Here is an 80,909-nt window from a genome sequence, read left to right as displayed (position 1 = left end):
ACCCGCACGTTCATCGCGCAAACACACGCCCTGTGCGGGGATCAAGATGATCCCCCTCCGGCGGAAAGGGATCGTCCCGATCCCTCACGCTCCCGCCACACCCAGCACTCCCCGCACTCCCCACCACCCCAGCACGCACGTTCATCACGCAAACACACGCCCTGTGCGGGGATCAAGATGATCCCCCTCCGGCGGAGAGGGATCGTCCCGATCCCTCACGCTCCCGCAACACCCATCACTCCCCACCACCCACCGTTCAATGTTCAATGTTCCCCACCCGCCTCACACCCTCACCACACTCTCGATCTCCCCCGCCGCAAACACGTGCCCGCCCAGCGTCAGGCGCAGCGGCCTGCCCGCACCGGCCGCCGCTGCCTCCTCCGCCACACGCAGCAGTCCCTCACGCTCGCGCAGCTCACCGCGCAGCTGCACACGCACCGGCTTTCCCAGCGGCACGCCCCAGCGTTGTTCAAAGGCCAGCCGCGCCGCCTCCGCCTCGCCCTTCCAGCGCGCAAAGCCGTCCTCCCCCGCGTGCACCGGCAGCTCCGCGCTGCGCCGTCGTGCTTCTTCAGCCGCCTTCTCCGCAGCCATCTCGGACTTCCACGCTGAGTAGCCGTCCGCCTCCGCCACTGGCGGCGGCGCCTGAAACAGCTCCAGCCCCTCCGTCACCTCCGGCTTGGGCACAGGCCCCGTCTGCAGACTCTGCAGCTGCCCTGCCACCGCCCACGACCGCTCCGCAAACAGCGGCAGCACCGGCAGCTCTCCTTGTTCATCAGTCATCTCGGCCATTCTCCATCACACATTTCGTCCTTCCCAGCTCTGCAGGTTCAGGAAACAACTGTCAACCATCGTCAACAACCGTAAACCACCGTCAACTCCGTTTAGGCCGCCCGCGTCACACGCTTCCAGAAAAAGTCCAGCTCACGCGCCAGCACGCTCATCACCTGCGCAGGCGTGGCCTCCAGCGCGCCGCTTTCCGCCTCCTTGATGATCCGCTGCATCGCATACAGCGCCGCCACGTTCTGCGAGTCCAGGTGGATCACATCCACGTGCTTCTTCAGCTCCTCGCCAAACGCCGTGCTGTGCTGCAAGATCGCCCAGCTCTGCTGCTCACGGTCCGTCTTGAAAGTCGTCACCTTCAGCCGCGGCACCGCCAGCCCGGTGGACTGCGCGTCCTGGCTCAGCTCCGCCAGCCGCCCGGCGGCAAAGCCCGCCAGCGTGCGCCAGTAGGAGCCGTCCGCGAAATTCGCCAGGCCAAACACCACCTCCAGCCCCTGCAGCGACCAGCACATCGCATACCGCCCCGTCATGCCCGGCAGCTCATGCTCGCTGAAGCGCACCAGCGGAAAGCGCTTGCCCGCCAGCCGGATCAGGTCCGCCAGCTTCGTGAAATCCAGCGGCAGAGACACCGCCTCCGCAGCCATCTGCAGCCTCAGCGCCTCATACCTCCCCAGCAGCGCATCGCGCTCCGGGTTTGGCGGCGGCACAAAGGCCGGTGCCGCAGCCGCAAAAGCCGGGGCAGGCAGCTCCGCCACCGCAGCCTGGGCATTCGAGGCCGCGGCAGCCCCCAGCACATCCGCCAGACGCTCCGCCACATTTTTCGCCCCCTGGCTCTCCGCCTTCGCAGGCGGCGTGCTCGGCTGCCTCAGCTTGCCCAGCATCTCACGCAGATTTTCAAACGCCCCCGCAGAGCTCGGGGAGAACTGCGCAGGAGCCTCCTCCGCCGCATCCTCCTCCTCACCGCTCGCCATGGCCGCAGGCGGCGGGTGCATGCCGTTCCCGTTCAGCCCCGCAGGCGGCGGCAGCAGCGGCGCCTCATCCTCCTGCGGCAGCGCCGGCGTCGGCTCCGCCAGCCCCTCCGCCATCAGCTTCATCTGCACCGCCGTGCCCGTGTCGAAAATCGAAATCTCGCCCGGCCGCTCGTCCTCAGCGCCCTCGGCCATCAGCGGCAGCCCCCGCTCCTCCGCAGCCAGCCCCAGGGCAGAGACGCCCCCCGTCACAGCGGGCGGGGCAGACGGCGTCTGCTGAAAAAACTCCCACTGCTTTGCCGCATGGCGCAGAAACGTACGCGCAGACACCGAGCCCAGCGGCCGCCCCATGAAGTAGCGCTTCACATCCAGAAACACCGCAAACTCACGCCCCAGCTCTGCCGCGATGCCCGCCTGCTGCAGCCTCAGCTCCAGCAGCGTCGTCGCCTCCGTCTCATTGATCCCCCGCAGCAGCATCTGCGAGGCCGTCAGCCGGTCCTCCATCGCGCTCGGCAGGTGGTGGCCAAACGTCGCCTGCCACACATCCTGGTTCAGGCTCAGCACCACATTCACCCCGTCCATCTCAGACATGTCCAGCAGCAGCGTGGCGATCTTCAGCCCCGCCTCCGGGTTCCGGTAATACGCGTCCAGGTGGTCCACCAGCAGCACCACCGGCCGCCACAGGCCCAGCAGCCGCAGCCACGTCACCGGCCCCTCGTTGCTCTCATCTGCCGCCAGCATGCGCAGCACCGCCATGTGGGAAAGCCCCCCGTCCAGCGCGTGGTTCAGCATCGCATTCACCCACGACTCCAGCGCCGCTGGGATCGCCGGCACGCGCCTCATCGCCTGCTCCGTCATCGGCCTGCGCAGCTGCCCCTCAAAGCGCCGCACCCAGTCGCCGATCAGCCTCGCGCCACCGTTCACATCAAACACCTCCACAGGGTCGCCGCTCAGCACCCGCAGCGCCTGCTCCGGGTTCGCGCATGGCAGCGTCCCGTTCTCGATCAGCCGCCGCACCAGCGACGCGCACACACCCGCACAGGCCTCTCGCAGCTTCGTCCAGCCCGCCCGCGAGGCCTCCGCACGCGCCATCGCCTCCAGCCCGCGCACCGCCACGGCGGAAAGACCGATCTCGTCCTCCAGCCGAAACGCCAGCGGCACCAGCACCACCTGCCCGTTTGCCGCCGCCGCCAGACGCCCCAGCAGGTGCGTCTTGCCATAGCCCGCACGCGGCGCCGTCAGCATCAGCAAAGGCTGCCCGCCAGCGCGGCCCGCGCTGCTCTGCCGCTCGTCGATCGACGTCGTCAGCAGCTCCAAAATGTCACCGTTCATCCCCGGCACCGAGCGGTTTTCCGCCACTCCAAACGGCCCTCCGCACACATCATCCGCAAACGGGTTCATCATCTCCCCCGGCGACCCTGCGGAAGGCAGGCCCGGAGCGAACGGCAAAGAGTTGAGAGATGTCGATTCTGGATTTTCCACAATTAATCCGACTTCAGAGTTCTGATTCAGGACAGATTCAATGATATTTATGCCAAATCATACTCCGCAGAAAGTAAGATTTTTGACAGTGATGTTATTCTCGAAAACGAGAATAACCACATCTCTCGATAGAACGCCTCCCACCATCCCTCGGACACTCCTCTGCGGAGGAGGGAGACCATCCATGATGAATTCCAGCAATGGAAAAATCATCCCTCGGACACTCCTCTGCGGAGGAGGGAGACCATCCTGGTCCCCGGCTATGGCACTCCGCGCCAAACAACCAGCCACGGCGCAACGCAGCGCCATTTGGACTGCGGTTGCGAAGTGAAGAATGAACGAAGCTACCGCTTTCGACGGCCAGGACGGCGGGAGCAGCACCCAAAGCCCACCGGATGCGGGAGATTGCCGGCCTTTCCCACCTCGCAGAACTCACGCAAGCCCTGGGCCACTCGAAAGCGGTAGCTCCACTCGTTCCTCGTTCCGCAACCGCACTCCAAAAAATCATCGGCCCGCCTGCAGGGCCATCGCGCAGGCAGTGGAGCAATCAAGACGCCCGCATCACCTACCGCCCCGCAGCCCCCAGCACCCCCAGACGCTTCAGGTACCACCTCAGCCCCGCCGTGTCATCCTCACGCCTCACACGCAAACGATGCCCCTCTCCCGTCGCCGAATAGCGCGCACTCGGAATCTCAAAAGCCTCCCGAAAGTCAGCGTATTCCTCCTGGGTCAGCTCACGCGAAAGCGGAATGGCTGAACTGCCCTTTTCCAGCAGCCAAACTGGAGACATCACCCAAATGAGGACCAGCAGCGCCGTGATCCCATGCCTCCAGCGCGCCAGTCGCGTGCGAGCAAAAAACAGCGACATCAAGAAAGCGCTGGCAAGCATGAGCCACGGACTGGCTAGCACGACCTCAGCACCCGGGATGCGCAAAGCCGCAGCCTGCCCGCCATAGATCGCCGCAAAATCACCCGCAGGCATGAAGAGAAGCAGCGGAAGGATGAAATCATCCCACTTCCAGGGAAACTCTTTCGACGATGGCCGCTCGGCATCCATGCTCACGGCAGGCAGCCTACCAGAAAACAGCAGCCCGGCAAAAGCGAAGCTCAGGAAGTACGACAGACATTGCCTCACTCCGTTCGCCCTGCGGGCAGCCTTCGGCTGGCTGCCTACGCTTCGCTCCGGCTCCTGTCTGTCGGTCAGTGCTACCGCCAGCCCCACAACCCGCCGTCAACCAAACACCACGGCGATGCCATCAAAAACTCTTCCGCACCTCCTGCCACTCCTCCCAGCAGCGCTGCGGGTCGATGTCCTTGTACCCGCGCTCCGCATCGATCTTCTCCGCCACATCCCTCGGCACCGCCGCCGCCTTGCAGCCATTGCGGATCTCGATCACCTCCGCCTCCGTCAGCGGGCTCCCCTTCTCCTGCTCCCTGCTCACCAGGATCGAAATCAAACTCGGGATCGGATAAATCAGCAAAGGCTCGGAATCACTCATGGCGTCGGCGGGAAAAGATGCGCCTCCTTTTCACTCAACCGGGAACGGGTCAAGCCCCAGAATCACATCATGATCCGCTTTCTTCACCTCCATGAAAAAGGGGCGCCTTCGTGAGCATTTGCCTCAATCCTCGGTGACAAGTTCCACTCGTTTGATCACAGGCGTCCTGGGGTCAGAGATGTCCACGGTGAAGGAATAGACCGCCATGAAATTAGGGTCTTCATCTACTGCGAGAGTCTTGATAAGTGCGCCCGTGCCTGCCGAAAACTGAAGGGTGCTGCGGCCAGGCCAGCCCTGAAAGTTCAGGTGCCATCGTGACCGAAACCCTTTGAAGCGCGGGATCATGGCCTCGATCACAGGAACCGTGTCCGGCAGCGTGACCGCGGCGAAGGCCTCCGGCATTTCCAACGTGCCTTGCAGGCGATAAACAAGGAGATGCGTGTAAAACCGCTCGGAGAACGACAGGGCCACCGCCGATCCATCGGCGTTCCAGTGCGCCCTGATATGAGTGCGGAGTGGTTGGGGGTCGGACTCGGGATCTGCCGCATACGGAAACGTCACAAGCACCCGGTTGCCTGCACTTGCGACAATCTGGACGTTCGGCGAGTCCTCAAGAAGAGGATCGGTCTCTTTGGCCCGATCATGAGTGAGGCGGATGACAAACCTCCCATCGGGCGAGGCCGCATTAGGAACCACCACGGGTTCGGCCGCAGTCAGGCAGGCAAAAGCAACGAACAGGTGCAAGGCAGTGATAAAAAGTGCTTTCATTTCAGTCAGTCATTGAATGCCGGCGGCCGGGATTGGCAGAGATCGCAAAGCGCCAGAAACCTCACCCCACGCTTCACCCCGGGCAAGTGTCTTCGACAGCGTGAACCACGACCAGAACAGCGGCAGCACAAACACCCCGAGCCAGAAGAAGTCCCGCCCGCGTGAATCTGCCGCTTCTGCAGGCCGCTGCGCTGGATCAGCCGCGTTCATGGTTCTTTTTCCTCCACACTCAGCCAGATGCCCTTCGCCGTTTCAGCACTCATGGCAGCATGACAGGTGGAGAGTGAAAAAGCAGATCCATGCTGTGATGCACCTCTTCATTTTTTCAGATCCTTCTCGATCAGCCGGCTTCGGGCATAGGTCACATCAGCAAGCTTGCCAGGAAACCTCCGCCCGATCTCATCCAGCAGCGGCTCCACTTTCTCCTTCGGAAAACGCCCCGAGCCCAAGGCCATGATGGCAATCTCTTGCATGTCCTTGTTGTGATCCATCGTGTTCACGATCGTCCGCGCCCCAGTGGCAATGTCCCGCACAAACTCAAACGATCCCTTTTCCACCGCCAGCACATCCGTCGCCGCCTGCTCAGCCTCTTTCTCTGAAACCAACCCCTCGCCTGCATCGGTCGCCAGATCCAGTCTGCCCTGCATGTAGAGCCGGAAGCGGATCGTCGCAGGCTTGCCCTCCTTGGGCTGATGCCCGTTGATTTTGCAGAAGCAGTCCTTCTTCACCTTCATGCGGCCATAGCTGTTGCCGCACCAGCTAAAGGCATGCGGCTGCACCCGTACCCAGGAGCCATCCTCCTTCCGCGTCTCCAGCTTCAGATACACATCCCCATCCTGCGAGCCCAGCACGATGTCACGGTCGCTGCGGTTGATCAGGTAAACATCCACGTCCTGCCCCTTCACCGCCCGCGCGTAATCCGCAAACAGCGTGACCTTCCCCTCCGTGCTCGGGATTCCGCCCGGAAGCTTCGCCAGCGGCTCTCCCGCAGGCCGTTGATTCGGAATAAACTCAAAGGGATCAGCCGCAAAGCTCCCCACGCCGCACAGCATCACCATCATCAGGACCATCAGGGTTTGTCGCTTCATAAAGGCATCGGGTTGGTTTTGACCGCCTGACTGCCAGCCACGCACCCCGTGGAGCCAGTCTGATTTGAATCGAATTCCCCTTCATGAAATCGGAAAAGCCGCCGCAGGTCAAGCTCCTGCGCTCCCGATAATCCGCCCCTGCAAGCCCCCTTTCTCCATCCCCACGCCATGGCCCGCCCCCTGCTCCCCATCCCCACGTGGTGACCGCGCTCCCACCTCCGGCCCATGTACCATTTTCAGTTCCCATTTTGCAGTTTGCAGTCCTTCCCGCCACGACTCCATTCTCCCCGGGCGTTCCCTCCCTTTTCCCTTTCACTTACCCCTTTTCACTTCACCCTCCCCATCCATCGCCCTCTCCCCGCAAAGAACACCCCTCCCCCGCGCGTTAAGCTTCCATTCCACGCATGAATCTCGCCCTTCGTCCCGCCACGCATGCAGCTCTGGAGCGTTTCCGCCGCCGCCGCCAGAAGCTCCTGCAGTTCCGCGCCCTGCTCTGCGCCGCCGCCATCGCCCTCGCGGCCTTCGCGCTCATCGCCCTGCTGGACCGCGCGTGGTTTCTTCCGGACGCGCTTCGCCCGTGGCTCACGGTAACAGCTTACCTCGGCGCTGCCTACGCCGCCTGGCGCGTGGCCTTGCGCTTCATCGCCCAGGCCAGCGGCAAAGAAGGCACCGCCAGACTCATCGAGGCTGCTGAGCCTGCTCTGCACGAGCGCCTGCTCGCCGCCGTCGAGCTCGCCGATCCCAAAGGCGGCGTGAACGTGAAGGACTCCGTCGAGTTCCGGGAAAAGCTCCAGGAAGATGTCGCCTCCGCCCTCGAAGGCATCGACTGGGCCGCCCGCCTGCCCACCCGCGCGCTGCGCCCCTGGTTCATCGCCCTGGGGTCAGTCGCCGCCGTCATCCTCCTGCTCTGCCTCGTACCCGGCCTGCACCTGGGCGGCTTCATGGCGCGCGCCGCGCTGCCATTCGCGAATCTCGAACGCCCCGCCTCCGTCAAGATCCGCATCCTCGAGCCCCTCCAGGCCAGCGCCCTCGCCCCCATCGGTTCGGAGGTCCCCCTCATCATCGAAACCGAAGGCCCGCAGCCCGCGCTGGCCACCCTGGAGTTTGCCGTGGAGGGGTCCAAGCCCCGCAAAACGGAACTCTCCGCCGTCGGCACCGCACGCTTTGAGGGCGTCATTCCCGTGGGCCAGACAGACCTCCGCTACCGCGTGCATGCCGCCGATGCCATCAGCCCCTGGCGCACCCTCAGCGCCCGCCCGCGCCCCCGCATCGTCGAGTTCACCAAGACCATCATCCCCCCCGCCTACTCCGGCTGGCAGCAGTCCAAATCCACCGCCGACCAGGGCGACCTCGAAGCCCTCGACGGCTCCACCATCAAGCTCACCCTCAAGGCCAACCAGCCCCTCTCCAGCAGCGACTTCGTCCTGAACCCGGACCTCCCCGAGAAACAGCCCCTGCCCTCCGCCACCACGCCCGAGGGCCTGCTCACCGCAGACATCGCCGTGCAGGTCGCGCACAGCTCCTGGCAGGTCACCTTGAAGGCCAAAGAAACCGGCTTCACCAATGAGGAGAGCACCCCCTGGCGCATCACCACCATCCCCGATCTCCCCCCCACCGCGCAGATCACCGAGCCCGCAGAGCAGATCGAGCTCCTGCCAGATGAAGCCGTCCGCCTCGCCGGACTCGCCACCGACGACGTCGGCCTCGGTGCCCTGAAGCTCGCCCACGCCATCAACGGTGCCGACTGGGCCGAGCGCGACCTCCAGATCGCCAAGGCAGCCAAGGAGGCCCCCGTGCAGACGCTCCTCCCCCTCGCCCCCCTCGGCGTGAAGCCCGGAGACGCCCTCCTCATCAAGCTCATCGCCACCGACCTCAAAGGCCAGAAGGCCGAGTCCCCGCCCGTCCGCGTCATCATCCTGGAGCAGACCGTCGATCCCCGCCAGCGCGACTGGGCCGAAAGCCAGCGCCGCCTCGCCCTGAAGGCCGAGCGCCTCGACGAGCAGGCCCGCGAGCTGCGCAAGGAGCTCGACAAAGTCCGCAAGAGCGAAAAGAACGCCCGCAAGGAAAGAGACCCCGACAAGGCCAAAGACGAAGCCGCCAACGCCCTCGCCGCCGCCCAGGAAAAGCTCGAGCAGGTCAAAGCCCAGTCCGAAGATCTCTGGAACGCCCTCAAGGACGCCGCCCGCGACGCCCCCAGCCAGCTCGATGCCGCCGAGGCCCAGCTCCTGGGCAAAAAGCTCGCCCAGCTCCGCCGCGAGCAGCTCCCCACCCTCGAAAAGCTCAACGCCCCCGAGATCGAAAACACCGATCCCCTCAAGCGCGCCGCCAGCGAAGCCGCCAGCCACGCCAGCGTCATGGCCGATGCCCTCCGCGCCTTTGCCGCCGAAGACAGCGCCAAGATCGCCGCGCAGGAGTCCCAGCAGCTCCAGCGCCAGTCCCGCATGCTCACCGAGACCTCCCTCCAGGCCAATCGCGACGCCGACCAGCGCCCCAAATGGCAGGAGCAGCAGCGCGCCCTCATGGCCCAGGCCAAGACCTTGCAGAAAGACCTCGCCAAGGTCGATGAAACCCTCAAGGGCCGCAACCGGGGCCAGCTTCAGGAGGTGGACAAACGCCTCACCGAGACCTCCGCAGACCTCGCCAGCAGCCTCGACAAGCCGGACCAGACCAAGAGCCCCGAGCACCTCTACGGCGCCTCAGACAATCTCCGCAACCGCCTCCAGCAGGCCGCAGACATCAGCCGCGGCATCGCCGAGCAAACGGCCAATGAGGCCCAGCAGCGCCGCGAAAACCTCAACCGCCAGGACACCCCCGCCCTCGCCAAGCTCGAAGAGGCCCGGAACTACCTCGCCGTGGCCGAAAACGCCACCCGCGACCCACGCCACAACAAAAAAGTGGACCAGGACGGCCTCACCCCCGCCGAGAGAGCCCAGAAGCTCCTCACCGAATCCGCCAAACAGCTCCAGGACCAGGCCGAGCTGCGTGAGCAAAATCAGGCCACCAACACCCAGGCCGCGCTGGACATGAACCGCGCCAGCCGCGCCGTCGACGAGCTCGCCCGCCAGACCGCCGAGGCTCAGAAGCACCCCCTCCCCACCCAGGAAGAGGCCGAAAAAGCCCGCCGCAGCAATGCCCCGCCCTCGGAGGCCACCAAGGCCATGGCCGCCGTCAGGGAGCAGGCCGCCCAGCTCTCCCAGGCCGCACGCGCCCTGGAGGCAGACGCCCTCGCGCAGGACGCCGCCCAGGCCCTGGAGGCCGCGCAGGCAGAGGCCATGCGCCCGCAAAACCAGCAGGACCTCCCGCAGGCCGCCGCCCAGGCCCGCGCCGCCGCCGAGGCCCTCCAGCAGCTCCCGGACAAGATCAACCGCGCCCGCATCGCCGAGGCCCTGCAGCAGAAAGACCCGCAGGCCGCCAACACCCTCCGCCAGGCCGCCCAGCAGGCCAGCGAGACCTCCCGCAACGCCGCCGAGCAGAGCAAAAACCTCGCCCGCGAGGCCGCCCAGCAGCAGCCCGGCCAGCAGCTCAATTCCCAGCCCGCCCAGCAGGCCACCGCAGACGCGCAGCAGAAGGCCAATGAACTCACCGCCCAGCTCCAGCCGCAGGTCGATGCCGCCCGCGCCCAGCTCGCCGCCCTCACCCCCGAAGTCAGCGAGATGATGAAGCGCGTCGCCGCAGACCTCAAGAAAACCCAGCAGGAGACCCAGACCGCCGCCGACGCCGCCAAGGCTGAAAAGCCCGTGGCCGAAGTCGCCGAAAAAGCCCAGGAGCTCCGCCCCGAAGCCGCCGAAAACGCCGAGAAAATGGCCGCTCTCCAGGCCGCCCTTCGCCAGGAGGCGAACGCCTCCGACCTCACCAAGCAGGCCGAAGCCCAGCTCGCGCGCACCGCCGACGTCGCCCTCGCGCAGATGCAGCAGAAGACCCCGCAAATCGCGCAGAATTTGAAGCAGGCCGCCCAGGCACAGCAGAGCAAGCCGCAGGCCCAGGCCCTGCAGTCCGCCGCCAGCGCCCAGCAGCAGACCGCCCAGGCGCTGGAGCAGCTCGCGCAAAACATGCAGAAGGTGGAAAACGGCCAGCAGCTCACCGAAGCCGAGCAGGCCGCCATGCAGCAGATGGAGCAGGAGCTCGGCGTGCAGGAGCCGCTCGATGAAGCCTACGACCGCGCCAAGCAGCTCGCCGAGATGGCCCAGGACGCCACGCAAAATCCCCAGGCCGTGCTTGAGGCTCTGGAGAAAGAGCTGCCCAAAAACCAGGCCATGCAAAAAGCCCTCGCCGACAACGCGCAGGCCACCGCCCAGCAGGCAGAGCAGGCCGTCGCCAAGGAAACCCAGCAGGCCGTGCAAAACGGCATGGCCCAGAAGCAGGCCGCCAATGATCTCGCCCGCGTCTCCCGCCATCAGCAGCGCCTTGGAGACAAGGAGGCTGCGCAGCAGACCGCGCAGGCCAGCAACCAGCTCCAGCAGGCAGGCCAGCAGGCCGAGGCCACCCAGGCGAATCCCGTCCCCAATCCCCAGGCCGCGCAGCAGAGCCAGGCCAGCGCCGCCCAGGCCGCGAAAGCCGCCGAAGCCACCGCCAGCAAAACCTCCCCACCCATGCTTGCCTCCCCGCTGGAACAGCTCCAGGGCCAGATGCTCGCCCAGGCGCTCGATCAGCTAGACGCCCAGCTCCACCCCATGCAGAGCGGTCAGCAGCAGCAGTCCCAAAACGGCCAGCAGCAGCAAGGTCAGCAGCAGCAGGGCCAGGGCCAGCAAAACGCCCAGCAGAGCCTGAACAACGCCCAGCAGGCGCAGCAGCAGAGCATGGCAGACGCCCGCAACCAGGGCCAGGCCCCCGGCCAGAAGCCCGGGCAGCAGCAGGCGCAAAACCAGAAGCAGCAGGGTCAAAATTCCCAGGCCAACTCCGCCGAAGGCGGCAACCAGGCCACCCAGCTCCAGGACGGCGTCCTCGGCGAAGGCACCATCCTCGTCAAAGGCGACTGGGGCCACCTTCCGCAAAAGATGGCCGACGACCTCACCGAAGCCACCAGAAGCGAAGCCGCCCCCGAATACCGCGCCGCCATCGAAAGCTACTACAAGGCCATTGCGGCAAAGGCGAAGCGCTAAAGTGGAATGAATGAAGTGCCGATGAAGCAGCCGGTGTTGCCATTGCGGCACCGCACCAGACAGCAATGTTCAAGCAAAAAAATTAAGCCTTGCTTGCCAGCATCAGGCGGGAGCGACAAGCTGTTGCGCCCATTCCATCATGAGCACTGAAGGACAAATTTCCAAAATCAAACTCCAAGGCTACAAATCCGTGAAGGAGTGTGATCTGAAATTGGAGGCGCTGAATGTACTCATCGGACCCAACGGTGCAGGAAAATCCAACTTCATTGGGTTTTTCAAACTGATCCAACAAATGCTGGAAGGGAACCTTCAAAGGTTCATCAGCAAAGGCGGCGGCCCGGAATCCTTCCTCCATTTCGGACGAAAAAAAACGGAACAACTCAAGGCGGAAGTATACTTCGGCAACAATGGCTACAAATTCGCCCTGGAGCCCACACTGGATAACCGAATGATGTTTGCCGAAGAGAGCTTGTGGTGGAACATGCACGGTGACTGGATGCCTGCATCAGGACATTTCGAAACCGAAGTGGAACGTGCAAGCAGGACACCTATCTATAGGTACACGGTGCCCATGATGAAGCAGTGGCGTGTGTATCACTTTCATGACACCGGGGACACCGCCTTGGTGAAACAGCGGCATCTGCTGAATGATCAAAGTTTGCTCAGGCCTGACGGCAGAAATCTCGCAGCCTTTCTAAATCATCTGCAACAGGCACATTCCGAAGCCTACGAACGGATTGTTAAAACGATCCGACTTGCAGCTCCATTTTTCGGTGATTTCCGACTCCGCCCATGTCCGGATAACACAGAACAGATCGAACTCGAATGGTCGGAGAAGGGAGAAGACATCCCCTTTAAGGCTCTGCATCTGTCTGACGGCACACTCAGATTCATCTGTCTAACCACCGTGTTTCTTCAGCCTGCTGAACTCCAACCGGAAACGATTATCGTCGATGAGCCTGAGCTTGGACTGCATCCTTACGCCATCAAAATCCTGGCTGCGTTGATCCGCTCCGCCAGCAAAGAGAAGCAGGTCATCATCTCGACTCAGAGTGTCACCCTGCTCAATGAATTCGAACCCAAGGACATCATCGTTTGTGATCGAAAAGCAGGGGCCAGCGTGCTCCGAAGAGTTGAAGAACACGAACTGACTGAATGGCTGAAAGAGGAATACTCTTTGGGCGACCTATGGCAGAAAAATATTCTGGGAGGCCGTCCATCGCGATGAAACGGATCCATATCATCTGCGAAGGACAGACCGAGGAAACCTTTGTGAATGAAGTCCTGGCACCTTATCTGGAACGTCGTGAAGTTTTCCCGGCTGCGTCTCTGGTTGGCAAACCGGGACACAAGGGTGGATTCGTGACGACTGAGCGCATGACGCGGGACATCAAACTGAGGCTTCTAGGAGATCGACAGGCATGGTGCACCACTTTTTTTGACTTCTACGGACTCGATGCTGATTTTGTCGGCAAACAGGAAGCGACACAGCGCCGCTCGCATGAAGAGAAAGCTGAAATCATCGAAAGTTCTTTGCGATCCCATGTCCTCCAAGAAACGAACGACGGCGTGATCCAGCGCTTCATACCTTATGTGCAAATGTATGAATTTGAAGGTCTGCTTTTCAGCGATCCTGCCCGGCTGGCATCTGGCATCTTCGAGCCACATCTTGAGCCTGAGCTTGCTTTGATCAGAAACAGTTTTGGTTCCCCCGAAGAAATCAACGACAGCCCTCTGACCGCTCCCAGCAAGCGCATTCTGAAGCTCATGCCAGGTTATGAAAAACCGCTCTACGGAAGCCTTGCGGCCATCGAAATTGGCATTGATGTGATGCGACAGGAATGCAGCCGTTTTGACCAATGGATTCAAAAAATGGAGACCGCAGGAGGCGAATGATCCGCTTTCACAGTGATTGATGAAGCCCTTCCTCCTCCTCGCCACCTCCCACACGCCCGATGGCGCGGAGCTGACACTGCATTCGCACGATTCGCATTTCTACCTGCGCGTGAACCGTCAGCCCCTCATGGGCACCAATGCCTCCGAGTCCGAAAAAGTCCTCGCGGAGCTGGCCTGCGCAAAACTGCATGGCGGCACACCCCGCGTCCTCATCGGCGGCCTCGGCTTTGGCTTCACCCTGCGCCGTGTTCTCGAACTCATGGGCCCCGCTGCGCATGTTCAAGTCGCCGAGCTTCTCCCGCAGGTCGTCGCCTGGAACCGCGAGTTTTTACGCGAGGTCAACGGCGCCCTGATCGACGACCCGCGTGTCGAGATCACTGTGGGCGATGTCTTCCAGGTCATCTCACGTGCCCCCGGTGGCCACTACGACGCCATCCTGCTCGATGTGGACAACGGCCCCGTCGCCATGGTGCAGGACGGCAACGCACGCCTCTACCAGACCCAGGGCTTTTCCGCCATCACCCACGCCCTCAGGCCCGGCGGCCGTGTCGCCTTCTGGTCCGCCAGCACCGACCACGCCTTTGCCAAACGCCTCGCCAAAGCAGGCTTCAAAGTCGAGACCGTCGCCGCCAAAGCCTACCCACAGGCCAAACGCTGCACGCACACGATTTTCGTGGGAGATCGGAAGTAGTTTCGAGCTCTGGCGATTTCCAAAACGGATTGCCGGACAGCCACGCTGAGTGGCATTCGATGGGGCGCCCCCAACTCAGCGCTTGCCGGTTGCCTGGCCGTAGGATGGGTGTGGCGACAGCCCGCCCGTCTGCCAGCGCACAGCAAACACCATGACGTACGAACATCCTCACAGTCGGACAGTTTGGCGGTGCGATCTCAAGTCTGGAACAAACGCAGCGCACCAGACACATCCCACACACACTCGCCGGAGCGAATGCATGGCGATTCGGAAATCCGTTTTGGAACCCGCCAACGCATGGAGAGACAAAGCGCCCCCGGCTTCAGCTCATTTCAGGACTCTACTCCACTCCGTGCCGTCAGACCGCCTCAGCGTCTGCCCGTCCTGCGAGATGTGGAAATGCTGCACGTCGTTGTCCCCCTTCACCACGACGGCCTCGTCGTCGGACTGCACCATCCATTTGCCATCCCACGGGCGCACCACCCAGTCCTCGTGCCAGCGTCCGTCCTCGAAAAACTCCAGTGTGGAGTCACCGCGCTTCCAGTGCGTGTGCTGCCAGCGCGCCTTTCGGGCGGCGTCCACCTCCTCCTTCGTCACCGCCTTGCGCAGCGCCACCAGCGAGGCCTCCGGCTGCGGGCGGCTCTTCAGGCGGCAGTACCGCTGGTCACCGCTCCCCGGCCAGTTTTGAATCAAAAACCCGCTGTGGTCAGCATTGAAAATCAGCGTGCGCACCTGCGCCATCCGCAGGGTCCGGCCGTCCGTCACCACAAAGCGGTGCAGCTGCCTCTCATCCGGCGCTTTGAAAAAGCGGAACTCGCGGCCACTGGCGCGGAACGTCACCTCCGCGATCTCCGGCTCATTCTCCGCCTTGCTGAAGCTCCACGTCGTTTCATCCAAATAGTCCAGCAGCTGCTGCGCGGTCATCTGGCTGTCTCCGGGCAGCGGACCGCCTGCGGGCCGCTGCGTGAAATCATCCGGCAGGCGGCGTACCTCCGCCTTCAGCAGGCGTGTCGTCACTCCGCTGGGGCAGAGCAGATGCCCCAGCCCCACACGTCCGTCGCGCATCCGTTTCAGCGGCGGGAAAGGCTCCAGCGTGTCATAGGCCGTGCAGTCGTTGTACACCTTGCAGCCGTTGACCGCGTACGTGATGCGCCCGTCGTGGCAGGTGATTTCAATTTCAAAACGCCCCACACCGTCCCCCAGCAGCGCATCGTCCACCGTCGAGTCAAACTTCCCGTCCAGCATCTCCACCCGGCTCCCAACTTTTTCGAACTGATGCACGCAGCTCACCCAGCGCGCCGACTCCTCATCGCGTCCGTAGCCAAGCATGACCCCCATGCCCGCCTCCGCACGCGCCCCCTTGACTTCAAACTTGCCGCGCATCTGAAAATCATCTCCCAGCCGTCCGTTGTGCAGCAGATACGCCGAGTCCCCCGTGCCCACGTTCGTGAGCACGCCTGCCATGGTCGCAGACCAGTTCCCCTTGTCGATCTGCCAGCACAGCAGCCGCGGCTCGATGTTCAGCGAGACCCACCCGCCCTTTTGAAACTCCTGCTCAAAGCGCACCGTCGCCAGCCGTGAGGCCACCAGGTCATTGTCCTGCCCGCCCGGCTTCGCCAGCAGCTCTTCATACAAGCCGGCCGCCTCTTCCAGTTTTTTGGCCTTCCACGCAGACTGCGCCTTTTCCCAGCCATCCTTCAAATCATGGGCATACAGCTCCGACTCGCCGCGGATGTCGCGCTCGTTCGTTTTGAACGGCAGCATCACCAGGATGGCAGGCCGCTTGAACCGCTTCGGCTGCGATTTGAGCACCTCCGTGGCCCACTCATACGCTTCACAGGCCCAGGCATGGATACCCAGCATGGACAGCGCGTTCTCCCGCTGCTCCTCGTTGCGCGCATCCTTCACCCGCTGCTCGGAGAGCGCCAGCGTCGTCTCCTTCACCGCCACATCCTTGAACACCGCGCGCCCCATGCCGGAGTCATCCAGCACATCCGCGAGGATCTTGAAAAAGTAATACGGCACCTGCGTGTCATAGCGGTGCGTGCGTGCGCACATGATGCCAAAGTCCAGCATCTTCTCATGGCTCCCGCCCCAGCGCGGCAGCAGGCCGTTCAGCCACGCCCTGTAGGCGGGCAGGCAGTCAAACTGCGCCGTCAGCGCCCGGTTGAACCACTCCGCGCTTTCTTCTTCCACCGCCCTTCGCGCCACGATGCTGATGTCCAGCATGTTCGTCGCCGGCTGCGGATACTGCGGCTTCATCTCCCAGGCCGCGCGGAATTTCCCAGCCGCCTGCTTCATGTGCTGCTCAAATCCCACCCACCCTTCCGGTTTCACCCCGCTGGCCCAGTCATGCCCTCGCTCCAGCCATGCCTTGCGCAGCTCAAAGGCCCCCTCCAGCATCAGCCGCGCATACGCAGACTTCAGCGGCATGCGGCAGATCTCCGCCACCTTGTTTTCATCCGTGGTGAAGACCTCCTCATAAAACAGCGGCACCAGATTCTCCGCCAGCACCTCCTCGTCCTCCTCCAGGTACGACTGATCCTGCAAAGAAAGCCACGCGGCGTCCATCAGCGGCCTGTCATACGTCTTGTCGCCCCCGCGCTGCCCCGCATCGCGGCGGATGTCCTCATACGTCACGATCAGCAGGTAGCGCACCACCGGCAGGATCGTCTGCGCCAGCCTGTGGTCGTAGCCGCGCTTGAACGCCTGCGTGCATGCCTGGAAGTCCCGCGTGCTGTCATGGATGGCCCAGCACTGCAGCCAGCACACCAGCGGATCATCCATCCCCCGCTTGATCAGTTCCGCGCAGTCGCTGGCCAGGTTTGCAGAGCTGTAGCTGAAATCACGCTCCGCATGATTTCGCAGCAGCGGAATGCCGCGCCGCACCACCTTCAGCGCCAGCTCGTTCAATTCAGCGCCCTGGCCCAGCCGCGCCACAAACGGCTGGATGCACGCGCGCTCGCACCACGCCAGCCACTTTTTCTCGTAGTCCACCGCCAGCCGGCTGCCCGCCGTCTGCGCCAGCTCCGGCAGATTGCTCCGGTCTTTGGTAAACTGGGCCGACGCGCCGATCGCCATCAGCGCGAGAATGAACAGGCAGGTCTTCATGGTGGATGGCAAAGACTCATCATCCCACCCGTCCGGCAACTTGAAACTTGGGCAGCCGCCCCGACCTACGGCACCACCTCCACCGGCGTGCCCACATGCACCTCCCGGAAAAATTTCTCCGCCATGTGCCCCGGCAGGCGGATGCAGCCGTGAGAGGCCGCGTAGCCCGGCAGGTAGCCCTGGTGCATCCCCACGCCGCCGTAGATCCGCATGAAGTAGTACATCTTGGCCCCCTCAAACCGCGTGCCCGGCGGGCGCGGGTCCTTGCGGTTGTCGATGTTCTGCATGATCACGTTGCCCTGGTAGTCCTCGTAGTCGCCGTAGATGGACGACTTGTGGTCGATGTCCTTTTCCATCACGCGGTAATGCCCGGGCCGTGTGTCATAGCCCTCCGCCCCGGAGGAAATGGGCGAGCCCCCCGCCAGCTCCCCGCGCTTGAAGAGGTACACCATCTGCTCGCTGAGATTGATCACCACGCTCGGCCTGCCCGTCATCTCATCCGCATACCAGAAAGAACCATCATTCGATCCAAACAGCCCCGTGACCCCGTTCCACACAAAGCGCGAGGCACGCGGGATCTCGTGCGTCACAAACCTCCGGCTGTAGTGAAAGGCGTTGTTGCCCGTGGTTTGGACGGTGTTGCAGCTGGCAAGGCCGAGAGAAAAAAGGAGAAGCAGCCGGAGTGACCTCATGCACAGCAGCAATGCCGCCGGGATGGCAAAAAGCAACGCGCGAGAGATTAAAGTTTCAGCCCCTTCTCACCCGTCCCTTTTCGCTTCCCCTTCATTACGGCTTCACCAGGAAGAAGGCGCGGAAGGCGTCCAGCAGCGGCAGGTTCGTCACCTCCAGCCCGGTGGTCTCATCCACCCACTGGGACTGCGCATTGAGCAGGTAGTTCTGGTACACCGCCGTGGTGGCGTCCGTGTCCCCGCTCCACAGGCGCAGGCGTGAGCCCGCGGCAAAGGGCAGCGTGCCCGGAGCCTGCGCCGTGGCCAGACCCGTGCCGCGCAGCGTGGTGCCCGCCGTCTGCGGCAGCGCCAGCGCCGTCGTGCGCACCTCGCCCAGCAGCGTCAGCGTGGCTGCCGTGCTGCGCACCTGCACCAGCATGCCCGTCTGCGGCGGGATGATGCGCGCGGCGTCGTTGGAGAGCGCGGCGTCGCCATCCCGCACCCACTGCGCACCGGAGGCCGTGGCCTGCAGCCAGTCGATCTGGAACTGGCCGCTGGCGCTGTCAAAGAACATGACGCGGTCTGCCGCGTCCGCCGTGGCGGCAGGCTGCAGGCTCGTCACCGGCAGCAGCGCACCCAGCGTCCAGTGCGGACGCAGGCTGATGCGCGCACCCGCCAGAGTGCTGTCGGCGCTGGTGCCCAGAGTCAGGCTCGTGGCGGAGGCGGCGGCGTCCACCTCATACGTGCGGCCCTTCAGCGCACCGCTCAGCACTTCCACATAGTAGCTCACACCATTCTGCAGCACCGTGCGGATGTCTCCGCTGCCCAGGCTCAGCACCACCGTGCGGTCGCTCACAGAGCTGACCTGGCCGGTGCAGATGGCAGGCAGCAGCAGCGGCATGGAGAGCGAGGCACGGCCCGCCGCAAACGGCATGCGCGCCCAGCCCTGCACCGCCGTGGTGGCCGTGGCCTCAGGCGTGCCGTCCAGGTTGGCGTCCAGCGCCACCTTCAGGCGCAGGAAGCCGCGCGCCGCACCGTTGAAGGCGGCCTCCACGCCGCCGTAGCGCAGCGTTTCGGTCTTGTCGGCATTGGCCGTGGTCACAGGCGTGAGGGACAGCGCCGTCCAGGTGCTGAGATCGCTGCTGGCTTCCAGGATGTAGCGCAGGTCCGCATGCGTGCCCGCAGGCCGTGTGAGCACGGCGTCGATCGCGCCCGTCACCGTGTTGTCCACCAGCGTGAAGCGCGCAGCCCCCAGGCCGCTGCCGCCCGCCGTGCCCAGCGCGTACTCCAGCAGGTTGGCCTGCCCGTCCGCATCCGGATCATCGTTCGGGCCATTGAGGCCGCCCAGGCTGTTCTGCGTCTGCCATGCCGTGAAGGTGGAGGCGCTGTCAGTCGTCGTCGTGGCCGGGTTCGTCGCCAGGTTGCGCTTCACCTCCACCGCATTCGGCGCGCCCGTGCCGCCCAGGAAGCCGAAGTCCACCGTCATCATGCCCGAGTCATCCGCAGCGTCGTCCATGAAGGCCTGGAAGCCGTTTTCACCCGTGGCGGAGGTCACGCTGCTGTTCAGCGGCATGGTGCCGTAGGCCAGGTTGATGAGCCCGGAGGAGATGCCGGTGGCGTCAGGCTGCGTGGCGTCGCTGCCGTTTTCATCAAAGCGGTCGTCCTTGTTCGTGTCGGCGTTGGTCGTCAGCTGCACGTTGCCCGTGCCTGCCACCGAGGTCATTCCATAGAGCGGCGCACCTGCGGCAAACATGCTGGCAGGAATATGCACGTAGTAGGCCGCCGGAGAGGTGGCATACAGCAGGTAGGTGCCGTCCGCCGCCGTCACAGCCTCGGACACCGGCGTGTCCGTCACCGCCTGCGCCTGCTGGAAGAGCCGCACCGTCACGCCGGAGAGCGGCACATCGATGCCCGACTCATACGTGCCGTTCAGGTTGGCGTCGCGGAAGACCAGGTTGCCCACCATGATGGCCTTGGCCTTCAGCCCCAGGTCGATCGTGAGGTCGATGTTCGCGTCGTCCGCGTTGTCGCTGGCCTTGTCATAGCCCGCCTCGCGGCCATCGGCATCCGTCGGCAGCGTGCCCGCCACCAGGGAGAATCCGGCGGTGACCGCCCCCGTGGTCTCAGGGCTGGAAGCAGGCTGCGCGTTCTGGTTCACATTGTCGTCATTGCCGTTCGTCGTCAGCGTGCTCGGCACCAGGAAGTTGAGCACACTGCCCGCGGCAAACTGCGCGGCAGGGATGCGCACCTTGTAGCTCTGCGGAGACACGGCCGGCGGCGCATACATGAGGTAGCCGCCGTTGGCATCCGTCGTGGTGCTGACCACGGCGGTGTCCGCGCCGCCCGCGCCGTCATTGTACACCAGCTCCACATTCACGCCCGCGAGGCCCGTGTCCACGCCCGCCTGGTATTTGCCGTCCGCGTTGGCGTCACGGAAGACCAGGTTCCCCACGCCCAGGCGTGTGGCAAAGCCGAAGTCGATCGTCAGGTCCGTGTTCGCGTCATTGGCGTCGTCCGACGTGCCCTGGAAGCCGCCCTCCTGCGCCCCCGTCGGCGCGGCATTCGCCACCAGCGTCACCGGCCTTGCCGTGATGCCCACCTGCTCGGGGTTCTGCGAGTCGATGCCGTCCTCGCCCAGGTTGTCGTCCCCGGTCGTGGTCTGGCTGCCGCGCAGCGACATCATCTTGTGCAGCGGCCCCGGACCCACCGGCCCGCCGTTGATGCTGATGGAGGCCTTGAAGTTGTCCGCAGCCACATGGACGGTGTAAATGCCCGGGCTCAGGTTGGTGAAGAAGTAGCGACCGTTGGAATCTGTGACCGTGCTGCGGATGTAGCTGGTGGAGCCCGCCGTGCCGCTGCCTGCATACAGCAGCATCCACACGCCCGGCACCCCTTCGCCCGCGTCCGCCACGCCGTTGTTGTTCACGTCGTTGAAGACCAGGTTGCCGATGTTCATCAGGCTCGGCAGCGTGCCGCCCGCAAAGCCCATGTCCACCGTCAGGTCCGCATCTGCGTCATTGTAGGTGTCCATCGAGCTGAGGAAGCCCGCCTCGCCCTCCGGCTCCGTGCCGTAGGCCAGCGCAAAGACCGTGGAGTTCACGCCCGTGCTCGCCGGGTTGGCGGCGTCCAGGCCGTTTTCGTCCACATCATCATCCTTGCCGTCGTCACCGCCAAAGCCGGACACCGGGCTGGTGCCGTAGAGCGCCGCACCGCTGGCAAACTGCGAGGCCGGGACCTGCAGGAAGTACTGCCCTTCCTCATACGTGTTCAGCAGGAAGCTGCCGTCGATGTTCGTGGTCGTCTCCATCACCGGCGTGCTGGTGGCCGGATTGTCACCCACCTTGAAGAGGCGCACCTTCACTCCCGCCACGCCAAAGTCCTGGCTGTCGTAGCGGCCGTTGGAGTTCATGTCGCGGAAGATCAGGTTGCCCACGCTGAGCGGCTTCGGCGCAAAGCCCAGGTCCACCGTCAGGTCCTCGTTGGCGTCGTCAAAGTCATCGCTCTCGGAGTAGTAGCCCGTCTCCGTGGTGGCCGCCGTCGGCGCATTGTTGGGCACCAGCGTAAAGGCCGGCGTGCGTGCGCCATCCGTGAGCACACCGCCCGTGGTGTAGCCGTCCTGCCCGGCATCATCGTCTCCGGCGGTGGTCGTGGGCTGCGCGTAGCCAGCGGGTTTTGAAGGCACCAGGTTTGCCAGAACGCCGCCTTCCTGGAAGTTGCTGGCAGGGATCTTCACATAGTAGCTGCCCGGCGCCACGCTGAAGCTGTACTGGCCCCCGCCATACGTCGTCGCCCTGCCCACGGCCTTCGTCGCGCTGGCGCTGCCGGACCACAGCTCCACGGTGACGCCGTCGATGCCGTACTCCGTGGCCGGGTCAAACAGGGCGTCGTTGTTCAGGTCGTTGAAGATCACATTGCCCACGCCCGAGCGCGGCACAAAGCCGAGGTCGATGGTGAGGTTTGTGGACGCATCATTGATGTCGTCGCTGCTGCCCTGGTAGCCGGCTTCCTGGCTGCCCGTCGGCGCATTCGTCGGTGTCAGCTCAAACACCGCCGTCTGGATGCCGTTGATCGCAGGCGTGCCGTCGTCCAGGCCGTCCTCACCCAGGTTGTCATCCCCGATCTGCGTGTCCAGGATGCTGGCGTAGCCGTAGAGCTGCCCGCCAAAGTCAAACTGCCATGAAGGCACGCGCACAAAGTAGCGGCCCGGTGCCAGATCGGCAAAGAGGTAGCTGCCGTCAGAGTTCGTGGTCGTGGTGGCCACCGGCGCATCAAACGGAATGAACGCACCCTCCTTGTACAGCTCCAGCGTGACACCGCCCACTCCTTCGCCGGCATCCGCACGGCTGTTGTAGTTCACATCCAGGAACACCAGGTTCCCCACCGCCACGGAGCGGAAGAAGCCGAAGTCGAACGTCAGGTCCGTGTTCGCGTCATTCACATTGTCCATGTAGGCATAGCCGCCGTACTCACCCAGCGAATCCGTCGGCTCCTGCCCCGGCGCCAGGTTGAAGGCCGCAGACTCCACGCCCGTCATGGCCGGATCTTCCACATCGATGCCGTTCTCGTCGGCGTTGTCATCCACGCCGTTGTCCGCGCCGTCTCCCGGCAGCGAGCGCCAGCCATAGAGCGCCTTGCCTGCGGCAAATTCAGACGCCGGGATGAAGACCTTGTAGTCTCCCTCCACCAGGTTGCTGAACATGTAGGTGCCGCCGTTGTTGGTGTACATCGTGGCCAGCGGATTGGCCGCATGCACGTCCGCAGCCGCGTTGAAGAGCTGCACCTTCACGCCGTCCACGCCTTCACCGGCGTCATAGAAACCGTTGCCGTTGAGGTCCGCAAACACCAGGTTGCCCACGCCCACGCCGTTCGGGTTGTTGGATTCAAAGCCGAAGTCGATCGTCAGGTCAAAGTTGTTGTCGTCAAACGAGTCGATGTCGTTGAACGCGCCGCTCTCGCCCGTGTCGTCCGTCGGCTCTGTGTCCACCGCCAGCGTGAAGACCGCGCTGCTGATGCCGTTGAGGAACGGAGAGGCGTCATCGATGCCGTTTTCACTGCCCGGCACATCGTCATCCAGCGCCGCCGAGGCGCTGCTGACGCCCGCCAGCGAGGTCAGGCCGTTGAGCGAACGCCCGGGCTCAAACTCCGAATACGGAATGTGCAGCACATAGTCTCCGGCAGGCAGCGCATTGAAGAAGTACTTGCCGCCGCTGCTGGTGATCGTGCTGAAGAGCGGCACGCCAAAGCCCGGCGTCTGGCTGCTGCGGTAGAGCTCCACCGTCACTCCGTCCACGCCTTCACCCGTGTCCGCCTTGCCGTTCTTGTTCTTGTCCACAAACACCAGGTTGCCCACGCCCACAGGTGTCTGGAAGCCGAAGTCGATCGTCAGGTCGATCGCCGCGTCGTTCTGGTCGTCAGACGTGTACTCAAAGCCCGTCTCACCGCTGTCATTCGTCGGTGCGTTGCCAGGGTAGAGGCTGATCACCAGGGAGGACACGCCGTTGTCCGTCGGCAGACCGTCATTCACACCGTCTTCGCCCACGTCGTCATCCCCCACCAGACCTTCGAGGATGCTGATGCGCTGGTACAGCGGCGCCCCCTCCTGGAACTGCGAGGACGGCACATGCACCAGGTAGTTGCCCGGGCGCAGGAAGTTGAAGCCGTAGCGGCCCGCAGAGTCCGTCGTGGTGATGTCCAGCGGATTGTCCACCTCGGGGAACTGCGTGTCCGTGTAGATCTCCACCTTCACTCCGGGGATGCCCTCGCCCGTGTCGTAGTGCCCGTTCGAGTTGTTGTCCGCAAAGACCATGTTCCCCAGCGCCACCGGGCGGAAGAGGCCGATGTCCTCCGTGAGGTCTATGTTGATGTCATTGAGGTCCGTCGAGGAGTCAAAGCCCGTCTCAGTGCCGTCGTCCGTCGGCGCCTGGTCACGGATCAGGTTGATGATGCCCGTGCTCACGCCAGTGATCCACGGCGTTTCGGAAGGCAGCGCATCCTGGCCGGTGTTGTCATCCCCCGCAGCAATGACAGGCAGGCTGTAAAGGCCGCGCAGATTGCCCGTGACCTCAAACTGGTAGGCCGGCAGGTGGATGAAGTACTGGCCCTGCCACAGGTTGCTGAAGAGGTAGAGACCGCCGTTCGCCGTCACCGCCGTGGCCACCGGCGTCGTCACACCCGCCGTGTCTCCCCAGCGGTAGAGCTCGATGGTCACACCATCACGGCCTTCGCCCACGTCAAAGCGGTTGTTGCCGTTGTCATCCACAAACACCAGGTTGCCGATGCCCATGATGCCCGGCTCCACAAAGCCGAAGTCCACCGTCATGTCCCCGTTGGCGTCCACCGTGTAGTTGTCCAGCTCGCCGCCAGGCGCAAACTCCGCACCGGAGCTGCCATTCCCCACAGGCTCGGCGCCAGGTGTCAGCGTGATCAGCGGACTCTTCACCACCGTCTTCGGCCCGCCCGGCTGGCGGCCGCTGTCATCACCGTCGATCTGGTCATCCAGCACGGACGAGATCGGGCTGCTGTACCCGCTGCCCGCCAGCGGCAGGCCATCCACAAAGTTCGACTCGGGGATCTGCACCTGGTACACCCCCGGAGCCTGGCCGGAGAAGTAGTAGAAGCCCTTGTTGTCCGTGTAGGTCCAGCCCACGAGGAATTCCGCACCGTCGGCCGAATCGCCGTTCACATCCCTCCACAGCTCCACACGCACCCCGGGGATGCCGAGCTCAGCCGCATCCTGGATGCCGTTGGCGTTGGCGTCATTCCACACCAGCGAGCCGATGGCCACCGAGTCTGGCAGCGGCGCGTAGGGACGCCCGATCGCCAGGTCACGCGGCCCCGACCAGATTTCAAAGTTCGGACCCGGCGGCCGCGGGATCGGCACTTCAAACACATTGACCGTGCCGTTTGGCGCGCCGGCGATGTCCACACGGATCAGCGCCCCGGTGTTGTAGGTGCCCGCGTTGACCGGCTTGCCCCAGCTGTAGCCGGTGATGTAGATCTGGTTGTTCGAGGGGTTGAACTCCACGTCACGCGTGTCCACCTCTCCCCTGCCCGCGCTGGAGAGCGTGGCGATGAGCTGCGGCAGCCCCGGCGCGGCCGGCGTGCTGAGGTCGATCTTGAAGACCTCACCGTCAGTGCGGTTGATGCCGTAGAGCGTGCTGCCTTCGATGTCGATGCCCGAGATCAGCGCGATGGAGCTGCCGCCCGGCACCATGGCCACCAGCTGCGTGTCCGTCACGATCGTGTTCAGCAGCTCCCCCGTCGTGGTGCTGTAGCGGCGCACCTCGCGCGTGTCGCTCGTCTGCACCACCAGGTAGAGGTTGCCGTCCGGCCCGAAGTTCATGTCCTCCACACCCGCCTGGGTGATGAAGGTGTAGGGAGCGGAGGCGCCGATGGGCTTGCCGGGGTTCAGCCCCTTCGGCCCCTGGAAGCGCACCACACGGCCGCCGTTCAGATCAAAGACATAGAAGTTGCCGTCCGGGCCGATGGCAAACTGCGTCACCAGGCTCATGCTCGTGGCGCTGTTGTCCAGCGCCAGCCCCAGGTCCGTACCGGTGGGGCTGATCTTGCGCAGGTTGCTGGCGCCGTAGTGTGCCACATACCAGTTGCCATCCGGGCCCTGCTCCATGCCGTAGGGCACGTCGCCGTAGTCCGCATTGCCCTGGCTCAGGCTGTTGCCAAACGCAGGCACCAGCGAGCCCGCGTAGAGCCCCGTGCTGGAGTTGAAGGCCTGGATGCTGTCCGCCTGCGTGGCGGAGACATAGACACTCGGCGTCACATTCACAAAGCCGAAGTCGATCGTCGTCTCATTGTACGTGCCGCCGCCGGTGCCGGGCTCGTCCGCCGCAGTCAGGGTGATCACGGGGCTGTTCACCGCGCCGCCGCTGAGCTGCAGGCCGTTGTCATCATTGTCCACGCCGTTGTCGGCAAAGGTCGTGTTGCTGCTGGAGAGCGGCTGCGCCGCAGGCGGCCGTGGGAGGCGCACGTACACCTTCAGCGGCGGCACCGAGGTGAAGAGGTAGGCACCGCCGGCGCTCGTCGTCGTCGTTTTCAGCAGCACGTCATCCGTGCCGCCGATGCTGCCGTCCGCGCCCACGTTCCAGAGCTCCACGGCCACGCCGTCGATCCCCGGCTCTCCGTTGTCGCGCACTCCGTTGTCATTCGTGTCCTGCCACACCAGGTTGCCCACGTTCATGCCGCGGAAGAGGCCGAAGTCCACGGTGTAGTCCGTGTCCGCGTCTCCGTCGTCCACCGTCGGCTCCCCGCCGGTGGTCAGCGTGATCACGGGGGAGAAGACCGGCGTGCCCGGGCCGCCCGGCTGGGAGGCCGCGTTGTTGTCATTGTCCACGCCGTTGTCCAGGTTCACCGGATTGCCGCCGATGATGTTGAGCTCAGACGGCATCAGCACGCGCATGAAGAAGGTGCCCGGCTGCAGGTTCGTGAAGTTGTACTGGCCCGCGCCGTTCGTCGTCGTGCTGCTCAGCATCAGGTCGCTGTTCGGTCCGCTGCCGCCGATCGCGTGGTCGGCGCCCGGATCCCACAGCTCCACCGTGATGCCGCTGAGCCCCGCCTCGCCCACATCGCGCAGGCCGTTGAAGTTGCTGTCCTCATACACCGTGTCACCGATGCTGAGCCCCTTCACCAGCAGCGAGTAGGACTGCGTGGCGGAGCAGTTGTTCGCATCCGTGCTGCGCACCGTGAAGCTGGCCGTGCCATACACCTGCGCAGAGCCGGAGATCAGCCCGCTGCTGGACACCGTGATGCCCGCCGGCGGAGAGCCCGCGATCACCGCATACGTGTACGGTCCCGTGCCGCCGCCGGAGGTGAGCTGCTGGCTGTAGGGGATGCCGTAGTACGCGCTCTGCAGCGTGGCCGGCGTGATGCTCACGCTCGGGCAGTTCACCGCCAGCGTGTAGATCCGTGTGGTGGAGCAGTTGAAGGAATCCACCGCCTGCACCGTGAAGGACGCCGTCGTCGCCTGCGTCGGCGTGCCGGAGATCAGGCCGCTCGCGCTCATCGAAAGCCCCGCCGGCAGCGTGCCGCTGGCCACGCTCCAGGTGTAGGGGGCGCTGCCGCCGGAGACGGTGAGGGAGGCCGAGTAGGCCGTGCCCACCACGCCGTTGCTCAGCGTCGTCGGGGAGATCGTCATCGTCGGGCAGAGGATGGTGATGGTGTAGGGCTGCGTGCCCGGTGCGCCGTTCACATCCAGCGCCTGCACCGTGAAGGAGTAGGTGCCGGGGGCTGCGGTGGTCGTGCCGGAGATCGCGCCCGCCGTGGAGATGGACAGCCCCGCTGGCAGGTTGCCCGTCAGCTTGCTGAAGGTGTAAGGCGCCGTACCACCGGTGGCGGTGAGCTGCGTGAAGTAAGGCACCAGCCGTGTCGCATTTGCCAGCGTGGACGGCGTGATGAAGATCGGCGGATAGTTCACCGTGAAGGTGTAGGACTGCGTGGAGGAGCAGTTGTCCGCATCCGTGGCCCTCACCACAAAGGTGTAGCTGCCCAGGCTCGTCGGTGTGCCGCTCAGCACCCCGCCGCTGCTCAGGCTCATGCCCGTGGGCAGCACGCCCGAGGCCAGGCTCCACGTGTAGGGGCTGGTGCCGTTCGCCGCTGTCAGCGTCTGGCTGTAGGCCGCATACTGCACGCCCGCAGGCAGCGTCGCCGGCGTGATCGTCAGCGTCGGGCAGGCGATGGTGATCGCCAGCGCCTTCGTGGCCGAGCAGTTCACGCTGTCCGTGGCCTTCACCGTGAAATTGTAGGTGGCAGGCGCCGCCGTCGGCGTGCCGGAGATCAGACCCGCCGTGCTCATGGACATGCCCGCAGGCAGCGCCCCGGAGATGATCGTCCAGGTGTAGGGCGAGGTGCCGCCGCTCGCGCTGAGCTGCTGGTTCGGGTACACCACATTCTTCGACGCGCTCGGGAAGGTCGGCGCGGTGATGGTGAAGGACGGGCAGTTCACCGTGATGGCATACACCCCGGACTTCGCGCAGCCGTTCACATCCGTGGCGGTCACAGTGATGTTGTAGCTGCCCGGTGCGCTGGAAGGCGTGCCGCTCAGCACCCCGCCGCTGCTCAGCGTCATGCCCGTGGGCATCGTGCCGGTAAAGCTCCAGACATACGGGGCGGTGCCGCCGCTCGCCGTCAGCGTCTGCCCCGTGTAGGCCGCATACTGCGTCGCCGCAGGCACGCTGCCCGGAGACAGGGAGAGCGCCGGGCAGGTGACCACCCAGGTGAAGGAGGTGTCCAGAGAGCAGCCGTTCGCATCCGTGGAGCGGATGACAAAACTGTAGGTGCCCGGCGCCCCCGTGATGGTGCCGGAAAGCAGACCGCCGGTGGAGAGCGTCGCGCCCGCAGGCAGCGTGCCGGAGGCCTTCGTGTAGGTGTAGGCCGCCGTGCCCCCCGTGGTGGAGAACTGCTGGCTGAAGGCCGTGTTTTGCGCCACCGAGGCCAGCGCTGTCGGCGAGAGCGTCAGCGTCGGGCACACCACCGTCAGAGACATCGCCTGCGTGGCGGAGCAGCCGGAGGCGTCCACCACCTTCACGGTAAAGCTGTAAGTCCCGGTCGCCGCCGTCGGCGTGCCGCTCAGCACCCCGCCACTGGAGAGCGCCAGCCCGCCCGGCAGCGTGCTGCCCGTGGCCACGCTCCAGGTGTAGGGGGAGTTTCCGCCTGCCGCGCTGAAGGTGGCCGAATAGCTGGAGCCCTTCAGCGCATTCGCCAGCGTCGTCGGCGTCAGCGTCATCGTCGGGCAGGAGCGCAGGCCAAAGTCGATGGTGTTTTCCGTGTTCGTCAGGCCGCTGGTGCCGGGCTCGCCGCCCGGAGTCAGGGCAAACACCATGCTGCTGACCACCGTGCCCGCACCGCCCGGCTGGCTGCCGTTGCTGTCATTGTTCACGCCGTTGTCCGCAGTCACCACCACGCTGCTGGCCAGCGAGTAGGCGGCGGGCGGCGTCAGGCGCACGTAGTAGTTGCCACCCGTGTAAACCTTGAAGCTGTAGGAGCCGCTGCTCAGCGTGGAGGTCGTCTGCAGCACCGTGTCCGCATTCGAGCCCGTGCCGCCCACCGCGTTGTCCGCGCCGGGGCTCATGAGGTCCGCCTGCACACCGCTCACGCCGGTCTCCGTCGTGTCCTTCAGGCCGTTGTTGTTGGTGTCATTCCACACCAGGTCACCCACGGTGATGCCGGTGAAGAGGCCGAAGTCGATGGTGTTGTTGCCATTGGTGCCGTCTCCGTCCACCGCTGTCGGCGGCTCCGCGCCCACCTGCAGGTCCACCACCGGGCTGTACACAAACGTGCCCGGGCCGCCAGGCTGGCTGCCGTTGTTGTCATTGTCCACGTCATTGTCCAGCGTCACCACCACGCTGCTCACTCCCGGCACGCTCACCGTCGGCGTCACACGCACGTAGTATTTGCCCGGCACCAGGTTCGTAAAGGCATACGCACCCGCGCTGCTGCTCAGCACGCTCGCGCCCACCTGCGTGTCCGCATTCGCGCCCGTGCCGCCGATCGCATTGTCCGCACCCGGGCTGAAGAGCTGCACCGTCGCACCGCTGATCCCCAGCTCACCGCTGTCGCGCAGGCCGTTGCTGTTGGCGTCATTCCACACCAGGTTGCCCACGTTCACCCAGGGCGAGACCGAGCACGGCTCCGTCGCGATGGTGAGCACCCCGGAGGCATCCGTCGCAAACGAGCCCTCCGTCACTCCCGGTGTGTAGCTGAAGGCCGTCAGCGCCCCGTTGCTGTCATACGTCGGTGCGCTCGCCAGATCCACCATGTGCAGCACGACGCCCGAGCTGCCGCCCGTCTGGATGCCTTCCCACGTCCCGGAGTTCACCCCCATCGCGCTCCAGTTCGTCGCATTGTTCACGCGGCTCACATCGATCACGCACTGGAAGCGCACGCTGCTGCCCGCCTCCGTCACCTTGTTCAGCAGCACGTCCCCTGCCGTGATGTTTCCGGCCGCCGTGCTCACCATCAGGTTCGCCGCCGTCTGCCAGCTCTGGTAGCCCAGCGTCGTGTCGTACTTGTAGATCGTCACCACCGGGCTGCTGCGCGTGATGCCGTCCACATACACGATGGCGTGGTCCGCCGTCGCGGGGTTGCCCCCCGTGCTGACGAGGAACCACAGCGCGTCCACCTTGGAGGCACCGATCTGCGCAAACGTCAGGTCCACGTTCAGGCGGCTCAGAGCGGCGTCATAGATCACGTCCGCCTTGCTCATCGTGGCCACCCCGCCCTGCGTGTAGCTGAAATCATACGCCTGCGCCGGCGTCCACTCCGTGGCTCCGCTCAGCACACCGTCCGCGTTGCTGTCCATCGCCAGGAAGTGGTAGCAGCCCGTCGCGCTCGGCCCGCTCGACTTGAAGCCGAAGTCGATCGTCATGTTGCCGTTGTTGTCGTCGGAGTCGTCGATGGTGTTGAAGGCGCCGCTCTCACCGTTCGTGTTGATCGGCTCGCCGCTGTCCGTCAGCGAGATCAGCGCGCTGCTGATGCCGTTCACCGCAGGCTGCGCGTTGTCGATGCCGTCGTCATTCCCCACGATGTTGTCGTCCACATCATTGTCCGTGGAGCTGGAAGGGAAGATCGAGACCGTGTTCACCAGCGCCTTGCCCGTGGCAAACTCGGAGGCAGGCACACGCACGTAGTATGAGCCCGGCACCACGTTGCTGAAGAGGTACTGCCCCACCTTGCCGGAGGTCGTGCTGGAGGTGGTGCTGGCCACAAACGAGCCCGCGCTGTTCAGCAGCTCCACACGCACCCCGCCGATGCCTTCGCCCGCGTCATACACGCCGTTGTTGTTCGCGTCTTTGTAAATCAGGTTGCCGATTCGGCAGAAGGTCGGCCGCAGGCCGAAGTCGATCGTGTTGTCCACGTTGCTGCCAAACGGCGCCACCAGGTTGCCCGGCTCCGTCAGCGCGGAGAGCGTGATCATCGGAGAATAGATCGGCGCACCTGTGGCGGACTGCGTCACGCCGTTGCTGTCGTTGTCGATGCCGTTGTCCGCATTGCTGCTCGTCGTGCTGCGGCGCGGGTGCGTGATCGGCGGCGTCAGCTTGATGTAGTACTTGCCCGTGCTCAGTCCGGTGAAGCTGTAGAGGCCGTCGCTGCCCGTGGTAAAGGTCGTCCCCACCTTCACATCATCTCCGTTGTTCACCGTCGAGTCGGTGGAGGTGTAAATCTCCAGCTGCGCACCGGCCACTCCCGTCTCGCCCGCGTCCAGCAGGCCGTTGTTGTTCAGGTCGGAGAACACCAGGTTGCCCATCGTCATCGCCGCGCTGAAGCCAAAGTCCACCGTCATGTCCTGGTTGCCGCCGCCGCTGGCCAGGTTCCCCGGTTCCTTGCCCAGGGCCAGGTTGATCACCGGGCTGGACACCGCCGTGCCCGAGCCGCCGGGCTGGATGCCGTTGCTGTCATTGTCCACCCCGTTGTCCAGGTTCACCCCCGGAGAGGCCGTCGGCCACATCGGGTCTGGCGTCGGCAGCTTCACAAAGTAGTTGCCCGCCGTCAGCCCGCTGAAGAGGTAGTAGCCGTTCGCATCCGTCGTCGTCGTGGCGGCCAGCGTGTCATCGCCGGTGTTGGCCGTGTTGTCCGCACCGGCCTTGTAGAGCTGCACCGTGACGTTTTGCAGGCCCGGCTCGCGTGGGTTCTTGATGCCGTTGCCGTTGGTGTCCGCCCACACAAAGTCACCGATCGCCAGCGACTGCGGGTTCGTCGTCGCGCTGCCCTGCAGCAGGATGTTGTCGATGTCGATGTACCCGGAGCCGTCTCCGCCCCACAGGTAGACTTCCAGCATGAAGGACTTCCCTGCCAGGTCGGCACCCGTCGGCAGCGTGGACGCCCCGCCGATGGAGTTCGTCCATGCCAGGTTCATCGAGTACCACGAGCCCGTGGCGGAAAGCTGGAAGACGTTCGTCGTCACCGTGCGCATGGTCGTGCCGTCCAGCCAGGAGAGGAAGACCTTCCCCTGCACCGGCGCCGTCGTGCCCACGCGGTACACATCAAACAGCAGGTTGCCGATGTTCCCCGTCGCCGTCGGGTCCATGTCAAAGCGGATCCACAAGCTGTCCGGCCGCTGCACCAGCGAGCTCGGCACCGCGTTGTAGCCCGTGTCATACGCCGCGTCCCAGTCGCGCATGCGGCGGGAGAGCGCACCGCTGCGGATCGGCCCGTTGTTCGTCGGTTCGCTGATGTCCGTGAGGCCGTTCATGTCGTCCTCGATCTGGATCTTCGCCGCGTTCACCACGGCGGAGTTCTTGAAGCTCGGCGGTGCCGGCAGGCCGCCGCTGCTCGTGTTCAGGTCGTACTCCAGCAGGTTTGCCAGAGACGCGGGCACCGCGCGCAGCGCAAAGTCCACCGTGTTGTCCGCGTCGATGCCGCCCGCCACATCTCCGGGCTCACGCCCCACCGCCAGTGTGACCACCGGGCTGACGATGGCCGTGCCCACGCCGCCGGCCTGGATGCCGTTGTTGTCATTGTCCACCCCGTTGTCCAGGTTCACCTGCGGTCCGGAGGACAGCGGGTAGGCCGTGGGCGGCGTGGCGATCTTCACAAAGTATTTCCCCGGAGCCAGCCCGGTAAAGGCATACGCCCCCGTGCCGTCCGTCGTCGTTGTGCCCTGGGACACATCATCCCCGTTGCCGATCACCGAGTCCGTCGTGGAGAAAAGCTGCAGAGACACGCTGCCGATGCCCAGCTCTCCCACGTCCTTGGTGCCGCTCTGGTCCGTGTCCTGCCACACCAGGTTGCCCAGGGTGAGACCATTGATCACCGCGATGTAGTCGCGCGTGCCGGAGCACGTCGCGCTGTCCACCGCACGCACAGTAAAGCTGTAGCTGCCCGCCGCCGTCGGCGTGCCGCTGATGGCTCCGGTGGTGCTGTTCAGCGTCACCCCCGGTGGCAGGCTGCCCGCCGTCACCGAATACGTGTAAGGGCTGATGCCCCCGCTCGCCGTCACCGTCTGGCTGTAGGACAGACCGCGGTAGCCCGAGCCCAGGCTCGTGGGGCTCAGCGCCAGTGTGGAGCAGTTCACCGTCATGGTGATGGTCGTCGTGCCTGTGCAGGCATACGCGCCGCGTGCCGTCACCCCAAAGCTGTAGCTGCCCGGCGCCGTCGGAGTGCCGCTGATGACACCCGCCGTGCTCAGCGCCAGGCCCGGCGGCAGGCTGCTGCCAGACTGCAGCGTCCAGGTGTAGGGAGCCGTGGCGCCGGAGGCCGTCAGCGTCGTGGAGTAGCTGGTGGCCACCGTACCGCTCGGCACGCTGCTCGGCGTGATGGTGACCGTGGGGCACTGCAGCGTCAGCGTGCAGGCAAAGGTGCCGGGGCAGTTGTTCTGATCCATCGCCTGGATCGTGAAATTGAAGGTGCCCGCCGTGTCTGTGGGCGTGCCGCTCAGCAGGCCGGCCGTGCTCAGCGTCAGGCCCGCTGGCAGCGTGCCGGACTTCACCGTCCACGTCTTCGTGCCCACGCCGCCGCTCGCGCTGAACTGCTGCGAGTAAGCCGTGCCCACCGTCGCCGTGGGCAGCGACGAGGGGGAGATCGTGATCGCCGCGCAGTTCACCCCCAGCGCCAGCGCCTGCTGCACCACGCAGCCGTTCAGGTCGCTCGCCTGCACCGTGAAATTGAACGAGCCCACCGCGGACGTCGTGCCGCTGATCAGCCCTGCGGAGGAGAAGGTGATGCCGGAAGGCAGCGTGCCGGACGCCAGCGTCCAGGTGTAGGGGGAGGAGCCGCCAGTCGCCGTGAGCTGCTGGCTGTAGGCCACCGTCGTCGTGGCCTGCGGCAGCGTCGTCGGCGTGATGGTGATCAGCGGGCAGTCAAACAGGATGGAGTAGTCCCGCGTGCCTGTGCAGCCAAACGCATCCGTCGTCTGCACGCGGAAGCTGTAGGTGCCCGGCACCGCCGTCGGCGTGCCGCTGATCACGCCCGCGCTGCTCAGCGTCAGCCCTGTCGGCAGCGCGCCGCTGACCACCGTCCAGGTGTAGGGGCTGTTGCCGTTGCTCGCCGTCAGCGTCTGGCTGTAGGCCTGGTACTGGCGGCCGTTTGGCAGCGTCGTGGGGGCGAGCGCGATCGCCGGGCAGGTCACACGCAGCGTGTAGCTGCGCGTGCCGGAGCAGTTTGCGCTGTCCGTCCCCTTCACCACCACCGTGTAGTCTCCCGGCGTCGCCGTCGGCGTGCCGCTCAGCAGGCCGGCGCTGCTCAGGCTCATGCCCGTGGGCAGCGCGCCGCTCTGGATGCTGAAGGTGTAGGGAGAGCTGCCGCCCGTGCCGTCCAGCAGCACGGCGGAGTAGGAGGCAAACTGCTGCGCATTCGGCAGCGTCGCCGGTGTGAGCGAGATCGTCGGGCAGGTCACCTTCAGGCTCAGCGCCTTCGTGCTCACGCAGTTGTTCGCGTCACGCGCACGCACCGTGAAGGAGTACGTGCCCGGTGCGGAGCCCGGCGTGCCGCTGAGCACACCCGCGCTGCTGAGGCTCATGCCCGTGGGCAGCGCCCCGCTGCTGATGTCCCACTGGTACGGAGCCGTGCCGCCCGTGGCCGTCATCGTCACCGCCGTGTAGGCCGCGTACTCGGGCGCATCGGCAAACGTGGCCGGGGAGATGCTCAGCGCCGGGCAGCCCACCGTCAGCGAGTAGCTGCGCAGGCCGATGCCGCTGTAGGCGTCCGTGGCGCGCACGGTGAAGGGATAGCTCGCAGGCACCGCCGTGGGCGTGCCGCTCAGCACGCCGGTCGTGGTGTCCAGCGTCAGCCCGGCGGGCATGCCGTTGTTGCCGCTGGTGGTGATGCTGTAGCGGGCCAGCGCCTCCGCAGAGCTCAGCGCCCGGTTGTAGATCACCGCCTCATCCAGCGCGCCGTTCCAGCAGGTGCTCGCCGTCGCGCTGCCGCCCATCACCAGCGCCTGCGTGGAATGGTTCACCGCCGTGGTGAAGGCCTTCGAGGCGATCTGCACGCCGTTGACGTAGATGCGGATGTTGCTGAGGTCATACGTGGCCACCACATGGCTCCAGCTTCCCACCGCCAGCGTCGCATCCACAAACTCAGACGTGCCTGCCACCGAGCTCGTGCCATTGATGAAGAAGCGCACGGTGCTGCCGCCGCTGCGCTGGATCAATCCATAGCCGTTGGCCGGAGCGGTGACGTTTGATGTCTTCGCGAGGATGATCTGGTCCGCCGCAGGCGTCGCTCCCGCAGGGCGCACCCAGGCCTCCAGGGAGATCTGCGCCGGGCGCATCACCGACTGGTCCGCCACCTGCGCGTAATCATTCACCCCGTCAAAGCTGAAGGCGCCGCCCACCAGCCCGGTGGTGAAGGCCACGCCGTTCATCAGCGCGCCGTTGTTGCCCGCCACCACTTCCGTGGCTCCGCTTTCACCCGGCCACCACGCCACCGCACCGCTCAGCGCGGAAGGCCCATAGCTCCAGGTGTAGGGGGAGGTGCCGCCCGAGGCCGCCAGATTCTGCGTGTAGGCCGCATACTGCGTGGCGGCCGGCAGCGTGGCTGGGTTCACCGTCACCACCGCATTGCTCAGCGTCAGCGTGTAGTTTTGCGTGCCGGAGCAGCCCTGGCTGTCCGTGCTGCGCACCGTGAAGCTGTAGCTGCCCGGTGCCGCGGAGGCCCCCGGCGTGCCGCTGATCACACCCGCGCTGTTCATCGTCATGCCGCTCGGCAGCGCGCCGCTGCTGATGGCGTACACATACCCGCCCGAGCCGCCGCTGGAGGTCAGCGTCAGCGGATTGTAGGCCACATACTGCGTCGCCACCGCCACCGTGCCGGGGCTGATGGTGATCGTCGGGCAGCCGCGGAAGCCGAAGTCGATGGTGTTTTCCGTGTTCGAGTTGCCCGTGCTTCCGGGCTCGCCGCCCGCCGTCAGCGTGATCACCGGGCTGATCACCGCCGTGCCGATGCCGCCGGTCTGGATGCCGTTGCTGTCATTGTCGCGCCCGTCGTCCGCGCTGTTCACCACGCCGGAGGCCAGCGGGTAGGCCGAAGGCGGTGTCGGGATGCGCACGCGGTAGCTCGCCGGCTGGTACACCGTGAAGCCGTACACCCCGGAGCTGTTCGTCGTGGTGCTGGTGATCACCGTGTTCACCGTGCCGTCCAGCAGCTCCACCCTCACCCCTGCGCCCACGCCGGTCTCAGTCGCGCTGCTGAAGACGCCGTCGTTGTTGGCGTCGATGAAGAGCTGGTTGCCCAGCTGGATGCCGGAGAACAGGCCGAAGTCCACGCTCAGCTCCGTGTCAGGATTCGTGTCGCCATCGTTCACCGGCTCCGTGCCGCTGGCCAGGGTGATCACCGGGCTGTAGATGTAGGTGCCCGGCCCGCCGGGCTGGCTGCCGTTGTTGTCATTGTTCACCCCGTTGTCCAGCGCCACGACGTTCCCGCCCGTGGCCGGGATGTTTGCAGGCGGCGTCACGCGCACCACATACTTGCCGTCTGCCAGGCCGGTGAAGTTGTAGGCGCCGGCGGAGTTCGTCGTCGTCGTGGCGATCCACAGGTCATCCGCATCTCCGGCGACGTCGTTGGTGCTGCGGAAGAGGTCCACCGTCACGCTGCTGATGCCGATCTCAGGATTCGTCCCCGTGTCGCGGATGCCGTTGTTGTTGGCGTCATTCCACACTAGGTTGCCGATGGTCAGCGTCGCCGTGGTGTTCACCTGGCACAGATACACCAGGTCCGCCGCCACGGCGTTGGTGCTGCTGCCGCCGGAGAGCGCCAGCGTCGCCGTGTCGATCTGCGACTGCGTGGCCCCGTTGGCCACACGGAAATGGTAGGTGAACTGGCGCCACAGCGGCTGCGTGCTGTTTGCCGTGGCCTCCGTCCAGCTGTTGTAGTCCGAGGCGCCAAAGGCCGAGTAAGACACCGTGCCCGCATTGTAACCGCAGCACTGGCTCACGCCCGGAGCCGTCGCGCTCATTTCACCCTGCGGCACCGTGTAGTACTGGTAGAGCCCCGGCGTCGCTCCGGTGATGATCTGAAAGATCTGCGCGTTGGCGCCCAGATTCCACAGGATGGACGCCGCGCCGGAGGTGGCGTTGGCCGCCCACACGCTCAGCTCGTACTCCTTGCCCGCCTGCAGCACGCTGCTCCAGCTGCCGCCGCCCGCAGGCATCAGGTTCACCGCCGAGTTCGTTCCCTGCAGCATCACCATGCGCTTGCCATGGCGGCTCTTCACACTCTCCATCCACGAGACCTTGGACCCTGTGCTGCCCACGGCGACCTGCACGCGCTGCACCGGCTCGCCGACACCGCTGGTGCCGTTCGTGCCGCCCACCCACTGGAAGGCGTTGATGCCGCTGCCAAACGCCGTGCCCGTGCCGTCATACCCCATCACGCTCGCAGGCGCGCCTGTCACGTTCGTCGTTCCCAGAAACTCAAAGCTCGGGTTGTCGATCAGGTTTGTGATCTGGCAGGGGTTCGCATTGGCAAAGCCGATGTCGATGGTGCTGTCGATGTCCGTGTCGTCTCCGTCCACCCCTGCTCCGGGTTCCGTGTTCGGGTACAACGTGATCAGCGGCGTGACCACCGCGATGCCGGACACCGCCTGGATGCCGTTGTTGTCATTGTTCACCCCGTTGTCCAGGTTCACCTGGCTGGTGCTCACCTTCGGGTAAAACACCGGCGGCGTGGGGATGCGCACGTAGTAGGTCGCGGGCGTCAGGTTGTTGAAGAGGTAGAGGCCGTCGGCGTCTGTGGTGGTTGAGGCCACCAGCACATCATCACCGCTGCCGTTGTTCACCACGCCGTTGATCCCCGCCGTCCAGAGCTGCACCGGCAGGTTCGGCACGCCGCTCTCCGCCGCGCCCTTCAGCCCGTCGTCGTTCATGTCCACCCACACCTGGTTGCCCAGGCCCATGCCCTTGATGTTGTAAGTCACCGCCGTCGTGCTGCTCTGGCAGCTGTAGGCGTCCGTCGCGCGCACCGTCACCGTGTAGGTGCCCAGCGTCGTCGGCGTGCCGCTCACGCTGCCGTTGCTGGCCAGGCTCAGCCCCGGCGGCAGGCTGCCGCTCACCAGTACAAAGGAGTAAGGCGCCGTGCCGCCGCTCGCGGTGATGCTCTGCCCGTAGCTCAGCCCGAGGTAGCCGTTTGCCGGCGTGGTGCCGCCCACCGTGACCACCGGGCAGACGGGCGTCAGCGTGTAGCTGCGCGTGCCTTTGCAGCCGTTAGCATCCGTCGCGGTCAGCGTAAAGGTCACCGGCGTGCTCGCCGTGGCCGTGCCGCTGAGCACTCCCGTGCTGCTGTTGATGCTCAGCCATGCGGGCAGGCCCGTGCCGCTCCAGGTCAGCGGGGTGGCCCCGGTGCCGCTGGCGGTGATCGTCTGCGTGTAGCTCAGGCCCAGGTAGGGCGCCGGCAGCGTCGCCGGGTTCAGGGTGATGACGGGGCATACCTGGATCTGGTAGGTCGTGCTTCCCAGGCAGCCCTGTGAGTCCGAGATGGAAACCGTGATGCTCGTCTTGCTGCCGTCTCCGGTGGCGGCCGTGCCGCTGATGACACCGCCGCTGGAGAGCGTCAGGCCCGCAGGCAGCGTGCCGCTGCTCAGCGTGTAGGTGTAGGGGCCGGTGCCGCCGCTGGTCGTCAGGGTCTGCGAGTAGGCGCTGCCCGCAGTGGCGCTGGGCAGCGTGCCCGGCGTCACGCTGAAGATCGTGCAGCGTGGGTCCAGCGTGTAGATCTGCGTCACCGCGCAGCCGTTGGCGTCCGTGGCTTTCACCGTGAAGCTGCCGGGGCTGTTGTCCGTCGGCGTGCCGGAGAGCTTCCCGGTCGTGGCGTTGAGCGTGCACCAGGACGGCAGCGTGCCGCTCACCACGGTGTACTGGTAAGGCGCCGTGCCGCCCGTGGCCGCAATCGTCTGCGTGTAGAGCTGCCCCACCGTCGCAGGTGGCAGCGTCGCGGGGCTCAGGCTCAGAGCCGGGCAGATCTGCAGCGCAGGCCAGACCTGGGAGCCCACGCAGCCGTTGGCATCCGTTGCGGTCAGGGTCAGGCTGATGCCGACGCCATTCGCCGCTGTGGGCGTACCGCTGATCACACCCGTGGTCGCGTTCAGCGTCAGGCCCGCTGGCAGCACACCGCCGGTCACACCCCACACATAGTCCAGCCAGCCCGTCACCGGCTGCAGCGTTAGGTTGGGCCCGGACCAGAGCAGCTTCATCACCGCGCTGCCGCCGGCCTCGTAATACTCCACCCGGATCGGCACCACCACGCCTGCGGTCAGGTTCACCGTGGCCGTGTAGTTCGTCGCGGACTGGTCCATCCATTTGTCGATCACCAGCGTGTTGTTCACCCACACACGCACACCGTCGTCGCTGGTGCTCTGGAAGGTGTAGGTGCCCGTCGTGGCCGGACGCACAAAGCCGCTCCACCGCACCGAGAACTGGTCCACCGGCACCGTGGCATCCGGCGAGCCCGCCGCCCAGTCATAGTTGATCGCCGACTCCTGGCGCGTGAGCAGCAGCGTCTTGAAGGCCGTGCCCGAGAAGTACTGCCCCGTCAGGCCGGAGGTAGGCGAGGCGCTGAAGGTCTGGCTGTAGGGCACCCCCACCGTGCCCACCGGCGGCGCGGACGGCGTGATCGTCACCGCAGGGCAGACCGGCGGCAGCGTGTAGGTGCGCGAGGCGGAGCAGAGATTGGCGTCCGTGGCCGTCACCGTAAAGGTCACCGCCGTGGAGTTCGTCGGCGTGCCGGAGAGCACCCCCGTGCTTGCGTTCAGGTACAGCCAGCTTGGCAGGCCCGTCGCGCTAAACACCAGCGGCATCGCCGTGGTGCCGGTGGTCGTGATGGTCTGCGCATATGGCGCACCGATCACCGGCGCAGGCAGCGTGGCGGGGTTCACCGTGATCACCGGGCACACCTTGATCTTCAGCGCCTGGTCCCGGAAGCACGTGGTCGCATCCATGGCGCGCACCGTCACCGTTGTGCCGTTCACCCCGTTCGTCGGGACCGTCGGCGTACCGGTGATGCTGCCGGAGCTGCTCAGGCTCAGGCCTTCCGGCCATGTGCCTGAAGACGTGCTCCAGGTGTAGGGGGTGGCGCTGCTGCCGCTCGCGCTCATCGCCTGCGTGTAGGCGCTGCCCACCGTGCCGCTGGCCAGCGTCGTGGGCGTCATCGTGATCACCGGGCAGGAGCGGAAGCCGAAGTCGATGGTGTTTTCAAAGCTCGTGCTCCCCGCAGAGCCCGGCTCCGTGCCCGCCGCCAGCGTGATCACCGGGCTGATCGTCGGTGTGCCGGCGCCGCCGTTCTGCGAGCCGTTGCTGTCATTGTCCACCCCGTTGTCCTCATAGACCGTCAGTGTCGCGGAGGTGTAGGCCGCAGGCGGCGTGGGGATGCTCACCCGGTAGGTGCCCGGCGCCTGCCCGCCAAAGAAGTACTTGCCGCTCGCGTCCGTCGTCGTCGTCAGCAGCACGTTGTTCGTCGCCGCGTCCAGCAGCTGCACCGTGATGTTTGCCTGCCCGGACTCCGTCGCGGGCTGGAAGATCCCGTCGCCGTTGATGTCGGCAAACACTTGGTCGCCCAGGCTCACGCCGTCGCTCAGGCCAAAGTCCACCGTGAAGTCCGTGTTCGTGTTCGTGTCGCCGTCATTCACCGACTCCGTTCCGGGGATCAGCGTGATCATCGGGCTGTACAGCGGCGTGCCCGGGCCGCCGGGCTGCATGCCGTTGTTGTCATTGTCCACGCCGTTGTCCAGCGCCACCACCACGCCGGAAGTCACCGGCAGAGACTCAGGCGGCACCACCTGCACATAGTAGCTGCCCGAAGGAATGCCGCTGAAGGTGTACACCCCGCTGCTCGTGATCGTGACCGGCGTGCCGATTTCATAGTCGGCATTCGCTCCCGTGCCGCCGCGCACACCGTCCGCGCCCGGGTGGAAGAGGTGCACCACCGCGCCCTCCGCTCCGGGCTCGCCGTAGTCCTTGATGCCGTTGCGGTTCGTGTCTGCCCACACCGCATTTCCCAGGCAGAGCCGAGAGTCAGCCACGTCCACCTTTTGGAACACCATCGAGTCCTCCTGGCCGTAGGGGTTGTCTCCAAACACGCCCATCATGGTACCGTCTGCGGAGATGCCGTCGCCGCCGTTGTAGATGTTCCAGTAGGAGTAGGCGCTGTCCTGCGCCACATGCCCGTCAGACACCAGCAGGTCGGAGATCCTCGTGTACAGGTCCGCAGGCGTGTCCCACATCACCGCAAAGCTGCCCGTGGACGCGCTGCTGTACAGCGTGCCCAGCACACGGCCCGTGTCGCTTATCGCCCCCACGATGCCGCCCAGGCTGTCCTGCGGCAGGATGCGCGGCAGGTTTGTGCGCGTGCTCGTCTGCAGGTCGTACACAAACGGCACCGGCACCCCGGAGATCTTCTGGCTGGAGCCCACGTAGCGCCCATTTGGACTGATGCGCCCCGCGTTCAGCGAGCCGCCGCTGAAAGTCACCAGCACCGTGCTGTAGCCCGCCGCCGGGCTGCCGCTCAGCACCTTGCCCACGCCGCTGCTGTCCGTCACCAGCAGCTTTGTGCCGTCTGCAGAAGCGTCCACCACCTCGCGCACTCCGGAGATCGCCGTCCACGCAAGGGTGTTCAGGTTCCAGTAGCCGCCCTGGGAGAGCACCGGGCCGCCGGGGCCGTCTGCGTCCACCGTGCCAAAGGCATACGCGCTGTCGCTCGTCAGCGCGCACGGGATGGCGCTCATGCTCGCGTTTGAATCATACGGCGTCAGCAGCCTCACCGTCGTGCCGCTTGCCTGGCTGTAGTACCATGGCGCGATGCTCAGCTTGCTGCCAGCGGACCATTTTTCATAGCCCACCGCGTCGCCGCTGTCGTTCACATCGCGCCCCATCGCATACGGATGCGCGCTGTCCAGCAGCGGCACGTTCACGTTCACATCCGTGAGCGTGTTCAGCAGGAAGGCGTAGGACTTCTTGCCCACGCGGATGCCCGTGACCCAGCGGCCGTTGGGAGACATGTTGTAAAGGCAGGTGCCCACCCCGTTGTTTTCACCGCCCAGCACATCGCGCCCCAGCCGCGTCACCAGGTAGGCACCGCCCGCGGTCTGGTTCAGCGGCGTCGGGCAGGCGGAGGTCACCGCTGCGGAAACGATGATGCTGCGTGTGATCGTCGTCTGGCATGAGTTGGCATCCGTCACCCTCAGCGTCAGCGTCGTCGTGCCGGCCACGCTCGGCGTGCCGGTGATCGCTCCGCTCGTGGAGTTGAAGCTCATCCCCGCTGGCATCGAGCCGCCCGTGATCGCATACGAATAAGGTGCCGTGCCCCCGGCGGAGATGAACGTCTGCGAATACGCGCTGCCCACCATGCCCACCGCGAGTGTGCCGGGGCTCACGCTGATCACCGGGCACTGAGGCTTGATCGTGTAGCTCTGCGTGCCCACGCAGCCGTTGGCATCCGTGGCGCTGATCACAAAGGTGCGTGATGTGGCGCTCGTCGGCGTGCCGCTCAGCACGCCCGTGCTCGCGTTGAAGGTCACCCCCGTCGGCAGCGTCCCGCTCGCCAGTGCCAGCACATACGGCGCTGTGCCGCCGGTCGCGCTGATCGTCTGCGAGGAGCTCGTGCCCACCGTCCACGTCGCCACCATCGGCGAAAGCGAAATCACCGGGCAGATTTTCAGGCTGATCACCTGGTCCTTCAGGCAGCCGTTCGCATCCATGCTGCGCACTGTGAAGCTCGCTCCCGTGCCGTTCGCCGTCGTCGGCGTGCCGCTGATCACACCGCTGCTGCTCAGCAGCAGCCCCGCTGGCAGCGTGCCGTTGCTGATCGTGTAGGTGTAGGGAGCCGTGCCGCCGCTGGAGGCCAGCGCCTGGCTGTAAAACGTGCCCACCGTACCTGCCGCCGCCGTCGTCGGCGTCACACTGAGGGCCGGGCAGACCTGCAGCGTCAGCGTCGCGGTGGCCTGGCAGCCGTTCGCATCCGTCGCGCGCAGCGTCAGGCTCGCACCGCTGGCGTTCACCGCAGTCGGCGTGCCTGAAATCACGCCCGTGCCGGTGTTCAGCGTCAGCCCCGCTGGCAGCGTGCCGCTGGTCAGCGCCCACGTGTAGGACGCCGTGCCGCCGCTCGCCGTCAGCGTCTGGGAGTAAGCCGTGCCCACCACCGCCTGTGGCAGCGAGGCAGGCAGGATGCCGATCGTAGGGCACACCGGCGCGAGCGTGCAGGCCAGCGTTTTGGCGCAGCCGTTCGCATCCGTCGCGCGCACCGTGAAGGCCGCCGTGGTCGTGTTCGTCGGCGTGCCGGTGATGACACCCGCGCTGCTCAGAGTCGCCCAGGAAGGCAGCGCCCCGCTCGCCAGCGTGAAGGTGTAGGGAGACGCGCCGCCACTCGCGGAAACGGTCTGTGAATACGCCACGCCCACCGTCGGCGTGGTCAGTGTCGCGGGGGCCAGCGAGACCACCGGGCACACCTGCAGCGCCAGCGTCTGCGAGCCCTGGCAGCCGTTCGCATCATTCACCCGCACCGTGATGGAGCCGGCCGGGCTCGAAGCCGCCGTCGGCGTGCCGCTGATCACACCCGTGCTCGCATTCAGCGTCAGGCCCGCTGGCAGCGTGCCGTTGGTGATCGTCCATGAGCTGTAGGGCGCCGTGCCGCCGCTCGCCGCCAGCGTCTGCGAATACAGCGTGCCCACTGTCCCCTGCGTCAGCGTCGTCGGGCTGATGCTGATCGTCGCGCAGGAAGGCGTCAGCGTGTAGCTGCGGGTGCCGGAGCAGCCGTTCGCATCCGTGGTCTTCACCGTGAAGGTGGCGGAAGCCGTCGTCGCCGGCGTGCCGCTGATCACCCCGCCGCTGCTCAGCGTCGCCCATGTCGGCAACGAGCCGCTGGCCAGCGTGTAGGTGTAGGGGGCCGCACCGCCGGAGGTCGTCAGCGTCTGGGAATACGCCGTGCCCACCGTCGGGACATTCAGCGTCGTGGGGGAGAGCGTCACCACCGGGCAGATCTGCAGGGTGAAGGTCTTCGTGCCGGCGCAGGCATTCACACTGTCCGTGGCGGAGAGCGTCACGCTCACGCCGCCCGCATTGCCCGTGGTCGGCGTGCCGCTCAGCACCCCGCCGCTGCTCAGCGTCAGGCCCGCAGGCAGCGTGCCGCCCGTCACAGACCAGGTGTAGTTGGATGAACCGCCGCTCGCGCTCAGCGTCTGCGAATACGCGCTGCCCACCGTGCCCGCTGGCAGCGTGGCCGTGGTGATGGTGATCGCAGGGCAGCCCATCGCAAACGTCATCGCCTGCGTCCCCTGGCAGCCGTTGGCATCCGTGGCGCGGATGGTCACGTTGCCGCTCGTCTGGCTGCTCGGCGTACCGCTCACCACACCTGTCGAAGGATTGAGCGTCAGCCCCGCTGGCAGCGAGCCGCTGACCACCGCATACGTGTAGGCAGAGGTGCCGCCGGAGGCCGTCAGCGCCTGCGAATACGCCACCCCCACCGTGCCCGTGGCAGGCGTCGTGGGCGCGATGGAAATCACCGGGCAGATCTGCAGCGTCACCGCCTGCGTGCCCTGGCAGCCGTTGGCATCGCTCACCCGGAAGGTCACCGTCGTCGCCGGACTGGCGGAAGCCGTGGGCGTACCGCTGATCACCCCCGTGCTCGCGTTCAGCGTCAGCCCCGCCGGCAAGGCGCCGCCCGTCACCGTCCATGAGCTGTAAGGCGCGATGCCCCCGCTCGCCGCGAGTGTCTGTGAGTAGGCCGTGCCCACCGTCCCCGCTGGCAGTGCCGCAGGCGTGATCGAGATCGCCGGGCACACCGGCGTCAGCGTGTAGGCCAGCGTGGCCGCGCAGCCGTTCGCATCCGTGGCGCGCAGCGTAAAGATTGCCGTCGTCGTGCTGGTGGGCGTGCCGCTCAGCACACCTGCGGAGGTCAGCGAAGCCCAGCCTGGCAGCGTGCCGCTGGCCAGCGTGTAGGTGTAGGGCGCGGTGCCGCCGCTCGCCGTGATCGTCTGCGAATAGGAGGTGCCCACCGTCGCCGTCGGCAGCGTGCTCGGCGTGAAGGAGATCACCGGGCAGATCTGCAGCGTGATGGCACGCGTGCCCTGGCAGCCGTTCGCATCATTCACACGCACCGTCACAGACGTCGCGGGGCTGGCGGAGGCCGTCGGCGTGCCGCTGATCACACCCGTGCTCGCGTTCAGCGTCAGGCCCGCTGGCAGCGTGCCCGCCGTCACCGTCCATGCGCTGTAGGGGGCCACGCCGCCCGTCGCGCTCAGTGTCTGCGAGTAGGAGCTGCCCACCGTACCCGTGGCCAGCGCCGCAGGCGTGATCGTCACCGTCGGGCACACCGGCGTCAGTGTGCAGGAGAGCGTGCTGGAGCAGCCGTTCGCATCCGTCACCCGCACCGTGAAGGTGGCCGGGGTGGTGCTGTTCGGCGTGCCGCTGATGACGCCGGCGCTGCTCAGCGTCGCCCAGGCAGGCAGCGTGCCGCTGGCCAGCGTGTAAGTGTAGGAGGCCGCGCCGCCGGAGGCGCTCAGCGCCTGCGAGTACGCCGTGCCCACCGTCGGCGTCGGCAGGATCGCGGGCGTCACCGAAATCTGCGGGCAGATTTGCAGCGTCACCACCTGCGTGCCCTGGCAGCCGTAGGCGTCATTGACACGCACCGTCACGGAGGTGGCAGGGCTGGCGGAGGCCGTCGGCGTGCCGCTGATCACACCCGTGCTCGCGTTCAGCGTCAGTCCTGCTGGCAGTGTGCCGCTGGTCACCGTCCAGGAAGTGTAGGCCGCAGTGCCGCCGCTGGCGCTCAGGGTCTGCGAATACGCGCTGCCCACAGTGCCCGCAGGCAGCGCGCTGGGGGAGATGCTGATCGTCGGGCACACAGGCGTGACCGTGTAGGACTGCGTTTTCGCGCAGCCGGCGGCATCCGTGGCGCGTGCGCTGAAGGTCGCCGCAGCGGAGCTCGTGGGCAGGCCGCTGATAGTGCCGTTGCTCGTGCTCAGAGACAGACCCGCAGGCAGAGAGCCGCTGGTCAGCGACCATGTGTAAGGCGAAATGCCGCCCGTCGCATTCAGCGTCTGGGTAAAGCTCGTGCCCACCTTCGGCGTGTCCAGCGTCGCAGGCGCCACATTCACCGCAGGGCACGTCGGAGTCATGCTGATCGCCAGCGTGCCGGTGCAGCCCTTCGCATCCGTGGCGCGCAGCGTGAAGCTCGTCGCGCTGGAGCTCGTCACCGTGCCGGAGATCACCCCTGTGCTCGCATTCAGTGTCAGTCCCGCAGGCAGCGCCCCGGTGGCCACCGCATAGGTGTAGGGGCCGTTGCCGCCGCTGGCGGTCACCGTCTGCGAATACGCCGTGCCCACCGTCGGCGTCGGCAGCGTGCCCGGCGTCAGCGTGATGCTGCTGCACGTCACATTCAGCAGGTAGTCCTCCACCTCGCCCGGGCCGCTCGCGCCCGCCGGGCCCGGATTCGTCACGGCCGTGAGGCGGAAGCGCGCCCCCAGGCTGCCCACCGCAGCGCTCGCAGGCACATTGAAAGTGTAGGTCCCGCTGACGTTGTTGGTCCCGTCGGGAATCACCACGTTGTTGATGATCTGGTCGCCGCTGTCTGTCAGCGAGCCGTTGTTGCCAAAATCCACCCAGCCGTTCAGGAAAGCCGGCGCACCGGAGGTGTTCGTGACCTTCACGGTCACACTCACTCCCGTGGCACCCTGCACCACGCTGGCGGGCAGCGTCACACCGTCTTCGTCATCCAGCCACGAAACATCGTCCGCATTTGCCGCCGTGTTAAACGCCGCAGGAATGTCATAGTCGATCAGCGAACCCATCAGCAGCGAGCTGAACACCGTATCACGCGCCACCGGGAAGAGGGAGTAGTCGCCAAAGTCATCCAGCACCTGGGTGAACTCATACCTCATCGCACCGCCGGAGATCGCATTCGCGGCCATGCTCGAAGTCATCGACGTTGCCACCGCCGTGGTTTTGTCCACCTTGTACAGCGTCGTGCCCGCCTGCGCGTACAGCGTGCCGTAGCCGTCGGTCGAAAGCCCGAACACATCCATGATCGCCGTGCCGCTTGGATTTTTGATCTGCCCCACCAGCTGCGTCGCCGTGCCTCCTTCCGGCACCTTGTACAAATAAAACGTCGTGAAGCCGCTGCCCGCCGCCGTGTAGTACAGCTCGTTGCCGATCCACGCCAGGTCGCCCGCGCTGTTCAGCGCCTGCCCGTTCGGCGCCGTGGCCGGGGAGGTGAAGGCCATCGTCAGCGGCGTCGTCGTGCTGGTGCTCAGCGCAGACAGGTTGAAAGTGTAGATGTCTCCGTCGCTGACACTGCTGATGTAGGGCTTCCCTGCCGAGTCAAACACCAGGCCGTTGAAGCTGTTGCTGGTCGTAAAGCTCCCCAGCCTCGTCAGAGCCCCCGTGCTCGGGTTGATCTGGTAGATGTTGTTGAAGTCGATGCCGTACAATATCCCCGAAGGCGACCACGCCAGGTCCGTGAGGTACCGCGAGCTCGAATCCTTCGTCTGCCCCACCAGCGTCTTCTGCCCCGTGGACACATCATACGTCTCCAGGTAGCCCGTGCTGCCATTTCCGGAGCTCACATACAGCAGGCTGGAGTAGCTCGTGCCGGACGCCACCGTCATCAGATACGACTCCGAAGCTGTGCAGCCGTACGCATCGGTCACCTGGATCGTGAAGCTCGAAGTCCCCTTCGCCGTCGTCGTCCCGCTCAGCACCCCGGCGCTGCTCAGGGAGAGCCCCGCAGGCAGCGTGCCCGACGCCACAGACCACGTCAGCGGCCCGTTTGTGGAGCCCGAAGTCGCCGTCGCCACCATCGTCACATTCACCGCCGTGGACAGATCCCACGACCCCATCGCAAACGGAGAGATCACATAGCTCGTGCACACCGGCGCCAGCGTGTAGCTGCGCGTGCTCGTGCACCCGTTCGCATCCACCGCGCGCACCGTGAAGGTCTGGCTGTTCCCGGAGGTCGGCGTGCCCGTCAGCGCCCCGTCGGAGCTCAGCGCGAGCCCATCCGGCAGCGTCCCGCTGCTCACACTGAAGGAGTAAGGGCCTGAGCCCCCGCTGGCGCTGATCGTCTGCGAATACGCCGTGCCCACCGTCGCCGTGCCCAGCGTCGTAGGCCCCAGGGTGATGGACGGGCAGATCTGCACCAGGTAGTCTTCCACCTCGCCATTCCCACTCAGCCCGGTGGAGCCCGGAGAGCTGTTGGACGTCAGTCGCACACGCAGCCCCACATTCCCCAGCGTCGCCCCGGCAGGCACCGTAAACGTGACCGTACGGTTCGAGTTCGACGTGCCCGTGGCGATCGTCGTGTTCGTCGCGATCTGCTCGCCCGAGTCCGTGAGCAACCCGTTCTTGTTGTAGTCGATCCACGCATTCAGATAGACCGTGGAGCCGCTCGTGTTCGTCACGTTCACGATGATGCTGTTGGACGTGCCCGTCACCAGGCTGGCCGGCAGCGTCACGGCATCCTCGTCATCGCTGCCCGTGATGTCGTCCCCCGTGGCCTGTGAATTTGCCGTGATGCTCGTTTCACTGTCCGTCGTCGCACCGAGCCTGATCGTGCTCACCGTGGTGCTGCTCGCGCTGCTGAAAAGGCTGTAATCGCTATAATCCGTCGCGGCCAGCGCAGCCACCGCCGAGATCACAAACAGGGACAATCCAGCCGTCAGCGAGCGCTGGCCACGGGCACAACGCCTCCTGAACCACGCAGCAGCGCGGTTGATAGCGACAGCCGACTCACCTGCTTCTTTAGAAGCATCTGGCTGAATGCTGTATCCCGTAGGAAGACCCATGTATTTTTTGTGAATAAGGGCAGTCTAATCATACGTTTTATAATTTCAATAGAAAGAACTAGGTTATTTAACTTTTCCTAAATTATTCAGTTTCCGCCCCTGAAATCCGCAAAAAAGGCTCACTCCGGGGCTCGACACTCCCTTCGATCCCCTCTATTCTCAGCGCCCCTCTCAAAAAAGTGGCAAACATGAGCAAAAAAATCGTCCTCGCATACTCCGGCGGCCTCGACACCTCCGTCCTTCTCTCCTGGATCAAGGAAACCTACAACGCCGAAGTGATCGCCTTCTGCGCCAACGTCGGTCAGGACGACGAACTCAAAGGCCTCAACGCCAAGGCCAAAAAGACCGGCGCCTCCAAGATCTACATCGACGACCTCCAGGAAGAATTCGCCGCCGACTTCATCTACCCGATGATCCAGGCCGGAGCCATCTACGAAGGCGAGTACTTCCTCGGCACCAGCATCGCCCGCCCCCTCATCGCCAAGCGCATGGTCGAGATCGCCAAGGCCGAAAAGGCCGGCTTCATCGCCCACGGCGCCACCGGCAAAGGCAACGACCAGGTGCGCTTTGAGCTCACCGCCGCCGCCCTGGCCCCCGAGATCGAAATCATCGCCCCCTGGCGCGACGAGCGCTTCCGCACCCAGTTTCCCGGCCGTGCCGAAATGATCGCCTACTGCGAAGAGAAGAAGATCCCCGTGCAGGCCAGCGCCAAGAAGCCCTTCTCCATGGACCGCAACCTCCTGCACATCAGCTACGAGGCAGGCATCCTGGAAGACCCCTGGTTTGACGCCAGCGATCCTAAGTACAAAGGCTACTTCAACACCCTCTCCGTCTTCCCCGAAGACGCCCCGGACAAGGCCGAGACCGTCATCCTCGAATTCGAAAAGGGCAACTGCATCGCCGTCAACGGCAAGCTCCTCTCCCCCCTCGGCGTCATGAAGATGCTCAACAAGCTGGGCGGCAAGCACGGCGTCGGCCGCGTGGACATGGTGGAAAACCGCTTCGTCGGCATGAAGAGCCGCGGCGTGTATGAAACCCCCGGCGGCAGCATCCTGCACTTCGCTCATCGCCAGATCGAAAGCCTCACCATGGACCGCGAAGTCATGCACCTGCGTGACAGCCTCATTCCGAAGTACGCCACCCTCGTGTACAATGGCTTCTGGTACGCCCCCGAGCGTCTCGCGCTGCAGGCCCTCGTCACCGAGAGCCAGAAGAAAGTCAGCGGCACCGTCCGCGTGAAGCTCTACAAAGGCAACATCATCCCCGCCGGCCGCAAGAGCGTCTTCAGCCTCTACAACCCGCAGATTGCCACCATGGAAGCCGACCCCACGAAGGCCTACAACCAGGACGACGCCACCGGCTTCATCCGCCTCAACGGCCTCCGCCTCAAGACGGGAGCGATCCGGGACCGGAAGAAGTAAGCAAGCTTCGCGAGTTTCGACTCAGCTCAATTCCCCTCATCAACACGCCGAAGAGCATCCCTCTTCGGCGTTGTTGTTTATCAAAGCTTACCGTCTAAAACAGTCAGGCTTGCAGCTCAAAGAAACACCGCATCTAAAATGGTTTATCCTCATTTAAAGTTCGATCTGGCAGAAGCCAAAGAGCAGCCCATCTTTGATCTCTGTGAAGCCGTTTGGAGTGCGGTTGCCAATGCATGTGGCCAAACCAAATATGGCGCCGATGTAGAACCTTATGTGTATCTGCTTCCTGAACCATGGCGCATTGCATATGCAGTTCATGATTTGGAGGGCTATGTACTTGGCGGCGGCTTCATCTCCTACTTCGACACACACACCAAGCTGCTGCATCAAGAAGCATTGAACGGGTTCAGTCTTATCGGCGCAAAAAAACACCATGAAATCGTGCGGCAGGCGTTCGAGATGCAAGATGATGAAGAAGCACTTAGGGAACTCGACAGCCTGTTTTACGACTACTCAATGGATGACCCAAGGCAGCTCTTGGCCCGATACATCATTGACCATTTTGCTGCTTATCGTAATCCGAAACAAAACCGACTGACATGGATTTGGCGCACAGTGAAACTCGAGCTTCTCAAGCTGAAAAAGCAGGCTTAGCCCCAATGAAACGTCATAAATGATGCCTGGCGCCCAACACTGCCTGACATTTTATCGCCAATGGACAAACCCATGTCATCCTTATAGAATAGAAGATGATATGGCTCTTGGATGACAATCACCGTTTTTGCTTGGCTTGTGCCGCAATCGACAAAGTAGATTCTACAACTTTGGTATGCGACGAATGCGGTTCCAAACAAGATCCAGTTCAATACAATTCTCTATACTCGTTTGGAGCGGACTGCGTGGAGTACGGGCAGCTATACCGAGAAATGTATGAACGGGATAAAGCTAATGGAAATGCCTCTTCAAGATATTCACTCCCCCCGTTTGACCAATTACTAATCTTTGCTGGAGTTTCGGCCATATCCGGAATAATTGGCAATCTCGCATATGATACGATAAAGGCCGCCATTCAGAAAATTGTTAAGTCCGCCAAAAAAGATGACTCTAAACAAAATGATCTCTTTTCGATTCAATTCCTTCGAAAAGAACAAAACATTGATGTGTTTATAGATAATATAAATCTATATCTACAAGGGCTTCCAGGGGTGGATCCGGCAGTTAAAGCAGCCATCGCAGAGGAACAGATAGTTCACGAAATGCAACGAATGGCCGCGTTGCGAAAAAAGCCATTAGCAACCGAAGAACTACTGGATCCTGTACTAATGCAGAAAGCTTTTAAAAAAGCGATAATCAGCCTCAACAAAAGGCGTGCAATCCGCCCAACCAAAAAGCAATTTAAGCAAGTACTGTCTCTGTTGAAGAATCTGAATTCACACCAAGATTGATTGAGAGGTCAGGTACGAATGGAACACAATTACGCGGCGGCACGGTAATGGACCACGAACGGGGAATTTTCTTGAATATCTGGCGGGATGAGGTAAGCAGTTGATAGACTTGGGCCGTTTCTTCTCGACCTTGAAGATGAGGAAGACGATGCTTGGCATTATTGCACTCCCCAACCACGGAAGCCGACCCCACCAGGCCTACAAACAGACGCCACCGGCGCCATACGGGATCGGAAGAAGTAAGACCAACTTACGTCTAGCCCCTCACCTTCCAAAACGCCGAAGAGGCCCCCGTCTTCGGCGCTTGCTTTTTGCCCCTCCCGCGCGCCAGCCTCCCACTCAACTACTGCGCTCAAACCATTAGGAACCAAATCCTTAACCGGGACGTTACCAAATAATGCCTGGCATTTTATCCGCAAGATCAGCTTGGTGCAGATTGAAACCCAAAGTGCACCTGGGCTGGTTTTTGGAATTAGATGGGTTTGAGCAGGAAAGGCAAGAGGGAATGAGGTGATTGAAAGCCGAGTGTTTTGCGTGGTCGGAAGTTAAGTTGGTTTTGAGTTTTTCGGTGTTCGGTGATGCGGTTGCTGACAGGCTCTCCCTTGGGGCAGTACTCGCGAATAAGGCCGATGGTGTTTTCCACGGTGCCCTTTTCCCAGGCGTGGTAGGGATGGCAGAAAAAGGGCTCGCCACCTGTAGCTTGAGCTACCGACTTATAACTGGCAAACTCACAGCCGTTGTCATAGGTGATGGAAAGTGTCTGGAAGCGGCGCAAAGCATGGATGATGGCTTTGGAGACAGACGCAGCCTTTTTGTTGGAGACATGGCGTATGAGCGTATAACGCGATTTGCGCTCAACCAAAACCAGCAGTGAGCCGGCCTGTTTACGAGCACCCTCCATCAGGTCCGCCTCCCAGTGTCCGAAGGTGCTGCGGTCACTGAATGCCGTTGGCCTGGAATCGATGGAAGGACGATTGCGCACAGCGGCCCGGCGTGATGAAGAAGCGAAGTAGCGTTTGCCTTTGCGGCGCAGCAGCGTCCTGAGGCCAAGGGTGTGACCTTCGTAAGATCGTATGTGTCGGTAGATGGACTGGGCCGTAAAAGTGTGACCGAATTGATTCGAAAACAGAGAAGCGATCTGTTCCGGACTAAGTTTCAAGATCAGCTTGGCACGAATGAAACGCTTAACATCCAAGGTCAGTTTGGACCGCTTGTGGTTGGCCATTAAACGCCGGTGTTGTGTCATATCATTGGCGATAAAGCAGCAGTACCCAAATCCTGATCGGTTACGCCTGAACTCCCGGTAAATGGTTGTGCGGTGAACCCCCAGAATGGTGGCGATTTTTGTTTTAGAGACTCCCTGCTTGAGCAGTTGTCCAATTGCTCTTCGATGGAAGACGGTGAGATGATGGTAGCGTTTCATACGAGTGAGTAGTTATCAAACGCCCAGGGAGTGATGCACTTCGGCAGTTAATCCGCAGCGCGTGGCATTCGACGCCCCCCTTCCCTCACAGCCGCGAGTTCGTCGCCGGTTTCTGGCCCTAGGAGGTCAAGAACATGGACGAAGCCCTTGCCTGGGTGAAGCGCTGCCCCAAGCCGATGCCTCAGCCCAGCGAAATCGAAATCCGTACGATCTACGAGATGGATGATCTGCGATGAAGGTGCACCCTCACCACAGCACAAACCCCGTCTCCCCTGCCCGCCTCACGCGGGCATTGACCATCATCACCATCGCTCCCACAGAATAGCTCAGATTGGCCAGCCCCACCCACAGCGGGATCAGGCCATGCGGCACGATGGGTACCCGCGGCGGCACGCTCTCAGGGTACACCCGGCTCAGAAAGTACAGCCCTGCACCGGCTCCGGACAGAAAGATCAGCCCCAGCAGCCAGCGGCAGCAGTCCCGCTGGCCCATGAAGCCATACATCACCACCAGGCTCACCCCGTACCACACCAGCGAGCCCGCAAACCAGTAAAACACCTCATGAAACAGAAACAGCGTGATCACCACCGCCCCGCCGATCATGTGCGCCCACATGAGCTTGCGCGTGAAGTCGATTTCTTCACGGTGCTTGGCGCCACGGTTGCGCTGCACATCCAGCATGGGGTTTTCCTAAGGGGCAGAGGGTGAGTTTTCATCCAGATTGTCTTTCACCAGCACCAAAGACTTTGGTGCAAAGACAAGCCAAGCACTCTTCTTAGCAAGTTTCCGGCCACAATCCAGAAGGAGATTGCTCGTCACCAGCACATTTTTCACCACCCCGGTGCTCCACACCCCGGCCGTGGACAGTCCGGAAAACGTGTTCCCGCTGATGCTCAGTCCATTGACCCCGCCCTCCACCAGCACCCCCGTGCCTTCATCGGTCCCCATCGGCGTCTTCGCCTCCGCCGGCCGCTTGTCCTGCCCCGCACCGATGTAGGTGTTGCAGAAGGAGTTCCCGCTGATCGTGTTGCGCTCGCTGTCCTTCCCCACGCGCACCGAAAACTCATGCGCCAGCACAAAGGTGTTCGCGCTCAGCGTACACCCGCATGCATCCCGCAGGTCAATCCCGCCCTTCAGATGATGCGCGATCACGTTCGCACTCAGCGTGATGCCATAGCAGTCGCGGTCCAGGATCACCGCCGTTCCGTTGCACTCCTCGATCATGTTCCCGCTCAGCACCGAGCCATACGTGTTCTCGATGATGATCCCGTTCCCCAGGTGGTCGTCCACATTGTTGCCGTTCATGCACAGGTTAAAGGAGTCGCTGCACCGCAGCGCATCCTGGTTCTCCTCAAAGTGGTTCGCGTTCACCACGATGTCGTGCCCGCCAAAGATATCCACCCCGTACTTCTTGTTGTACGTGATGATGCAGTCCGCCACGCGCGGATCCTCCGCACAGTTCACCATGTGAATGCCGCTCCCTCCGTGGTGGTCGATCGACACACCCTCAAAGTAGATCTCCTCGATGCACTCTGCAAAGATCCCGTCTCCGCTCTTCTCATTCCCGCTCACCCGCAGGTCCGCCATCTGCACCCGCCACAGGCGCGCCTTTTTGTCGGCGTCGAGCGTCGGCGGGCGCAGGATGAAAGCAGGCGCGCCCTCGGCGTTCTTGTTGGTGATGTGCGTCGCCGCACCACCGCCCACGATCCGCGTCTCCGCCGTCTTCACCTGCAGCGGCTGCGTGATCTCATAGTTACCCGGCGGTATCGTCACCAGCCCCCCGCTCGCGGGCACCGCATCCAGCGCCGCCTGCAGGCTCGGGTATTTCGCAGCATCCACCGCCACAGGCGGCGTGGCGGTTTGCGCATTCACGGCGGCGGCACACAGGCAGAGGGAGAAGATCAGCGTTTTCATCCATCCAGTTACGCACCCTGCCCCCTGTTTTCTCTCACCACCCCCGCCCCAACTTTCATCCCTCGCATTTTCCACCTGCAAAAGATCCCCGCCACGCCACGTTGCACTCTTCCACCCATGATCAAACGCCTCACGCTCCTGCTTGCAGCCGCTCTCTCGCTCTCCGCGCATGCGGAGCCCAAGAAGCTCCTCGTCGTCACCGTCACCACCGGCTTCCGCCACTCCTCCATCGAGACCGCCGAGAAAGTCCTCGCCGAGCTCGGCCAGAAATCCGGTGCCTTCACCGTCGACTTCGTCCACCAGCCCGAAGGCCAGCCCAAGAACCCCGGCAGGCCCCCCGAGCGCGACGCCAAGAAAGACACCGACGAATCCTTCAAGGCCAAGCAGGACGCCTACAGCAAAGCCCTCGCTGAATTCAACGCGGCCAACAAAATCTGGACCGACAAAATCGCCGCCTACATGGCCGACAAGATGGCGCTCGACAAAATCAAGGGCTACGACGGCTTCGTCTTTGCCAACACCACCGGCGACCTCCTCCTCCCCGACCGCGAAGGCTTCACCAAGCTCATCGAAGGCGGCAAGGCCTTCATCGCCATGCACTCCGGCTCCGACACCTACCACCCCTTCCGTGGTTACATCGACATGCTCGGCGGCGAATTCGAAACCCACAAATCCCAGGTCGAAATCCAGCCCGTCGTTCACGACCCCGCCCACCCCATCACCAAGGCCGTCCCCCTCGGCTGGAAAGTCTTCGACGAAATCTACATCATCAAGTCCTTCGAAAAGGCCAAGGTCCACGGCCTGCTGGGCCTGAACACCCACCCGAATCTGGAGCAGCTGCGCGCTGAAGCCGCCCAGCGGAAGGAAAAGAACATCGAAGACCCCAAGAAGGACGCCGACCTCAAGGATGTCGAAGCCCAAAAAGGCCGCTACTACCCCGTCTCCTGGTGCAAAGAATTCGGCGCAGGCCGTGTCTATTACAACTCCCTCGGCCACCGCGAGGACGTCTGGGACCCCACCTGGAAAGCCGACACCAAGGACCGCAAAAACAGCCCCGAGATCGCCGAGACCTATCAGGAAATGATCCTCGCCGGCATCAAGTGGGCGCTGAAACTCGAAGAAGGCGTCTCCACCCCCGGCAACATTCCGTGAGCTGACAGCAGCATCGTTTCAACTCAGGGCGCTGTGGCAACACAGCGCCTTTTTTGTTCCTCCGAGATGCAATCCATTTGGAATGCCGTTGTGCAGCCACCGGCATCCGCAGGACGTTCAGCTTTGTTTGCCGCGAGACTCTCTGAGGCGGCAGCTACCTCGGCGCACTCAAAAAAGGACCCGGCTACTTGTCACAAGCCTCCCAGCGGCGGCCCTCCGCCCGGTCCTGCTGGCAGAGGATACCGGAGAGGTGCTGCCGGCACACCTCCAGGCGGCATCTGACAAGACATGCCTGCCGACATCATGATACGATGATCACCCATGTCCTTCGTCGGAGCTTCCTGATCCTTGCCGATGGCATCCATCAGCGCCACGGAATTCATCGCGATGGAGCCCAAGGCCACGGCCCCCAGCGATGCCATCGCCGCCTGCGTCAGGATCTTCTTGAGCGGGTTCGTATCCGGCAGCGCCGTCACATCGATCGGCGTGCCATTCAAATACTTAAAGTAGGACACGCACGGACTTTCGCCTGTGCTGGCAAGCAGCTCCCGGCGTTCAACATCAGTCATCATCGAAAGGTTGTGCACGTTCTTCTGGCACACATCACAGAAGCGCGTCTTCTCATTCCCCGCCATCTGTGCCCAAAGCCGGGGACAGTTGAATGAAAGGGCCGGGAACTCGGAAGTGCCACTCATGGTCGGATTGGATCTTTGATCACCCACGATTGTTCACAAATCCTCCCCCGTGTCATCAACATTATCTGGTCGTGAGATTTCCGCCTGCAGGCAGAAGAGGAAGCTGAAAATCATTCGAACATTTCAGAGTGGCAGACAAGGAAGACATCATCCTTTCCAAGCTTCACTGGGCGCGGGAATCTCTGTCTGAACGGCAGCTGGCCGATGTCGAAAACTTGATTGCGACAGGCTGCGACACCGAGTATTTACGCCAATGGTCAGCCGCATTGAACCTGACAGATATGCTGACACGGGTTTTGCCGTGAAGGACACAGCGCCCGAGATTAACACTTTGATCTTCACCGCAATGATGCGCAAGACTCAGGAGGAACGGCTTTTGATGGGCCTGGACATGATGGCAACCGCGCTTGAACGTGTCTGGAGCAGCTTGCCGAACGCCACTACCGAGGAGGAAAGACGCCATGCCTTTTTCCGCCGCTTTCAGGGCCAGGAGCTTCCGCTTTAGCGTCCAGCGGACGCGAGCAGGAAACCTTGATGGCAGCAGACCGCGCCGCCAACTCTGGCCACGCTACGCCAGCTCAAACCGCACGTGGTTGTAATCCAGCACCTCGGGACACCCCGCCTCAAAAGGAAACGGCCTTGCGGCGGTGATGGCCACCACATCGCTGCCGGCGCGGCGGCCGGCCTCGATGCCTGCGGGGGCGTCTTCGAAGACGAGGCATTGGTCCGCCGTGGTGCCGCAGAGAGCGGCACCCTTCATGTAGCCTTCGGGATCAGGCTTGCCGCGTGCCACCATCTCGGCGTTGATCATCAGCGCAGGAATGGGCAGACCGGCCGCTTTGAGACGGGCCGTGGCCAGCGCACGACTGGCGGAGGTGACCACGGCAAAGCGACCGGCTGGCAGCCGTGCGAGAAGCTCCGCAGCCCCCGCAATGGGGACGACGCCCTGGGTGTCCGCGATCTCCATGGCTTCGAGCTTCCGCGCCTCCGCTTCCTCATCCACCCCAGGAATGGCAAACTCACGCACGGTGTCGATGGTGCGCCGCCCATGGCACACGGCCAGCACGGGGCCCGCATCACGTCCATGCCCGGCGGCCCATTCGTGCCAGACGCGCTCCACGGCGGCGCGGGAGTCCAGCAGCGTGCCGTCCATGTCAAAGAGGACGGCTTGGTACGGGCGGGAAAGCTGGAGCATGGGAGAAGAGGAGGAAGACATGAAAAAAGACGGCACAGGAAGGATACGGCCGCGAGCCACGCTGCGACCCAAGCATTGCAAAAAAGCCTGCGGGGAGCCGTGCTCGCACCCCTGAAAGGTTCCACTTTCGGAGCGAGTCACCGCCAGCAGGGCATCACGCGGGGGCACACATCACTGCGGAGCCGTGGCAGCCGCCGTCACTTCAGCGCGCTTGTCCTTGCTGAAGCGGATGTCCTCCGCACGCTCGATGAAGATCGTGTCCTCGCAGATGTTCTTGGCGTGGTCGCCCACGCGCTCCAGAAACCGCGCCACAAAGATCAGGTGGATGTACCCCTCCAGCTCCGCGTGCTGGGACTCCATCACCGTGATGATCTGCCGGTCCAGCGCCTTCTCAGCCGCATCCAGCTCCTTGTCCAGCAGCCGTGCCGCCGCCGCCGCCTCGGGGTCCGCATTCAGAAAGGCCTGCAGGCTCAGGTCCAGGTTGCGGTCACACAGCGAATACACCGGCTGGATCAGCTTCACCTCCGGAAACTCCGGCAGGTTGTTGATGATGCGCGCACGCTTGGCGATGCTGGATGCCTGGTCCGCGATGCGCTCCAGATTGTTCGCCACGCGGATCGTCCCCATCACCTGCCGCAGGTCATGGGCGGTGGGCTGAAATTTCACCAGGATCTGCATCCCATGCTTGTCCACGCTCTTCTCCAGTTCGTTCACGTCCTGGTCTGCCGCGATCGCCGCATTGCACAGGTCCGTGTCACGCTCCAGCAGGCCGCGCATCGCGCTGGCCAGATTCTTGCGCGCCATGCTGGCCATGGCCAGGACGTCGCCACGCAGCTTGTCGAGCGAATGGTTGAAGCTGGAGAGGATGTGTTCGTGCATGATTAAGAATGTACCACTGTGACGGTTTCGCTACATGGGAATTGCAGAAGATTCCGGATTTGCCGGTGTCTCCTCTTCCGCCTCCGCCACCGCCCCCTTGGGGTCGCGGTGTGTGCGTTCGCAGAATTCGGGATAGGTGATGATCTCAAAGCTGCCGTCAAGGTTTTCCACGATCGCCGTCATCGACTCCACCCAGTCACCGGAGTTCAGGTAGTGCGTGCTGCCCACCATCTTGTTGTCCACCTTGTGGATGTGTCCGCAGATGATGCCCACGCACCCGCGCTGCTTGGCCAGGTTTTGCAGCTGCTCCTCATACTTGCCCACTGCGCCGATGGTGGACTTCACCTTCTGCTTCACCCAGGCGCTGAAGGAAAAGGGCTCCTTCCCCCGCAGCCCCCGGTAGGCATTGTACAGGCGGTTGATGCGCAGCAGGAAATTGTACCCCAGCCCGCCCAGCTGCGCCAGCCACGCGTGGTTCGTGCTCACCGCGTCAAATCCGTCCCCATGCACCACCAGGTAGTCCCCCGCACGCGTGTGGTGGATGTGCTCGTCCGTGATCATGAAGTGCTCAAACTGGATCGGGATGAACCGGTCCAGCACATCATCGTGGTTCCCCCGCAGGTAGATGATCTCCGTGCTCTCCTTTTCCATCTTGCGCAGCACCGTGCGGATGAAATGGGTATGCCCCTTGTTCCACCCGCCCATGCGGCGCAGGTGCCAGGCGTCGATGATGTCGCCATTGAGCACCAGCTTCTCGCACAGGCAGTTGCGCAGGAAGTGGGAGGCCTGCGCCGCCTTGCTGTCCGGCATGCCCAGGTGCACGTCAGAGATGAAGATCGTCTTGAAGCGCAGCTTCAACTTCCCCGTCGCCGGGTTTGGCACTGGATCATCGGCAGACATCACTTCACCTCCTCCATCTCGTGCATGACCGCCGCCAGTTCATGCTCAAATTGCTCGATCACCCGCTCCCACCCCAGGTCAAACGCTGACTGCCGTGCCGCGAGGCGCAGCCCCTCATCCTGCCACCGGGCCGCCGCCTCCCGTACCTGCGCCAGAAAGGCCCCCTCATCATCAAATGGCGCCAGCCACCCGTTTTCCCCGGAGCGGATCAGCAGCCTCGGTGCCGCGTAGTCATACGCCACCACCCCCAGCCCGGAGGACATGGCCTCCAGCACCACATTGCCAAATGTTTCCGTGATGCTGGGAAACAGAAACACATCCCCGGAGGCATAGTGTGCCGCCAGGTCCTCCCCCGTCCGCGCCCCTGCATAGTGAAAGTCCGGCCGCTCCTCCTTCAGAGACTCCAGCCGCGGCCCGCTGCCCACGATGACCATGCGCGCCTTCGGCTGCACCTCCTTGAAAACATCAAACGCCCGCACCACCAGCTCCAGATTCTTCTCCGCCGCCACCCGGCCCACGTAGATCGCCACCGGCGTGCTTTCGTCCGCGCCCCAGCTCAGCCGCAGCGCCGCATCCCGGCGAACGGGGTCAAACATCTCCGTGTCCACCCCACGGCCCAGCACCCCCACATTCTGGATGCCCCAGCGCTCCAGCATCGCCGCCGTGTCCGCAGAGGGCGTCAGCGTCCGCGCCGTGTGGTTGTGGATCGCCCGCAGCACTCCCTGCGCCACCGTCTCCAGCCCCGGCAGGTGGTAGTCCTCCAGGTAGTTTTGGAAGTTCGTGTGAAAGCCGGACACCACCGGGATGCCCCGCCTCCCCGCCGCGCGGATCGCGGAGATGCCCATCAGCGTCTCCGTGGCCACGTAGAGCACGTCCGGCCGGAAGGCGTCAAACAGCTCCAGCATCTGCCGTGTGGAGGCAAAGCCAAACCTCAGCCCCGGGTACCCCGGCAGCGGCAGCGAGTGCATGACATGCCGCTGCAGCCCCTCCTGGGACTCCACCGTCGTCACCACCTCCACCACATGCCCCCGCCTCACCAGCCCCGCGCCCAGCGTGTGCAGCGTCCGGGCCACGCCATTGATGTCTGGCGGATACGTGTCAGTGACGATGAGGACCCTCATGATGGGAAGAAAGCTAGCTGCAAGCCCGATGAAGCGCATCTACGAATGCAGTCCAACTTTGTCACCGTGACGAATCCGTCACGCTTGTTCTCTGTGAAGTGTGTCAGACATGTTGCCATGTGACACCTTCGTTGCCATCATAGGTTTGCCGATGGCACACCCACGCCACAAAGCCACTCCATGAGCAAGATACTAATCGTCGAGGATGAATCGGACATCGCGGAACTCATCTCCCTCCACCTCACCCGGGAAGGGCACGAGCCCATCTGCGTAGGCAATGGCCTCCTGGTCATGCCCACCGCCATCGCCCAGCAGCCGGAGATCATTGTGCTCGATCTCATGCTCCCCGGCCTGGACGGCCTCCAGATCTTCAAGCGCCTCCGCGCAGACACCCGCACCGCCTCCATCCCCGTCATCATCCTCACCGCCAAGAGCCAGGTCACAGACAAGATCGCCGGCCTCGAGCTCGGCGCGGACGACTACCTCACCAAGCCCTTCAGCCCCCGCGAGCTCTACCTCCGCATCACCGCCGTCCTCCGCCGCGTCAAAAAGGTCACCCACGTCTCCGAAATCCAGCGCGGCCGTTTCATGCTCGACCGCAAAAATATGAAGCTCTTCCTCGACGGCGCCCCCCTCGACCTCACCACCATCGAGTTCAAGCTCCTCACCACCCTCATGGAAAACGACACCGCCATCCACAGCCGTGCCGACCTCCTCCGCGACGTCTGGGGCTACAACAGCGACGTCGCCACCCGCACCCTCGACACCCACATCAAGCGCCTGCGTGAAAAACTCGGTGCAGCAGGCGAACATATCGTCACCATTCGCGGCACCGGCTTCCAGTTCCAGACGGAGCTCCCCGCCCACCAGCCCGCATGACCTCTCTCTCCTTCTTCCTCGCCCTCCTTCTAGGCTTCACCCTCCTCGCCTGGGCACGGCGTGAGAAGCACTGGATCAGGCGCTGGGAGCAGGTCTCCAAAACCCTCGGCCTCCGCGCACGCGACTCTGCGCTCCTTCAGGAGCACGCCGCCGCCGTCTCCCTCGCACGCCAGCACGCCGAGCAGCAGGCAGAGCAGCGCCGCGTCTTTGAGACCCTGCTCGATGAGATCAGCCAGGGACTCGTCCTCGTGGACGACCACCTCCGCATCCGCTACGCCAACGCCCCCCTCAAAAAACTCCTCCACCGCAAGGAAATCCACGTCGGCCGCCCCCTCATCGAGGAAGTGCGCGACCACCAGATCTCCGTCCTCGTGCAGGAGTCCATTGCCGAAAAGCGCCACACCACACGCCGCATCCAGATGCTCCCCTCAGACGTCGGCGCCGGGTCCAATCTCGGCGGCCGCTACTTCATCATCGAGGCCGCCCCCCTCGCCGCAGACGTCGGCGGCGGCGCCTGGCTCATGCTCCAGGACGTCACCGAGTCCGCCATGACCGAGCAGATCCGCCGGGACTTCGTCGCCAATGCCTCCCACGAGCTGCGCACCCCCCTCACGCTCATCAATGGCTACATCGAGATGCTGCAGGAAGACTCCGCCAAGGCCTCCCCCGCCATGAAGCGCAGCCTCGACGTCATGGAAAAGCACGGCAAACGCATCGCCCGCATCATCGAGGACATGCTCGCCATCTCACGCCTGGAGGACGCCAGCAGCACCCTCAACAAGGAGCCCTTCGACGTGCGTGACTGCGCCGAAGACGCCGCCGATCACCTCGCCCCCATGCTCGAAGGACGGGACGCCCGCATCGAGCTGGATTTCCCCAAAGGCGACTGCCTGCTCATCGGCGACCGCTTCTACTGGGACCAGATCTTCACCAATCTCATCGAAAACTCCATCAAGGAGAACTCCAAACCCGGCCTCGTCATCCGCGTCTCCGGAGAGTGGAAAAAGGACGAATGCATCCTCAAGGTCAGCGACAACGGCATCGGCATCCCCGCGCACGACCTCCCCTTCGTCTTCAAGCGCTTCTACCGTGGGAACAAGCACCACTCCTCCACCCAGGTGAAAGGCACCGGCCTCGGCCTCTCCATCGTCCGCCGTGCCGTCGAGGCCCACGGCGGCACCATCGAGCTCACCAGCTCCCCCGGCATCGAGACCACGTTTACGATGCGGCTGCCTTTGCAGCATGGTTAGGGAAACGCTGATGCCATCGGTGCCCAATAAATGTCGAATGAGTATATCCGAATGACGAAATAATCTCGAATGCCAAAGCTCGAACTTCGGCATTGGTCATTTGTCATTTTTTAGTCATTCGGGCTTTCTCATTCGTCATTTCAGCGGAATGCCAGAAGGAGCATGGAATCACCACCACCGCCCTTTTCAAGATTTTGACCTCATACCCAAGCTTGAGCACGCGCGTACCCTGTGGTTAGAACTCCCTCCCTGTGGAAGACCTCTTCGGCCATCGCATCTCCTACCTCCGCGTTTCCGTCACCGACCGGTGCAACGAACGCTGCCGGTACTGCATGCCCGAGGAGGAGCAGACCTGGTTCGCCAAGGACGAAACCCTCAGCTATGAGGAACTCCTCCGCGTCGTCCGCGTCGGCGCCTCCCTCGGCATCAAAAAGATCCGTGTCACCGGCGGCGAGCCCCTCACCCGCCCTGGCGTGTCCGGCTTCTGCGCCGAGCTCGCACGCATCCCCGGCATCGACGAGATCGGCATCTCCACCAACGGCACCCTCCTCGCCAAACTGGACGGCGGCATCACCATCGCCGAGCACCTCGTCAAAGCCGGCGTCCGCACCGCCAACATCTCCCTCGACTCCCTCGACCGCGCCGTCTATCAGCGCACCACCAGCCGCGATCTCCTCCCCCGCGTCCTCGAAGGCATCGACGCCGCCCGTGCCGCAGGCTTCCAGTCCATCAAGCTCAACTGCGTCCTCATGAAGGGCCAGACCGAGCGCGAACTGCCCGCCCTCATCGACTTCGCCCGCCAGAAAGACGCCCTCCTCCGCTTCATCGAGCTCATGCCCGTGAGCACCCAGGAAGTGCTCAGCGACGACACCTTCCTCCCCGTCGCCACCGCCAAAAAGCTCGTCGAGCAGACCACCGGCCCCCTCATTGAATCCCCCGATTTCAAGACCAACGGCCCCGCCGTCTATCATCGCGTGCCCGCCACCGGCCAGAAGATCGGCTTCATCGGCGCGATGACCAATCTGCACTTCTGCGAGAACTGCAACAAGCTCCGCCTCACCTGCGACGGCAAGCTCCGCCCCTGCCTCGGCTCCTACCTCGAGTTCGACCTCCGCACCGTCCTCCGCGCCGGCTGCACCGACGCCGAACTCGCCGCCTTCTTCCAGAACGTCGTCTCCCGCAAACCCAAGGAACACGACTTCCGCCACAACTACCAGCCCAACCGCAAGATGATCGCGATTGGCGGTTAAGCCCCCGCGAACGCACCCCCATTTGGAGTGCGGTCGCGAAGGGAGGAACGACCGCAGCTACCGCTTTCGCAGGCCTGCAGACACACGCACGCCACAACCCCATCGAAAGCAGACGCCCCTCGGCTCGCGCAGCCCACTCACCTCACGCACGCCACAAGCCGCTCGAAAGCGGCAGCTTCACTCGTTCCTCGCTCCGCAGCCGCACTCCAAATGACGCCGTGGCGCACCTCACTTGCCCCAGGCATCGGGCATCCATTGTAGGCACGAAGGCCGCACCCAGTTTCAGCCCGCCACGCTCAATCTCACCCGCCACAACCAGGTTAAAAGCTAAACCGCTCTCGCTAAAACCCCGCCAGAACGACCTTCCCCATCGCCCTGCCGCTCTCAACGAGCGCATGGGCTGCCTTGAGATTCTCGGCATTGATCAGGCCAAGGTGGCTCACCGCCGTGGATCGAATCTTGCCCGCATCCACGAGTTCGGCCACGTGATTGAGCAGGCGTCCCTGTTCGCTCATTTTGGGCGACTGAGGCCGGGCGCGGCCGAACATGAACTCCCAATGGAGGGAGAGGCTTTTGGGTTTCAGCTTATTGATGTCCAAAGGCCGGGCCACATTCTCGATCAACCCAATGGCTGCTTCTGGAGCCACCGCTTCGATGATTTCATCGAAGTGATCTTCGGTCTTGGTCAGGGCCAGGACATGGCTGGCACCTTCAGGGACAATCTTCCTCACCTGTGCCCCCAAAGGCTGGCGATGATCAATCACCTCGTCAGCACCCATTTTGCGACACCACTCGACGGTTTCAGGACGCGAGGCAGTGGCGATGACCTTCAACCCGGTCAGCTTTTTCGCCAACTGGATCGCGATGGAACCCACGCCTCCGGCCCCGCCAATGATCAGCAGCGTTCCCTGCGATGCAGAGGTGATGGGAAGAGAAAAGCGGTCAAAGAGCAGCTCCCAGGCCGTGATAGTCGTGAGGGGCAGTGCCGCCGCATCGGCAAAGCTCAGAGACGCGGGCTTTCTACCCACGATGCGCTCATCCACGGACTGAAACTCCGCATACGACCCAGGCCGCTCCAGTGAGCCCGCATAGTAAACTTCGTCACCAGGCGCAAACAAAGTCACTTCGGAACCAACCTCCACGACCACACCCGCAGCGTCCCAACCTAAAATCTTGAGTTCGCCGGAAGGCTGGCCCGGACCGGCGCCCCTGCGAATCTTGGTGTCCACAGGATTGACGGAAATGGCCCGCACTTGAACCAGCAGGTCACGAGGCCCCGGCTTGGGTTTGTCGACGCTCACATCGATGAAGCTTTCGGGATCCTCGGTGGGCAGATGCTTGTAGTAGCTGACGGCATTCATGGCGGGGCTCCTGAATTGATTTCGCTCATGAAGAGGAGCACAGCATCCCGGATCTTCCAGACGTATTCCGCGAATCATCCACACAATGCCCGGCATTTGACGGCAAGCTCAAGTCTGGACAGGATTAACACGATGCAGAATGAACATAATTCGAGCGATCAAATTAATCCATCCCGCCATCAGCCTGCGCCCTGATTCTGCATCATTCTATCATCTTGTGAATCCACTCCGAACCAACCGACCTAACAGAACACAATCACCGCCTCGCTTCCAAGACGCTAACGCATTCACTCAAGCCCAAACTCCGGTGTCCCCAAAAAACCGCCCTCAGCTTTAACGAATTGCCCTTCATGACGTCATGAATGCCACAATTGGTTCATGGACCCACTGAAACTCACGAGTATTTCATGTCTTCCGGATCGTCATGCCTGTTTTGCAGCCAGTCTGAATACGATATATCAAACGATTCAAAATGCCCTCTCTTAAGCTTGCGATCAGGGGTTTCAAAAAAGAGTTCCATGGGGAAGCATCCAAGAATGAGTGAATCGATGGCAGAACAGTCGATGGCTATCCATGAACCAGATGGCAGAGTTCCTATTGGAAGGCAATTGGTCTCCCGCCATTGCTCTGATTGCTCCATCATCCAATCTTCCGGCCAAACATAGCCCAAAAAATAACAGTCATCTTTGACTAACTCAGTCTGAGCGACTGGAACACAACGGCAAAATTCATCAGCACGAGCCCATTTGGGATAGAGTGCAGATATCCATTGTCTAAAACTGTCTGATGCCGGGCGGGAGCTAACCCCGAATTTTTCGAGCCACTGACAATGTGAGTTCGCTTCCATATGAAAAAGCATAAGATGCCATTCATGAAAAGCATTTAATATTTTAAGCTCTCATCGCAAGTCTGGACAGGATTAACACGATGGCAGTACGAACAAAATCCCAACACCTGCTCAATCGAACCCGTCATCCGTCCACGCACTCAAATCCCAACATCTTAATCCTGCATAATTTCGCCATCCTGTGAATCCGGTCCAAACCAAACGACCTAACAGAACACAGTCCCAACCTCACTCACCGCACCCTCACGCATCGAGAGCGAAATACCACTTTCCCAGCCTCCCCTCATCCCTAGCATCCGCTTCTCATGAGCCAGCTCACCCACCTCAACCGCAAAGGCGAAGCCGCCATGGTCGATGTCTCCGCCAAGCCCCCCCTGCGCCGTGAAGCCGTCGCCGAAGGCCGCATCACGCTTCAGCCCGCCACGCTCGATCTCATCCGCAGCAACCAGGTTAAAAAAGGCGACGTCCTTAGCATCGCCCGCATCGCCGGCATCCAGGCCGCCAAGCAGACGCAGTACCTCATCCCCCTCTGCCACCAGATCCCGCTGAGCAAAGTGCAGCTCGACTTCGAGCTCCGCCCCAAGGCCGTCCACATCACCGCCACCGCCATCACCGTCGCCCCCACCGGCGTCGAGATGGAAGCCCTCACCGCCGTCTCCGTCGCCGCCCTCACCATCTACGACATGTGCAAAGCCGCCGACAAAAAGATGCGCATCGAAGGCGTGAAACTCGTCAGCAAGACCAAGAGCCACCCTGCACCACCTGCCTGATGTCCTCACGGAACCGCTGCCAGGAATGCTCCTGGTTCCAGCTCAAGGCCGCGCTCCTCATTCGCAGCAGCATCCCCTCATCCGCCGCCAGCAGCTTCAGCCGCTCACGAATCGCCTCCGCACTTCGCACCGGCACGACAAAGCCCTCCTGCCCATCCTGGATCAATCCCTCCAGCCCCGAATGCGGCGTGGTCACCACCGTGAGCCCGCAGGCCATGGCCTCCAGCAGCACCAGCGCCAACCCTTCATACAAGGTCGGCAGCACCAGCACGTCATGCTGCTGCATCTCCGCCAGCACCTCAGCGTGAGACAACCCGGCGCGATGCCGGTGCGCTCCCAAAAAAGCATCCAGCGCCGCGCAGGGCTTGTCCGCCGTTCGGGAGCCGATCACCGTCAGCTCCGCCACGCCCTCCAGGCCGGACATCGCCTCCGCCAGATACGCCAGCCCTTTGCCCTGATTCAAACTGCCCACATACAGCACCCGCAGCCGAGCCCTTGGCCCGGCCGCAGAAACAGGACGATCATTCGACGGTGGGCAGCCATACGGCACCACATGCACCTTCGCTTTGAAAGGCGGGGCCAGCTTCAGGCTGTCACGCACCAGCTCACTCGGCACCACCACCACATCCGCCAGTTGCAGTTCACGGTCTCGCCGCAACATTGCTTCACTACCATCCTCCAGCACCGGCAGCGTCGCCGCCCAGTCCGGCCTCAAGTCCGCTTCCTCCTTCACCACATCCCGGGTAAAGCGCCAGTACGGCGTGGGCAGTTCGTAGATCGTCCGCAGGCCTCTCGCACGCGCAGCCAGAAAAGTCTGCTCCGCCGCATCCATGTAGGCATACACCGCCTGCACCCCATGGCTCCGGCTCACCGCGCGGCTCACCTCCCCGTCAAACCACCTCACCACCTGATCCAGCGCGCCAAGCTTCGCAGCCAGCGGCAGCTTTCTCAGTGCCGGCACGCTGCGGCAGGCCAGTCTCAGCACCTCACGCCAGGCATGCGATTTCATATGAGGTTCCACCACTTCAGGAAAGGTGCGGCGGCCCCCTGCCCCCGTCAGACGCCGCAGCCATGCAGGCAGCACCAGCGTCGTATGAAAGGCCGCCAGAGCCCCCTGCTCCGCCAGCGCCTGCGCCACAGCACCGCTGTTCGGATTGCCGGTGAAATGTGAGACCATGACCTGCATGCCCTCCACCCCTCCGCCCTGGAAACCAACAGTCAAACGGCTTGTTGCCGCCTGCATGCGCAGGCACGCAAAAAAAACACGCGGCGCCTCTCAGCGCCGCGTGTCCTCATACACCTTGCAATAACAACTGACTCTAGGCAAAAATTCCCGTGAGCGGCTGCCCCTTGTCCGCGATGGTAAACGGACGCTTGCTCGGGCTGTAGATCACCTGGTCCAGCGGCAGCCCCAGCGCATAGGCGATGGAGGCGTTGAAGTCCATGATCTTGACCTTGTTCTCCACCACCTCGCGGCCTTCCTTGTCCGTCTTGCCGTAGGTGAAGCCGCCTTTGACGCCACCGCCAAACATGACACCGGAGAAAGCCTTCGGATAGTGGTCGCGTCCCGCGTTCTGGTTGATGTCCGGCGTGCGGCCAAACTCCGAAGTCACCACCACCAGCGTTTCCTCCAGAAGGCCGCGGTTGTGCAGGTCGGAAATCAGCGTGGCCAGCCCCTTGTCCAGCGTTTCGCAGCGGTCAGGCACGGCCACAAAGTTGGCGTTGTGCGTGTCCCAGCCGCCGAGGGAGACCTCCACAAAGCGCACTCCGCGCTCCACCAGACGGCGTGCCAGCAGGCAGCCCTGGCCAAAGGCCTCCTTGCCATACGCGGCACGCAGCTCGCCGGGCTCTTCGCTGAGGTCGAAGGCCTTCAGGTCCTCCGACTTCATCATCGCGATCGCGTCGTCATACATGTCGGCGTAGGCCTTCACGTTGCGGTGCGGGAAGGTGGTGCGGAAGTCCTTGTCCAGCTCGTCTGCCAGCTTCATGCGCGCCTGGAATTTCTCCTCCGGGCTGCCGTTTTTGATGTTCTTGAGCCCGTTCTCCGGATTGCTCACAAACAGCGGCGCCTGTGCGGCCGGGAAAAAGCCCGCGCCAGGGTGGCGGCTGTCATTTCCCACAAACACAAAGTTCGGCAGCGTGCTGTTGCCGCCCCCTTGGAACACATTCAGCCACGCGCCCATGGCCGGATGGCGGATCGTGCCGCGCATCTCATAGCTCGTGTGCATCATGTAGTTCCCCTGCTCATGCGCGCCCTGCGTGGAGGAGAGGGAGTTGATCACCGTGCCGTGGTGCATCTGCTGCGCCGTCAGCGGCAGATATTCGGAAATGCGCACACCGTCCGCGCTCGTCTTGATCGGCTTCGTCGGCCCCGCCGTTTCCACGCCCTCCTTCGGGTCCCAGGTGTCCATGTGGGACTGGCCGCCGCTCATGTAGAGGTAGATCACGTTCTTGGCCGTGGCCGCCTGCTTCAGCTTCGAGGAGCCCTCAAAGGCCGCGAAGGATTTGCTGGTCAGCGACTGGCCCAGCAGACCGACTCCCAGGAGGGAGCTGGCTGTCTTGGCCGCAAAGTCACGCCGGGTGATTTCACCTGAGCGGACGAGTTTGGTGGCAAGTTCCTGTTTCATGGGAGGTGCGCGTGGGGTGTGGGTTGGATGCTTGTCTTACTGGATGAAAATAAACTGCTGCGTGTTCAGCAGCGAAAACACGAGGTCCTCCATGCTGCTCAGCCCGCTGTCCTGCGCCTTCAGCCACACCGCCTTTTCGGCAGCGGAGGGCTTGCGGGAGAGCAGCGTCATGTACACGGCGTCCACCTTGTCGTCTGGATACGGGGCCTTGTTCACGGTCAGCATCAGCTGGCTGTACTTGCTGGTGATCTGCGGCAGCAGGCTCCCGTTCATCATCGCCAGCGCCTGCGGCACGCTCGCGTCGCTGTTGGCGTTTTCGATGGTCTCGCGGTCGCTCTGGCCAAACTCACGCAGGTAGTGGCCACGCGGCGCTGGGCTCTCCTGCTCGGCCGCACGCAGCATGTTGCGGCTGATCTGCTCGCGGCTGTTGATGTAGTACTTGCGCTCCTTCTCGTTGGTGATGCCAAAGTAGTCCGCCTCCTCCGCATAGGCCTCGCGCACCTTCTGCGCCACCGCCGCCTGCTCCTCCTTCGTCAGTTCCTTGCGGTCATAGCCGGGGATGATCACCTTTTCCATTTTGGCACCGTTCGCCATCATCATCATTTCCCCGCCACCGCTCATCATCATGGACGGAGATCCGGCGTCTCCGCCGCTGCTCTTGGTCATGGACACCATCTGGTAGGGTTTGCCGGTGACCTTCTCATAGAGCTTCTTTTCTCCGGGAACCACGACCTCCGCAAACGTCACGCGGCGGCCTTCGTTCTGGATGCGGTTCACCTCCGTGCGGATCTCGTCGGACTTCTTCTTCAGCTCGTCCGCTTTCGCGATGGCGGCCACCTTGGCAGGGCCTTCCGGCAGGGCGTCCGCAGCATCGCGGGCCTCCTTGTAGGCGGCGCGTGCCTCGGCAAAAAGCTTCTGCTGCGCATCCGTGCGCTCGCGGTTCCTGCTGTAAATGTCCGCCGCCTTCTTCAGCCCTGCCAGCGCCTCCTCGGCAGAGAGCGCCTCCACGCCGTCCGCGATCTTCTTGGCCTGCAGGATGCGCTGCTCCATCACATCACGGTTCGTCTGGTTGATCATGTCCGGGCTCGGATTGATCAGCGTCACAAACGAGTCCCACATCTGCTCCGCGCTCATGCGGCGCAGCAGCGGCCCGGTAAAGTGGTACACCGTGCCCGGCGCATGCTCCTCGCGTGTCACCTGCGCCTGGTAGGCCTTGGTGTTGTAGAGCACGCGCAGGACGCCCTTCATGTCATACTTCATGTCCACCACCAGCTTCTCCAGATGCTTCTCCATCTCAGGGATCATCGGCACCGTGTTGTCCATCAGCTCGTCCAGCGGCTCGATCAGGGCCAGGCCAAAAACACGCTTCCACAGCCGGTTTGCGATCACCGTGGTGAAGCGCGGATTCTCCGGGCTGGTCATCCAGCGCGCATAGGCCTGCAGCGGCGTCTCGCCATTCTGAGTGATGCACTCGTGACCCATCATCGTGCCGGGTTCGACGGCAGACTTGGGCTTGGCGTCGCTGTACTGGTAGTCGTGCGGCAGCGTCGGCTTGCGGTCCCGCAGGCTCACGGAGGTGTAGCGCATGGTGTCACGCACATCATTCATCGCCTCCTGGTAGCCGCGCTGCTCCTTGCGCAGCTTCTGCCGCGCCTCCTCGCGCTTCTTGTTCACCTCCTTCATCTCCGCCTCGTAGTTCTTGTAAGCTGCGGCGTATTCCTTCTGCAGCTTCTCCCGCTCCTCCGCGGACATCTTCCCGTTGATGTTCGGGCGCTGCGGCCGCTGCGGCTCCTTGATCGAGGCGCGGATCTCATTTTCCTTCTCGCGCAGCAGGTCGTTCACACCGCTCATCGTGTCGCCGCCGTAGTCCTGCGTCTGCACCCCGTAGGTGAAGGCCGCCATTTTGAAAAACTGCATCTGCGTCCACTTGTCAAAGGGGTGGTTGTGGCACTGTGCGCACTCGATGCGGGTGCCCAGAAACACGCGCACCGTGTTCGCCATGTTGTCCAGCGGCATCCCGCGGTCACGCATGTAGTAGCCTATCGCCCCGTTGTCCCAGGCCTTGCCCTGCGCCGCCACCATCTCGCGCACAAACTGGTCGTAGGGCTGGTTCTTCCGCAGGCTCTCCTTCACAAAGTTTGCATAAGCCGCCCCCGTGATGGCCCCCGTCTGGTTGCCGTTGGAGGTCACCCGCAGCACATCAGCCCAGTAGTTGAAAAAATGCTGCACATACGCCTCCGAGGCCAGCAGCCTGTCGATCAGCTTCGCCCGCTTGTCCGCGTCCTTGGAGTTGAGAAACTCCTCCGTCTCACGCGTCGTCGGGATGCGCCCGATGATGTCCAGGTAGATGCGGCGCACAAACGTGTTGTCATCCGTCTGCGGGTTGCCTTTCAGCTTGTTGGCCGCCCAGTCTTTGGCCAGCACGGCGTCGATCTGCCGAGCGGCAGCCGCAGTGTCCAGCTGGCCGGCTGCCCTCGCGGAAGACAGCGAAACAAACGCAAGGAGAGGAAGGACGAAGACTTTCTTCATGTTCGAATAAACGTGCCAATATCACAACTTTTTCACAATCCTGCACAATCTTGGCATACCCGCCTGCCCACCCCTCCCCCATCCAGCCCTTCCCTTTTTCACTCCCCCGCGTCACTTCTTCTCTTCACCGTGAGCTGGTAAATCCCCTTCCGCAGCGTCCCCACGTTGAAGTTCACCAGCAGTCCTGCGGCAAACTTTCCCAGCCGCACCTTCGACTCCAGCTCCTGCTGCTCCAGCCGCGTGATCTCCCCCTGCGCACGCACCAGCAGCAGCAGCGACTCCCCCACCACAAAGTCCAGCCGCGTCTGCGTCTGCACACGCCGCCCATGGTAGGCAAACTCCAGCGGCACCTGCCTTTGGAAATCAAACTCCAGCTCCCGCAGCTCGATGGCAAGGCATTCCTCATACGCATCCCGCGTCAGGCCCGGCCCCAGAGCACGATGCACGTTCATGCAGGCCCCGATGACGAGATGCGGCAGATCAGCGGCATTCATGGTGCGGTAGGCTGCAGAGACTCCTCACCCAGGATGCCGTAAATCTCAGCCGTGGTGCTCTGCTTGTGCGTGCTCAGCCACTCGTCCATGGCGGCGGAGAGCCGCGCCTTCACCTCCGGGTACCGCCCCTTCACATCGCGCTCGCAATGCGGGTCCGCACGCAGGTCAAACAGCCGCTCGATCGAGTGCTTCACGCCCGGCGTGCGCACGTACTTGAAGCGCTCCGTCCGCACGCAGTGCTCCTTCGTCTTCAGCACCGCCTCCTGAAACTTCTCCTTCAGCACAAAGTGAAAGTCGAAGTCCGGGTCGATGAACGTCGTCTCGTCCATCGGCGGGATGAACAGAGGCTCCTCACCCGGGATCGTGCGCCGGAAGAACAAATAGCTCGTCTCTCCAAAGTAGGCCAGCCCCAGGCTTTTTTTCTCTCCCCGGATCAGCGGCGCCAGGCTGGTGCCCTCAAAGCGCGGCTGCGCAGGCACCCCCACGAGGTCCAGCAGCGTCGGCGCAAAGTCCAGCGTGCGCGCCAGCGTCGCATGCTTCTGCGGCCCCTTCAGGCCCGGCACGTGCAGGATCGCAGGCACGTGGTTTGCCTGATCCCCGCCATTGAAGGTCGTCCCGTGGCCAAACGTGCAGTTCGGCTCGAAGAGGTCATCCCCATGGTCCCCCGTGACGAGGATGATCGTGTCATCCATCAGCCCCTGCTTCTCCAGCTCCGCCACCACCCGGCCCACCGAGTCGTCAAACATGCGCACGCAGCCGTCATACAGCGCGGTGATCTGCTCCACCTCCTTCTTCGGCAGCTTGCTCCACTTCTCATTGATGTCCGTCCCGCCGATGAACTCGTCCACATTCAGCGCCAGTTCATGCTTGTGCGGGCCGTCATACTTCGGGTCCGTCCACAGCTTCGCATAATGCGTCGGCGTTTTGTACGGCAGGTGCGTGCAGGAGTAGTAGCCAAACAGCAGGAAAGGCTTCCGGTCATCCGCACGCTGCCTGATCCGGTCGATCACCTGGTCCGTCACCACCTCCGGTGTCATGTAGTTCGCAAACGACTTCAGCTTTGGAAACAGCATGTGCCCCACCCGGTTGTCAAAAAACAGCGGCAGAATCTGGTGATGCAGAAACACCACCTCGCTCATGTACACCCGGAAGTTGTCAAAATCCGAGACAATGATCTTCTCAAAACCCATCGGCAGCTCAGTAAAGCTGCACGCGCACCAGTCGCCGATCACCGCCGTGTCGTAGCCCTGCCGCTTCAGCTCGCCGCCCAGCGATGGCGCCTCCTGATTGGCCCGGTCCACCATCGCCCGGCTCGGAAACATGTGCCGCACCCCGTGCGTGTGCGGGTACTGCGAGGAAAACATGCTCGTCAGCGACTCCAGCGTTGATGCGATCGGGGTCAGGCAGCGCTCAAAATTCACCCCCTGCGCCGCGATGCGATCAATGTTCGGCGATGTCATCCGGTGGTAGCCGTTGCATGACAGATGGTCCGCGCGCAGCGAGTCCGAGCCCAGGATGACAATGTTCTTCGGGCGCTTCTTTCCACCCGCCAGCTCCTCCGCATCCGGCGCACGGCTCACCCCGTAGCCGCTCACCGCCAGCAGCGCCAGCATGCCAGCCACCGTCGCAAAGCTGAACAGCAGCGGCCGTGCGGCGCGCGTGAACCACCGCCGCAGCTCAAAAAGGTAAAAGCCCCCCGCAGCCACCAGCGCCGTCACAGGAAACACCTGGGAGATCAGCGCATGCACCGCATTTTGCACCCCCGTGCCGCACACCCGCCCCAACGCATCATACCAGCCCAGCAGGTAGCTGTAGTCGCCGAAGTAAGGCTTCTCCAGCATCAATTTGAAGATGAAAAAACCATAGAGCAGCCCCGCAAACAGCAGCGTGCGCCACACGACGCCCCAGCGCGCAAAAGTCCGCACCTTTCCCCACAGCCGCACCAGTGGATAAATCAGCACCACATACCCTGCCGCAACCAGCAGGTAGCCCTTCAGCACCACCAGGTTGCTCCATACCAGATACCACCAGTGGTGCTGGATCGCCACCTCTGAGAACCGGTTGTTAAACCCGTATGAGTTCCCCGCAAAGCTCAGCAGCGCGCTCAGATACCACGCCAGCAGCGTGCCGAACACAGTCAGCGCGACAATTTTCAGGATATGGCGACGTTGAAGAGTGGGAGGCGGCATGCTGGAGGGGGGACAAACTACACCGAAACCTACGACGCTCCACCGGTATATCTCGCCCCGCCCAATGCTCAAGGCCACGCTCACCATCAAACGCGCAGCCCCCGCATGACATCAGTTTCGGCCCATCGAGCACCTTCAACAGCCAGGCTCTTGGGGAGCAGGGCATGCGGCAGCGTTCAACGGCATAAAGACTACGCCCACACCTTCATGCAGCACATTCGCTGCCCCCTGCTCATCCACCCGGCATCCGCAGCCCCGTCGTCCGCTCATAGGGATGGTAACGCTCACGGTGTGAGCGCGAGTGCCCCGCAGGATCCACCTTCCGCCACAGATCATCCATCTTCATCCGGCTTTCGGCAGAGCAGCCCGCCAGCAGGCAGGCCCCGAGCAGATACAGCCAACAGCGAGTCACATTCATTTCAGAGCACCCTTGGGCGGGCGGCAGCTCAGTTCAAGCCCCGCATGCCCCCAGTCTGGATGAAGCATCCATCCATAAACTCCCGCCGCACGCTGCACACCAGCCCCACTGCACACCAGCCAGCCCCGAGCCCCCGGCTCAGCCAAGCGGCCGCAACCGCAGCCGCAACTGACGCAGCGTGTAAAACGACGCCTCAGCCCCCTCCATCCGTGAAGTATCGCACCCGCCACATCTACCCCACCGCCCCCGCCTTCAGCTGCCGCAGCGTGTAAAAAGCCTCCGCGCACTCCGCCATGCGGCGGGCCCCGCTTTTGCGCCTCGGCCCAAAACACTCCCTCTGTGCATCAAACACCCCCTCCACAAACTCACGGCTCCCCAGCACCACTCCATCCGTGAAATACCGCACGCGCAGCCTCACCAGCTCCGCCGCACTCAGTTTGCCTTTCTCCGCCAGCACCTCACGTGCTCTCTCCACGCTCACCCCGCGCCTCACCACCCTCTCATTCTGCGCATCCTTCACCTCCCGCCCCTCCGCATGCAGCAGGCACCGATACGCCTCCGCCGCTCCCGCGCTCCTCCATCCGTCCACCGGCTTCCCCTGCGCCTTGCACAGCCCTCTCTGCGCCCTACGGCTCCCTCCCAGCGCCTCCGCATACCCGCACCACCGATACTCCTTCGGGTCCTTCACCAGCCCCGCTCTCACCGGATTGAGATCAATGTACGCCGCCATCGTCCGCAGCGCCTCCCCCTTGCCCTCCACCAGCACACTTTTGAAACGATCCATCCACAGCGTCCCCCTGCGCCCACGCCGCTTGTTGAACCAGCGGCTAAAGCGCTCTTTAATTTCCTTCACAAACAGCGACAGATCGCAAAAACGCTTCTTCAGCGCCTCCACCCGCTGCTCCGCCAGCACCGCCATGCCCCGCGCGCGGAAGTCCGCCAGCTCATCGCGCAGCAGGCCCAGGTAGGCCTTGCTGTAGAGGATGCTCAAGTGCTCAAAGAGCCTCGCCTCCCCCTGCGGCCCCTCAAAGCGCTGCAGCCACGTCTGCCGGTGCGGCACCTCGGCCAGCAGGTGGAAATGATTGCCCATCACACAGTAGGTCACCACCTTGATGCCCGAAAACTCCGCCATGCGCCAGATCACACGCCGCAGCGCCTCCTTCTCCACCTCGTCAAAGAGCACCTCCCCGCCGCAGGTGCGCGACATGACATGATAGCAGTAGGACTCCAGCGCCCCCCTGCCCAGAATCCGCAGCCGCCCGCCCGACCAGGAGCGCGCGCCAGGAAAGAGCCCCGTTTTGGCATTCACTCCGACAAGCTGCTCTTCAAGCGGTAGCGACTGGGAATCAGAGATTTGGGCGGCTTTCATGAGCAAAAGATGAGCAAGTAAGGTGCGGATTAACTGCCGAAGTGCATCACTCCCTGGGCGTTTGATAACTACTCACTCGTATGAAACGCTACCATCATCTCACCGTCTTCCATCGAAGAGCAATTGGACAACTGCTCAAGCAGGGAGTCTCTAAAACAAAAATCGCCACCATTCTGGGGGTTCACCGCACAACCATTTACCGGGAGTTCAGGCGTAACCGATCAGGATTTGGGTACTGCTGCTTTATCGCCAATGATATGACACAACACCGGCGTTTAATGGCCAACCACAAGCGGTCCAAACTGACCTTGGATGTTAAGCGTTTCATTCGTGCCAAGCTGATCTTGAAACTTAGTCCGGAACAGATCGCTTCTTTGTTTTCGAATCAATTCGGTCACACTTTTACGGCCCAGTCCATCTACCGACACATACGATCTTACGAAGGTCACACCCTTGGCCTCAGGACGCTGCTGCGCCGCAAAGGCAAACGCTACTTCGCTTCTTCATCACGCCGGGCCGCTGTGCGCAATCGTCCTTCCATCGATTGCAGGCCAACGGCATTCAGTGACCGCAGCACCTTCGGACACTGGGAGGCGGACCTGATGGAGGGTGCTCGTAAACAGGCCGGCTCACTGCTGGTTTTGGTTGAGCGCAAATCGCGTTATACGCTCATACGCCATGTCTCCAACAAAAAGGCTGCGTCTGTCTCCAAAGCCATCATCCATGCTTTGCGCCGCTTCCAGACACTTTCCATCACCTATGACAACGGCTGTGAGTTTGCCAGTTATAAGTCGGTAGCTCAAGCTACAGGTGGCGAGCCCTTTTTCTGCCATCCCTACCACGCCTGGGAAAAGGGCACCGTGGAAAACACCATCGGCCTTATTCGCGAGTACTGCCCCAAGGGAGAGCCTGTCAGCAACCGCATCACCGAACACCGAAAAACTCAAAACCAACTTAACTTCCGACCACGCAAAACACTCGGCTTTCAATCACCTCATTCCCTCTTGCCTTTCCTGCTCAAACCCATCTAATTCCAAAAACCAGCCCAGGTGCACTTTGGGTTTCAATCTGCAAGGCGCGAAGTCAATTAACTAAATGCCTGGCATTTAGTTATCACCCTTTCGACTTGGAGGCCATCCCCGATATCTCTCAAAGGCGGCCCCATAGGGCTGATCAGGTTCTTCTCAGCCCCTGTCGCTCGACGTCCGCGGCTGCTCGCAGCTGCCCATCTCGCACGCGAATCCGTTCCGGCTGGCCTGTCGGCCGCCCCAATACCCGGGAGGGTTTTCGGGTGCCAAAAAGCGCCCCCATCGTCGGGTCGGTGTCACCTGTGGGATGCTCCCCAGGACGGGTCCCCTGCCCGCCACTCGCTGGGCTTCACCTGCTAGAAACTCATCGGGATCTGCGCAGCTTCCACCGACAGCGCCGGCGGGATCACGCGGCGGAAATCATCAAGCGACACCGGCTTCGTCAGAAAGGCATTCATCCCGCATTCACGGCACTCCTCCTTCACGCCCGTCAACGCATGCCCGGTCATCGCGATGATGGCTGGCTGGTGCTTGAGCTGGAAGTTCCCACGAATGCGCCGGGTCGCCTCCACGCCCCCCATGACTGGCATCTGCAGATCCATAAACACGATGTCGTACCCCCCTTGCCCCACCATGCTCACGGCTTCCTCCCCGTTATTGGCAATGTCCATCCTCACATAGCCGAGACGCTGCAGCAGCATCGAGGCAATCTTCTGGTTCAGAGGCTGATCTTCGACCAGCAGGATGTTCGCCGGATTCTGGCTGGCAAAGTTGTCCGCATCAGCTTTGGCAGCTTTGGCAATCGCCCGGTTCGTGGCTTGCGAGACGTGAATATCATGCCCACCAGCTGCGGCACGCGCAGCACCTTGCATGGACAGCGGTGGAGGAGCTGGCGTCTCCAGCACAGACGGGGACTCAAACGTGGCCCTCATTGGCTGCCCCATCGGCTGACCAGTCGGCTGACCCATCGGTTGACCCATCGGTTGACCCATCGGTTGACCCATCGGTTGACCCATCGGTTGACCCATCGGTTGACCCATCGGTTGGCCCATCGGTTGACCCATCGGTTGCCCCATCGGTTGGCCCATCGGTTGGCCCATCGGCTGGCCCATCGGTTGGCCCATCGGTTGGCCCATCGGCTGGCCCATCGGCTGGCCCATTGGCTGGCCCCAGGGTTGCCCCATCGGCGTCAGCATCGGGGGCTGCTGGTAGTGGCCAGGCATCTGCTGCACAGGCGTGGTGATCGGGCGCAAATGGGGCGATGGCACCGGAGCAGGCGCAGCCTCCGGCCCCTCGTATGGCGCAGCCGCAGTGACGACGGGGGTCAGGATCACCCGCCGCGGCATGCGGTAGAGTTCCGCCATCGACCTCAGCAGTTCACGGCGCTTGATCGGCTTCGACAGCCGCGTATGCCGGCTGCCCGCAGGCGGACTGTAGCGGTCACGGTCCAGCTTCGCACTGGTGATCGGCATGATGGTGATGATGGCGGTGCCGCGCATCGCCGCCGCATTCAGCATCTGCACAGCATCCTCATGCCGGACACCCGTCACATCGAAAATGAAAAGCCCCGCCTCCTCGATCACCCCATCCAGCTCAGCGGGCGTACGGTCCTTCAGCAGCCTCACCGTCATGCCCCACTGCATCAGCGCCTGGTTCAGCACCTGCAGAGTGGTCGGATGCGCGCTGTGCACCGCCACAGGCCGCCCTCTCACCACATCCAGCCACGCCAGCTCTTCCTCCCGCGACTCATCATCAGGTGCCACGATCAGCGGCAGCTCAAAGAAGAAGTCAGACCCTTTCCCCTCCTCACTCACCACGCTGATCTCCCCCTGCATCATCTTGATGAGCTTCTTGGAAATCGCCAGCCCCAGCCCCGTGCCGCCATACTTGCGCGTCGTCGAGGTGTCCGCCTGGTTGAAAGCCTGGAACAGCTGCCCGATCTTTTCCGGCGGAATGCCGATGCCCGTGTCACGCACGGAGAAATGCAGCAGCGTCTTGTCCCCCTGCGGCGTCTGGCGTGAAACCTGCCGCACCAGGATCAAAATCTCCCCCTTCTCCGTAAACTTGATCGCATTCCCCACCAGGTTCACGAGGATCTGTTTGATGCGCTGAAAGTCCCCCAGCACCTTGCGCGGCAGCGCCGCATCAATGTGGACGTTGAGCTCGATGTTTTTCTCCGCCGCCTTGTGCGAAAAGACGTCCGTCGTTTCACTCAGCAGCTTCTCGATGTCCACCGGCATCTTCTCCATGTCCATCTTGGCAGACTCCAGCTTCGAAAAGTCCAGAATGTCATTGATCACGTGCAGCAGCGACTCCCCGCTGGAGCGGATCATCCGGATCAGCTCCTCCTGCTCCGGGTCCAGCCCCATCTCGATCAGCAGGCTCGTCGTGCCGATGATGCCGTTCATCGGCGTGCGGATCTCGTGGCTCATGTTCGCCAGAAAGCTCCCCTTCGCCGCAGTCGCCGTCTCCGCCTGCCTCTTGGCCGCCTCATACTCCACCAGCAGCGTGTGCTTCCGCTGATCCTCCTCCTGCACGTGGGTGATCATCGTGTTAAACTCCTCCTGCACCAGGTCCAGGTCATCGTTGCCGCTGGCAGGCACCCGCACGTTCAGATTGCCCGCACGCATCGCCCGAAAGGCGCTCACCAGAGCATGCGTCTTCTTCGTGATCCGCCGCCCGATCATGTAAAAGCTGAACACCGCCAGCGCCAGCCCCGCACACGCTCCCAGCACAGGCACCGTAAGCCTCTGCGCATTGAAAAGGTGCCTCAGCTGCACCAGCGGCTGGCGTGCGATGAAAGCACCCGCCACATACCCGCTGCGCGAGTGCAGCGGCGCGGCGCTGATCAGCCAGTGGTCCCCGCCGTTGATCTCCATGTCCTGGCTGTCGCTCGTGTCATCCATCACCATCGAGCTGCCGGACATCACCCTGTAGATCAGGCTGTCCATGTGCGCCGCAGACGGCTCCTCGATGGCACAGTTCTGGCACCCGGGC

Annotated in this window: 41 protein-coding genes and 1 pseudogene (1 of these 42 cut by a window edge); 15 read left to right on the top strand and 27 right to left on the bottom strand. The window is 63.4% G+C overall.

The window, feature by feature from the left end:
- Window positions 1-282: 282 nt before the first annotated feature.
- The 7 genes from ACZ5WW_RS25275 to ACZ5WW_RS25245 form a co-directional block, all read right to left on the bottom strand.
- A complete protein-coding gene (locus ACZ5WW_RS25275) occupies window positions 283-780 on the bottom strand; it encodes a hypothetical protein (protein ID WP_377171395.1) in 498 nt (165 codons plus the stop codon).
- 101 nt (window positions 781-881) lie between these two features.
- Complete coding sequence (locus tag ACZ5WW_RS25270; protein ID WP_377171397.1) at window positions 882-3,197, bottom strand: DnaJ family domain-containing protein; 2,316 nt, start codon at window positions 3,195-3,197, stop codon at window positions 882-884.
- 598 nt (window positions 3,198-3,795) lie between these two features.
- Window positions 3,796-4,293, bottom strand: a complete 498-nt coding sequence (locus tag ACZ5WW_RS25265) for a hypothetical protein (RefSeq protein ID WP_377171399.1) — start codon at window positions 4,291-4,293, stop codon at window positions 3,796-3,798.
- 193 nt (window positions 4,294-4,486) lie between these two features.
- A complete protein-coding gene (locus tag ACZ5WW_RS25260) occupies window positions 4,487-4,729 on the bottom strand; it encodes a hypothetical protein (RefSeq protein WP_377171401.1) in 243 nt (80 codons plus the stop codon).
- 123 nt (window positions 4,730-4,852) lie between these two features.
- Complete coding sequence (locus ACZ5WW_RS25255; protein WP_377171403.1) at window positions 4,853-5,497, bottom strand: hypothetical protein; 645 nt, start codon at window positions 5,495-5,497, stop codon at window positions 4,853-4,855.
- Between the two features lie 9 nt (window positions 5,498-5,506).
- Window positions 5,507-5,707 carry a hypothetical protein gene (locus ACZ5WW_RS25250; protein ID WP_377171405.1) on the bottom strand — a complete coding sequence of 67 codons (201 nt, stop codon included), beginning with the start codon at window positions 5,705-5,707 and terminating at the stop codon, window positions 5,507-5,509.
- A 107-nt stretch (window positions 5,708-5,814) separates the two neighbouring features.
- Window positions 5,815-6,585: a hypothetical protein gene (locus ACZ5WW_RS25245; RefSeq protein ID WP_377171406.1), complete on the bottom strand. Its 771-nt coding sequence runs from the start codon at window positions 6,583-6,585 to the stop codon at window positions 5,815-5,817.
- A 404-nt stretch (window positions 6,586-6,989) separates the two neighbouring features.
- Here ACZ5WW_RS25245 and ACZ5WW_RS25240 point away from each other — a divergent pair, with 404 nt between their 5' ends.
- From ACZ5WW_RS25240 to ACZ5WW_RS25225, 4 genes are all read left to right on the top strand, one after another.
- Window positions 6,990-11,684 (top strand): hypothetical protein, encoded by a 4,695-nt coding sequence (locus tag ACZ5WW_RS25240; RefSeq protein ID WP_377171407.1) that lies wholly within the window; start codon window positions 6,990-6,992, stop codon window positions 11,682-11,684.
- A gap of 139 nt (window positions 11,685-11,823) precedes the next feature.
- Window positions 11,824-12,912, top strand: a complete 1,089-nt coding sequence (locus ACZ5WW_RS25235) for an AAA family ATPase (protein WP_377171409.1) — start codon at window positions 11,824-11,826, stop codon at window positions 12,910-12,912.
- The gene (locus ACZ5WW_RS25230; protein WP_377171411.1) at window positions 12,909-13,580 is read left to right on the top strand and encodes a DUF4276 family protein; all 672 of its coding nucleotides are present in this window, start codon (window positions 12,909-12,911) and stop codon (window positions 13,578-13,580) included. Before ACZ5WW_RS25235 ends, ACZ5WW_RS25230 begins: the two co-directional genes overlap by 4 nt.
- A 19-nt stretch (window positions 13,581-13,599) precedes the next feature.
- Window positions 13,600-14,271, top strand: a complete 672-nt coding sequence (locus tag ACZ5WW_RS25225) for a spermine/spermidine synthase domain-containing protein (RefSeq protein ID WP_377171413.1) — start codon at window positions 13,600-13,602, stop codon at window positions 14,269-14,271.
- A gap of 327 nt (window positions 14,272-14,598) precedes the next feature.
- Here ACZ5WW_RS25225 and ACZ5WW_RS25220 read toward each other — a convergent pair whose 3' ends face one another.
- The 3 genes from ACZ5WW_RS25220 to ACZ5WW_RS25210 all read right to left on the bottom strand — a co-directional run bounded on the left by ACZ5WW_RS25220 (window position 14,599) and on the right by ACZ5WW_RS25210 (window position 48,756).
- Window positions 14,599-17,382 carry a hypothetical protein gene (locus ACZ5WW_RS25220; protein ID WP_377171416.1) on the bottom strand — a complete coding sequence of 928 codons (2,784 nt, stop codon included), beginning with the start codon at window positions 17,380-17,382 and terminating at the stop codon, window positions 14,599-14,601.
- Between the two features lie 65 nt (window positions 17,383-17,447).
- Window positions 17,448-18,074 (bottom strand): L,D-transpeptidase, encoded by a 627-nt coding sequence (locus tag ACZ5WW_RS25215; RefSeq protein WP_377171418.1) that lies wholly within the window; start codon window positions 18,072-18,074, stop codon window positions 17,448-17,450.
- A 94-nt stretch (window positions 18,075-18,168) separates the two neighbouring features.
- Complete coding sequence (locus ACZ5WW_RS25210) at window positions 18,169-48,756, bottom strand: putative Ig domain-containing protein (protein ID WP_377171420.1); 30,588 nt, start codon at window positions 48,754-48,756, stop codon at window positions 18,169-18,171.
- A 188-nt stretch (window positions 48,757-48,944) separates the two neighbouring features.
- Here ACZ5WW_RS25210 and ACZ5WW_RS25205 point away from each other — a divergent pair, with 188 nt between their 5' ends.
- The 3 genes from ACZ5WW_RS25205 (at window position 48,945) to ACZ5WW_RS25195 (ending at window position 51,622) form a co-directional block, all read left to right on the top strand.
- Window positions 48,945-50,177, top strand: a complete 1,233-nt coding sequence (locus tag ACZ5WW_RS25205; protein ID WP_377171422.1) for an argininosuccinate synthase — start codon at window positions 48,945-48,947, stop codon at window positions 50,175-50,177.
- Between the two features lie 138 nt (window positions 50,178-50,315).
- A complete protein-coding gene (locus tag ACZ5WW_RS25200) occupies window positions 50,316-50,831 on the top strand; it encodes a DMP19 family protein (protein ID WP_377171424.1) in 516 nt (171 codons plus the stop codon).
- A 95-nt stretch (window positions 50,832-50,926) separates the two neighbouring features.
- Complete coding sequence (locus tag ACZ5WW_RS25195) at window positions 50,927-51,622, top strand: hypothetical protein (protein WP_377171426.1); 696 nt, start codon at window positions 50,927-50,929, stop codon at window positions 51,620-51,622.
- A gap of 472 nt (window positions 51,623-52,094) precedes the next feature.
- Here the strand turns inward: ACZ5WW_RS25195 and ACZ5WW_RS25190 are convergent, their stop codons facing one another.
- Entirely contained in the window at window positions 52,095-53,045 is a 951-nt protein-coding gene (locus tag ACZ5WW_RS25190; RefSeq protein ID WP_464694180.1) for an IS30 family transposase, read from the bottom strand.
- 77 nt (window positions 53,046-53,122) lie between these two features.
- On the opposite strand from ACZ5WW_RS25190, the pseudogene ACZ5WW_RS25185 reads away from it, so the two are divergent.
- Window positions 53,123-53,281, top strand: a pseudogene (locus tag ACZ5WW_RS25185) (YciI family protein); the annotation flags it as partial.
- A 10-nt stretch (window positions 53,282-53,291) separates the two neighbouring features.
- Here ACZ5WW_RS25185 and ACZ5WW_RS25180 read toward each other — a convergent pair.
- Complete coding sequence (locus tag ACZ5WW_RS25180; RefSeq protein ID WP_377172156.1) at window positions 53,292-53,726, bottom strand: hypothetical protein; 435 nt, start codon at window positions 53,724-53,726, stop codon at window positions 53,292-53,294.
- A 9-nt stretch (window positions 53,727-53,735) separates the two neighbouring features.
- A complete protein-coding gene (locus ACZ5WW_RS25175; protein WP_377172158.1) occupies window positions 53,736-54,959 on the bottom strand; it encodes a right-handed parallel beta-helix repeat-containing protein in 1,224 nt (407 codons plus the stop codon).
- Between the two features lie 117 nt (window positions 54,960-55,076).
- Here ACZ5WW_RS25175 and ACZ5WW_RS25170 point away from each other — a divergent pair, with 117 nt between their 5' ends.
- On the top strand, window positions 55,077-56,111 hold the full coding sequence (locus tag ACZ5WW_RS25170) for a ThuA domain-containing protein (protein WP_377172160.1): 1,035 nt from the start codon (window positions 55,077-55,079) through the stop codon (window positions 56,109-56,111).
- Window positions 56,112-56,302: 191 nt separating this feature from the next.
- On the opposite strand, the gene ACZ5WW_RS25165 is transcribed toward ACZ5WW_RS25170, so the two are convergent.
- The gene (locus ACZ5WW_RS25165) at window positions 56,303-56,806 is read right to left on the bottom strand and encodes a hypothetical protein (protein ID WP_377172162.1); all 504 of its coding nucleotides are present in this window, start codon (window positions 56,804-56,806) and stop codon (window positions 56,303-56,305) included.
- A gap of 253 nt (window positions 56,807-57,059) precedes the next feature.
- Here ACZ5WW_RS25165 and ACZ5WW_RS25160 point away from each other — a divergent pair, with 253 nt between their 5' ends.
- Window positions 57,060-57,311 (top strand): hypothetical protein, encoded by a 252-nt coding sequence (locus tag ACZ5WW_RS25160; RefSeq protein ID WP_377172164.1) that lies wholly within the window; start codon window positions 57,060-57,062, stop codon window positions 57,309-57,311.
- Window positions 57,312-57,374: 63 nt separating this feature from the next.
- On the opposite strand, the gene ACZ5WW_RS25155 is transcribed toward ACZ5WW_RS25160, so the two are convergent.
- The 4 genes from ACZ5WW_RS25155 to ACZ5WW_RS25140 all read right to left on the bottom strand — a co-directional run bounded on the left by ACZ5WW_RS25155 (window position 57,375) and on the right by ACZ5WW_RS25140 (window position 60,901).
- Entirely contained in the window at window positions 57,375-58,001 is a 627-nt protein-coding gene (locus tag ACZ5WW_RS25155; protein ID WP_377172166.1) for an HAD-IA family hydrolase, read from the bottom strand.
- A gap of 171 nt (window positions 58,002-58,172) precedes the next feature.
- Window positions 58,173-58,880 carry a phosphate signaling complex protein PhoU gene (gene phoU, locus ACZ5WW_RS25150; protein WP_377172168.1) on the bottom strand — a complete coding sequence of 236 codons (708 nt, stop codon included), beginning with the start codon at window positions 58,878-58,880 and terminating at the stop codon, window positions 58,173-58,175.
- Window positions 58,881-58,910: 30 nt separating this feature from the next.
- Complete coding sequence (locus ACZ5WW_RS25145; RefSeq protein ID WP_377172170.1) at window positions 58,911-59,780, bottom strand: UDP-2,3-diacylglucosamine diphosphatase; 870 nt, start codon at window positions 59,778-59,780, stop codon at window positions 58,911-58,913.
- Window positions 59,780-60,901, bottom strand: a complete 1,122-nt coding sequence (locus ACZ5WW_RS25140; protein WP_377172172.1) for a glycosyltransferase family 4 protein — start codon at window positions 60,899-60,901, stop codon at window positions 59,780-59,782. Before ACZ5WW_RS25140 ends, ACZ5WW_RS25145 begins: the two co-directional genes overlap by 1 nt.
- 180 nt (window positions 60,902-61,081) lie before the next feature.
- Here ACZ5WW_RS25140 and ACZ5WW_RS25135 point away from each other — a divergent pair, with 180 nt between their 5' ends.
- From ACZ5WW_RS25135 to moaA, 3 genes are all read left to right on the top strand, one after another.
- Window positions 61,082-61,780 (top strand): response regulator, encoded by a 699-nt coding sequence (locus tag ACZ5WW_RS25135; RefSeq protein ID WP_377172174.1) that lies wholly within the window; start codon window positions 61,082-61,084, stop codon window positions 61,778-61,780.
- Window positions 61,777-63,030, top strand: coding sequence for a sensor histidine kinase (locus ACZ5WW_RS25130; RefSeq protein WP_377172176.1), 1,254 nt, complete (start codon window positions 61,777-61,779; stop codon window positions 63,028-63,030). Before ACZ5WW_RS25135 ends, ACZ5WW_RS25130 begins: the two co-directional genes overlap by 4 nt.
- Window positions 63,031-63,281: 251 nt before the next feature.
- The gene (gene moaA / locus ACZ5WW_RS25125) at window positions 63,282-64,280 is read left to right on the top strand and encodes a GTP 3',8-cyclase MoaA (protein ID WP_377172178.1); all 999 of its coding nucleotides are present in this window, start codon (window positions 63,282-63,284) and stop codon (window positions 64,278-64,280) included.
- A gap of 341 nt (window positions 64,281-64,621) precedes the next feature.
- Here the strand turns inward: moaA and ACZ5WW_RS25120 are convergent, their stop codons facing one another.
- Together ACZ5WW_RS25120 and ACZ5WW_RS25115 are read right to left on the bottom strand one after the other, a co-directional pair.
- Window positions 64,622-65,641, bottom strand: coding sequence for a zinc-binding alcohol dehydrogenase family protein (locus tag ACZ5WW_RS25120; RefSeq protein WP_377172180.1), 1,020 nt, complete (start codon window positions 65,639-65,641; stop codon window positions 64,622-64,624).
- A gap of 394 nt (window positions 65,642-66,035) precedes the next feature.
- A complete protein-coding gene (locus ACZ5WW_RS25115; protein ID WP_377172182.1) occupies window positions 66,036-66,488 on the bottom strand; it encodes a hypothetical protein in 453 nt (150 codons plus the stop codon).
- Window positions 66,489-66,793: 305 nt separating this feature from the next.
- Between ACZ5WW_RS25115 and moaC the strand changes: the two genes are divergently transcribed.
- A complete protein-coding gene (moaC, locus tag ACZ5WW_RS25110) occupies window positions 66,794-67,258 on the top strand; it encodes a cyclic pyranopterin monophosphate synthase MoaC (protein ID WP_377172184.1) in 465 nt (154 codons plus the stop codon).
- Here the strand turns inward: moaC and ACZ5WW_RS25105 are convergent.
- From ACZ5WW_RS25105 to ACZ5WW_RS25080, 6 genes are all read right to left on the bottom strand, one after another.
- A complete protein-coding gene (locus ACZ5WW_RS25105; protein ID WP_377172186.1) occupies window positions 67,221-68,435 on the bottom strand; it encodes a glycosyltransferase family 4 protein in 1,215 nt (404 codons plus the stop codon). The genes moaC and ACZ5WW_RS25105 overlap by 38 nt on opposite strands.
- A gap of 142 nt (window positions 68,436-68,577) precedes the next feature.
- The gene (locus tag ACZ5WW_RS25100; protein ID WP_377172188.1) at window positions 68,578-69,885 is read right to left on the bottom strand and encodes a DUF1501 domain-containing protein; all 1,308 of its coding nucleotides are present in this window, start codon (window positions 69,883-69,885) and stop codon (window positions 68,578-68,580) included.
- Between the two features lie 36 nt (window positions 69,886-69,921).
- Window positions 69,922-72,414, bottom strand: a complete 2,493-nt coding sequence (locus tag ACZ5WW_RS25095; protein ID WP_377172190.1) for a DUF1549 domain-containing protein — start codon at window positions 72,412-72,414, stop codon at window positions 69,922-69,924.
- A gap of 98 nt (window positions 72,415-72,512) precedes the next feature.
- The gene (locus ACZ5WW_RS25090) at window positions 72,513-72,908 is read right to left on the bottom strand and encodes a GxxExxY protein (RefSeq protein ID WP_377172192.1); all 396 of its coding nucleotides are present in this window, start codon (window positions 72,906-72,908) and stop codon (window positions 72,513-72,515) included.
- Window positions 72,905-75,097: a sulfatase-like hydrolase/transferase gene (locus ACZ5WW_RS25085; protein WP_377172194.1), complete on the bottom strand. Its 2,193-nt coding sequence runs from the start codon at window positions 75,095-75,097 to the stop codon at window positions 72,905-72,907. Before ACZ5WW_RS25085 ends, ACZ5WW_RS25090 begins: the two co-directional genes overlap by 4 nt.
- 650 nt (window positions 75,098-75,747) lie before the next feature.
- Complete coding sequence (locus ACZ5WW_RS25080) at window positions 75,748-76,884, bottom strand: transposase (RefSeq protein ID WP_377172196.1); 1,137 nt, start codon at window positions 76,882-76,884, stop codon at window positions 75,748-75,750.
- A gap of 80 nt (window positions 76,885-76,964) precedes the next feature.
- On the opposite strand from ACZ5WW_RS25080, the gene ACZ5WW_RS25075 reads away from it, so the two are divergent.
- Window positions 76,965-77,915, top strand: a complete 951-nt coding sequence (locus tag ACZ5WW_RS25075) for an IS30 family transposase (protein ID WP_377172273.1) — start codon at window positions 76,965-76,967, stop codon at window positions 77,913-77,915.
- A 353-nt stretch (window positions 77,916-78,268) separates the two neighbouring features.
- Here ACZ5WW_RS25075 and ACZ5WW_RS25070 read toward each other — a convergent pair whose 3' ends face one another.
- Window positions 78,269-80,909, bottom strand: the 3' portion of a protein-coding gene (locus tag ACZ5WW_RS25070; RefSeq protein WP_377164130.1) for an ATP-binding protein. Its footprint extends 377 nt past the window's final position; the window shows 2,641 of its 3,018 coding nt (coding positions 378-3,018); the start codon falls outside the window, past its right edge — the gene reads right to left on this strand; its stop codon occupies window positions 78,269-78,271.

It is taken from the genome of Prosthecobacter fluviatilis, from assembly GCF_055388355.1.
Note: the sequence above shows the minus strand (reverse complement) of the source record. Positions and strands in the feature narration are given on the sequence as shown.

Bases quoted from the DNA above. Each gene is read 5' to 3' on its own strand.
- ACZ5WW_RS25160 (WP_377172164.1), top strand. From the start codon at position 57,060: ATGGTCAGCCGCATTGAACCTGACAGATATGCTGACACGGGTTTTGCC.
- ACZ5WW_RS25140 (WP_377172172.1), bottom strand. From the start codon at position 60,901: ATGAGGGTCCTCATCGTCACTGACACGTATCCGCCAGACATCAATGGC.
- ACZ5WW_RS25075 (WP_377172273.1), top strand. From the start codon at position 76,965: ATGAAACGCTACCATCATCTCACCGTCTTCCATCGAAGAGCAATTGGA.
- ACZ5WW_RS25220 (WP_377171416.1), bottom strand. From the start codon at position 17,382: ATGAAGACCTGCCTGTTCATTCTCGCGCTGATGGCGATCGGCGCGTCG.
- ACZ5WW_RS25100 (WP_377172188.1), bottom strand. From the start codon at position 69,885: ATGAAACAGGAACTTGCCACCAAACTCGTCCGCTCAGGTGAAATCACC.
- ACZ5WW_RS25215 (WP_377171418.1), bottom strand. From the start codon at position 18,074: ATGAGGTCACTCCGGCTGCTTCTCCTTTTTTCTCTCGGCCTTGCCAGC.
- ACZ5WW_RS25255 (WP_377171403.1), bottom strand. From the start codon at position 5,497: ATGAAAGCACTTTTTATCACTGCCTTGCACCTGTTCGTTGCTTTTGCC.
- ACZ5WW_RS25275 (WP_377171395.1), bottom strand. From the start codon at position 780: ATGACTGATGAACAAGGAGAGCTGCCGGTGCTGCCGCTGTTTGCGGAG.
- ACZ5WW_RS25175 (WP_377172158.1), bottom strand. From the start codon at position 54,959: ATGAAAACGCTGATCTTCTCCCTCTGCCTGTGTGCCGCCGCCGTGAAT.
- ACZ5WW_RS25155 (WP_377172166.1), bottom strand. From the start codon at position 58,001: ATGCTCCAGCTTTCCCGCCCGTACCAAGCCGTCCTCTTTGACATGGAC.
- ACZ5WW_RS25145 (WP_377172170.1), bottom strand. From the start codon at position 59,780: ATGTCTGCCGATGATCCAGTGCCAAACCCGGCGACGGGGAAGTTGAAG.
- ACZ5WW_RS25210 (WP_377171420.1), bottom strand. From the start codon at position 48,756: ATGGGTCTTCCTACGGGATACAGCATTCAGCCAGATGCTTCTAAAGAA.
- ACZ5WW_RS25130 (WP_377172176.1), top strand. From the start codon at position 61,777: ATGACCTCTCTCTCCTTCTTCCTCGCCCTCCTTCTAGGCTTCACCCTC.
- ACZ5WW_RS25105 (WP_377172186.1), bottom strand. From the start codon at position 68,435: ATGGTCTCACATTTCACCGGCAATCCGAACAGCGGTGCTGTGGCGCAG.
- ACZ5WW_RS25095 (WP_377172190.1), bottom strand. From the start codon at position 72,414: ATGAAGAAAGTCTTCGTCCTTCCTCTCCTTGCGTTTGTTTCGCTGTCT.
- ACZ5WW_RS25260 (WP_377171401.1), bottom strand. From the start codon at position 4,729: ATGAGTGATTCCGAGCCTTTGCTGATTTATCCGATCCCGAGTTTGATT.
- ACZ5WW_RS25080 (WP_377172196.1), bottom strand. From the start codon at position 76,884: ATGAAAGCCGCCCAAATCTCTGATTCCCAGTCGCTACCGCTTGAAGAG.
- ACZ5WW_RS25165 (WP_377172162.1), bottom strand. From the start codon at position 56,806: ATGAGTGGCACTTCCGAGTTCCCGGCCCTTTCATTCAACTGTCCCCGG.
- phoU (WP_377172168.1), bottom strand. From the start codon at position 58,880: ATGCACGAACACATCCTCTCCAGCTTCAACCATTCGCTCGACAAGCTG.
- ACZ5WW_RS25120 (WP_377172180.1), bottom strand. From the start codon at position 65,641: ATGAATGCCGTCAGCTACTACAAGCATCTGCCCACCGAGGATCCCGAA.
- ACZ5WW_RS25250 (WP_377171405.1), bottom strand. From the start codon at position 5,707: ATGAACGCGGCTGATCCAGCGCAGCGGCCTGCAGAAGCGGCAGATTCA.
- ACZ5WW_RS25205 (WP_377171422.1), top strand. From the start codon at position 48,945: ATGAGCAAAAAAATCGTCCTCGCATACTCCGGCGGCCTCGACACCTCC.
- ACZ5WW_RS25115 (WP_377172182.1), bottom strand. From the start codon at position 66,488: ATGGAAGCGAACTCACATTGTCAGTGGCTCGAAAAATTCGGGGTTAGC.
- ACZ5WW_RS25190 (WP_464694180.1), bottom strand. From the start codon at position 53,045: ATGAAACGCTACCATCATCTCACCGTCTTCCATCGAAGAGCAATTGGA.
- ACZ5WW_RS25235 (WP_377171409.1), top strand. From the start codon at position 11,824: ATGAGCACTGAAGGACAAATTTCCAAAATCAAACTCCAAGGCTACAAA.
- ACZ5WW_RS25200 (WP_377171424.1), top strand. From the start codon at position 50,316: ATGGTTTATCCTCATTTAAAGTTCGATCTGGCAGAAGCCAAAGAGCAG.
- ACZ5WW_RS25170 (WP_377172160.1), top strand. From the start codon at position 55,077: ATGATCAAACGCCTCACGCTCCTGCTTGCAGCCGCTCTCTCGCTCTCC.
- ACZ5WW_RS25135 (WP_377172174.1), top strand. From the start codon at position 61,082: ATGAGCAAGATACTAATCGTCGAGGATGAATCGGACATCGCGGAACTC.
- ACZ5WW_RS25240 (WP_377171407.1), top strand. From the start codon at position 6,990: ATGAATCTCGCCCTTCGTCCCGCCACGCATGCAGCTCTGGAGCGTTTC.
- ACZ5WW_RS25195 (WP_377171426.1), top strand. From the start codon at position 50,927: ATGATATGGCTCTTGGATGACAATCACCGTTTTTGCTTGGCTTGTGCC.
- ACZ5WW_RS25180 (WP_377172156.1), bottom strand. From the start codon at position 53,726: ATGCTGGATGTGCAGCGCAACCGTGGCGCCAAGCACCGTGAAGAAATC.
- ACZ5WW_RS25230 (WP_377171411.1), top strand. From the start codon at position 12,909: ATGAAACGGATCCATATCATCTGCGAAGGACAGACCGAGGAAACCTTT.
- ACZ5WW_RS25245 (WP_377171406.1), bottom strand. From the start codon at position 6,585: ATGAAGCGACAAACCCTGATGGTCCTGATGATGGTGATGCTGTGCGGC.
- moaC (WP_377172184.1), top strand. From the start codon at position 66,794: ATGAGCCAGCTCACCCACCTCAACCGCAAAGGCGAAGCCGCCATGGTC.
- ACZ5WW_RS25090 (WP_377172192.1), bottom strand. From the start codon at position 72,908: ATGAATGCCGCTGATCTGCCGCATCTCGTCATCGGGGCCTGCATGAAC.
- ACZ5WW_RS25225 (WP_377171413.1), top strand. From the start codon at position 13,600: ATGAAGCCCTTCCTCCTCCTCGCCACCTCCCACACGCCCGATGGCGCG.
- ACZ5WW_RS25085 (WP_377172194.1), bottom strand. From the start codon at position 75,097: ATGCCGCCTCCCACTCTTCAACGTCGCCATATCCTGAAAATTGTCGCG.